We start from the raw sequence: 115343 nt of genomic DNA on the forward strand, positions 1-115343 counted from the left end.
CGCCCCGAGCCTCACTCTCAAGGACAAGTTCCAGGCGCGCTACCGCGGCCTGCGCGTGAGCTTCGGCTACCCGGCCTGCCCGAGCCTCGAGGACCAGGAAAAGCTCTTCCACCTGCTCGAGCCCGAAAAGAACATCGGGGTTTCCCTCACCGAGGGCTTCATGATGGAGCCGGAGGCCAGCGTCTCGGCCTTGGTCTTCCACCACCCCCAGGCGCGCTATTTTTCAGTGTTGAATTCGGTGACGGCTTAATTCGGTAACTGTCACCGAATTGAATTGGTATACTCCAAATTAACATGTCCTCGCGATTGGCGGTGTACCCCGGCAGCTTCGATCCCCTGACCCGGGGACATCTCGACATCATCCACCGCGCCTGCCGGCTCTTCGACACGGTGATCGTGGCCGTGTCCAACAACCCCACCAAAAACCACACCTTCAGCGTGGCCGAGCGCATCGCCATGGTGGAGAACTCCATCCGGGACATCCCAAACGCGGACGTGGACGCGTTCTCGGGGCTCCTGGTAGACTATCTCAAGGCCAAGAAGTCGCAGGTCCTCATCCGCGGGTTGAGGGTGGTCTCCGACATGGACTACGAATTCCAGCTCGCTTCCTTTAACCGCCGGCTTAATAAGGAAGTGGAAACCGTTTTTCTGATGCCCGACGACGCCTTGACCTACCTCGCCTCCTCCATGGTCAAGGAGGTGGCAAGGCTGGGAGCCCCCGTGGACGGTTTCGTCACCCCGGCCGTGGCCCGGGAGCTCCGCCGAAAATTTGGCCCCGATAAGAAATAGCGCTCAAATCCTGCTCCTGGCCTTGGCGGCGATTCTCCTGGGCCTCGTCGTTTACAACACCCTTGGGCTGGGCCGGCCGCGGCGGGAAATCGCCGGCGCAGGCGGAAGCGCTTCTCCTCCAGCCCCCGCCATGCCTGAGGCGCAAAGGCGGGCTTCCCCCGCGGCGAGCGTGGCCGACAAGGACGCGCTCTACCGCAAACTCCAGGAGGACGGCGCGGCGATGGGCCTGGAGGGGGTCGCTCCCGGGGAAGAAGACGAGGCGCCGCTGCCCTTCATGAGGTCCCAACTCGCCGAGCCCGGGACGCGGGAACAGGCCGATGCCGCCATGCGCGAGCTCTCGGCCCTTCGCCAGTCGGCCGACGAGGCCGGAGGAAAAAGACCCGCGGTCCCCCTGGAGGGGCAAACCCCGTTCCTACTTTCCACGCCCGAGGCGACCACCGGCCATTTTCTTCTTGACTCCTCGGGCCCGGCTAAATAGAATCTGGGGGACCAATGGTCCTATAGCAATAATAGGACCATGGGAGGTCTTGATGAAGAGAGCTCGCCTCGGCATCCTCGCAGCATGCATCACTTTGCCGTCCCTTTGCCATGCCCTCCCCGACCGCGCCTTCGACCAAGGAGAAACTCCGGCCGCAGCACCGGACCCCATGGTGCCGCAGGCTCCGGGAAAGCCGTTGGACTTGCCCGAGCGCTTTTGGATCACGATCGCGGCCAGAACCCGGGAAGAGAGGTCTCGCATCGTCAATCTCGGAATTTCCATTGAGGAAGTCTTGGGCGACCGCATCGGAGGAATAGGCACGCAGGAGATGCTCGACGCCTTGAACCGGGAGAAGATCGAGCACACCGCGGTGTCCCTGCGGCAGCGCTTCGGCGCTCTCGATTTCCCGGCCGAGGATAGGGCCTACCACAATTACGCGCGTCTCCAGGAGGAACTCAAGGCCATCGCGGCCGCGGCACCGGATCTTGTCTCAAGCTTCTCCATCGCAAAGAGCTTGAGGGGCCGGGACCTCATCTGCCTGCGCTTCAACGCAAGCGAGCGGGAACGGGCCCCCAGCGACAAGCCGGGAATCGCCTTCATGGGAACGCACCACGCCCGGGAGCACCTCTCCACGGAGGTGCCTCTCCTGTTGGCCAAATATCTGGCCGAGAACCGGCAGAAGCCGGATATCAAGAGGCTTCTGGACTCGCGGGACATCTACATCATCCCCATGGTCAATCCCGACGGGGTCGAATACGACATCCATGACGGCAATTACCACATGCACCGCAAGAACATGCGCGACAGCGGCAACGGGGCCGTGGGCGTGGACTTGAACCGGAACTACGGCTTCCACTGGGGAGAGGGCGGGGCCTCAAGCAACCCCGCCTCTGACATCTACCGGGGCCCGAGCCCCTTCTCGGAGCCAGAGACGGTCGCAATCAAGAATTTCGTGGAGTCCCGCGCCAACCTGAGGATTCTTCTCAGCTACCACACCTTCAGCGAGCTCATCCTCTACCCCTGGGGCCACACCTACGACCCCATAGACGAAGGGCCGGCCCTGGCCGCCTACCAATCCATGGCCCAGGCCATGGGGCGCATGACGGGCTACAAGCCGGAGCAGTCGAGCGAGCTCTACATCGCCTCCGGAGACACCACGGACTGGGCCTGGGGGACGCGCGGGATATTCTCATTCACCTTCGAGCTGACCCCCAAAAGCATGTGGCAGGGCGGCTTTTACCCGGGTGCTGGAGCCATAGCCACCACCTTCCAGAACAACATCCGCCCCGCCCTCTATCTCATGGACCTGGCCGACAACCCCCTGCGAGCCCGCGACGCGGATGGCGCCGCACTACCGCGCACCTTAGGAGGAGCTAAATGAGAATCCTGGCATTCCTGTTCGTCTCTGCTCTGTCCGTCGCCGCCCACGCGGCGCCGATCGAAAGCCTCAAGGCCGCGGGCCAAGCCGGCTTTACGGCCGCCGTGGAAGCCCTGCCCGGACTGCGACTGCTGCCGTCCTTGCCCCGCACCATGGATGAGGAACCGCCCTCACCCTTCCCGGTCTTGGAAGACCCGCGCCTGCAGTTCCTGGGCTCCTCCGGGGAGGTTGGTGAAATCGTGGCCCGCATAAACCTTGCCGCGCAGCTCGACAAGCACCGGGACCTCATCACCAAGCCCCTAGGGGCCTCTGAGTGGGACATCAGCGTGGCCGGGGACGCAGCCTTCAAGAGCTATTTCGCCACCTTCCAACAGGGCCGAAAGCTCGTCATCGCCCCGATCAAGGAGCTCAAGGCCCTGATCGGCTCCGGCATCGACATCACCATAGAGCCGGGTCTCAGCTACAAGTTCAAGGTCGTCATCAACCTCTTCGACCCCATCCGGGGCAGCCTGCTCCGGATGACCCCGCTCGATGGCACCGAGGGCCCCTACAATCAAGTAAAAACCGGAGCGATCCTAGACGCCCTCAAGGCCAAGTCCTTCGTCTTCTCGCACGAGGACATCGAGTACTGGACCTTGTACGGAACGGACGTGGACCCCCAGACCAACCAGCTCGCACAGACCCGCAGCTTCCTGTTCATGCACCAGGAGGGGCGGCAGTCGAAGGCCTGGCCCATCGCCGAGGCCCAACTGCCCGCGGGCCAGCCCGTGGCCGTGAGCTTCGGAGAGGCGCGCTTCATCCTGGTGCGCGGCGCCTCCGAAGAGCTGGAAATCCGGCGGCCGAAGTAAGCCCGGCAAAGCCGGGCGGGTGAGCTGATGCCATTTTCACCGTCTTTCATTCTTGCCGCGCCGGCGCTCCTGCTCCCGGCCGCCCTCGCCTGGACGGCCGAGGCGCCGGGATTTACCCCCTCGCATTGGCTAAGCTTCGGCCAAGACCCCCAAACCCTGGCCCGTGAGTGCCGGCAAGCCAAGGACTCGGCCGAGGCCCGGCTCAAGGAACTGGCCGCCATCCCGGACCGGGATAGGACCTTCGCCAACACCCCGGAAGCCCTGGAAAAAACCTTGGCCGAGCTTTCCGATCAAACGGCCGCGGATACCTTCCTCAAATACGTTTCCCTCTCCTCCGACGTGCGCGACGCCGGGAACGACTGCGAAAGCCTCGTCAACCAATTCAAGGTCGAGGTATTATCCCGCGAGGATCTTTTCTCGGCGATAAATGGCTATGCGAAGAAGGAAGAACCCCTGGAGGGCGAGCCTAGAAGGCTCCTTGAAAAAGAGCTGCTCGATTTCAAAAGGAATGGCCTTCTTCTACCCGCCTCCAAAAGAAAAGAGATTAAGAAAATAAAGAAGCGGCTAGTCGAGCTCGAGACGCAGTTCTCGAAAAATTTGAACGATGTGAAGGACTCGCTTCTGGTGAGCCGCCAGGAGCTCGAGGGGCTTGCCGAGGACTACATTCAAAGGCTGCCCAAGGAAGGCGGGCTCTACCGGGTGAGCGTGGACTATCCGGACTATTTCCCATTCATGGAGAACGCCAAGAATTCCGAGGCGCGCAGAAAGCTCGAGTTCCTTTTCAACAATAGGGCGGCCAAGGAAAATCTCCCCCTGCTTAAGGAAGCCCTGCGCCTGCGCCAAAAGGCGGCGCGGCTGCTGGGTTACCCCAGCCATGCCGACTATGTCCTCGAGGAGCGCATGGCCAAAAACTCCCGCAGCGTTAGGGAATTCTTGGGAAATTTAAGGAAGCGCCTCGAGCCACTGGCGCAAAAAGAGCTTCAAGAGCTTTCCGCCTTCAAAAAACAGGCGGAGGGCGCCTCCGCCGACCCCGTCCTGCGCGCCTGGGACTGGCGCTACTACGATAACCAGCTCAGGAAGGCCCGCTACGACGTAGACAAGGAAAAGATCAAGGAATACTTCCCCATCGAAACGGTGCTGGAAGGGATGCTCGCCGTCTACCAAAGGCTCCTGGGAGTCAAGTTCCACCGGATCGAGGGCGCCGCGCTCTGGAATCCCGACGTCAAGCTCTACAAGATCTCCGACGCCTCGGGAGGAGAGCCCCTGGCCTACTTCTATATGGACCTCTTTCCGCGCGAGGGCAAGTACAAGCACGCCGCGGCCTTCAGCCTGGTCTCGGGACGGTTTCTTGCGGACGGCCGCTACCAGAAGCCCGTCTCGGCCGTGGTCGCAAATTTCACCAAGCCCTCCCCCGGCCGGCCCACTTTCCTCAAGCACGGCGAGCACGAGGAGGTGGAGACCATATTCCACGAGTTCGGGCATATCATGCACCAAACCCTCACCAAGGCGCGCTTCGCGCGCTTTTCGGGGTCGAGCGTGGCCTGGGACTTCGTCGAGGCTCCTTCCCAGATGCTCGAGAACTGGGTCTGGGACCCGGAGGTCCTTTCCTCCCTCTCGGGGCATTACAAGGACCCCTCTAAAAAGCTCCCGCCCGAGCTGCTTGAGAAGATGATCGCCTCCCGCCATTTCAACGTAGGCCTGGTGCACTCCCGCCAACTGCTGTTTGCGAGCGTAGACCTCGGCTACCATTCCCGAGTCCCCGCCGACACCACAGCACTCTACGCCCGACTCATGAAGGACATCGCCCTCTTCCCCATGAGCCCGGGCACCCACCCCGAGGCAAGCTTCGGACACATCATGGGAGGCTACGACTCGGGCTACTACGGCTATCTTTGGTCCAAGGTCTACGCCCAAGACCTATTCAGCCGCTTTAAGTCCGCGGGCCTGCTCGACCTCGGCACGGGTCTGCGCTACCGCCGGGAGATTCTGGAGCCAGGAAGCGGCCGGGAAGAAGAGGAGTCGCTCAAGAGATTCCTGGGGAGAGAGCCCAATAACGAGGCTTTCTTGGAAAGCCTCGGACTGGCCCCTCATTAACCCATGGCCTTCCTCCCATTTTTTCTGCTGATGTCGGCAACCACTGCGGCACAAGTTATTGACGATTCTGATCTGAGCCGCCCCCTGGAAGTCCAGGCTCTCGAGAGCCTGGACCGAGAAGCTCGCCAAGAGCCCGAGGCTCTCGTATTCTCCCTAAGTCCGGCTCGATTTTCCTGGAGGCCCCTCAAGACCGAACTCCTCGTAAACGGACGGCTCGCCCTTCAAGACCGGGACGGGCGGGATCGCCCGGCGCGCTTGGCCCAGGTTCGGCTCGTTGGGTCCGGAACTGCCGGCGCCTGGATCCCGGCCGACGCCCAAGGCGGGTTCTCTTTGAGCGCCCGTGGGCTCTCGGGGACCTACCGCCTGCGCTTCAAGCTCGACAATCCCTATTGGCGCTTCAATGACCCCCGCCAAAACCGCGGCTATGAGTGGGAAAGCCCGCCCTTCGAGCTCTCGCCCGGAGCCGGGGCGGATCTCGGCACCCTCAAGCCGGAGGCGGGATCGCAAAGCGCCCAGTTGGGCCTTCTCCATCTGACCTACCTCGAGGCCTTGGCCTTCCTGGAAAAAAACGCGAGCACGACCTGGTGGCGCAAGCCCCTCACCCTTAACTGGCCATCCCGGTCCGACTTTTTCAGCCCCTGGGCTTGGAGCCTGGACTTAAGCTCCGCCGCGGCCTGGGATGTGGTTCTCCATGAGCTCGGCCACGCCGTCATGCACGGGGCCATGCGGGCCGACCCGGCCGGGGGCCAGCACAAGATAGACGAATGCTATTCCCAGGCCCTGGCCTGGTCCGAGGGCTGGGCCACCTTCTTCGCCGCGGCCGTGCGCCTTTCCCCGGAGGACCCGGATGCCAAGTTTGAGTTCCTGGTCCCCCGCCGCGCGCCCATCCGCATCGAGAACGTGCCCGAGGACGTCTGCGCCGGCCCCTCCAACGAGTGGCGCGTGGCGGCCGGACTCTGGGACCTCCTCGATGCCCACCCCGACGGCAAGGACGCCTTCAGCATGGGGTTCTCGCGCCTTTGGAACGCGCTCGAGGGCCAAAGCATGGGCAGCATGGATTCGGCCTGGTCCCTCATCCAAAAGAACCTCGACCCAACGGAAAGGCAGGCGGGCGAGCGGTCCTTGATCCAGAACACGCTGCGCTAGCTTAGGACTTCTTGGGGCTGGGCGTCTCCCGATGCCTCGTGGGCCGAGGCGGGGGTGAAAGTGGGGACGAGCTCCCGAAGCTTCTTGAGAAGCGCCGCGGGCTTCCCAGTTCGGTTCAATATCTCAAACTCAAGGATGCGGTTCTCGAGATCCTTGGCGTGGGAGTGGGAATGGCCTTGGCGCAAAATAAGGATGTCCGGATGCTCCGACTGGTCGCACTGGGAGGAGTCTTCAATAAGCTCCTCGTGGATTTTCTCGCCCTGCTTGAGGCCCGTGAATTGAATCTCCACGTCCTTGTCCGGCTCCAATCCCGTCAATAGGATCAAGTTGCGGGCCATGTCTAGTATCCGCACCGGGGTTCCCATTTTCAAAATAAAAATCTCCCCGCCCTTGGCCATGGCCACGGCTTGGAGAATGAGCTGGACCGCTTCCTCCACGGTCATAAAATAGCGCGTGGCCTCATGATGGGTGACCGTGACAGGGCCGCCGCGGGCGATCTGCCTCTGGAATATCTCGAGGACCGAGCCGGAGCTCCCCAGAACGTTGCCGAAGCGCACGGCCATGAAGCGCGTCTGCCCCCGCGCGGCGAAGGCCCGGACAATGTGCTCGGCCACCCGCTTGGTGGCCCCCATCACGCTCGAGGGCTGGACCGCCTTGTCGGTGGAAACGAGGAGAAAAACCTCTGCCTGGTGCTGCAGGGCCGCGGAGGCAAGATAGTAGGTGCCCAGGACGTTGTTGGCCACCCCCTCGTGCACGTTGAATTCCAGCTGATGCACGTGCTTGTGCGCCGCGGCGTGAAGCACGAGATGGGGCTTGTGCTCCTGAAAAACCCTCTCGACAAGAGCCTGGTCGCGGATGTCCCCAAGAACTGGAACTATTTTTGTCCCGCGAGATTCCTTCAGGAGCTCGGCCTCGGCGTAAAAAAGCGAGGTGGCATGGACGTCCACCAGGACGAGCTTGGCCGGGCCGTACTGTAATACTTGGCGGCAAAGCTCGGAGCCGATGGTCCCTCCGCCGCCGCTCACAAGGATCGTTTTTCCCCGGACCGCCCGGTCGATGAGGGGCAGATCGAGTTTGACCACTTCCCGGTTCAGGAGATCGGCAGGCTTGACCTGGCGCATGGAGAATTCCCGGCCGGGGCTTTTAAGCATCTCCTCGAGACTCGGGGCGATCTTGAGCTCCGGCCGGTCCGCCCGGTCGCGCAGGGCCTCGACCACGGAACGCACGAGCTCGCCGCGCTTGGCGCTGATGGCGATGATGATCTCGTCCACCTGGTAGCGGTCGAGGACCCCGGCGATGGCTTGCCGGCCGCCGAACACGGTGCGGCCGTGCACGCGCAGGCCCCACTTGGCCGGATCATCGTCGATGAAGCCCACGACCTTGTAGCGCGGCTCCTGGGTCTTGAGGATCTGCCGCATCAGGCTCTCCCCGAGCTCGCCCGCGCCGATGAGAAGCGCGTGGCGGTATTCCCCACCGTAGAGGCGCGGCAGGTTCAAATGATGCTTGACGAAGCGTATCCCGAAGCGCACGCCCCCGATGCCGAGGTAGGTGAGCATTGGATGCAGGAGAAGAATGGACCTCGGGTATTTCCCCTGCCGCATGAAAAGGATGCAAACGGCCCCGGTAACCGCCCCCATGGAGACGGCCCTGGTAATGTTGATGAGGTCCGAGAAGCTCGAGAAGTAGTATATCCCTCGGTACAGGGAGAAGGCTAGGAAGCTCGCGAAATAGCAGACAAGGATGTAGGGGGCCGTCTGGAACATCGTGGCGAGGACCACGGAGTCGAGGCTGAAGTCGAAGCGCAAGAGGAACGCCCCCAAGAAGGCCCCGAGAACCACCGCGACGTCGAAAAGGGCGACTCCGACCCGACGCGGACTGAAGCGAAATGTCATGAAAAATTAATGAAACCCGATTATATCATATCTCGAAGACGCAGACTTCCCTCGAGGACCAAGACGCGGGAAGGCCCCAGCCGCCACTGGGCGCCAGCTCGCTCCAAAAGCTCTTTGGGATCGCGCCGGGACTCGAAAAGGGGCCTCCAATCGCCGCGCAGGAGCTCATCTGGCACCGTCAGCTTGGCCGAGAACTTGCGATTGAGGATGACGACGTAGTCCCGACCGCGGTAGCGCCAGGCCCCGGTCTCCAGCCCGGAGGCCTCTCCGGAGAAGGGCGGCGCTATCCGCCTGCCTCGCTCGAAAATGGGCTGCATCGCCTTCATTTCACGAGCCGTTCCCGCCACGGCCTGCCAGAGCTCGGGGTAGTCAAAGAGGGTCTTCCCGAGCTTAGGGAGGGCGAAATAGAAGAGGCCGCGCGCGCCGTGCAGCACGGAGAGATAGCTCATGAACCGGATCTCAGCATGGCTCGGGAAGCGCAGGCCCTTGCGCTTCTTGGGGTCGATCACCTCGTCGGCCCAATCGTAGGCCTGGATGATCATCCATAACGGCTTGCCCTTGGGCAGGCCCCGCATCGCGAGGTCCACCTGGTCGGCCACGGAATCGAGTGGAAGGTGGGGAACAGGGTACCAGTCCATGAGCAGGATGTCCCCGACGCCGCCGTAAACCTTGGCGGGAGCGCCTTCGCCGATGTCGAAGGTCTGCGGCCGATCCGGGTCCCAGGCCCGGGTTCGATCCGACATGGCTTGAAGCGCGGCTCGCGGGAGCTTGGCGACATCCGGCTCTCCGCAGAGGTACCAGGCGTCTATGGGCCAGTCACGCGCGAGAGAAGCCTTGCCGTTCTCAAGCTCATCGGGAGCCGAGACCATGCGCATGGCCAATCTCCTGGCCTCTTTCGCGAGGGAGGCCAGAAGCGCGGGGCTTTGGCGATAGGTTTGGAAGGAGTCGAAGCCCGCCTCGCTCAGTCGAGCCAGATGACGAGGATCGTCCACGGCGTAAATGCCGATCGGGAATCGGCTGAGCGCGGCCTTATGGTCGCGCTGGGAGCATGCGCACGGGAAGAGGGCAAGCAGGGCCAGGCACGCGGCCGCCCTACGGAAGGCGCTTGGCGACGGCATAAAGCACCTTGTAGTCCGTGACCGGCCCGGATCCCAAGGGATCGAGCTCCCGCGCGGGCGCCGACACGTCGATCTCGGGGCCCAGTTCGGCCAGGCGGCCATAAAAAATTCTTTTGAGGAGAGCCTTGCCCTTCATGGTCTTGGGGACCAGCCCCAGCGCCACGGCGGTTTTCCGCGCCGCGGCGATGGCCTTCCTGGCCGGGGTATCGTTGGCGACCTTGAACCCCGCCTTGATCTCGGCGGAGAATCCGGCCTTCTCGAGGAGAACGCGCAGCTCGGAGGCCGAGTGGTACTTGCGGCTGAAGGGGCTGGGATTGAACTCGGGCCATTCGCGGTTGGCCGTGCACAGGAGCAAGGCCCCTCCCGAGCGCAGGACGCGGCGGGCCTCGGCCAGGAAGGCCTCGGGGCTCGGCAGATAATACAGGGCCTCGTAGAGGATGACCACATCGAAGGAATCGTCGGGCCAGGGCATGGCCTGGGCGTCCATGGCCGAGACCTTGATGCGCCCTCCGTAATGCCTGTTGGCCTGCTCCACGAGGCCCTCGCACAGGTCTCCCCCGACCACGGACCGCGCGGTTTGAGCCAAGAAGCCCAGGCCGCGGCCCGGGCCGCAGGCCGCCTCGAGGACGTCCTTGCCCGCGCAATAGCCCGACGCCAGGCGGTAGCGGGTATGGATCATGGAAAGCTGTTCGGCCGAGGCCCTATTGCCCGGGAGCTCCGTCACGGTCGAGAAATCGAGGGCGCTCACAGCCGTGAGAGCCTCCCGCACGCCTCCTCCAGCTCCTCATCGGTCTTGGCGAAGCAAAAGCGCCCCAAGCCCGCGCCGTCGCGGGATTCGTGGAAGAAGGCCTCCCCGGAGACGCAGGCGACCCCCGTCGCCTTCAACAAGTGCATGGCCCTATCCCTGCCGGTATGCCCCGGCAGGCGGCTCAAGTCGGCCAGGACATAATAGGCTCCCTGGGGCCTGCAGGGGGCCAGGCCCGCCCGCTCCAGGGCCGAGCAGATCATCTCGCGCTTGCGGAAAAATTCCAAGCCGAGGCCCGCGTAGTATTCCCCACCCAGGTTCATCAGGCCCTCGGCCACCCCGGCCTGGAGCGGGGCCGGGGCGCAGACATAGACGAGGTCGCTCATGTAGCCGATCATCTGGGCCCATCGGGCGTGGCTGACGCTGTAGCCGATCCTCCAGCCGGTGATGCTCAAGGTCTTGGAGAAGCCGGAAATCGTGATCGTGCGCTCCGCCATGCCCGACAAGGCCGCGGGGCTCACGTGCCTGCGTCCGTCGTAAAGGAAATACTCGTAGATCTCGTCGGTGAAGACGAAAAGGTCGTGCTTGACCGCGGCCTCCGCGATCCATTGGAGCTCTTCCCGGCCGTAAACCTTGCCCGACGGGTTGCCCGGCGTGTTGACCACGATGGCCCGGGTCCGCGGCGTGATCGCCCTTTCCAGGTCCTCCTTGGAGAAGGCCCAGTCCGGGGCCCGCATTTTGACGAAAACCGGGACGGCCTCCACGGAAAGCAAGGTGTTGAGGTGATAGCCGTAGAAAGGCTCGAAGAGAACGACCTCGGCCCCGGGGTCGAGAAGGGCCAGGCACGCCGAGTAGAAGGAGCCCGTGGAGCCGCTGCTCACCACGATCTCGCGCTCGGGGTCGGCCGAGATTCCGTTGTAGGAGAGCATCTTGGCGGCAATGGCCGACCGGAGCTGCGCGATTCCATCGTAGCGCGTGTAGCTGTTAAGCCCCGCGCCCATGGCCTTGTGAGCCCCTTCCCGCACCAAAGCCGGAACCGGCGTGTCGCATACCCCCTGAGCCAAGTTCAAGCCCTTGAGCCTCTCGCACTCGATGGACATCGAGCGGATCTCGGACTGGACGATGGAATCGCAGCGGCGGCTCAAAGTCAGCGCCATGGGAGCTTAGGCCCTTAACCCCGCCCGTAGAAGGAGCGCGCGGCCTCGATCACGCGCGAAACCTCATCATCCGTGATCTCGGCGCTCATGGGAAGCGAGCACACCTCGCGGCTCAATGCCTCGGTCTCGGGGAATCCCGTGTCCTTGAGCTTCAGCGCCGCGTGCTTGTAGTAGGGCTTGCGAAACTGCGTCAAAACCTCGATGCCGCAGCTGCGGAGGTGGCTGGAAAAGGCATCTCCTCGCTTAGAGCGCAGCGTGTAATTCTGATACACATGGTCGGAGCCAAGACGTTGATAATGCGGCAAAAGCAGATCCGGGAGATCTCCCAATTCCTTTTGGTAACGTTGCGCCAATTCCTTGCGCTTCAATATCCAGCGCGGCAGGTGCCGGAGCTTCACGTCCAGAAAAGCGGCCTGCAGATTGTCGAGCAGGCACGTAAAGCCATGTCCATGGTATTCGCCCGTTTGGCGGTCCTCGCCGTTGTAGCGCATGCGCCGGACGAAGGCGGCGACCTCGGGATCGTCCGTGGTGATGGCGCCGCCGTCGCCGTAGCCGCCCAGGATCTTGAAGGGATAAAAGCTCCAGCAGCCGGCAAGGCCCCAAGCCCCGGCCCCTCTGCCGTTGATGCTGGAACCCAGGCTTTGGCAGGCGTCCTCCACCACGGCGAGGCCGCGGGACTTGGCGATCTCCATGATCCGGGGCATGTCCGCCATCCAGCCGCTCAAATGGACCGGGAGGATCGCCCGGGTACGAGGCGTGATCGCTTCCTCGATCTTGTCCGGATCTATGTTGAAGTCGCGGGCCACGTCCACCAAGACCGGCGTCGCCCCGACGTTGACCACGGCCGAGCAGGTGGCCACGAAAGTGTGGGCGGGCACGATCACCTCGTCGCCCGGGCCGATCCCGGCCGCGCGCAGGGCCAGGTGCAAGGCGTCGTAGCCGCTGTTGAGCCCCACGGCGTACTTCGTGCCGACGAATTTTGCGAGGTTGGCCTCGAAGCCGCGCAGGTGCTCCCTATCTATGAGCGCGCCCTTCTGCATGACGTCGAAATAGGCGGCGTCGAGCTCCGCCTTGAGCTCGGCGTAGACGCGGGCTGGCGCCACGAACTTGACGGTTTTTCCCGCGGGGGCCTGGGCCGGGGCCGTCATGCCAGGATGCCGTCCGTTTCGAGGGAAACGAGCTTTCGGGCCGCGGCCACGATGTGCTCCACCCCGAGGCCGCATTGATTCCTAAGGTGCTCCTGATTGCCCACTCCGCGGCAGAATCCCTCGCGCACGCCCACGATGGACAAAGGCGCGCGCCGGCCCGCGTACTGGGCCAAGACCTCGGCCACGGCGCCCCCGAGGCCCCCGGTCGCGGAATGCTCCTCGACGGTCATCACCGCCGCGGTTTCCTCGGCGGCCTGGAGCACGGCCTCGACGTCCAACGGCTTGACCGTGTGCATGCTCAAGAGACGCGCCGAGATTCCCTGGGACTTGAGCTTCAAAACCGCCTGATGGGCCGCGTGGAGCATGGCTCCGGTCGAGATCAGGGTGAGGTCGCTTCCTTCTCTTACGCGTATGGCCTTGCCGATCACGAATTCCGGCGCTCGTTCGTGAACCCGCGGCTCTCCCGCCTTGCCCAAGCGCAGATAGCAGGGACCGTCCTGGTAAGCCACGGCCCTGGCGGCCGCGGCGGCTTCCCAGGGGTCCCCGGGGGCGACCACCGTCATGCCTGGAAGGGCCCGCATGATGGCGATGTCCTCGAGGGCGTGGTGGGAGCTGCCGAGGGCCCCGTAGGCCAACCCCGCCCCCACGCTCACCACCTTGACGCTGGCCTGATGATAGCAGACGTCGTTGCGAATCTGCTCGAGGCAGCGCAGCGTTGGGAAATTGGCGATGCTGTAGGTGAACACGATCTTTCCGGAAAGCGCCATGCCAGCCGCCACGCCGGTCATGTTCTGCTCGGCCACGCCGACGTTCAGGAACTGTCCGGGGAACCTCGCGGCGAAGGGCTCGAAGACCCCGAAGCCCAGATCGGCCGTCAAAAGGTTGACGTCTGGATCCTGGGCCGCCACCTCCTCCAGGGCCTTGATGAAGGCGGTTCTCACTTTCTCCCCTCCAACTCGACCACCGCCGCGTTGTACTCCTGAGCGGAGGCGTTGCGGTAATGCCAAAGAAGCTTGTCTTCCATGAAGCTGACCCCCTTGCCCTTCACCGTGTGGGCCACCACGCAGGAGGGTCTGCCCGGCTCGAAGGGCGCCTTTCTAAGCGTCTCGTCTATGAGGCCGAGGTCATGCCCATCGATCTCGCGCACGGCCCAGCGGAAGCCCTCCCATTTCTTGGCGAATGGGTCGAGATCGAGGACCTCCTTGGTGCGGCCAAGGCTCTGGATCTTGTTGTAGTCCACGATCGCCACCAGATTGTCCAAACCGTGATGCCCAGCGAACAGCGCCGCTTCCCAGGTCGAGCCCTCGTCGCACTCCCCATCGCTCAAGAGGCAGAAAACCCGGTGCTTGGCGCGATCCCTCTTGGCGGCGAGCGCCATGCCGCAGGCGATCGGAAGCCCGTGCCCCAGGGAGCCGGTGGAAACCTCGATCCCGGGCACGCCATGGGTGGAATGCCCGTGGAGCCTGCCGCCGTTGCGGTAAAAAGTCTCAAGCCATTCCACCGGGAAGAAGCCCTTCCGAGCCAGCGCCGCGTAGAGGCCGGCGCAGGCATGTCCCTTGCTCAGAATGAAGCGGTCGCGGCTCTTCCACTTGGGCTTGGCGGGGTCCACCTTGAGCACCCCTCCGTAAAGCGCGGCCAGAAGATCCGCCATGGAAAGAGACCCGCCCACGTGGGCGCTGGACGCGAAATGAGTCATTTTCACGGAAGTCAGCCGTATGAAACGGGCCAACTCCTCGAGCTCGGAGATCCTGTCAGCCATGTTTATTGCGCGATCGCCGTTATCGTCTTGAATATAAGCTTGAGGTCCACCCATAGATTGTGATTGTCCACGTATTCCAACCCCAGCCGTATTTTTTCCGGCTGTATCAGCGCTTTATAGGCCTTGTGCGGATCCGACTGCCCCTTGAGGATTTCGCCTTCATTGCGGAAGCGAATCGAGGAATAATCCGTGATCCCGGGCCGAACCGTCAACAGCCGGCGGGTCGATTCATCATACTCGGCGACTTCGGAAGGCACCTCTGGGCGCGGGCCCACGAAACTCATCTCTCCGACGAAAACGTTCCAAAACTGCGGCAGCTCATCGAATTTATACCGGCGCAGCAAAGCCCCGATGCGGGTGAGCCGCGGGTCGTCGGACGAAGTGGACGGGCCGCCGATTTTATCGGCGTTTTCCACCATCGTGCGGAACTTCAAGATGCGAAACGGCCTGCCGTTGAGCCCTATCCGCGAGCCTCGATAAAAAACGGACCCCGGCGACCCCAATTTTATCAGCAGCGCGACCGCAAAAAAAACGGGGGAAAGGATCGTCAACGCAGCCAAGGAAAAAAAGGCGTCAAAGAGTCGTTTAGACACTTCGCGCGATTATATCATTTTTCAACATTTTAGAGACGGCTCGGGCACGGGCAGGCCCAGGTCCTGAAGGGCTTTCGGCACGATCAGCCTCTCGTCAAAGTCCCGCATCGCTTTCATGCGCGAATAACGCCCCAATTCCGCCCGCAAAACGTCGTCGGCCATGACCCGCTCGATCGCGTCGGCCAACGCCCGCGAATCCTTGATCGGGACGAGAAAGCCGTTTCTCCCTTCCTCCACGGCGCCGCGGCAGTCCTCGCTGGTCGTCGTGATGACGGGCTTGCCCATGGCCATGGGCTCCAGGAGTCCGCGCGGATAGCCGCCCTCCCTGTAGTAGGTCGGCAGCACGGCCAAATCGGCTATGGCGTAAAAGCTCTTCACGTCGCTTTGAAAGCCAAGCCATCTGAAATTCGCCCTTTTTTCCATTTCCCGCGCGAAGGATTCCGGGACCGCGTCCCGGCTGTCCGGCTCCAGGGGCGCGACGAGAATGAATTTGAGTTCCGGACGCTTTCCCCTGAGCCGCTCCGCCGCCTCGGCGAACTCGCGGACTCCCTTCTGCCAAATCATCCGCCCCACCATGACCACGGCTCTCTCGGCGGGCCTCAGCCCGCAAAGGGCCTTCGCCGCCTCCCGGCGCCGCTCGCCCACCAGCTCCACCGCGTACTCGCCGGTGTCGAGATAATTGCGGCTCAAAACCGTGTTCTCCTCCCGGATCAAGCCCTGCTGGACGAAAAACGCGCGGTCGCGGGCGTTGGTGAACCACGCCCTTCGGCTCCAGCGGCAGGCCAGGCGGTAGAGGCTCATGAAGGCCCGGCGCGTGATCTTCCCTCTGAGGTCCGCGCGGCTCTCGAAGCCGGAACCCAAGCCCACCACGTGCATGCACACCAACCCAACCCCGGCGCCCTTGGCCGCGAGCGCCCCGTAGATGTTCTGCTTGGTGCAGAAGTTCAGGACCGCGTCGAACTCGCGCCGACGCATGACGCGCCAGAGGCGCCAAAGATATTTCAAGTCCTCCCAGGGACTCAGCCACCGGTACATGGGAACCGACACGCATGAAGCCCCCAACGCCTCGATTTCCTCCCCGTGGACCCCGGTCTCGCACACGACGAAGACTTTCGCGTTCGGAATCCGGAGCAAGGACCCGATCATCCCCTTGCAGAACAAAACCACGGAGAGCCCGTCCGGGCAAACGAGGGCGATATTGAAGGGCCGGGGAACGGCCGAGGTCATTTCTCGAGGACCAAAAGGGCGTGCGAAGAGAGAACCGGCGCCACCATGAAGGCGCGCGCCACGCGAAGTCCTTGAGATCGGCACTCGCCCATGACCTCCTCCAGCGGGGCCGGGCAGGGGGCGGGCACGTGGCCGGGCGTGAGCCGCGACAGGAGGAAATGCTTCAGGCGCTGGAGGGGCGTGTCCACGCTGCAGCTCACGATCACCACTCTATTAGACAAAGCGCTAATCTCGCGCAACGCGGCGCGCTTAACCTCGCGAGGAACGCGGTGCAGGAATCCCAAGGTGACGACGCACGCAAAGGAGCCCCTGGGGAAGGGGGTGGCGGTGATGTCGGCCCGGACGCAGGCCTCCAACCGGCCGCCCGGATATTCCTCCCGGGCCAAGCTCATCATCTCGGAAGATATGTCGCTGGCCACAATCTTGAAAGGGAAGCGGCGCAAGACCTTGCCCAGGATGCCGGTCCCGCAAGGGATGTCCAGCAATTGGTCCGAGGAACTCCACCGGTACCGCCCCAGCTCCCTGGCAATCGCCCTCTGCTCCAGGCAAGTGACGAATCTCGCCCAAGTCCAATCCTTGGTCTGGTGCTTTCTGTACTCGGCCGCCCTCGCGGAGGTGAGATACGCGTCGCGCGTGCTTCTTTCGTAATCCATCGCCATGGCCTACCCTCGGAAGTCCTGCTCCAATTGTAGTGAAATTTGGCGGCTATAGAAAGGGGTCACATAAACGCGGGCCGCCATGGCCTTGACCCACGGCGCCCAACGCCTCCGCCGTAGGGAGTCCAGGGCGGTCCGCCAGTGCTTGAGCTGCTCTTTGAGCAGGAACAGCTTGAACAGCTGCGGGCATCCGGCTCGAGATTGAGCGTAGTACGCGCTCAGAAAGGCCTCCTCGGCCCCGCGGTCCGGCTCCCTCAACACCGGCAAGGACTTGCTGCCCCAATACAGGATGCGGTATGTCGTCAGGAACCGCGCCAAATCCGCCTCTCGATAAGCGATTTTCATCTTGCCGGGATCCAGGAGAAACAGGGCGTCTCCGGAGCCGACCAAGACGTTGCGCACGTCCAAACCCTTGAGAGTCGGCACCTTGCCGCTTGGGCGCTCGAAGCCGTTCATGGATCTCAACTTCTTCAAAACACGCATCAACAAAGGACTGCCCGTGTCGGAGGATAGGTCCTCGCAATAACGCTCGAGCTTGGGCATCTCATCGGACAGGAGAAAAACCCCGTCGCTGTAATTGGACCGGTGAAAGCGCCCCAAGGCGGCGCCCAGCCGAGACATAAGACCTCGCAGCCGTTCGCCCTCCCCGTGAAAGCCAAGCCGCCGGCGGATGTCCAATCGGCGAAAGACGGCCGTCGCGTCATCCCCGCGAACGCGATCCGTGACGATCGCGTTATATTCCGGAACGACTCCGCGAATCTTGACCCAACGCACCTGCCAGTCGCCGTTCCAGCCCCGCTCCAGCAGCCTCAAGCTCCTTTCTTCTTCCTGGGCCATCCGCCTGTCCTCCGGAGTGATGGGAAGAATCTCGGGAGTTCCGCGCACGTCCGTCTTGGGAATCTTGACGAACACATCCCGAGGGCCTGAACGAGCCGCCGCCTTGACCCTGAAGGTGAAGGAAAAATAATTAGCCTCCAGAGGGCCTATTTCCACGTCGCCGGCGCCTGCCTCGGCCCCCAAGACATCCCGAACCACCTGCGATCCCAGCAGGCGATGGACGCGAGCGTTGGCCGGAGTCATCGCAGCCAGCGCTCCGCCCACATCTGGAAATTAAGCATCAGCATCACTTTTTCGGCGCGCCCGCCCCGATACTTGTAAAAAGAGTCCAATTCGCGCCTGGCCGCGCGCTCGTCCAATATCCCCACGCGCCGGATGCTGTCGGGAGAGAGATAGTCCAAGGCCAGGGGCTTCCAAGGCCCCCTCAGCCAGTCGTAAAGCGGAATGGAAAAGCCCCTCTTGGGGGAGTTGAGCACGGCCTGGGAAATCCAGGGGCTCACGGCGGCCTTGAGCACCCGCTTATGCGTCCCGTTCTCATAAAGATAGTCGAGAGGCAGGGAGAACGCGAACTCGACCAAGCGATGGTCCAGGAAAGGGTCCCGGCACTCTAGCCCCACGGCCATGGAAGCGCGGTCCACCTTGCAGAGGATGTCCTCGCCGAGGAAAGCGGACAGGTCCGCGCGCATCATGCGATCGATCAGCCCCCTTTCGCCGTCCCGGGACGTCTGCCCGAACTCGGCCCCTCGGGCAAAGCCCCCGTTCCCCGTGCCCAGGATATCCCCCACGCTCCGCGCGGTCCAGCCCTTCTCATTGCTGATCCGGATGAGGTCGTCGTGGCCTCGCACGGGCAGGAGATCGAGCATTTTCTCGTAGCGGGCCGCGGTCTGCGGGTTCCAGCGCGAGCCCTCGCGCAGCGCGAGAGCCGCCGAGATAAGAGACCGGTAGGGCAGGCGGCGCAGGGCAGCCGAGAGGATCGACCGCAAGGGCGCGGGGAAACGGCTCAGGCGGCGGTAGCGCGCCTCGTAGGCGGGGTAGCTCTCGTAGCCGCAGAACAGCTCGTCTCCCCCATCGGCGGAAAGGACCACCTTGACCCTCTCCCGCGCCAGGGCGCAGACCATGGAGGTGGGAATGCCGGAGGCGTCGCCGAAGGGCTCGTCCCATATCTCCACGAAGCGCAGGAGCGCCTCCTGGGCCTGTACGGCGCTCAAGGTCCTCACCGTGTGCCTGAGGTCCAGATCCCGCGCCACGCGGCGGGCCTTGGGAGACTCGTCATAGGCCGGTTCGTCGAAGCCGATGGTGATGTGCTCCAAGTCCGCGCCCGCCCGCCTCTTCAAGAACGCGGCCAAAAACGACGAGTCCACGCCCCCGGAGAGAAAAACCCCGACGGGCACATCGGAGACCAGGCGATAGGAGAAGGCGCTGTCGCAAAGGGTGGAGAGCTCCTCCACGGCCCTCGCGAAGGTGCCGGAGTAGGAGCCCCTCTCGACCCCATCCAGGCTCCAGTAGCGCCAAAGGCGCGCCCCGCCGTCCGCCTCCACGCGCAAACAGTGCCCCGCCGGCAGCTTGAAGGAGTTCTTGTAAACCGTGGCTTCTCCCAAGGTGTAGCCGAAGCGGAAAAATTGCTCCAAGCCCTTAGGCAAAAGCTCGCGCCGGAAATCGGGATGGGCGTAAAGGGCCTTGAGCTCGGAGCCGAACAAGAGGCCCTTGGCGGTCTTCTGGTAATAGAGAGGCTTGACGCCCAGGCGGTCCCGGACCAAGGTGAGGGCTTGGGCGCGCGCGTCCCACAGGGCGAAGGCGAACATCCCGATGAAGCGCTCCAAGGCCGCCTCGAGGCCCCAGCGGTGGACGGCGTTGAGGACCACCTCGGTGTCCGTGCCTCCCGCGAAGCGGTAGCCCGCGGCCTCGAGCTCGGGGCGGATCTCGCGGTAGTTGTAGACCTCTCCGTTGAAGACGATGGCCAGAGCCTTGTCCTCGCTCCACATGGGCTGGCGGCCCGCAGGCGAGAGGTCGAGTATGGATAACCGGCGGTGGGCGAGTCCCAAGCGGCCCTCGCAGTGCAGGCCCTGATCATCCGGCCCGCGATGGACCAAGGCGTCGGCCATGGCGCGCAGGGCCGCCGCGTTGGCCGGCGCGCCGAAGCTGAGCTCCCCCGCTATGCCGCACATGCGCCGCAACCCCTCGCCATCTCCGCCCAAATCCCGGCCAAGCGCGCCACCTTGTCGTCAACGAGGTAGCGGGAAAATACCGTGCGGCGGGCTTCCTGGCCGAGCCTGGCGCGCAGGCCGGGATCGGACAATAATTGCCGCCAACGCCGGGCCAGAGCCTCGACGTCCCCGGGAACCACGAGGCAGCCATTTTCCCCATCCTGGATGGCTTCCCGCAACCCGCCGACGGCCGAGGCGATCACGGGCTTGCCCAAGGCCATGGACTCGAGCACGGCTCGGCCGAAACCCTCGGCCAGGCTGGGATGGACGATGAAGTCCATGAGGCTGGCGATTTCAAGGGCGTCCTTGCGCCAGCCGGTGAAGACCACGCGCTCGGCGATGCCGAGCTTATCCGCCAAGGCCTCGAGCTCCCCTTTGTAGGACCGGTACTCGTCCACCACATGGTCGCCCACGAGGTAAAGCTTGAGCCGCGGGAACTCCCCTGCCAGACGCGCCAGGGCCTCCAGGGCGAAATGCTGGCCCTTGGGCCGGTAAAGCTGGGCCAGCACCGCGACGTTGAGGCTATCGGGGTCGATGCCGAGCTCCCGCCGGAGGGCCGAATGGTCCCGGCCCTCGACCTCATGAATCAGGGCCGGATCCATCCCTATGCGCAAAATGTCTATCTTGCGCGAAAACCACCTCACCAGAAGCGGATAGCGGTCGTCGCGGTTGTGCGGGGCGAAGAACAGTATCTTGGAGGCCAGAACGAAGCAAATCCGATCTATGATGGGATTGGCGAGTTCGCCTTTGACGTAAAGAAGAGAGGGCACCCCGGCAAGCCTCGCCCCGACCCCAACGCACATCTGCGCGCGCACGCAGTTGGAGTAAATCACCTCGATGCCGCGCTCGCGCAGGAAGCGCCAGACCCGGAAATTGTAGCGGACCAGGTCCGCGGCGGATTTGAGCTTGGCCAAAGGGCCCGCCCTCAACAAGGCCTGGCCGTAGCGCCCCAGGGCTCCCGGGGGAGGGAGCACCACGCATTCGACTCCCATGGCCCGGAAGCGCTCGAGTGCTGCGCCCTCCATCGGCGCCACCACAATGGGATGGAATCGCTCCCGATCAAGGCGCTCAAGAATCAATCGCTGAGTCAGGAAATTGCCCCCCAATCCCATCGGATAGGGCTCGTAGAAGGCGGTCCGGACGGGGCCCATCATCTTTTCGGAGCTCAATGCCGCGTCGCCGCCGCGTTAAGTTCCGCCGGAGGCGAGAGCCCCGGGGCTTGGCTCACGAAAGCCATGCGCATCAGCCAATCCAGGAAAATCACGGCCGCGAAGCTCGCCAAGGGCCGCACGATATCCACCGGGACCGCACGCTCGACGACGCCGAACTCGATGAAGCCGCTGAAAAGCAGGATGAAGAAGGCGGCAAAGGCCGGAGACTCCCGGGCCATGGCTTCAAGCCTCAGGCAGCGCCTTGCGCAAAAACAAGCCAGGAGGAAGACCACGAGAGGCGCCAGCCAATGGCCGAAGTACAGATAAAGGGTCCCCTGGATCCCCCAGGTTTCGCTGTTGTAGGTCACGAATAGGTCGTAGTAAATGTAATCGAATAGCTGGTTGATGCCGATGATGTCCGAGAACGGCTTCAAGGACCCGGGCAGGAGCGCGTTGATGGTTCCCATGAGGTTGTACACGGGATTGTAGGTCTCCCAGGGGTCGTGCACGTAGTGGTTGTTGAGTATCAAGAACGGGGCCTTGATGCTGCTCACCCGGTGGAGCAGCTCGGTGAGGCCGAAATAGAGGTCGTTGAGCACCGGGTTATTAGGATTGAAGGGATTCAAGGCCCGCAGGAACGCCGTCCAAACCAGGTCTGCATCCGCGCCGGTCCGAAGAAGGGGTCTCAGGCTCTGACCGACCAAGCCGCAGAAGACAGTGACCGGGACAAGCGCGGAAAACAGGCCCATCCTGGGAGAATCACGTAAGCCGACGCGCAAGTCGGCATTGAGGAAGAGCCAATAACTGATCGCCAAGAGAATGAAGAAAAAGCCGGTGCCGCGGCTCCCGCCCGACACGCCCAGAACCGACCCCAATATCACGGGGAAAAGCAGGATCGGCCGGACCGCTCCGGAAGCCGCCCGGCGGGATCGGATGTAGGAGAAAAGACAGACGATATTGACCGCTCCCAGCGAAAACAGGCCCCAGGCGAAGAGCCGCGTTCCCTCGTCGTCCATGGCCATCCCCTGCCACATCTGGGTGGCCGGCATATAGTTCACTACCGAGAGAAGCAGCCAAATCAGCCAGAAGGACCAGCCGGCTTCCCCGACTATTTTGTCCAAGCGGCGGAACAGCCACGGTACGGGCGCGGCGGCGGCCGGGACGGGGGGCGTCAGCAAAAGGCCCAAAAGCCAGGCTGAAAGAAGGGCCAAAAGGTTGCGGTACACCACCGCGGCGTCCGAGGGATTGAAGAATGAGTTCAGGTCCAAGATGTAATTGAGCTGGTCCGAACGGAGCTTCGCGAGAAAAATATCGACGTAGGGCCGCGTCAAGTACACCCTGAGCACGTAGAAGGCGATCAAGATGTTCAAGAGAAGGGCCCGCCTGGACCACAACAAAGCCGCGATGACATAGCAACAGCCCATCATGGCCAAGGACGCGACGACGTTCTCCGCCATGAAGCCATGGGCCGCGACAGGCAAAAGAGAGCCGTAAACGAGGAAAAAAATAGCGGAAAGAATGCGCAAAATCACAAAGACGCTCTACTTTAGCATTTAAGAACCCGCGATCCAATAGTGGGCCCGCCGGTCGGGGAGCACGAAGCCATCCTCAACGCCTTGATAACCGGCCTGGCGCATGACGGAGCGATAGTCCTCCCGGCTGCGGGACCACCCCCATAATTGGCCGCGAGAGCGCAGTCCCGATGAGGCCAGCATCTCGGCGGCCAAGGCCTTCGTCGAAGCCCAAGCGCCGAGGGCCCTTCCCCGGAGAGTGCTCGGCAAGTCATCGAAGCTGGCGGAAATGATCAGGCACCGCCCTCCGGCCTTCAAGAACGGCCGCAGCGCGGCCAATAGGCCGGCCAGCGCGCCGTCGTCCAAGGCGTAGTCCACGGCCGCCAAATAAATCAGGTCGAATTTGAGCCCCCGAGGCAGGCAGCCCGGGATGCCGCCCAAGAGCTGCCGATCCTCCGGGAAGCGCCCCGAGACCCAGCGCCACGCCGCGGGCGCCACCTCCTGGATGAACAGCTCCAACCCAGGGCGGCGCGCCTGGATCTCGCGCTCCACGGCTCCCAAGCCGCAGCCGATGGAAAGGACTCGCGCCCGTACCGGGGCTCTAGACAGCACGAATCGCGCCCAAAGCTCCTTGCCTTCCCGCCAGCTTTTTGAAAGCTGCTCCCAGCCTCGGTAGCGCTTGAAAAATTCCCTGTAGAACGCGCCATAAAACTCCGGGCCGGCGAGCTCCCTTGAGGAGAGGCGTGAAAACTCCGAGAACTGAATGCCGTGCCACTCCGTCTGATACATCCGTCTCATCGAGCCCCGCTCCTCTTGAGATCCGCCCGAATTTCATTCCCAAGCCATTCCCAATTGCGCTCCACCTCCTCCTGTATGGCGCCGAGGGGAACGCGCGGGTGGGTGGGGAAATTAACGATGTGCCGCGCGGCGAGCTCGGCAATCGGGCAGCTGCCGGGCCGATATCCGACGGCTTCAAGGTCTCGGCAGCGCCCGGCCACGACGCTGGTAAACCAAACCCCCAGGTCGAAGCGCCTTTTAAAAGCCGCTTCGAATTTCTCGCGGTCCTTGACTAGGAAGGAATAGCGCAGCCAGGTCGAGGCGTTGAGCTCGCCGGCATCCATGCCGCTCCAGCCGATCTTTCCCTCGAGCCATCCGGCTATCCGCCTGCGATGGGCTAGGTTTCGCTCCAAATCTCCAAGCTGGGACAGCCCAAGCCGCGCCTGAGCCGCGGATAGCCGGCAGGGATACCCTGCCGGCTTGCTGGTCTCAAGCTCATCCCGAAAAAAGAAGAGCAATCCGGCACGATCCAGAAGCGCGTGGATGGAGCGGCCCAGCCAAAGAAAGGCCGGCGAAAAGCATGGGTATTCCAGCAAGAACGAGCGCACCAGGCGCCGAGACGTGCCCATATCCGGGGAAGGAGAGCGCGCCTGAATTTCCCTCAAACGAGCGGCCAAGGAATCATCGCTGGTCACCGCCATTCCTCCCAAGTGGGTGTTGATCACCTTGGAGTGATCGCTCGAGAAAAACGCCACCTCCGTGAGCGAGCCGACCGCTCCACCGCGATAGACCGTCCCAAGGGCGTGGGCGCCGTCCTCGATCACCGGCAGCCCGCGCCTTCGGCCGATCTCGCGCAGACCGTCCACATCGCAGGCGACGCCGAAGGTATGCTGCGCATACAGGGCCTTGGTTCGCGGAGAAATCGCCGCTTCCACCTTGGAAACGTCGATGTTGAAAAAGCGAGGCTCTATGTCGACATAAACCGGCCGAGCGCCGCGATAGAGGATGGCGTTGGGCACCACCACGCAGGTAAAGGCCGGAATGACGACCTCGTCTCCAGGGCCTACGCCCAAAGCCTCGAGGACGGCGTAAAGCGCCATCCTGCCGGCGCCGAAGCTGACCCCGTGCCTGGCGCCGCACCGCTTGGCGAACCGGCTCTCGTATTCGCTGATGACGGAGGGCTCCTCACAAGGGCCGCTCGAGAGCCAGGCGCCCGCCATTTGGCGCCATTCCCGCCCGGTATTGGCGCCGGCAAGAACGCCGTAACGAGCCCGAGGCATCGACGGCAAATGACGCATCAGCTTGCGAGCAATCGAGACCATTTCGGCAGCTCCGGGTCCAGAAAAAAGAATTGTTTGCCGTCGGGATTCCCGGCCTTGCTTTGGCGCGCCGCCCGCAGAGCCTCTGCCAATTCCTCCGGGGTGCTGACGAAGAACACGCCGGCTTGGCCGCGCAAAGGACTGAAGTTAAGCTCCGCCTTATCCAGCATCACCACCACCGGCAGGCCCGCCAAGTATGCGTCCAAGGCTGCCGCCGTCATGTTGCTGGAAAACGCGACGTCGTAGCCCTTCAAAATCTCCTCCAAAGGCTCCATGACCACGACCAGGTCGAGGGAAGGATAATCCGCGGCGCTCACGGGGCAGTTGGGGTGAGGCTTGACGGTGTAAGTCGTCTCGGGCGGCAATAGGCTTGAAGCCGCCGCCAACGTTCCCAGAACCTTGGCGGTGGCCGAAGGCAGGAAATCGCCCAGGGCCAGCACCTTCGAGGCGCTTGACTCGTTCTTTACGGCCGGACGTGCTCCGAGAAGAGCGCAGAGGTAGCCATAACGCAAGGCCTCGCACTCCACGATGGTCTCGGCAGGATACCCAGCGCCGGCGTAGGCCTTGACCGCCGCCCCGCCGTTGAGGGCCGTGAAGTCGGCACGCGGCATGGCCAGCGCGTCCGTCGAGAGGATGGTCCGCGGGTCGACAAAATCGCGCAAGTCCCAAAAACGAACCGGGGCGTGAACCACCGCGATCAGCTGGCCATGGCCCCGTTTGCGCCAGGCGTGGATGAACGCCCGCTCCCAGGCCTGGTTTTCGCACAGGTACATTCCCTTTTTTTGGCGAGGGACCTCACGCAGGGCGTCATCGAACAGCTCGATCCATAGGAGGTTGGCGATGGCCTCCGGCCCCCGGATGGAGGAGAACCAATATTCCCGCATGAGCGGCCACAGAGAGGCCCGAGATCCCGCCGGGGTGAACGCGGCCTCCAGGCCGCGCAATCGCAGGGACGAGAGGTTGAGCCTCGCCCAGCGCTTGAGGACGCGCGGCAGGACGCCCCAGGACAGGTAGGCGTCGAGAAAAGCGTGGGAACTTCTCCCGGAGCTTGCGCTGTTGATCTCCCGCAGAAATCCCTGCGCCGTCTCGGGATCGGGCGCTTCCCGGCAGGGGACGAACAACTGCAGCCAGTTGGCCTCATAGCCCATGCGGCCCAAGAGAGCGGGCAGGCCCGCCCAGTAGTAAGAATGGAAAAATCCCTCTCTCGCGGCCCGGAAGTCGATATTGTCGAAGTAAGAACAAAGGAAAACAGCTTTGCCGCCGCCGAACCAGCCCAGCCGTCGAGTTTTTCCGAGAGGCCGGCGCTGCCGGAAATAGCGGGCCAGGCTGGCCAGGGCCCGGAGCCACTGTGGCAGGGCAAGGCGCAGCCGCTCAAGGCCGCAAGGCCGCGCCGGGCCGCCGGGGATTCGCCGCCATTCGTAGGAAACATCCAGGCCCCGGCACAAGGCGCGCAGGGTTTCATCCAAGACCTGGTTCGCGCTCACCAAGCGGAGCGCGGAGACTCGCGCCTGGATCATGATTTCTTCCAAAGCGAGAACGCGGATGGCATCGCTGATCCTGGGCGATTTCCTGGGATTCTGCTCGACGAACAGGGTCATCCACCAATAGCTCAGTCCATCCTCCAATTCAAGGCGCTCAATGAGGCTCTTGCCGCCGATTCGGCTCTGGCCCAGATCATGGATCCAGTTCAGATACTTCCGGCGCAGCCTCTCGGCATGGGCCTCGACATAAAGCAAAAGGGAGCGGCACGAGCCCGACTCCGCGTGCCCGTTCCAGCTGTAAACCAGACCATCGCAATGACCAGGCTCTGCGCCCCCGTCCCATAGAATCAGAACCACGCCGCAATCCCTTCGCACCCGCCGGCCAAGTCCAGCAGGAGCTCCTCCCTCGTCAGTCCCGCCAGCCAGGGCATGGCATAAACCACCGCCGCCATCGCCGCCGCATACAGCAGGCCTCCCAGACCCATAAGCACAGGCAAGGGCCAAAGCCCGCCGGCCACATGGCAAACCGCGGCATGGGCCAGCCAGCCCAGGCCCAGGCAGGCGGAAAGGCCAGCGGCCTGGTAAATCCAGTCGAACCGCCATCGATAGAGGCGCGCGATGAGGTAAGCCACGATGTTGACCTGGATGAGCTGCATCACGACCATTTTGATCGCCAGGCCTTCCGCGGCCAGGCCCAAGCCTGGAACCACCGCGTTTCCGGGAGCGAGCACGAAATATGTCACCCCCATGCTGATCATCATGAACACGGTGCCAGTAAGGACCAGAAGAGAAACCCTCTCCGTCGCGTAAAGCATGGTGCCGGTGATTTGCCCCATGGATTGATGGACAGGGTAGAAAAACATGATGGCCATGGTGAGGGCTCCCTGAACATAGGCCGGTCCGACGATAAGGCGCAAAAGGTCTTGCGTCCAGGGTATCACGAATCCGGCCACCATCGCTCCGACCAGGAAGGTTAGGCGCGAAACCTTTCGATAGAGAATCCTGGTGCGCTCCAGATTCCCCTGGTGGTACGACTCGGCGATCTCCTTCCAAAAAATGCGGAGAATGGAAGTGGTGGCGATAAGCCCGATGCTCGCGAATTGCGCGCCAACCGCGTAGTAGGCTTGCTCGATGCGTCCGCCGTATTTCTGCAGCAGCCAGCGATCGGCGAATTCGTAGGCGAAGCCCACGCAGGAATAGGCGACAAGAGGCAGGCAATAGCTTAAATATTTTTTGAAGATCGACTCGCGCGGGTCCTCGCCCTCATTGCCCCCCCGAGGGGAGGAATAGGCGTAGGAATGCTGGGCCACGACCGCGGCCAGCAAATATTCAAAGGCGATGGCGGCAAAGATGGCGTGGAGCCCCAAAATGCCCAGCCGCCAAAAAAGAAACACCGCGGCCAGGTGAGCTCCCACGACAGCCACGCCCAGGCCCTGCACCCAGACGGTCTCCCTCTGGGATTCCCCCGCCTGCTGGACTACCGGCCACACGCTGTTCTGCAGGAACACGGCGGCAAAAGCCAGCAAGACCAGGCTCCTCTGCTCGCCGCGCCAGATGGCCGCGATCCAAGCCGCTGGGAATAAAATTCCGATCAGAACGAGAGCTATCAAGAACTGCGCCGCGAGCCAGGCGAAATAGGACGAAACGAAGCTCTTGGACCTGGGCCTCTGCGATAGGAAAGTGAAAAAGGCCGAGGAGCTTCCCAGATCCAGAAGCTGTCGAATGGCCACGAAGGTCCCTGTCAGGAAAGCCATATTCCCGTAAGAGGCCGGCCCCAGCCAGCGCGCCAACAGCATCCCGGTGCTCAGGCTGATCAGGCCTCGAAGCAAATTAGCCCCCACGGTGAACGCAAAGCGCCGCCTAACGGAGGCCGTCATAGCGCCCCGATCTTCCCCGCGGCCGGCATACTTTCCCGGAGGGCCCGCTCGACCCGACCCACGAGATCGCTCGGCAAGCGGCAATAGCGCTCCTTGAAGCGGCCCAGCGCGTCCCGGACGGTCCGGCTCGCCCACCAGGCGTCAACGTCATCCCAGACGGCGGCCGCTTTCCGCGCGGCGGATTCGGGAGTCGCATGGAATATTCCCGCGCGCGCGAGGTCATCGAAAAAGGGGACGGCGGAGGGGCGCAGCTCCCAATGATTCTGGTTCCAATAGATGATCGTCGGCACATCCATGGTAAATGACTCCAGGAACGTCGTGGAGTTGTAGGTGGAGATATAGAGCCGGCTCTCGCGAATCCTCTCATCAATATCGGAGCGGCCCTCATCCAGACGAAGGCCGGGGAAACGGTCCCGCCAGCGCGAGGCTTGATCCCAGCCCAGGTCGTAGGGATACAGGCGGACGGTTAACGCTTCTTGAATGGAGGCGGGGAGGCTCTGGACGAAGGAGCACTGATCCTCGAAATAATCGAGCCACTGGCGGGAAACCAAGCCGCTGAATAAGTGATGGCTCTGGCGTGGATGCGCGACGGTGACCAGCAAGGCGCCAGGCTGCTGCGCATGGCGAACGCCCAAGGGCGCTTTGCGCTTGAATTGGCCCACGGCGCTGACCTTGGGCTGGTCCGGCTCCTCCCAGCCCCAGCTTAAATAGCGATCGCTTATCGCGATCGCATGCTCTTCGACGAAAGACCAAAGCCCGGTTCCGTAATGCCCGCCCTCCTGCCCTATCACGAGAGCGGACCCGCGCTCGACTCTCGCCGCGGCCCATGCCTTGAAAACCTCGTCTGAAAAAGGGCTGCTGGTCCAAATCAATTTAGGCTTCTTCGGCCAAGGCAGCGCGTCCACCTGCCCCAAGAGCCCGCGGTAGCCTTCCAGATACGCCGTCGGAATCTGCCGAGGGATCAATGAGCGGAGGCAGGCCTCGAACTCGGGGCTGTTTTCCCCGCTGAGAATCCAGCGCCGCCGACCGGGATCCACGGCGGTCCGGACCGCCGGAACCAGGCGCCATTTTTGCGGCACTTGACCCAAGCGCAGGTGCAAGCGCATTTCCTCCCGGGCCGGCAGATAAGTGGCCATAAAGAAGGCGTCGCTATCCCGGCTAAGAAAAGACGCGGCCTTAACGTAGGAATCTGCGAGGCTCTCCTTGAGCCTGCGGTCGCCGGCGGAGGACGGCGCGGCGCACCAGCCATCCGCGAGACCATGGCACGGCTTCACGAGGCATGGGACGGAGGTGGACCGCTGCAGAATGGCGGAATAAATATGGTGGTTCCATTCGTCTGTGCAGTAAAGCCGGTCGAACTCGGACATATCGTTGGGCACGAGGGCGCTTTCCAAGCCCGAAAGCACGATGGTCCCGGACAGCTCGTGCTGGCCGACGGCCTGCTGGATGGATCTCCAGCGGTCGAACAGCATTTGCGTGAAATAGCCCAGCCAGGGCCCGAGCAATATGCGCCAGTAGCGCGTTCCATGATTCACATCGTGTATCTGGTTGAGCTGGCGCGCCGTCTCAATAAGCAGACGCTCGTGAAGATCCCTCAAATACAGGTAATCCTCGTGGAGCCGCGCGCGGTCGTCCCAATGATAAGGCAAAACCTCGGCGTTCATCCGCCCCCAGCGCTCTCTACGGGAATGGCGCCGGCACCATTCGCCGAGAAATAGAACCGGCTGGCGGTCTTCTCCCCAGGTTTCCTCCAGCGCCGTGGTGCACAAGAAGCGTTTCATCTTCGAGGAAGCCGCCCGGCGCAGCCGGTTGCCAACAAATCATTACGGGATAAAAAACGGTAGAGGGCCTCGGCCATGACCGTATTGCCTTCGGCTGAAAGATGCACGAAATCCAGATACATCCGACTCCGTTCTGTCGCGTCCATTATGGAGCGAGAATCGAAGAAATACGTTCCGGAGCGCCTTGCCGCCACTTTCCTCAAGACGTCGTTGTACTTGGAGATGAGGCGCCCCGTGGTGAATCCGCTCTTGTTATAGCGCCTCCATAACGGAAGGCCCTCGTTTTTCCCCCTCCGCGCGGTTTGATAGTAGAAGGGATCGCAGGCCACCAAGACAACCGGCACGCCCTTGAGCTCCGGCAAGGACAGCTCCCGGGAAAGCAAAGACTCGACATGGCCCAGCATTTTATCGGCCGGATCGTCATAGTCCGAAATGTCATCAACCCGGCTGGCGTGGCGCAGGCGGCTGAGCTGGGAGAGGTAGTAGAAAGAGGCCAGGTTATCCCTGAGCCCCCTCAACAGGGGCTCCACCAGCCTCAGGCGCCACAACGGCTTCCAGCGCAGATCGGACCAGGTTCGCTCCGCGGTCCAGCCCTGCTTGTAGTAGGCGGCCAAGGCGATATCGTTGAAGGCCTCCACCACGAGGAGGCGCGGCCGGTACCTGGGCAGGACGTCCGCGTGGAGCCTCAAGAAAGCTTGGCTCAGATTGTATGAGGGAACCCCCGCGTTGAGGACCCGAAGACATGAGCCTTGCGAGGCGAGCAGGCGCCCCAAGGCGCTCGGGTAAGACTCCTCATCGGCCACGTCCACGCCGAAAATAATGGAGTCTCCGATGAGGCAGAGAGTTTTACTCCCCGGGGCCGGCGCGGGCTCGCGAAAACCCATGGCATCGACCGTGACGGACCTGTCCCGATACCCCGGCCGCAAAGTGTATTCCCGCGCGTCTGCCACCGGCATGACGCAGTTGACGTAAAAGGTATGCTTGGCCTGGGCCAGCCAGTGCCCCTCCCGAAGCTTGTAGTTGAGCTGGCACAAGGCCTCGGCCAACAGAACCGCGAGCGCGAGGGACGCCGCGATGAGGATTTTCTCGGAACGGCTCGGCATCAGCCTTCCCGCGCGGCTTTTCTGCAAAAGTCCTCGAAGCTGGTCGTCTTGTGATCCCCGAGGATTCTTTTCAGCTTGAGCGACTCATTCCAATAGCCCTGCTCCACCAGGATATTCGCCTGCCAGAGCTTATTGTAGAGCTTGTGGGGAAAAGCCTTCTCTATCAGGGGCCTCGGGCGGGTCGCCAAAGCGGCCGCTTTCCAGAAAATCTTGGGAAGGCGGATCACCTTATACGGCAGGCCGTGGGCTTGGTGGAATGCGGCGCACATCTGGCTTATGGTGAGAGCCTCGGCCGAGGGAATGTAGAGCTCGTGCTCCCCCGCGGGAGGACGCAGCGCGGCCACCTGCGATATGAAATAGGCCATGTCTTCCACGTGCATGCCGCTGACCCGCCCCGGCCAATTCAAGCGGGTCAGCGGCGAGCCCTTGAGCACCAGGCGCCTAAGCGAGCTGTAAAGCCCCTTGTCGATCGTGCCTTCCCCGAACACGCCGCAGACTCGCACGATGGACAGGGAAAATCCCGCGCGCCGGGCTTCCCGGATCAGGTACCTCTCGGTCAGAAGTTTTTTCCGCCCGTAAATGTGGTGGGGCCGCTCCGGCGTCGGGGTTTCCTCCGTCATGGGCCTAGCGGGATCGGCGCGATTGTCGTTGACAGCGATGGAACTCGTCAGGACAAAGTGCGCGCCCTCGACCAAAGGGGAAATCGCCTCAAGGAGATTCTTGGTGCCGACGTCGTTGATGCTGTGGTCGGGCTCGGAGGTGTCCGTGCAGGAGGCCAGATGCAGGACCATTCTAGGGGACTTGGGAAGCTCCGAGAGCCCTTCCCCGGTCAGCAAGTCCACCTCCCTCCAGGCTAGGCCCAGGGCTTTCAAGTTCTCGCGACCGCTTTCCTCCTTGGCGGTCCTGCTCGATTTATGGGCCAGGCACAGGATATCCTCCTTTCCGCGCTCTCGGGCCAACAACTGGACGAGCCTGCGTCCGATGAAGCCCGTCGCGCCAGTAACCAGTATCATCGCGCCGTCTTGGAGCCTCTTCGCCGGCGCATTATAAGAAATCGGTGGATCTGGTCAGATTCTTCCAACGAGGCTCCTTCCCTGGGCTCGTAGCGGTCGACAACGTCATGATTTTCCGTGACAAATTTCAATATCTTCGCCAGGTAAGGATCCTCTTGCCGCCCGAGGGTCTGTTTTTCATAGTCTCCGGAATTAACCAGGACAAAAGGGGCTTGGTCAAGAGCCGCGATAATCGCATCGCTTGCGTCCGCGTCAAGAATGCCCTTCCTCATTTCAATGTAGTATTGCGGATAGCGGTTGTCCACGATGGCCAGCAGGCTCGAGAGGCTTTCGCCGGAAGAATCAATGACGTAATAAGCCTCGCCGGAAGTCGATCTTTTGATGACTTCCACTTGCTTGTCTATTTCTTGAGAGATGCGGGGGGATAGAGACAACCCTAGAGCATCCTGAACATTTTTTGAACCTGCCAGAGTAGGGGTTTTACGATAATGCAAAGGCCTGGCCAAGGCTTTTGCCGCCGGCGGCGCGACAAGAACCGCAAGCGCCAGAGCCGCGAGCGCCTGCGCCCTTTTTGAAGCGGAGCCCATGATCATGAACGCGCTCACGGCGAAATAAACGAAAAGCTTGGTGGCGAGTATGTGGTACCCCTCCAGCGGAAAGAACATGAATGCCCCCATGATGCCCAGGACTGAAAGCATCAGCATATCCTTCTGTCCCTCCCCGTCGCGAGCGCCATTCTTGACCCAGAACCATGCCTTGACGCCGATTAAGGAATTGACGAGGAAGGGGACCAAAAACAGTATCCCCCCCACGACCGCATCGAAATTGCGCGCCATCCCCTGGAACGAAAGGCTTCTATCCCACCGAAAACCATCCGATATCACCCCGATAATGCCGTAATCCCAAATGCGAAGATATTTAAATCCCATCCCAAAAAGGGAATAAAGATAGCGGCCGTACCCCACGGCGCCGCCGATCCAAATAAATATCAAAACCGGCGCGCATAGAAAGGCTCCGGAAAACAGAGCGGCTTCCCTCAAGAACGCGCCGCAATCCAGCCCGACCTCCTTGTTTCCGACGGCCCAACGCGCAAGGGCCCCCCAAAAAAGAAAATACGGGAAAGTGTAGTACACGACCTCGTCCGCGTTGGGAAGCCGCAAAGCAAACAGCACGCCGAAACCCAAGCATCCCGCTATAATGGCGAACAATAACGGCCGACCCTGGGAATTCCCATCCAACCGAAAACTCCGAACAGCGCGGACGAACAAGAAGGCGCCGCAGGCTATGCCCAAGAATAAGCCAATATTATGTTTAAGGACCATGATGAGCCCACCGATGAAGCCGCTTAAAAGCAATTGGAAGGCCCTCATCTTCTCTTCACGGCGCGCTTCCCATAGAAGCAAAACGACCAGCAATTGCAGCGGCTGAATGATCCAATCGGGAGCCCACCAATGCGTTTCAACGCAATAATGCGTCAGGAAAAGAGCCATAAGCAGGGAAATGGCCGCGGAGGCGAAGGTGCGAAACAGCTTAAAAGCCAGGAACGGAACGGGCAACTGGATTAAAAAGAGAAATACGTACATGCTGCTCACCTTGCCCAGCAAATAGGTTAAAAACCACGATCCCGGGGGCCAATTGAGAAGAACCTGGGAAGGAGAGATGACCGTCTGCGCCAATGCCGTATTTAGCGCATGCCCCGGGAAGAGCAGGCGCTTGGAAACATACTGCGCCACGAGGGGAACAATAGCCGCCGGAAATCTCCTGAGAGTCAGTAAGCCGGGTAGATGCTCCAAAAAATAAAATGACAGCAAAGAAATATAAACGAGAAATGGATTCCTCGTTAAAATGGCATCCATCCTGTCGTTCCAGCTGGGATCTCTAACCATTGGCGTCCTGCCCGGCCGCCTCGGGATAAGGTAGCCGCGCCCACGGGCGTCTGAAGCCCGCGGCCGAAGCGACAAGTGCGGCTCCAATGGCGCCCTCCGTAGCAAAAATCTTCAAATTATCAGCGATGATCCAATCATGCCAATCCACGGTAAAATACGGGCCCGGGAGGACATGGCCGATGGGGCCTATGAGCCTGGGACTTAGGGGCCAGCCCAGCTCAAGCCCGTAGTTCTGAACGGGGAATTGGTTAAAAGAATCATACGTCACAAGATCCAAGGCAGGATGCGAGAGACAGGTCAGCGCCAAGGCCCCCAGCCAAGTTCGGTATGGAGTGTTTCCCCCGGGAGAGAGGACCTTCCAGAGAAGCGTCGCCAGGGCCCCTCCCATGACCAAAGCGAAGGCCAGAGAATGCGCCGCCAAATGGTGATACTCGAGAGGCTTGCCTGCTAATAAACCAGGGAGAAGGTCCATGTCGGCGATATTGGCCGCGGTCAAGAATACGAGATAAACGCTGCATGAAGGCTTCTCGCGGCAGGCGAGCTGGGCCGCTGAGATGGCCACTGCCGAGTGAAAAAGCGGCGTGGCCATGGGATATTAGGCGAGCGCGGCGGTCTCGACTTGAGGCAAACCCGCCTCCGGACCGGATCCCTTGGCCAGAACCACGACAGAATGGGTGAACAAGTCCCGCGGACCAAAATAATACTCGACGAGCTCGAAGCCCGCCTTCCGGCACAGGGCCTCGACGTGGCGCCTGGATTTGACGCGGGTAATCTCATCTGGATGGAGGCGAACGCCGCGCCGAAGAATCCGGTTCAAGACGAAATGGATCATCTTAAGCGCCGTCACGCTCAGCCCGAATTCGGGCGGCCAAAAAAGGACCGCCTTGCCGCCGGGCCTCAAGACTCGGCGGAACTCCGTCAAGATGCGACGGATTTCCTCCTCCGTGAAATGCTCCATGACCCCGAGATTGTAGATCCCATCGAAAGCCCCGTCCGCGAAGGGCATGCTGAAAATGCTCCCATGGGCAAGTTGGCAGCGGTTCTGGTGCAGGCGGCCGTAACTAGCCAGGGCCGCCTTCGAAATGTCCAGGGCCGTTATAGCGACGTGTCCGCGAATGTCAGCGTCGTTCTGCCCCGCCCCGCAGCCGGCGTGGAGCACCTTGGAGCCGGCGGGGAATATCCTGAAAATAAAATGATTGAGGGCGGGCCGAATGACGCGCTTGCGGTACAAGGCCGCGATCGCGTCGTAGACGATGCCGCTGGCGTCGGCTTTCCTTTTCCAGTACGAATCCCAATCTTGCGGATCGTGGAGTTCAGCCGCTCCGGCGGATGGGCCGGAGATCTCCAGCCTCTCGCGTTGAAGCAGCGTAGTTAGGGAAAGTTCGATGAGGAACTTAAGGCTGTGCCCGGCCTCCCTCGGGTCCATCTTGGAGTGCCCGTAGGTCCGCGCCGGGAGGTGGATCGGCACTTCCCGGATGCGCAGGCGGTTGAGGTTCAGGATGTGCAGGCTCTCGAAGAAAAAGGAATAGCCCCGTGAGCAGACCAGGTCGAAGGCCTCGCGCGGAACGCGGTCGAGCCGGTACAGGCGGTAGGCCCCGGTCGCGTCATAATCAAGCTTGAGCAGATGCTTGGTCAGGACGTGCCCGACCACGGTCAGGATCTTGCGCCAGGGATTCCATTCCTTGAGGCTCTTCTCCTGAAGATAGCGCGAGCCCACCACGACGTCGCAGTCACGCGAGCGGCGAATGAACTCGGGGATATACTCCGGAGAGTGGGTGAAATCCGCGTCCATCGTGATCAAGGCCGAGTATCCGCGCTCGTAAGCCCAGCGGATCCCCTCGTAGTGGGCGCTCCCGATGCCCCGCTTGCCGGCGCGATGGATGGCGAATATGTTCTTGCGGGAGGAGCGCAGGACCTCTATGATGGCGCCCGTTCCGTCCGGGGAATTGTCGTCCAAGAAAAGGATGTCGGCCTCGATCGGAAGGGCCAGGATGGCCGCGCAAAGTTTCTGCACGTTTTCCCTTTCGTTGTAGGTGGGAATGAAAATCAGCGTTTTCCCAATCATAAGAACCAGCGCCTAGCGCCTGGAAACCGTTTCCAGGGACGGAAGAGGGAACACCAGCCTGCCTCCAGAGGACAAGAAAGCCTCTTCCCGGGCGATGATGTTATCCCGGAAATGCCAGGGCATGACCAGGAAATAGTCCGGCCTCATGGCGCGGGCCTCTTTCTCCGCGATGATCGGGATGAGAGTCCCCGGCGTGAAGGCCCCGAATTTGTCCGGGTTGACCTCGGTCATGAAGGGGATGTCCTTGTCCGTGAACCCGCAGTACTGGAGCACCACGTTGCCCTTGGTCGAGGCCCCCAGCCCGAAAACGCGCTTGTCGCGGACGTCGGCCTCGCAGATGAACTCCCGCAGCGCCTCTCGGTGGCCGCGAACCCGCTCGGCGAAGGCCTCGTAGGGCCGCGGCGTCTCCAAACCCTGCTCCCGTTCCTCGGCCAGGAGCCGCTCGACCGTGGATGCGTCGGCCTCATGGGCCGAGCCCGCCTTGGCCGCGGTTACCGCGAAGCTGCCTCCGTTGGCGTCATTGAGCTCGACGCCAAGTATCTTGAGGCCGCTTTTCTCGGCCATCCAACGGATCTGGCTCAAGCCGTAATACTCCAGGTGCTCATGGCAGATGGTGTCGTAGGCATTCATGCGCATCATGGCCGGCAGGTAGCTCTGCTCGAAGACCCAAATCCCGTTATCCGCGAGGATGTCATGGACCTGCCTCATGAAGTCGAGGGGCGACTCCAAGTCGTAGAACATGGCGACGGAAGTGACCACTGTGGCCTTTTTGCCCGGGAAATGCCCCTCCACGAGCCGGGAGGAGAAGAAATCCGGGATGAGCTGGACATAAGAGGGATACAAGGCCTTGAACTTCCTTCCGGTGGGGTCTATGCCGACGAGCTGGGCTCCCCCCCGCGGATAGGCCTGGAGCAAGGTGCTGTCGTTGCTTCCGATGTCTATCACCAAGTCCCCTCGGCCCGGGCGGACGCGCTCGAGGATCTTCGCCACCCGGCCTTGGAGGTGCCGGACCATGGACTGGTTGAGGCCGGAGCGGTAGCCGTAATTCAAGCCGTACATCTCGTTCAAATCATAGGACTGCCGGAGCTGAACCAGGCCGCAGGAGCCGTCCCTCTGCCGGCACTTGACGAGCTCCAGGGGGCCGGCGGTCACTGCCTCATCTCGGGCGCGCGGGAACACCCCGGTCAGGCTCTGGATCCCCAGATGGATGATGGAGTCAAGCTCGGCGCTGCCGCAGACGCGGCAACGCGAGATCTCCTTGTAACGCTTATCCTGCGAAACGGCCTCTTGGAGGGAATTAGCCACAAACCGCCTCCCGCTCGCTCCTCTTGAGCAGTTCAATATCCGACTGAACCATCATGCCCACGAGCTCCTTGAAGCCCACCCGCGGCTCCCAGCCCAAGGTTCGGCGGGCCTTGGAGGAATCTCCCCGCAGGAGGTCCACCTCGGCGGGCCTCAGGAACTTCTTGTCGAAAACCACGTGCTTCTCCCAGTCCAGGCCCGCCGCGGCAAAAGCCGTCTCCACGAGCTCGCGCACGGAATGGGCTTGCCCGGTGGCCACCACGAAATCATCGGGACTATGCTGCTGGAGCATGAGCCACATGGCCTCGACGTAGTCCCCCGCGAAGCCCCAGTCGCGCAAAGCGCTCAGGTTTCCCATGCGCAACTCCTGGGAAAGGCCCAGAGCGATCCGGGCCACGCCGTGGCTCACCTTGCGGGTCACGAACTCCAGGCCCCGGCGCGGCGATTCATGGTTGAAGCAGATGCCGGAGACCGCGAACAGATTGTAGGACTCCCTGTAGTTGACCGTGATGTAGTGCCCGTAGACCTTGGCCGCGCCGTAGGGACTGCGGGGGTAGAAGGGGGTGGTCTCTCTCTGGGGAGTTTCCCGCACCTTGCCGAACATCTCCGAGGACGAGGCCTGGTAGAAGCGGCTTTTGGGGGAAAACTTGCGGATCGAGTCGAGAAGGCGGGTCACTCCCAAGGCGGTCACCCCCCCGGTCAAGACCGCCTGATTCCAGGAGGTCGGCACGAAGGATTGGGCCGCCAAATTGTAGACCTCATCGGGGCGGATGGCGGAGATCAACTCGTCCATGGAGGATTGGTCGGTGAGGTCCCCCTCCACGACGCGTATCTTGTCCAGAAGATGCCGGATGCGCTCGAAAGGAACGTGGCTTGAGCGCCGCGCCAAGCCGTAAACCTCGTAATTCTTAGAGAGCAGGAATTCGGCCAAATAAGACCCATCCTGGCCCGTAATTCCCGTGATGAAGGCTTTAGGCATGTCGACGATGATTATACAGAATTTTCACGCGGCTTTCACACGTCCGTCACGGGTTGGAACCGGGAGGTTTGCGATGGCAAGGGAGAGGTCTTTGAGGTCGGATAGGATTAAAATCTCTCCTGGAAATGGATTGACTTCCCCCGGCCGCACCCGGCCGATGAACAGGGCTCCGACTCGGCGCGCGGCTTCATAATCGTTGACCGCGTCACCAACCATCAAGATCCCTCCGCAGGAGGCCCCGACCTCATGGGCCACGGCGCGCAGAATGGCGTCCTTTTTCTCGGGGGAACCGTAAACGCCGCGGAAATAGGAGCCCAGGCCCCGGCGCAGGACGATGCGGCGCAGTTCCTCCTGGGGCGTTCCCGAGGCCACGAACAGCGGCAGGGACGCATGCCTATCCTCCAGGAACTGCCTGGCACCCGGCACCCACTCGGCCGCGGCCACCGCATTCTCGACGAGCTCGTTGAAGCGCCGCCCCAAGGCCTCCTCCCCGGAGGCCGAAAGCGGGCGCTTCAATATCTCGCGGTAGGCGTGCCGGAACTTCTCGAAGCGCGAAATGCCGCCGTTGGCCCGGTGATGGGCCACGATGCGCGAGACGACCTCGGGCCCCTCCGCGGCGAAGAGGAGCTCGAAAGCCCGGGTCTTGGCGTCGTTCGACTCCAGGATGACTCCGTCGAAATCGAGGACGATCGCCCGGGGCTCAGGCACGGGGTGAGGCCTGAAGCCGGGAGCGCAGCTCGGCCAGACAGTCAAGGAGGCCCTGCCCCATGTCCGTGTAAAGGGTGCTCACCAGCTTCTTGCCCAGGCGCGGGTGGAAATTGTACGGAGTGATGTTGTAATGCCCGTTCAAGGGCTCGGAGGAGTACTCGAGGGCCACGTCGCCGCCCAGCATCTCCCGGATCATGGCCATGAGGTCGGCCACCCGCATCGGGTGGTGCCCGGTGAGGATGATGTGCATGTTGGCGAACTCGGGCTTTAATATCTCGACGCTCGAGCGCGCCGCGTCCTCGACGTGGATGTACTCGCGCAGTTCCTGCCCCGTGCCGTTGTAGCGCACCTTCCCCTCGGTCAAGGCTCCGATGAGGAGCCGGCAGATGCCGTTGCGGCTGTCGGCCCGGCGCCCGTACAGGGAACCGTAGCGGACTATGGTGTAGGGCAGGCCGAACTCCTCGTGATAAGTCTCCGCGGTCTGCTCGCAGGCCTGCTTGCTCACCCGGTAAAAAGAGCCCGAATCGCTGTAGACGTAAACGCTGGAAGCCAGGACGAAGCGCGCGGCCTGGGCCAGGCGCGCGGCCTCGAGGGCGTTGGCGTTTCCCAAGATATTGGTCCGCAGGGACTCCAAGGGCTTGCGCCGGGCCTCGTCTATGTCGGCGATGCCGGCGAAATTATAGACGCAGGAGCAGCCCTTGGCCGCGGCCGCGACCGCTTCGGCCTCGAGAAGGTCCCCCACGACCATTTCCTGGCCCGCGCGCAGATAGGGCGAGGGGCGGCGATCGAAGATGCGGACCATGTAGCCCGCCTCGGTCAAGGCGTCGGCGACGTGGCTTCCCAAGAACCCAGACCCTCCGCAGACCAGCACTTTCTTCCCTGGAGAGCTCATCTTGCCTCCTTTCCGATCTTGAGACCTCTCAATAAATTCTCGGCCGCCTCGCGCTCCATACGGGCGCGGCTTTCTCCGGCCGCGGACCCCATATGCGCGGTCAAAACCGCCGAGGGGATATCCCTCAGGGGCCCGGCATAGGGCTCCTCCTCGAAAACGTCGAGGCCAGCCCCGGCCAGGCGTCCCTCCTCGAGGGCCGCGGCCAAGGCGCTCTCGTCAACGAGCCCCCCACGCGAAGCGTTGATAAGGACGCTTCCGCGCTTCATCGAGGCGATCCGCTCCCGGTTCATCAAACGCCGGGTCTCGGGAAGGAGCGGCGCGTGCAAAGTCAGGACGTCCGCCCGTCGGATGACCTCGTCCAAAGAGGCCCGCTTAAGCCCGGAAACGCGCGGCAGGTCCTCCCTCGGGTCAAAGCCCAGGACGGGGCAGGCGAAGGCCGCGACGAGACTCGCCACCCGGCTTCCGATGCGGCCCAGGCCGACCACGCCGACGGTCCTTGTCCCGAGAAGCCCACCCATCAGGGGCTTCCACTGGCCGGCGCGCACGGCGCGGTCGGCCTCGGCCACGCGACGCAGAACAGCCAGCATCAGCCCCACGGTTAGCTCCGCCACGGCCTGCACCGGGGCCTCCGGCGTGTTGAAAATTTTGATCCCCAGCCTCTCCGCGGCTGGAAGATCCACCGAGTCAAGGCCTATCCCGCAGCGCGAAACGACCGTGAGATGCCCCGCGGCCGCCTCCAGCACCCGTGCCGTGAGGGGCTCCAGGCCCGCGATCAGCCCCGCGGGCCTATGCCGGGCCAAAAGCCCCAGGACCTCGCTTTCCGTGAGCTTGCGCCGGTGCGGGTTCTCATGCACCGAACAGCCGGCCTTGAGCAAAGCTTCTCTCGGCGCCGGGTCCGCGGCGCAGAACGATGACGTCGTGACGAGGATGGGAAGTCTCATTCGCCTCCGCTCACCCCCAGCACCTGCCCGGTGACGAAAGCGCCGCCGGGCCCGGCGAGATAAAGGGCGGCTTGCGCCACCTCCTCCGGGGTGCCCATGCGCTTAAGCGGGACCAAGGCCACTCGCGCCGCCAAGTCCTTGCCGGGAAGGGCGGCGTGAAGCCGGGTGTCTATGACCCCGGCCCGGATGGTATTGACGAGGATGTTGTGCGCGGCCCCCTGCTTGGCCAGCCCCGCGGAAACGGCCTCGAGAGCCGCCTTGGCGGCGGCGTAGTGCAAAGAGCGGGGAGAGCCCCCGAATTTGGCCGCCACCGAGCCGATGTTGATGATTCGGCCCCCGTCGCGGCGCATCGCCGCGAAGGCCTCGCGACTCAGGAAAAAGGGGGCGGAGGCGTTCACGCGCAAGGTGCGGTCCCAATCAACGGGACGCAGGGACGAGAAATGCTCGTAGCCGATCACGGCCCCGGCGTTGTTGACCAGAATGTCCAACCGGCCCAGGGCCCTGACCGCGGCGCGCACCAGGGCCGCGGGCGCGCCATCCTTAAGGAGGTCGGCGCGCAGGATAACGCAGCGCGCTCCTAGGCCGGATAGCTCGCGGCGCAGGCGCTCCGCCCGGGCCTTGCCCGAGCGGTAGTGCAGGGCCACCGCGCACCCGCGCCGGGCGAAGGCCCGGGCGATGGCCGAGCCTATCCCGCCCGAGGCTCCGGTGACGAGAGCTACCTTCCCAGAGAGAAAGGAGTCGTCTGTCATCGTCCCGCCGCAGCCTCGCCCAGAACTTCTTGCGGCTCCTCCCCGACGTAGCCGTGCTTCTTGAGCCAGAACTCCACTCCCGGAACCTGCCACTCGTAGTCCACGTCGCAGCCCCCCCATTGCTTGAGGGGGAAAATGCGCCGCCCCATCCATTTTTGGGGAAGAAGCCCGGAATGGAGCTCCTCCAGGCACTTGGGGCGCACCACGGAAACTCCCATATCGGCGAACCAAACGTCGCCTTGGGAATCCCGGTCGCAATTCAAGGTCTTGGGATCGCCGAAGGTCTCGAAGGGGACGAAGGGCTCGAGGATCCCGTCCTTGGTCTCGCGCCGGGCACGCAGGGGGCTCCACATGTTGTAGCGCGAGACGCTGACCGCGGAGTCGAGCTTGGGATCGGCCCTCAAGGCCTCGATCCCCGCGTCGATGAGCTCTCCGGTGACCGTGGCGGCGTTGCAGAAAAGAAGAACCAGCAGCTCCAGGGAGAGCCCCTCGCCCTTCAAGGCCCCGGCGATATGCCGGCACCCATGGGCGAAGGCGTCCTCTCCCAAAGCCTGGGCCGTGCACAACTCGGCCGGGCGGTCTATGACGAGGGCCCCATAGCGGCGGGCTGTTTCCTTGATCGAGGGGGAATCCGTGGAGACGTAGGTCCTCTCGACGCGGCGGGAGGCGCGGGCGGCGAGAAGGGGATAGGCCATGAGGGGCCGCCCCAGCACCAAAGCCGTGTTCTTTCCGGGGTAGCCCTTGCTCCCGTCGCGGCCCAGCATCAAGGCGCAGATCATAGAACCGTGCAGCGGTCGCAGGGAGACCGCTGGGATCGGCGCTTGGCCAGGTGATCCTCGCGCAGCCTTTCGTAGGCCTCCGAGCGCCAAAGCCGCGACAGGCCCTCGGCCGCGGCGCTTCCCACCGCCAAGGTGGACTTGAAGTCCACGTCGCAGGGATTGGCCCGGCCGTCCCACCAGACGAACATCCGCCGCCAGAGGTCGGAGCAGGGAGACTCGAGGCCGCTCAAGGGTGCTGTGTAGGCGTTCTCCCAGGGATTGTACTTGACAAAAGCGACCTGGTCCACGCACTCGCCCCAGAAGCGTTCCATCTCATCAAGGCCCCCCGAACCAGGGACCTGCACTCCGGAGACGCGGGTGATCAGGCGCGAGCGCGGGTAATGCTTGCTCTTGATCTCGGCGAACATGCGGACGTTCTTCAAGACCTTCTGGAGGCCCCCCCCCACCCGAAGCCTCCCGTAGTCCGGCTCGACCGCGGCGTCCGCCGAAAAAACCACGGTGCTGACGCCGGCCTCGAGGATGGCGTGGCATTTGGCCTCATCGAGAAGGGAGGCATTGGTGTTCACCTTGAGGGCCAGGAATTTGCCCGCGGCGTAGGCCAGCATCTCCTTGATGGCGGGGCAGGCCATGGGCTCCCCCCGCGAGGCCAAGGTGACGGCCTCGATTTGCCCCGTCGCCTCGTCCACCACGCGCTTGAAGGTGTCCAAGGCCATCATGCCCATGTGCCCGTTCTTCTTCGAGGTGAACTCGGCGTCGGTCTGGTAGCAGAACACGCAGCGGAAATTGCACACCGAGGTCGGCTCGATCTGCAGGCAGGGCGGATAAGAATCGAGGATATGGCGCTCGGGATATGCCTCGTAGCGGAAGCGGTAGAAGAGGTAGCGCGCGAGCTCCCGGTCCTCGAGCCGGGCCAGCTCCTCCTGCACGTTGTGGTGAAGCCGGAAGGCCGCATGGGAGGCAGAAGGCGCCGCGAGCCCCAGCAGCTCCCGGCAGGCTTGGCGCGCCACGCGGGCCCTGGCCGGGTCCAAGCCCCAAGCGCCGCCCTCCCGGTAAAGCCTCTCGAGGCGCTCCTTGGCGTCGGCCAAGGGCTTTTTCTGGCGGATCTCGACGAAGCTGTTGTGCTTCTTGTAGGCCTTGGCGGTTTCAGGCATGGAACGATTTCAGCGCGAAAGGACGCTCGGCAGCTCCGAGGGCGCGACCTGTTGGTTGACCACGTCCACCATCCCGATGTCCTCTTCCTTGACGTAGCCGCCGTAATTCATGTACCTGGCCTGGCACTCGTCGCGCAGGCGCTTCCACAAGGCCGCCCCCTCCGGCGTCAGGCGCTCCGCCTTCTCGATCTCGGGCCAACGTGACTTGGGCATCTTGACGTAGAGGACGAAGCAGCGGCGGATCCCCTCGATGGACTCCGGGGGGAACTGGGGCATGTTGAGCAAGGTGGGCTTGGTGATGGAGCGCACGATGAAATCGGGATGGATGAGCCCCACGGACTCCGCAAGCTGGCGCAGGGGTGTCCCCTTGAAGGGCGTGAAGGAGTAGGCGTTGATGCCGTCGGAATGGAGCTGGCGGTTGAGCTCTATGGTGTCGAAGACGAGCTCCCGGGTTTCATTCGGGAATCCCATGATGTTGTTGACGGAAAACGGGATGCCGAGCGCGTGGGGGATGCGCAGACGCTCGACGAGCCGGGAATTGGGGACCTTGCGCTGGAGGTACTTCTCCCGGAAGCCCTCGTTGCCGTGCTCTACGCCGAAGGATATGCGCAGAAGACCGATATCCTTGAGGCGCTTGAGCTTGGGTTCGGTGATGGTCTCCGGCCGGGTCTGTATCCAAAAAGGGAGCTTGAACTCCGAATACACCTCGCAGAACTTCTCGAAATCGTCGTCATGATACGAAAGGAAGGTGTCGGCCCAGAAATAGATCGAGTCGGCCTTGTAGGCGTCCACGAGATGCCGGAGCTCCTCCCGGACCTTGTCGTGGCGCTTCATGCGGAAGTACTTCTTGTCCTCGGACTTATAGACCTGCATCTGCGACGGCGAGTTGCAGTAGGCGCAGGTGTAGGGACAGCCGCGGAAGGTCTCGACCGGAAACATCCTCCAAAGCTTGCCCTGCATCGGGCGGTAGTAGCGGCTCTCCTCGAAGAGGCCATAGTCGGCCAAGGGGAGCTCGCTCGAGTCCACCGGAACGGGCAGGGAGCTCACAACGAGGCTTGCGTCCTTGCGGTACATCCAGAGGCCGGGCACCCCTTCGGGGTCCTGGCCGGCCTCGATCCTCCGGCACAGCTCCAGGAGCGAATTCTCGCCCTCGCCCTTGATCACGTAGTCTATCATCCCGCAGGACTTGCGCAACGCCAGCTCCGGGGCGAAGGTCGCAAAGACCCCTCCCAGAACCACGCGGGGGCGGTCCGCGGGAAGCCCTTCGAGGAGGTGCAGGCCGATCGGGTACATGTCCTCGGTCGCCGACATGGCGATAAGGTCCGGGGAGAATGAGCTTACCTTCCTCGCGAAATCATCCTGTGGGGAGGAGTGCCGGTCGTAGCGGCGCAGGAGGCTGTCGTCGAAGGGCCGGGCGTTCAGGTTCTCGGACTTGATCTTGTCGCTGTCGAAGCCCCCCTCGAGCTGGGGGTAATTGGTGGTGTCGAAGAGGTCCACCTGGTGGCCGTCGGCCTTGAGCAGGCTCGTGAAAATCCCGATGGCGGGCGGGAGCATGTTCATGCCCATCATATTGGGATAGACGAGGAGCACGCGCATTGGCGAATTATAACATTTTATGACGACGGAATGGCTCGGCCCGAGGCCCGCGAAGGCGCTCTAATACGCCGGGATGACGTCGAGCAGGCGCAGGCGCTCGTCCACGACCGGGATCAGGAATATGTGGGTGGATTCGAATATTCCCTTGGCCCGCCCGGATTCATCGGGCCGCAGGGAAATGAAGTTGGTGTTCATGACGTCGCGCACCGGAACGCGGGACAGGCGTCCCTCGAGCAAGGTCTTGCGCACGTCGCCGTCGCTCAAAGTCCCGACGACGGTTCCCTCGTCCGAGACCACGATGAGGCTGCGGTGGCCGTTCTCCTCTATGACGGCGACGGCGTCCAGGAGCGGGGCGTCGGGGCTGATGGTGAATTTCCTCTTGTCCATGCTAGTAGGTCATCCGCTTGACGAGCAGCCTGTCGTCCACGGGGGTTTTCTTGAGGATCTCGATGATGCGGGCGCTCGATCGCCCATCGCCATAGGGATTGGCCGATTCCGCCAGAGCCCGGCGGAACCCGGAAGAGACCGCCTTGCGCATGGCCTCCTTGATGATTTCCTTGTCGTGCCCGCAATTGATCACGTTGGCCCCCTGCAGGCGCCCTTCCTGGCGGCGGCCGATGTTGACCGCGGGAAGGCGGAAGGAGGGGGCCTCCAGGATGCCCGCGCTGGAGTTGCCCACGATGGCGTCGGCGCTGGCCATGAGGCTGGCGAAAAGGTCTCGGGAAACCGTGCGCTCGACGTGGATGCGGGGGCTGCGCAAATTCTCGATGGCGCGCTGGACGGGGACGCTCCCGGCGTCGTTGTTTGGATAGATGACCACGGCGTTGTAGTCGAGCTCGACCACCGCCTGCAAAGTCGCCTGCATCTGCTGGCCGGCCAGATGCATCTCCTCGACCACCGGGTGCTGGAGCACGAGCACGAAGGGGGCCCCGTGGTTGACGCCGTATTTGGCCACGACCTCCTGGCGGCTCATCGCGAGCGGCTCGGTGAGGCCGTCGAGCTGCGGGGCGCCCACCGTGTGGATGCGGAACTCCTCCTCCCCCATGCGGCGCAGGCGCTCGGCCGCGTCCCGGTTGGAAGCGAAATGGAGGTGGACGAACTTGGTGATGGCGTGCCGGGCCATGCCGTCTATATTGCCCGAAAGCTCCCCGGCCTGGATGTGGGCGACGGGAATGTTCATGTAGCTGGCGGCCACGGCACCCATGAGCTGCTCTCCCCTGTCTCCGGCCAGAAGAACCCAGGCCGGCTTTTCCCGCGCGAAGGCGTCCACCAGCGACATCAAGAGGACCCCCAAGGACTTGGCCATGCTCTCCGGCGTGTAGCCGGCCAAAGACATGAGGATGCTCTCGTGCACGGGAATTTCGTCTTTTTGGAACTCCCGCACGCTGGAGCCGAACTCGGGCAGGAGATGCATGTTCGTGGCGATGACGTGGGGCTCGAGCTCCGCGTCGCCGCGCAGAAGCTTCAAAATGGGGCGGATGTAGCCGTATTCCCCGCGCGAGCCGGTGACGAGAAGGACCTTCCTCACGCCAGGTCTTCCCAGCGGAGCATGGTGTTGGCGGGGATGGCCTTCTTGGCCTTGCGCCCGAGGACTTTGGGCATCTCCTTTGAAGGGATCCCCGTGCCGGGCCTCTTGGTCCAGACCATGTCCGGGGAGATGGCCATGCCCTTGGCGATGTCCCGGATGGCGACCACGCTGCGGAAGGCCCAGGTTCGGACGGGACGCTCCTTGTCGTTGACCTTCTTGACCGAACCCAGGGCCGCCTCGATCTTCCTGACGCCGGTCGAAAGCTCATGGAGGTCGGCCATGTCTATCGAGACGGACTGGTCCGGCCCCGGCCGGCGCTTGTCCGTGGTGACGTGCTTCTCGATGAAGCGCGCGCCCAGCACCGCGGCCGCGAAGCTCGTGTAGAGGTCGGGGGTGTGGTCCGAGTGCCCGATCAGGACGTCCGGAAAGCGCCGCCGCATTTCCGTGATGACCTGGAGGTTCAAATCCTCGTACTTGGGCGGGTACTCCGAGGTGCAGTTAAAAAGCGCGAAGGGGATGCCGGAGGCCCTCATGGCCCGATAGGTCTCCTCCACCTCGTCCAAGGTGCACATGCCCGTGGAGAGAAGCATGGGCCGGCCGAGCTCCGCGATCTTGAGCAGGCTCGGGATGTCCGTCATCTCCCCGGAGCCGATCTTGAAGCAGTCCACCCCCAGCTCATCGAGCTCCTTGGCGGCCGCGTAGCAGAAGGGAGTGCAGAGGTACTGGATCCCGGCCTTGCGGCACAGGGCCAGGAGTTCCTCGTGCTGCTCGATCTTGAGGCTGCAGCGCTTGAGAAAATCGTAAAGCGGTTCCGAGAAGTTGTCCGACATCGGGGCCGAGGGCAGCATCTCCTCGTCCGGCAGGTGGTGCTGGAATTTCACGGCGTCGGCCCCCGCGAGCTTGGCCAGGCGGACTGTCTGGCGGGCCACCTCCATGTCTCCCAGGTGGTTCTCGCAGGCTTCCGCGATGATGTAGCAGGGGCTCGAGGATGTTATCTCCGTCTTTCCGATCTTGATATTCATGGTGTTCGCTCCATAAGCGGCCGGTCTCCCGGAGCCAGACGCCTCGCTTCGACAAGGGCCCGGGCCATGGCCAGATGTTCGGGACCGTCGACGTCTATAGAGTCGAGCGGGTCCATGACGTAGAGCTCCGAGGCGTCGTCCCAGAACAAACCCCGCTCCTCCAGCATCGCGGCGCGCGTGATGTAGATGGCGCCGTTGACGTAGAAGTACTCGGGAAAGTCCTGCCTGCCGCGCGCGCCCGCGGGAACGGGAACGGCGGACTTCAATCGCCCGCCCTCCCGGCGCACGCACTCGCAGGGATTTTGGCTCGCGGGATTGACGCTCAAAAGCGACTCGGCTGCGCTCTCAACAAAAAGCTCGCAGGCCGCGGCGATGTGGGCCCGGGTCCTCAGCGGGCTCGTGGGCTGCAGTAGAACCACCGCATCCGGCGAGAATCCTTTGTCTTTCAATGCGTTCAAGGCGTGCCTGGCCGCCTCGATCATGGGGGAGCGATCCTGCGCCAAGGCCGGGGGCCGGCGTATCACCTCGGCTCCGTCTTTGGCGGCCTCGGCCGCGATGAGTTCGTCGTCCGTGGTGACGCAGACCCGGGAGAGACGCCGCGACCCCTTGGCGGCCTCCACGGTGTAGCTCAAGAGGGGCCGCCCCGCCAGGTCGGCCAGGTTCTTGCGGGGGATGCCCTTGGAGCCGCCTCGGGCCGGTATAAGACCCAGGAACGTCAACGCGCGACCTCCGTCGGGGAAAGGACCTCGCGCACGGCCTCGGCGGTTCTCCGGATCTCGGCCTCGGGAAAGACGGCATTGACCGGCAGCGCGATGGAGCGCTCGAGAAGCTCCCGGGTCCTCGGCCAAAGCCCGGAGCAGTTCCGAAGAGAGGGCACGCCGGCGAACAGGTGCCCCCAGGTCCCGGCGAAATGCCAGTCCACTGCGTCGGGGAGGTTCTTGGTTCCCACCCCTTTCTCGGAAAGCCTCGCGACCGCCTCCAGGGCCCGCTCTCGGCTCGGCATGGCGAAGATCACGGTGTCGGCAATCTCCCCTGCGTCCGCCACCACCCTGAATTGAACCGGCAAGCCGGAGAGCTTCTCCAGCAAGGAATCGCGGTTGGCGCGCTGGGCGCCAAGGATGGCTTCCAGCTTGCGCAGCTGGGCCAGGCCTATCGCGGCCTGTATCTCGGTCATGCGGAAATTAAAACCCGGAAAGCGCCGGGTGTCCTTGCCCCGGGGAACGGACGGGTTGTATTGATGGCCATGGTCGTGCAGCTCCCGGGCCCTTTCGAACACCTCCCGCGAGCGGCAGACCACGGCGCCGCCCTCTCCCGTGGTGATGTTCTTGGCGAAATCGAAGCTGTAGACCCCCGCATCCCCCAAGGTCCCCAGAAAGCGCCCCTTATAGGTGCCGCCGAAAGCCTGGGCCGCGTCCTCGAGAACCAGCAAGCCGTTATCGGAGGCGATCTTGAGTATCTCGTCCATGCGCGCCGGCGCGCCGGCCATGTGCACCGGAAGCACCGCCTTGGTCCTGCGGGTGATCTTGGAGCGCATATCCTCCGGGTCCATGTTGTAGGTGTCGTCCACCTCGGTCAGGACCGGAACGGCCCCGGCCTCGAGTATGGCCTCGACCGTGGCGACGAAGGTGAAGGAGGACGTGATGACCTCGTCTCCGGGGCCCACGCCCAGGGCCCGCAAGGCCACCAGGAGCGCGGCGGTTCCCGAACTCACCACCTGGCAATGCGGCGAGCCGGCGACCGCGGCCAAGGCCGCCTCGAACTCGCGGACCTTGTAAACGCCCTTGCGCTGCTTTACGAATCCATGGGCGAAGAGAACCCCGTTGTTGGCCTCGAACAAGGACTCCACCGCGTGGCGCTCCTCGCTTCCGAACAATTCATATCCTGGCATAGTTTCCTCTGGGGGCGCAGGCGCGGTTGAGTATCTCCTCCACGTCGGCGCGGCCGAATGGCACGGGATTGTGCGTCAAATTGGCGGCGCGCTGGGCCACGGTGTCCTCGACCAAAGCGGCGACCGCGGCGGAATCAACGCCCCAGCGCCCGAAATCCCGCGGCGCCCCGCAGCGCCGGTACAGGCCCTCGAAGGCCTCGGCGAAGGCGCGGGATTTGTCCGCCGGGGCCTCGGGCCGGCCCTCGATGAGATCGAAGAGAGGCTCGTAGCCCTGGTAGCCCCGGGAAACATTGTGCCGGACGACATGGGGAAGAAGAAGCCCCCCCGCGAATCCATGGGGCACCCCGTGGCGGACCCCCAGTGGGTAGGAGATGCCGCTCGCCGGGCCTCCGCCCGCGGCGTTCCACATGGCGATTCCCGCCTGGTAAGCGCCCAGCATCATCTCCTGGCGGCCATCTAAGTCCTTGGGGCGAGAAACCGCCCTTTCCAGATTATTGAAGAGACGCGGGAACGCGGCCTTGGCCATGTCACGGGCCAGGACCGAGGAGGTCATGGCCGTGAAGCTTTCGACGCAGTGCACCAAGGCGTCCATGCCGGCGGCCATGGTGGGGCCCGGAGGGCAATCCAAGGCCAGCACGGGATCGAGCACCCCGGCCCAAGCCGCCACGTGGCGGCCGTTGATTCCGAGCTTGGTCTGTCCCCGGCAATCCACGAAGGAGGCGGTCTTGGTCGCCTCGCTGCCCGTGCCCGCCGTGGTGGGAAAAAGAACGACGGGAAGCCCGGGGCTTGCCACCTTGTCCATGCCGCGGTAGTCAATCCCCTTGCCGGGGTTGGTCATGAGAATGGCGATCCCCTTGGCCAGGTCCATGGCGCTTCCGCCGCCGATCCCCAGGACGGCGTCCAGGGCATCCTTGGGCAAAGCCTGGGAGCATTCGTCCAAATAGCCGTAGTCCGGCTCGCGGCCCGAGCGGGAGCGCAAAATTGCCGTTATGGAAAGGCTTGCCGCGGGGATATCTTCCTCAAGGAAGGCCCGGAAAGCCTCCTGGGCGGGCAAGGCCTCATCTATGACCACGCCCAGGCGCTTTAAACCCGCGTCGCGCAGGATTGGTAGGATCTCCAGACGCGAATCCTTGCCGAAAAACAGGCGGGAGGGAACCTCGAAGCGGAACATTCGGATGATGGAAACCCGCTTAATGCTAGCTATTTTCGGCTCGCGATGTCAATTATGGTATCATGCCCTCGGCCTCGCCCATGAAGCATGGATTCGTCCTCTACCTCCTAGGCCTGCTGGCCTCCGGGGCGGCCGCGCAAACAACCCAGCAGGATTTCATCCCCGTCCTCGCTCCGCGCAAGCTGCGCATCGACAAGGCGCCCGCGGAACGGGTCGCCATCGAGGGCTTTTCCACCTACAAGCCATCGGTCGTCAAGCTGCCCAACGGAGAGCTTCTCCTGGCCAATTTTAGGGGATATTGGGACGAGTCCGGACGCTACCTGGAGGACATCTTTCTCTTCAGATCTTGGGACGGAGGCAAGACCTGGTCCGCTGGTCAAAACGCGGGTCTCCTGGGGCGTGAGCCCTACCTGACGGTACTGAGCGACGGGACTTTGCTCATGACCACGCATTTCCTATCGGACGACTACCGCAACGCCGAGGGTTTCACCTACAGCCACCTCTACCGCTCCACCGACGGGGGCCGGACCTGGCTGGCGCGCCGCATCGGCCCAGAGGGCTTTCCGGAGCGGGCCATTACCCTGACAAGCCGCAACGTCCTCGAGATGCCGGACTCAAGCCTCCTCATGGGCGTGGACTCGAGCGGGGGCCCCGCCTTTATCTGGCGGTCCTACGACCGGGGCAAGACCTGGAGCGTCCAAGGCGAGTGCGATAATGGGGGCTTTGCGAGCATTTTCTCCTTTTTCGGGGAATCCTTCCTATGGAAACACAAGTCGGGCGCCTTGTACGCCGTCATCCGCGCCGACAGCCTGGAATATCCTATACCAAACCGGCCCCTCTCCGGGAACCTCAACGACAGCGCCGATCATATGATCCTTTACGTCTCCCGCGATGAGGGGCGGACCTGGCGCAAGACCGAGGATTTCGGGAACTACGGCGAGATGTACCCGTCATTGTTGAGGCTCGACGGCGGGAACGTGCTCTTGACCTACACGGTGAGATCCCTCCACCCCCCCTTGGGCGTGCGGGCCGTTTTGGGGGAGGAGACGGAAAACGGGCTCTCCTTCGACTTCGGGCGCGACCGGCTGATCCTGGACGCAAAAACCCCCCTGGACCGGTCAAGCGGGGGCGGTTTCGGGCCCACGGTAAAGCTCGACGACGGGACCTTGCTCACGGCGTATTCCTACGCGGGACCAGCGGGGAAGATACACCTCGAGACCATGCGCTGGCGGCTCCTGACCGATCCCGCGAAGGCTCCCGCCCCGCCGCGGGGCCTGGCGGCCTATCCTGACGGCCGGGGCCGCGTCAAGCTCTCCTGGCAGGCCTCCCCCTCGGCGGGCGTTACATCCTACCATCTGTACCGAGGCCAAGGGGGCGGGGCCGTGGATTATTCCGTCTTCGCCGCGAGCGCGCCGGCCGAGGCCTCGGAGCTCTCCCTCGGGGGCCTCTCCGAGGGGGAGGTCTACCGGTTCGGCGTCCGCGCCGCGGGAGCCTGGGGCGAGGAGCTCAACACCAATGTGGCGGCCTCCGCCGCGGCCGAGGCTCCCGCCGAACGCGTCGGCGCCGGCATCGAGCTTCCCCCCGCAGGCCGGAAAATCTCCGGCGACCGCGTTACGGTCAAGGCCGCGATTGCGGCCGAGCTCCTCGCCGATGTCGGAAACATCGAGTTCCAATTCCGCTGGGCGGCCTCGACCGCGGCCGCCTGGAGCGCGATCCCGGCGGCAAGCCCCAGCCACCCCAATCCGGCGCAGCGGCCGCCCTTTTTCATCCATTGGGACGTGACGAACCTCACTCCTGGCGACTACGAGATACGGGCGGTGGCCACGGATCTCCGGGGGACCTCCGACCCAAAAGCCCCCGCCAAAATGGTGACGGTGGCGCCAGACGCTTCCGAATCCGAGGAGAATATCTCGGCCGGCTCCCTCACCAAGCGCCAGGCGGTCTTCTCGTCCGTGGAGCAGACTGTGGAAGTCGGCAGCGCCGGCGAGGGCGGCCTCACCGCCGTGACCTTGCCCGCGGGGGCGATCTCGAGCAGCTCCGCCACTATCAAGGTGGTGGTCAACCCGAGCGGCGCGCCGGAGGCATCGCGCGGCCTGCTCTCCGCGGGGCAGATACGCCAGATTGAAATAGAAAACGGCCAAAGCCAGCTCAACGCCGCGGCCACGATTTCCCTGCAGTACCGGGATGATGACGACGACGGGATTTTGGACGGAACCGCCATCGCCGTGGAGAAGCTCGCCATCTACTCCTACAGCGCGGCCTCCTTCAGCTGGAAGATGGAAGCGGCCAGCGCCGTGGACAGGGCCGCCAAGACCGTCACCGCCCAAACCCGCCATTTCAGCTTGTTCGGGCTGTTCGCGCCGGCCGCGGCCGCGGCGGAGCTCTCCGATGTGCTGGTCTATCCGGTGCCCTGGATGCCCAACGGGGGAGTCTCCGACCGAGGCAAGCCCTTCAGCGCCTCGGACCCGGATTCCGGAATCAACTTCGACAATTTGCCGGCCTCGGTGAAGATCCAAGTGTTCAACGTCGCGGGCGAGAAGATCTGGGAGCGCAGCGGCGGCGCATCCGCGGGAAAGGTCCAATGGGACGGCCGGGACGGCTCCGGCCGAGACGCGGCCTCGGGAGGCTATTTTTCCGTGATCACGGACAACGCCACGGGCTCAAGGATCACCCGAAAGATCGCCATCATCAGATGAAGCTCGCCCTCCTGGCATGTCTTTGCGCCGCCGCCGCCGCGCGGGCCGGCGATTCGGCCCCGGTCATGCCCTTCCTTTTCCTGGACTCATCCGCCCGGCCCGCGTCGCTCGGCGGGGCCTACGCCTCCTTGGCCGCGGGCCCCGAGGCCATGCGCTACAATCCCGCGGGCTTGGGTTTCCTGAAAAGAAGCCAGGCGGCCCTCACCCACACCGAGCATTTCCAGGGCGTGGCCCATGACAACGCCTGCCTGGCCTTGGCGGACTCCGGAGCCGCGCGCTCGGGCCTCGGCTTCATGATCAATAGCGTGGGCTTCGGATCCCTGCAGAGAACGACTTTGTCCAATCCCAGGGGCACCGGCCTCGGGACTTTCGGGATCCGGGACTGGGAGGTCGCTGCCGGCTACGGACGGCTCTTGGCCGAAGGCTGGCCCGCCGCCGGGATATCTCTCAAATATCTGCGCGAGGATATAGACGGCTGGTCCGCCCAAGCCGTGGCGCTCGACGTCGGAACCCTCTGGGATCTCAAGCCAGTCTTGAGCCTTCCGATAACCGCTGGAATGTCGCTGCAGAATCTGGGCGCCAGCGTCAAATATCAATCCAGCCGCGAGCCCTTGCCCGGGAACATGAAGCTCGGGGCCTCTTGGCGGCCCTGGCGGGCCGGCCTCGTCGCCTTGGACCTCAACCGCGCTTTCGACGGCAGGCTCACGGCGCATGCCGGAATGGAGCTGGCCCCGACAAGCTCGGCGGCTCTTCGTTTCGGGTACAACGGGCGCAACGACGCGGGCTCCGGCCTGACCATGGGAGGGGGCCTCGAATGGGGGCGCTTCGCCTACGAGCTCGCCTTGGCCCCGTTCGGAAGCCTCGGCAACGCCTACTCCCTCACCGTGTCCTGCCGCCTTGATCGGCCCGCTCTCAAATAGGCTTGCCCAGCCATTCCCGGAGAACGGGCAGGGCTCCGAAAGGCAGCAGAAGGCTCAACGCCATCTCCGCCGCATAGACTGGCCTGGGGTTGCGGCGCATTCCCTCGAGGTACGCTTTCCAAGCCCGAAGGCGGCGGCCCTCTTTCCAATGGATCTGCGCCTCGGCTCTCCGTATCTCGGCCGAAAGCCTGGATATTTCCCGCGCGTAAAGGATGGCGAAGTCAGGGACAAGCCCCTCCAACCTCTTCAAAATGGCCTCTTGCTCCGAGATCAGGTACTCGCGGCGGCGGACCGAGAAGTTCTGGCCGTGGATGCGGTACTTGGCCAGGGGCTCGTCCACGTAGGCGATGGGATGCCGGTAGGCCAGCCTCAGGAAGAGGTCGGTCTCTTCGCACATCCGAAAGGAGGGGCAGAACCACCAGGCCCGGTCCTCTGGAAGGGCGCTCCGGCGTATCATGACCGTGTTGATTTGGAGGTAATAGCCGCCCAGGAGGGCGCGGAAGGCGTCCCCGTCCGGAGGGCGGCGGTCGTAGAGGAGAGCCTCCCTCCCGGTGTTTTCCCAGAAGCGGATCGAGTTGCAGAACACGAGAGCCACGTCTGCCTGGAAGGCGGCGACCTGCTTCTCGAGCTTCTCGGGAAGGAAAATGTCATCCTGGTCGAGGAAGCTGATGTATCGCCCCCTGGAGAGCTCCAGGGCTTTATTGCGCGCCTCGCCGAGGGGGATGAGGCGGTCCGAGCGGAAGTACCTCAACCTCTCATCGAAGCCCTGAGCCAGGCGCCCGGTCGCGTCGGTGGATGCATCATCGAAGAGGACGATCTCGAAATCGCCCATGGTCTGGGCGTAGACGGACGCGATGGCTTGGCGGATGAACTTTTCCCCGTTGTAGGCATTTATGATGACAGTGACCAGGGGAGCGGCCGCGGGGCTCATCGAGACGTCGCCTTTACGCGCAGGGACTCGGAATATTCGCGCACCGCTCCGATCACCGCTTCCACGTCCTGGTCGTTCAGGCCGCAGTGCAGGGGCACGGTCACGATCTCCTGCCAGAGGCGCTCGGCCCTGGGCAGGGGGCCGCGGGCGAATTTCTTAAAGAAGGGCTGGATGTGGTTGGCGATGTAATGAAGGCCGGTGCCCACGCCCCGGGACTTCAAGAGCTCCATGAAGGCGTCCCGACTCTCGGCGGGGACCCGGACGATGTAGATGTGAGGCGCGGCTCCGGGATCCGTCTTCAGGGGCGTAACACCGGCCAGCCCCTTGAAGGCGTCGTCGTAGCGGCGGCAGATATCTCTTCTGCGCGCGATGAAGCCGGGAAGCTTCTTTAACTGCTCCAAGCCCACGGCCGCGCAAAAGTTCGGCATGTGGTAGCGAAAGCCCGGGGAAACCACCTCGTAGAAATAGGTCCGGGTGTTCTTGTAGCGGTGCCAGGTGTCCTTGTCTATGCCCAGGATGCGCATGCGCCGGATATCCTCGGCAAGAGCCTCGTCGGCCACGGCCACGGCTCCCCCCTCCCCTGTGGTGATGTTCTTAATCGGGTCGAAGCTAAAGCAGACCGCGTCCCCGCAAGTCCCGACCTTGCGGCCCTGGTGCTCGGAACCGAAGGCGTGGGCCGCGTCCTCCACGACCTTGAACCCCCGTTTTCCCGCCAAGGCCATGAGGCGCTCCATGTCGCAGGAGCTGCCGCAGAAATGTACGGGCATGACGGCCTTGGTCTTGGGCGTAAGCCGACCTTCCACGTCGCCCACGTCCAAGAGCAAAGACTCCTCGTAAGACTCCGCGAAGACCGGAACAGCGCCCAGCGCCAGCACCGCCTGCACGCAGGCCGCGAAAGTGATCGAAGGCAGGATGACCTCGTCTCCCGGCCCGACCCCGAGGGCGGCTAGGGCGATATGAAGGGCCGAGGTGCCGGTGTTAACCGCTATGACGTGCTTGGCTCCCAGGTATTTCTTGAGCTCCTCCTCGAATTGAAAAACGGTCGAGCCCAGGCCCAGCCAGCCGGTCTCGAAAACCTTCTGCATGGCCAGGATCTCCTCCGGGCCGGTCACTGGTTTTGAAATGGCGATCATGATTTACCTCAGTTTCCTTCTATCAATTCCCTGGCGTCCGCGACGCGGCCCAGCCGCCAGAGAATCCTGCCCTGCAGGTCGCGCAAAGAAGGGTTTGCGGGATCCTGGCGCAAGGCGGCCTGCGAATGCGCCAAGGCCTGCTCCAGGTTGGCGCGCTTAGGAGGCCCCTCTCCCGCCAAAGAAGCCTCATGCTGGGCCAGCTCGGAATAATACCTGGGACTTCCATCGAGCTCGGCGGCCTTGGCCAGTCCCGCCGCGCGCGAGGCGGGACTGGTCTGCTTGACGGAGAGGTAATGCCAAGAAGCCAAGACGCCGGGAGCGGCACCCATGGCCACGGCCAAGGCCGCCAAGGCCGCGGCCGCGTTGGCCTTGTAGCCGAGCGCGCCCCGGGAGGGCGCACTCGATGGGGAGCCCCCCCTGGCGAGCGTGCCCAATCCTGCCAAGAGGACGAAGAACACCAGCGCGTTGGCGGGAATCTGAAAGCTGAAGTCAACGAGCCCGTGGATCATGAAGGATAATATTGCTCCGCCAAGACCGAGACTTAGGCCGCGGACGGTTCGCTTGACCGGCGAGGACAGGGACTTGGCGCAAGAGGCCAGGAAGGCAAAAAGCCCCAACGCGTACGCCGAGAAGCCAAGAATCCCGGCCTCGACCAGAAGCTCAAGCCAGTCGCAATGGGCATGATCCACGAGGGCATCCACGCTTTTGGGTTGATAGGGATAATACGTCTGTTGAAAAGCGCCAAGGCCGGACCCCAGCCATGGACGATCCAAGAATGCCCGCCATGCCCCGTGATAAAGGACCAACCGGTCGGCGGCGGCGGCCTTGGCGTGAGAGACGGTGAGCTTTTGAGCCAGGGAAACTGCGACCCCGTTGCGAACGCGGTGAGCGACCGGAGTCAATGGTATGGCCATGGCGGTGAGCACAAGGATCAGTCCCAGGCACAGCGCCCGGCCCGTCCGGGGCCATGCCCCAAGCGCGGCCACGACGAAACCCGCCGCAATAAGGGCGGCCAAGGCTCCCACGGATCGGGTGATAAGAAGCCCGAACGAGTTGAGGCCAATGCCGAAGAGAATGAGCCCGGCTATGGCCGCGGCGTCATAGACGGACCGTTCGCGGTCCCGCCAAAAGACCGCCTGGTCCCATAAGAGACCGCCCCCGCAAAACATGGCCATCACCAAGAGCGACGCGGCATGATCCCGGTTGTAATACGGCCCGAAAGGATCCAAGGGATACGGGGCCAGGCGAAATCCATAAATCAACTGTTCCTCTCCCTGCGTGGCCTGCACGACGCCGACCAAGGCCACGACGCAGCCCAGCCCGAAAACCAAGCTCGCCAGGCGCCGCACGGCGGTGGAGCCCGCCAATATCTGGGGAGCGCACCATAAAGCCGTCGCGTAGGCGCCCCAGACACGCAGCGCCCTGCCGGTGGCGTACGGACTTGCCGTGCTCGGCAGCGGAGTCCAGGGCTCCAGTATGGCCCTGGGGTTCAACCTCTGCAGAGCGCCCAGGGCCAGGAGGCATAGGACCCCGGGCAGGATGCTCCGATAAACAGCTTGCGAAAAATCGGGAGCTCTGCCTCCTAGGCAGGACAGGCAGGTCGCGGACAGCAAAGCGCAAAGAAGAAACAGGGACCAGGGCTCGACCGCACCGAAGGCCAAGGGGCCGAGGAGCACGGCGCTTGAAAGAAGCGCCTCAGAAAGATAATTTGGGACGCGCCAAGTCATGTCTCCTGGCTTGCCGCGGCCGGCTGCGAATAAGAGTGGTAATACTGCTGGTAGTAATAGCCGTAGGAGGAATAGGTGAGGCCCCCGGCCTTGGCGGAATTGATGGCGATCCCAAGGATCTTGACCCCCCCGGTGTGCAGCTTTTGGCACGCCTTGAGTATGAGAGGCACCCGGGTCTTTCCGTAGCGGGTCACGAAGACCCCGGACCTGATGTGCCGACCCCAAAGGAGGGTGTCGTTGATCGGAAACATCGGGGTGCAGTCCACGATGACCCTGTCGAAATTCTCCTTGGCCCAACTGATGAGCGCGCCGAGCCGCGGGGTATTGAGGAGCTCGGACGGGTTGGGAGGCCGTGGGCCGCAGGCCAGGACGTGCAGATTCGGGATCTGCGTCTTCTGTATAGATTCCTGGACTTCCTCCACGCTTTGGCTGGCGGCCAAATAGTCGCTCAAGCCGCGCTGGGTGGACAGGCCGAACTGCTTATGGAGATTGGCGCGGCGCAGGTCGCCCTCGATTAGGAGGACCTTTTCTCCCAACTGGGCGAAAACCACGGCGAGGTTCGAGGAAATATAGGTCTTGCCCTCGCTTTGGACCGTGCTCGTGACTATCATTGCCTGGGACGCGTGCGAGACGCCCGCGAAGTCGATCATGGTGCGAAGATTGCGCAAAGACTCGCTCGTGAGCGACAGTTCGCTGGTGAGCAGCGCGTCGTAGATCGACCCCTCTTTTTTGGCGGAATAAGGGACAAGCCCCAGGAAGGGAAGCTTCAGCTTCTTCTCGACGTCCTCCTGGGTGCGCAGGGATTGGTCGAGCTTCTCTATGATGAGCGCCGCGGCCAAGCCCAAGCCAAGTCCGCCCAGAAGACCCAGAATCAGGGCCAACCTCTTCTTGGGCTTTATCGGCCGGTCCGGAACCCGGGCCGGGTCCACGACGCGCACGTTGTTTCCCCTAAGCTGCCCCGAAAGGTCCGTCTTGACGCTCTGGATGATCTTGTCGGTCTCGGAGTCTATCTGCCCCTTGAGCGCGGCCATGTTGGAGCGGATCGCCACGATGCCTGGGTATTTGGGGGTAAATTTCTGGGACATCTCCGCCGCCTGGGCCTCGAGCTTGGCGTACTCCCCCTTCAAGGTCTGGATGAGGGTGTTGTTGACCACCGCGGGCAGGGCCTCGTAGGTGCGCCTGGTATTGGGGCTGTCCTGGCGGATTTGAAGGGCCTGGAGGACCTCCTTGGAGATGAAAAGCTGGTTGCTCAGGTTTTGGCGCACGAAGGTTTCGGCTATGGCGTTGGCGACTTTGGCCGCCAGCTGGGGGTTGCCGGAATTAACCTTGACGTAAACTAACCGGCTGCGCATGATCGGGTAGACGATGAGGGCGGTTTGAAGCTTCTCGACTCCGCGGGGGTTGGCGAACTCCTTGACCCCATCAAGCCTCAAGTCCTGGTAAACCTGCTGGAGCAGCGAAAAACTCTGGAGGAGCTTATACTGCGTCTGGTAATGGTCATCGTTGCTGTTCTCGACCATGGCCCCGTTGGCGTAAACGGCCCCGCCTCCGCGCTCTTTTTCTATGACCAGCAAAGCGCTCGCCTGATACAAAGGGGGGGTGGTGAAGGTCACCAAGGCGGCGGTCACGAAAACCAAGAGAGCCGCCGCGGCCACGATCCAGCGCCGCCGCAGGAGTATGTCCAGATAGTGGGTCAGATCAATGTCTAACTCGGGGCTTTCGGTTTCGCTCATTTTTCGTTAGAAGAAGCTCTGCGGGATGTAGACCACGTCGCTTGGTTCAAGGAAAAGGTCCTTCTGCTTCTCGCCCCTTTTGGTGATGGCGGATATCTCGACCGTCAATATCTGGCTCTTGCCGTCCATGGTTCGGATGATCTTGGTTCGGTCGGGGGCCGCGATGGGCGTAAATCCGCCGGCCAGGGAGATCGCTTCGACCACGGTCAGCTTCGCCTCGGTCGGCAGCTCCACGGAGCCGGGCTTTTTCACCTCTCCAAGAACGAAGACTTTCTTGTTGCCGTACTCCTTGATGAAAATGGAAACCTGCGGGCTGATGAGATAGTCCCTCAATTTCTTGGAGATGGCCTCCTCGGCTTGGTTCACCGAAAGCCCGCCGACCTCGACGATGCCGATAAGAGGAAAGGAAATCGTCCCGTTTTGGCTGACCCGGACCTTCCTGTCCAGATCCTGCTGCTGGTAAATGGTGATGTCGAGAAGATCCGCTCCGCTGATCTTGTAATCGGCCTTCTTGTTTTGAACGTCCTGCAGGGCCGACATGAGCGCCGCCTCCTCGGCGGCGCTTTGAGCCCGGCTCGGCTTCGATGAGGACGCGACGGAATCGGATTCTCTCAGCCCCCGCCGAGCCCCGCAGCCGGAGATCAAAACCAAGGCGCCGATGAGAAATAGCTCAAGCCGAATTTTCACTGTTTTGGTTTTTGTTGCGGCAACATTTTCATTTTATATTATTCCCCAACAGCAATCAATTAAAAACCCCGGCATCCTGGACGAGGATGCCGGGGTTTTCCCGACGGCTTGCGCTAGAACAAGAGGCTGACGGAGGCCGCGGTCTGATGATCCTTGTAATTGAACTGCTCCGTAAACCGGGAGAAGCGCGCCCGGTACAGGTAGCTGATCCCGGTCTTGAGCCATTCCTGGATGTCGTAATCCAGGGAGGTCCCGACCTGGTACACGTCGTCGCGGCGGCTCGCGGTGAGCCCGCCGAGGGTCGTGGACTCGGAATATTTGTCGATCTCGACTCCCGCATTGACGCCCGCGGTCAGCTTGTAAGGCAACTGGTGCGAGACGCCGACGTTGGCTCCGGTCGCCACGTAGTATTGGCTGTTGGCGAAGGTCGACTCCTGCAGGGACCGGGTAAGGGCCACATCCACGCGCGTCATGTCGGTGGGCTTGTACTTGAGGCGGGTGCCCACGGTCCAGTTCCTGGTGGTCGTCCTGGAGGCCCCGGTTGGAGGATTATCGTATTTCCGGTACTGCATGCCGGTCTCGATCTGCCCCATCAACTGAGGGGTGATCTCGCCCTCCAAGCCCACGCCGAACAGATGCGACTTGTTGTGCTTCGGAGAGGCCTGGGGCACCGAGTAATGGATGATCTGCCTGCCGTAGGACAGATACGCCCGGGTCTTGGGTTGAAGCCTATAGCCGGTCTTGAGGCCGAAGGACTGCTCGTAGCGGTTGAGGGCTCCGCGCACCGCGGGGTCGTTGGCCACGTACTTATGGTTGACCTGACCCAGATCCACTCCGGCGAACAGGTTCCCGCCCTCGGGCCCGTACTCCATGGAGGCTCCCAAAGTGTTCTGCCAGCGGCGCAGACGGCCGGTCAATTCGTTGGTAGCCTGGTCGACGGTGTTGAGGTAGTTCTCCTTCAATTTCCCGGAGAGGCCCATGGGCCCGGAGTAGGCATATCCCAAGTCCGCCATCTGATTGACGGTATTGTTGGTATGCGGATCCTTGGAATAGGCCTTCCAGACGAAGTCATAGCCCATGTCGATCTTATGCATATCGGAGATCGGCAGGTCGGCCTTGACCCCCAGGTTGTTCGCCGTGATCCAGGAGCCCAGCACCGGGCCCGCGGCGTTGCCATTGGCGTTCTGGCCGGCAACCTTGGACCTCGGCTGCAGGAAGATATTGGAGTCGTACATCTCGGAGAGCCTGTAATAAGGATGCAGCCCCATTTGACCCAATTTCATATTCGGCTTCTGGAAGTCGCTCAAGGCATCCCAGACGCCTGCGTTGGCCGGCATGGCAATGCCCGCCACAAGAACGGCCACAAAAAACATCTTAAGGCGCTTTAAGGCATATTGCATTAGTCTCTCCTAGTGACCTCTTTTATATTTCTTCCTTAATATAGGAATGCTATTACGGAGACGACGGTGAAAGGTTTTGCTTAGGATTGTTGGGCGCCGGTTCCGTGGTCGTGGTGGTGGTTTCCTCGCTGGTCGAGGTCTGGGATGAAGTCGTGGACTGAGAAGTCGTGACCATCACGGTCTCGGTCTCCACCTTCACGCTCTCTCCCGCGGCCACAGCCTGAGTCGGGGCCGTCGCGTCCGCGCCGGCTTGCGTGACCGCAATCGCGCCGGAGAGGACCCGCAAAGAGGTCCCGGCCAAGGTAAGGGTGGCGCCCATTGTCCTAACCGTCACGCCGCCGATATCAAGAATTATCCCGACGCCGCCGGAGACCTCGATCTTGGATCCCTCCGTGATGGGAGTGCCGGGGATATATTCCTTGCCGTTGACCTTGATCACGGGGTTCCCGCCCTTGACCAAAATCGTGACGACGCGCTGTGCTCTCTGGGCCGGCATCCGAGCCGATGCGACGGCGCTCAATCCCAAGACCGCGGCGATGCTCAGGACGAGGCATACGGCTAACGAGCGGCAATGCTTATGCATGAATCCCCTCCTCAGTAATTAATCGTAAAGTGCAGGCATAATCATAAACAACAAACATATCCTTGTCAATAGCAAGATGCATTTCGGCAATCCCCTCGCCGCGCGGCGTCACCCCGGGGCCCAATACCAGTCGAGGGCCTCCATCGGCCTGACCAGTAGGGCGGGAAAATCGGGCAAGGCGCGGCCCTCTTCCATCAAGTCAGAGAACCGGCGCTTTTCCTCTCCGCAAGACAAGAAGAGGGCGGCCCTTGCTGCGTCGATGGCGGCAAGGGAAAGAGTGAGCCTTGGTACGGGAGGGCTTGCGCGAACGCCCTCAACGGCGAGAACCCACCTCTCTCGCTCCGCGAGAGACTTATCGTCGGGGAATAGCGACGCCGTGTGGCCGTCGGAGCCGACTCCCAGAAGGATCAAGTCGAACGTCGCGGAGGACCCCGCGAAAAAGCTCCTGAGCGACAGCTCGTAGGCGCGCGCCGCGGCCTCGCGCGAGGCCGTGTTCGACGGCATCGGATGGATGTTTTCAACGGGGATGGGAACGCGCGACAGGAAAGTCTCCAGCGCCAGGCGATAATTGCTGTCCTGACTTTCACGCGCAACACAGCGCTCGTCGGTCCAAAATAAATGGGTGCAAGCCCACGGCATTTCCTCCCGCAGCGGCGAGTCAGCCAGCAGCTCGTAGAGGCGGCGCGGGGTCCTGCCGCCCGAGAGCGCGAGGCAAAAACGCCCCCGTTCTCGCGCGCATTCCCGGGCGAAGGCCCGCACGAAGCCGGCCGCGCGACGGCTCATGCTTTCCAAATCCGGGAAGCGCTCCACGTTTATGGCGGGAACTTTCATTCTCTTCGCATTCTACCAATACTCGCTCCGGGATTTTGTTAGTATTTAACATTGCGGCCCTCGCCGCCACGATGAGAATATTAGGAATAAGCCTCGGCGACACGGCGACCGCCGCGGTCATGGTTGATGACCGTTTCGCGGCTTGCGCCTCAGAGGAGCGTTTTTCCCGCCTCAAGCGCGACGAAAGCTTCCCGCGCCGGGCCATCGCCTACTGCCTGGAGGCCGCCGGCGTCGAGCCAGGGCAACTCGATGCCGTCGCCGTCGCCGGGTCGAATTGGGATTTCTGGAGGTGGCTGGCGCATTACCACTCGAGCTTCTCCATCGAGGACCTGGCCCGGGAGCAAAGCGAGTATTGGCGGCCCCTCCTCTACGAGGGCAAGAATATCTCCTGGCCGAAGCTCTTCAAGCACAAGTGGGATCTCGACCAGAAACCGGCCGGCTTGCGCGGCTTGGCCGAGCGCCTGGGCATGGACCTTCCCTTGGGTCGGGCAGATCAGCGCCTGGCCGATCAATTCTTGGATGAGGCGATCGCGGCCCATCTGGGCATAGACAAGGGGCGCATCATCCGCATAGACCAGCACGCCTCGCTCGAGGCCTACGCCTACTGGTCAAGTCCCTTCCGGGGCAAGGGCACCGGCGTCATCGTGCTCAACGCCGGCCGGGAAGGGGTGGGAGCGAGCGTGGCGATGCCTTTGCGCTTCGGGCTCATGCGCTTGTGCTCCATCGGCTCGGAGCGCTTTCGCTTGGCCCAGCTCATGCGCGACGTGACTCTTATGCTCGGGCTTCCCCCGCGGGATCATGATCCAGTGGTGATGGGACTGGCGGCCCACGCTCCCGCCGGGCGCTGGCGCGCGGCCTATCGGGTCTTCGCCAAATGCTTCGCGGTCAAGGACATGGAATTCCACTGCCGCCGCCCCGTCAGCGACACTTACTTTCATTTTCTCGACAAGCTTCGCCGACTGCCCGACGACGCCATCGCGGGGGGCGTTCAGCATTTCGTGGAGGACCAGATCGCCGAGTGGGTGGGCAACGTCGTGCGCTGCACCCATCTGCCGAGGCTCGCCATCGCCGGAAGCCTTTCCATGAACCACCGCGTCATGGCGAAGATCGCCCAGCTTAAATCCGTCGAGAACCTCTTCGTCGCCCCCGCTGCGGGAGAGGGCACCGGGGCATTGGGGGCCTGCCTTCAGCTCGCCACTGCCCGCTTTGGCGTGGTCCCGGCGCCTTGGACGGACTGTTACCTGGGGCCGGAGGCCAGAGGCCCGCAAGCCCAGAAGGCCATCACCTCCCTGCGGGAATCCGAGGCTGATTACGCCTTCAAGCCAGACCCCTCTCCCGCGGAGGTAGCCAAGCTCTTATCCGAAGGCGCCATCATCGGCCGCTGCGCGGGGCGCGCCGAGTTCGGCTCGAGAGGGCTCGGAAACCGCTCCATCCTGGCCGACCCGCGCAACGCCCGCATAGCGCCCTTCATCGCGGCCAAGATCAAGAGGCGCGAGGCCCATGTCCAGCTTTCCCCCACTATTCTTGAAAGCAGCGCCGGACGCTACCTGAAGAATCCTAAGGGGATAGACTCGCCCTTCATGACCTTGGCGTTTTCGGTCAAGGCCAGGGCTTCCTCTGATTTGGCCGCGGCCATAGACTCCGATGAAGGCGCGGTGCGGCCCCAGGTGCTGAGCGATGGCTCCAATCCGGAATTCGCGGCCATTCTGCGCGCCTTCGAAAAACTCACCGGAGTCGGGGCCCTCCTTAATACGTCCCTCAACGCCCACGGCGAGCCCATCGCCCTCACGGCCGATGACGCCGCGCGGGTATTCATGAACTCAGGCTTGGACTACCTCCTCTTGGGAAACACCTTGGTCGCCAAACGCAGCGTGGCCTTGCGCCGCGACGGACGCTGACATGGCCGCGCCCAAAAGGATATTGTTCGTCTGCACGGCCAACGCCTGCAGGTCGGTCATGGCCGAAAAGCTTCTCAACAAGGCCGCCTCGGAGCGGGGCCTTTATTGGGAGGCTCGCTCCTGCGGCTTGGCGGCCGAGCATTATTTCCGGGTTCCCCCCCCGACTCTCGCGGCCCTGCTCCAAGCCGGCATCCCACAGGTGGAGCATAAGCCGCGCCTCGTGCACCGGGAGCTTTTGCAGTGGGCCGATCTCGTTCTGGCCATGACCCGCCGCCACCGCGACGCGCTTACGGACCACTTCCCGGAGCACGCCCGCAAAGTCGCGATATTCCTCGAGCACGTGGGGCTTTCAGGCGACATCGAGGACCCCATGGGAGGCCCGCCGGAGAAGCACTTCGAGTGCTGCAAGACCATAGCCCGAGCCGTAGAGGCGCTGCTGGACAAAACCCAGGAGAAGCCTATTCGGCCGCAAGGATGACCCGTCCATCCCGTTGATCTGCTTCCTTATATAGTATCGCCAGACGCCGCCTCGGCCCCTGGGGGGTCCCCCGCAAACCGTAAAAGTCGAAGAGGACCTTCAAGGCATGCGGAAACACCACGTAATGCTGGACCCGGGAGCGGATGGGGCTTTCCGGGCTGTAAGCGCCGATCCGCCGGGCCAGCTCAATCTGATTGCCGAGAGTTGGGCCGTAAAAGATGGTGCGGCTCCCTCCTCTCAAATGGATGAGCAAGACAAGACTCGGAAGAAAAATCGCGAGCGAACCGGCGTAGATCCGGCCGAAAAGCGGAGGTGCTACGCTCAAGCCCTTCCAGAGAAAATAAAAATACAACAGCCAGGCCGCTCCGTAATAGTGCGGCTGGCCGTAAAGCCTAAGCATCCCATGGAAAACGAGTCCGAAGCAGAGGGTTATGAGGCTCAAGAGGGCCATGTCGCGTTCCGCGCCGAGCGCGCCCGCGCTCGGACGCAAGACTTGCCTCACGGCCGAAACAATTCCAGCCCAAAAAAATAATAGGGCGAGCCTGGAAACCGCCCGCACAAAGGCGAGCCCCGCGGGGAGGTAGCCCGGCCCTAGAAAATAATCGAAGCCGCCCCCCGAGAAAAGTCTTCCCGCGAAGAATGGAAAAACCCACCCCCTCCAAAAGGAAAACCCGCTTAGCCCGGGCCAAAACATGGATGTCGCCGTCAGCGCCTTAACATAGGGAGCGGCAAAAACAGCGCCGGCGGCCAGGAGAGTCGCGCAAAGAAAAGGCGCCTGGAAAAAATACTTCCTGCGAGAAAGCCACGCGTGAGCGCCTAGTGGAATGATGACTACTAGGCTCATGGGATGGGTCAGGAGCATGAAAAGCCCCCCCAGCGCCGCCAACCACAGCTTCCAAGCCTCGGCCCGGAGGCAAAAGGAAAGATAGGCGCAGAAAGTAACGCCTGAGAGAGGAATGAGGAAGGTGTTGTCCCAAAGCTCGCGGCTGTAAAGCCAGAGGTAAGGAGAAAACAGCGCGGCCCAACCCCAGCCCGATGAAAGCCCCGGGCAGAGTTGACTAATCCATGCCAAAGAGAGAGCGCAGAGAGATAAAAACAGGAAAGCCCGTACCGCCACCAAGAGGGCGAGGTCCTTGATGAAATACAGGAGGACGGTGTATATCCAGGTCGCAAATGGCCCATACAGCGTCCCGCGCGAGCCGATGAGGCCGTGGGCGGCGACAAGCCCCTGATCGCGGCAATGAAGGGCCCAGGCGATCAGCTTTGGCTCGTCGTTGATCCAGGGCGCGTCCGAGGGCCAGAGAATAGCCAGGCCTATCCCCGCGACGGCCCCGATCCAAAATCTCCGCACTGGAGCAATAGTAACATTTCGCTTCATTTAATCTAGAATGACGGACATGGCGGAGGCGATTGACGCCGGCCAAATGCCGGCCTGGGGCGTCGAGGATATTCCCCCGCCGCCTCGGGGAGCCAAAGGCGTTCTTTCCTGGCTGGGCCCGGGCGTCGTCGCCATGGGCATCGCCATCGGCACCGGTGAATGGCTGCTCGGGCCCATGCTCACGGTCAAGTACCGGGGCGGCATCCTCTGGGTGGGGCTCGTCGCCGTGGCTCTCCAGCTCGTCCTGAACCTCCAGTGCCTGCGCTACACCATCGCCACCGGAGAGCCCATATTTACGGGCTTCATGCGCTGCAGGCCGGGGCCGCGCTTTTGGGCCCTCTTCTACATCGTCATCGAGCTCGGCAGCATTTGGCCCAGCATGGCCGCGACCTGCGCCACGGCCTTGGCCCCATTGATCCTGGGCCGCATGCCCACGGAGGCCGACAGGGGCTTCGTCCTTTTCCTGGCGCACGCCATCGTCATGGTCTGCGTGCTCGCCCTGGCCTTCGGGGGCAAGGTCTATCTCATGATGGAGAAGGCCATGGCCTTCATGGTGCTCTGGATCCTCGGCTATCTCATTTTCGTGGACGCGTTCTACGCGGACGCCTCGTCCTGGGGCGCGGTGGGCAAGGGTTTTCTAAACTTCGGTCACATCCCCGCCGGAGCGGATTGGCTGATGCTGGCGGCCTTCGCCAACTACGCCGGCCTGGGTGGGCTTGGCAACGCCACCATCTCCAATTACGCCCGGGACAAGGGCTGGGGCATGGGTGCGGCGGTGGGAGCCATACCGGCCCTTGTCGGCGGCAAGGGAGTCCAACTCTCTCATCTCGGCAAGACCTTCCCGCTGAGCCAAGAAAATTTGTCGCGCTGGCGGGGCTGGTGGCGCCAGGCCTGGCGCGACCAGGGACTGTGGGCCGTCGGGTGCCTCGGCGGGATCGCTTTGCCCGCCATCCTGTCTTTGCAGTTCGTTTCGCCCCAGACCGCGGCAGGCCCCTGGGCCGTGGCCGCCCAGCAGGCCGAGGGAGTGGCCCGGCAGGCCGGGCCCCTATTCTGGCAGCTGACGCTTCTCTGCGGATTTTGGATACTATTCTCCACTCAGTTGGGAGCCGTCGAGATCTACCCGCGGCGCTGGACCGACCTTCTCTGGAGCGGATTCCCCTCCTTGAGGGAGAAGCCCCCCGAGGCCGTGAAATACGTTTACTACAGCATAGTGGCCTTGTACGCCCTTTGGGCCAATATCGCCTTGCATCTGGCCAAGCCGCTCTCCATGGTGATTTTCGCGGCCAACGCGGAATCCATGATCACGGTGTGGCTTTCAATGCACGTGCTCTGGGTGACCTGCCGCTACCTGCCCGAGCCGCTTAGGCCCAGGCTTTGGGAGCGCGCGGGGCTGGTGGCCTGCTCCCTGTTTTACGCGACCCTCGCCGTGCGCGTGCTCTTCTTCACGCCGGAGGGGCTCTTTAGCCTTCTGAGATCCTGATGAAAACAAATCCCGGCTCCATCACCTCGGTTCATGCCTATCTCTTGAGCTGTCCCCTAAATGAGCCTCTGGAATTCTCCTTTGGGCAAAAGCGCGAGCGCGCCACGGCCCTCGTCGAGGTGCGGACCAGGAACGGACTCTCTGGCTGGGGCGAGGCCAACTGGGGAGGAACCGCGGCAGGCGGAAAGGCGTTCCTGTCTCTCGTCGAAGAAAGGGTCAAGCCTCTCCTACGGGGCCGGGATCCGTTTCACGCCGAGAGGATTTGGCAGGAATTGGACCAGCTCGACCACGACGCCAATCGCGTCTCGGCTGCCGGGGCCGTGGACACCGCCCTATACGACCTGATGGGCCGCTCCCTGGGCAAGCCGCTTTATGACCTCTTGGGCGGAGCCTGGCGCCTGGCGGTCCCGGTCTATGCCAGCGATCTCATGATCATTCCCGTCCGGGCCCTCGAGAGAAGGGCCCGTGTCCTGGCGGAAAAAGGATTCCGAGGAGTGAAGATGCGCATTGGAAGAGCCCCCCATGAGGACCCCGGGCGGGTTGCCTTGGTGCGCCGAGCTTTGGGTCCAAATATCAAGCTCTTCGCGGACGCCAATGGGCGTTACGACCGGGCCCAAGCCCTGAAAGTGGGGCGAGCCCTCGAGGCCTTCGGGCTCGAGCATCTAGAGGAGCCTCTCCCCAAGTGGGACATAGAGGGCTGCGCCGAGCTCTCGCGAAAAATCGGCATCCCGATCGCGGCCGGAGAATGCGCGCATCTCTACCACATGAAGGAGCTCTTGGCGCGGGGAGCCGCCCAGGTCATACAGCCCGACGCCACCGTCAATGGACTCACCGAGACCCGCAAAATCCTGGCTTTGGCCCAGGCCTACCGGGCCCAGGTCGTTATGCATAATTTCGAGGCCGGGGTTGGGCTGGCCGCCATGCTCCATGCGGCCGCCTCAAGCCCCCTCATGGCCCAGCTCCAAGAGCTCGACACCAACCCCAGCCCCTTCCGGGACGAGCTCCTGACCGAGCCCATCGCGCTCAAAAACGGCTCCCTGGCCGTGCCCCGAAAACCAGGTCTGGGCGTCGAGATCAACCGAAAAACCCTCAAGAAATACCTGATCGGGTTCTGTTGAGTAGGCCCTTCGGCCTACCTCGATATAGGCCTTTGGCTTCTGGAAGACCCTTCGACTTCATGGCACACTTTTATCATGACGATTTTTTCAGGAAGAGCCCTTTTGATCCTCTCCATCGCCGCCGCCCCGTGCCGAGCCGGCGGCGAATTAGAGTTCGCCCAGTCCCTGCGGATCCTCGGACCCGTCAGCTTTCAATCCTCTTCCCTGTTGTTCCCGCCCGAAGTCTGGGCTAGGCTTTCGCCCTTGGATGCGCGATCCAAAATACTCCTGCGCTCCAGAGGGCTCTCAGACTCAGGTGTCAAGCAGGCTTCCTACGAAGTGATCGAGGAGCTCGCCTCCAAGGCCGCGGCCCAGGGCCTCTCGGCCCTGGATCTATTCAGCGATGACGGGCTCCTAGGAACGAACCGCTGCTTCATCCCGGGGGGCGTCCTGGAGCGGATCAACCGGAAATTTGATTTCCAATCCCTATTCCCCATCCAAGGGAAAACCCAGGACGGCGAGGATTTCTCCATGCTGGGGCTCCTCCTAGGAGACCGGGAGGTCCATGTCCTCTACAATGTCCACTCTCCCCACAACAAATTCTACATTGACAGCCCCCACCCTCTTTACGCCGGCTACGGCGGACCCTACACCTTCCCCGACACCGTATCGGTATCCATCGCCGCCGGCGCCTCTGGAAAAAGTTTCGTGGTCAAATCCGAGCTGCGCGGCCCTCCGCTCGGAGCGTATATCCTGGAATTCCAGCCGGCGGGCCCCAAAAAGGTCCGGGCCACGGGAAAACTCGTCATAACGAGCTCCAAGGAATTGCCCGTCTACCCCATCATTTTCCGCCCCTAATCGCTCCGGGACCCGGGCCAATAAGTAGTAAAATATCTTTCATGCGCCCGTAGCTCAGTTGGTCAGAGCACCCCGCTCATAACGGGAGGGTCGCAGGTTCAAGTCCTGCCGGGCGCAGAAATTTTCCAACACAATCGACATTTGTCAGGCGCCTCCAGGCGACGTCATCCCTCTTTCTAGGCCAGTGTTTATGATATACTGAAATTAATTAATATTTTCGATATACTATGACCCATATATCATTTAGCCCGATACACCCCCACCCTCTATCGCTTTTGCCTCCAAAAGCCGATATTGGAAATAAGGACTTCTCCGAACTCCTCCTCAAGGCCCGAACCTCTCTGGCCGAGCTTAAAGGCTCCTGTCGTTTCCATCCAAACCCGATGCTGCTCCTGTCACCCGCTATCATCAAGGAGGCGGTCGCCAGTTCCAACATCGAGAACATCAACACAACGATTGCAGAGGCCCTCCAAGGACAGCTCTTCCCCGAGTCGGAGCAGCGAAAGCCTGACAAAGAAGTCCTGCACTACCGAAACGCCGCCCTGTGGGGCTTTGATAACCTGAAGAAAATCCCAATCTCAACGCGGCTGATACTTGGAATTCAGCACGCTCTGATGCCGGACAAGCCCGAGGGCTACCGCCAGCAGCAAAACCGAATCGCCAATGACACAACGGGCGAGGTGCTCTACACCCCGCCCGCTATCACCGATATCTCGCGCCTGATGAACAACTGGGAGAATTTTGTTAACAGCCAGTCAGACCTCGACCCCCTAATAAAGTGCGCTCTAGCTCATTACCAGTTCGAGGCAATCCACCCATTTGGAGATGGCAATGGCCGCACCGGCAGAATCCTTATGGTGCTCCAATTGGTACAGGATGGCTTACTCCCCCTTCCCATCCTGTACATAAGCGGCTACATTAACCAGCGACGCACGGAATACTACCGCCTGCTCCGCGCCGTTACAACCGTGGGCGCTTGGCATGAATACATAGAATTCATGCTGACCGGTTTCTGGGAACAAGCGGTGCAAACCACGAGCATCTTGGAAAAAATTGGATTCCTTTTCGTAGAACTTCGGCAGGAGCTTAAACAGAACCACAAATCCGTCTACTCAACAGACTTGGTCCAGGCACTCTTTGCCTACCCCATCATCATCCCAGCGCGTCTAGCTAGAAATCTGAACGTCCATTTCATGACTGCGAGCAAGTACCTACAACACCTGGCGAAAGCTGGCATCCTAAAAGAACAGCGCCTGGGAAAATATCATCTTTTCATCAATCACAAGCTCCTCGAAATCATGACCAAATGAAAAAGCCTCATAAAACAACTTCCGCAAAGTTGCCCGTAGCTCAGTTGGTCAGAGCACCCCGCTCATAACGGGAGGGTCGCAGGTTCAAGTCCTGCCGGGCGCACCGCTTCGTCAGGGATTAAGAGGAGCTTCCACAAGCTTTCGTATCCGCGCCGCGTCCTCGGCGTCGGGCGCCAACGCCAGGTACTCCCGGAAATGCGTCGCGGCCAGGTCCCGGCGGCCCGAGGCCAGGGCGAGACGCCCCAGGTTGAAATGGGCGACCGCGTCCCAGGGGCGCAGCTCGAGGGCCCGGGCGTAGGCCTTGAGCGCCTCCCCCGCAGCGCCACGGCGCTCGGCCAAGAGGCCGCGCAGGCTCCAAGCGTCGGCGTCTCCCGAGTTGCCGTTTGTGGCCGCGCCCACCATCCTATCTGCCTCCCCCAAGCGGCCTTGCTTATAATAAAGAAGCCCTAGGTTGAAATACGCGGCGGGATGGCGGGGATTGACCGAGACGGCTCGCCGCAAAGCCTCCTCGGCCTCGGCGGCTCGGCCCTCGCGCGCCAGGCACACCCCCAAGGCGCTCCAGGCCCCGGCCGAGACTGGATTTCCACGGAGCGCGGCCTCGGCGTAGGACCGGTCGCTCAACCACGCTGGTTGCCGCGCCAAACTTTGCCCGGCGTAGAGAGCGGCGAGGAGGCCGGCCAGAATCAAGCGCCGGCGCAGGGCCCAGGCCGCGGCAACGCAGAAGGAGATGGACGGAATGTAGAGGAATCTCTCGGCACCGATGGTGTCGAGCCGGATCACGAGGTGGGAGGTTGGCAGCAGAGGCAGGAAGAAAATAAGACCCAGAAGCGCTTCCGGGCGGCGGCGCCGGATTCCCTCGACCGTGGCAACGGCCAAGGCGATCCAACCCAAAAGGCAGGCCCAAGCGACAAGGTCCCCCGGGCCAGAGTCCGGTATCAAGGGCCGGCTGAAGTCCGCCTGAAGACCGACCCCCGCGGCCATGGGAAGGACGTAATGCAAGGTCCAAAAGCGCGCCACGCTCAGAGCCCGGTTCAGGGCCTCGGCGCCCTCGAAGTAGTCAAAACCCCCATGGAAGGGCCTGCCCAAGACCACGAAGCGCAGGGCTACGGCCGCGATCGTGGCGACCCAGAGCGCCCCGTGCAGGCGGACTCTGCGGCAGTCTCGACCTCGGCGCCAAACCCAATCCGAGGCCGCCAGAAAAAACGGGAACACGACCGCGACCTCCTTGGTCAAAAGAGCGAGAACGTACCAAAGAAGGCCTCCTCGCCAAAAAGAATTTTCTTTCTCCAATTCAAACCAAGACAGCAGGAGAAACAAAAGCGCCAAGATCTCGGAGCGCCCGGCGAGGTACGACACGGCCTCGACATGCACCGGCAGGACTGCGAAGAGAACCGCCGCTCCCAACGCGGCCGGCTCCTCCAGGCGGCGCCTGAGCGCGAGATACAGCGCGGCCACGACGCCGGCATGGAACAGAGCGTTGACCAGATGGAAGCCCCAAGGGGCCGCGCCCAAGAGAGCCCTGTTCAAGAAGTACGACAGCATCAAGACCGGGCGATACTCCTGGACCGGGGCCGCGGCGCCGAGGGCCCCCTCCCAATAGCCCATCGAGAGCAGGCGCGGCAGGAGGCGCCACCCGCGCAAAAGCGCGTTCTCGGCGATAATGTACCAATCGTCGCGGATGAAGCCTCGGGCGCAAAGAGAGGGCGAGAAGGCGGCGGCCGCCAAGGCGGCCAGGCACGAGGCACGCCAGGCGGGGCTCTTCCGGGCGGGAATCACCGACGGCAGTATATCAAAATAGTTTTACCTCACCTCCATAAAGAAGCCGGCAGGACAGGGCTTAGGCCAAAAGGCCTAGACTCATATGGGCACCAAGACCCTTCTCAGCACTCCGGACAGGCGCTATCATGGTCTCATGACAAAATTGACGACGGCCGCTCTTGTCGGCATCGCGTTGTGGCCCGCCGGCCGGGCCTGGGCGCAGACCGAGGACAAATTCATGAGTCCTTACCGCCAAGAGGGGCGCCCCGGGGATGGCCGATCCTCCGGAGACTGCGACCGCGGCGACCGCCGCCGCGAGGAAAGCCCTCCCGCCAAGGGCGATGAAGCCCCGGCGCCGAACGGCAGGCCCAAAACCACCGAAAAAAGCCACATGGATTCGGCCGCGCCTCCTCCCGCCAAAGGTAAGCCAGAGCCCTGCAAAGGACGCGGGAAGTGGCTAATAGATGCGGCGGCGGCCCTGGCCGCGCGCCTTGCCTCCCGAAGCTAGCGCGAGCGGGCGTTTGCGGCTATACTATCGGCGATGGAATCCGATGAAGCCGTGAAAACGGCCCGGCCCCCGGCCGAGCCGGGCTCTTCAAAAAAAATCCTCGTTTTGCTCATGGCCTCTGGCGCGGCTTTGTTGGGCTTGGCGGTCTTTGTATTACTGGCCCCTAGGCCCGGCGGAGACAAGCCCTCGGCAGCCTCGGCTCCCCAGAGCGAATCAGCTTTCATCGGAAGCTACGGCTACGTGGTCCGGCTACCCAAGGGCTACTCCGCCTCGCAAGGCTTCAAGGAAAACCAGCGCAGCGTCGAGATTGTGCATTTCTGCAAGAAGGGCACCGACCCCAGCAATTTCATCCACGAAGGACTCTACGGGCCCCTCGGCATCGTCAGGATGGATGTTCATCCCAGCCCCTTCGCCGAGGACCTAAACGGGCTGGAGGTCCTGTCGCGCATTCTTAAGTCCCGAATCCAGGCCCGCGGCGAGAAGTTTTCCCTAAAAAACCTGCCAGTCTCCTCCATGCGCGCCATACAGATCAACTACGAGGCGCCCTTCCCCAGGGTGGAAGCCTATATTCTGGGCCACAAGCTCTTGTACTCATTCACCGCCGGCCAGGATGACGATGTGTTCCACGAAATCATCCAGGGGCTGCGCGACGAGCAATCGGAGCTCTAGAAATTTCTAGGCCCTTTTTGGGCCTTGCCAATTCGCGCCCCTCGGGCTAAACTAGCGCGTCGCTCCCAATCTCGAAAACGGAGGTGCACGATCTTGAAGATTGTCTCGCGCAAATCCGCCGCACCCAAACAAAGAAGGCTCTCCAGAGCCAAGCCAGCGCCCGATATTTCTCCCGAGGAGGTGGATTGGCTCGAGCGCTTGGCCCTCGAGCATAGAAAAAGCGAGCAGGCCTGGCTTCAAATGACGGCCTCCGCGGGAGAGGACGAGGACCGTTGGTCCACCGTGGAAGAGCAGCTCTTGGTCAAGAGCCGGCAGCGTGATCCGTCGCCGCGCCGCTGGAAATACTTCGGCAAATAACGATTCTCCCCGAGAAACCGCCTGCCTAAAACGGCAGGCGGTTTTTTCATGTTATAATCAGTCATGCGCAGGCAGGACTCCCGGCGCGCCCTCCTTTTGATCCTTCTGGCCTTGATCCTGATCTCCGGGGCTTTGGCCGTATATAGCCTCGTCCTTTACCGCTGGCTTTGGCACCCCCCCGCCCGCTCCTTGCCGGCCGGCAGAGGCGCGCTCGGCCGGAGACTTGAGGATCTCGCGACGGCCCGCGGCGGTTTCCGCGAGAAATTTCTGGATCCCAAGTCTCACCTTCGCCTGGCAGAGGCTCTCTACCGCGCCAACCGCCCCGCGGACGCGTTTTACGTCATGCTCTTTGCTCGGGACCTGTTCAAGAGGCTCGAATTCAGCCGCGCTCACGAGCAAATCATCCTGGGCCAGGGGCAAAATCCGGAGCTGGCGGCTTATAAGGCCCAACTTTCCGCGGCCGATCCCGCCCAAAGCGTGCCGATCCTGGCCAAGCTCGCGCAGGCCGCGCCAGACAGCTTCGAAGGACGCTCCGCGGTCGAGGAGTTGTCGCGCCTGGCGCGCAAGAGCGAATTCGGCCCTTCCGGGGAAAGCGCTTACCTGTCCCGCGAGGCCCTCGAGGCTCTGCTCCGGGCCCAGCCCAGGAATCCCCAGATTTTCTCCGCTTTGGTTCTATCTCTTTGGGACCGCAGCGAGAAAAATTCCGTGCGCGCCGTGGTTGCCGAGACTCTCTCTCGCTATCCCCAGCACGCCGGGGCCCGGCAGCTGGAGGGCGTCTTGGCTCTCGAGGACGGACAAACCGACAAGGCGGTCCAGGCTTTCACTCTAGCCTGGGAAAACAACCCCAATGATCTCTTCAGCGCGCGAAAGTTGGCCCAGATCCATTACAAGCAGCGCGCCTTCCCGGAGGCGGCCCTGCCTTTTTACTTCGCTCTCTACCGCCAAAACCCCTCTGCCATAGACGGAGAGCCCGTGGAAACCATCCTGCGTCGAATTTGGGATGTACGAGCGGCGCAGACCGTCAGGGCGGCGGGGCCCGCGGCTCTCGAAGGGCTCCTGCGCTCCGAGGACGCTTCCCTGCGCGCCCAGGCCTGCGCCAAGGCCGCCGAACTCAAGGCCTCGGCCCTGGTCCCGCTCCTGGCGGAGCTCCTAGATGACGACGTCGAGATCGTGAGACATAACGCGGACTACGCGCTCTACCAGATCGCCCAGATAAACCCCCAGGCGATCCTTTCCCGCCGCCAAGCCTGGCTCTCCCAAGACAAGCTTTTCGCCCATGCGCGAGCGTTGGGCCTCTTCGCGGACTTAGATCCCCGCGCGACTTTGCCCCTGGCCATCCGGGCCCTCAAGGACACGCGTCCGGCCGTACGATACCTCGCCAAGACTTTGGTCTTCGACCACTACTACAAAAACGACCCCCGGGCGGCGGCGGCCCTGGCCGAGCACCTCAACGAGGAAAAGGATCCTCTTATCCTGGCACTCTACCGCCGTGGGAAATAAGCCTTGGAATTCTTCGACACCCATGCCCATCTGAGCGACCCTCTGTTCGACGCGGACCGAGACCTGGTCCTGGCTCGGGCTCTCGAGGCGGGTGTGGCCCAAGTGCTCGAAATCGCGGACAGCCCGGCGGATTGGGATAAGGCCGTAGCCTTGAGCCGGGCCCGGCCGCGCCAGGTGCGCTGCTCTCTGGGGCTGCACCCCTACCATGCCGATCAGTTTTCCCTGGATTTGATCAAGGATCTGGAGCAAAGGGTCCGGCTCCCCGAGGTCGCGGCGATCGGGGAGATCGGCCTCGACTACGTGAAAACCCAGATCCCGCGGCAAATCCAGCTCAAAGCCTTTGAGGATATCCTATCGGCGGCCCGCCGCTGGGAAAAGCCTGCCGTGATCCACTGCCGGGGAGCCTACCCGGACTTGCTGGGAGTCTGCGGCGGCCTATTCCCTTCCCCGCCCTCGGGCCGCCGCTTTTGGGGAGTGGTGCACTGCTTCTCGGGAAACGCCGAGAACGCCCTATTCCTGGCGGAGCGGGGCCTTGCCCTCGGAGTGGACGGCCCCATAACGTATCCCAAGAACGAGGACCTGCGGCGGGCCTTCCGCGCCGCGGGATCCTCCTGCCTAGTCCTAGAGACCGACAGCCCCTATCTCCCCCCCCAAAGCTCGCGCGGCAAGCGCAACGAGCCCCGCGCCATACCGGAAATCGCGGAGAAACTCTCGGAAACCCTAGGGCTGTCGGTGGAAGAAATCGCCCTCAAGACCACCGAGAATGCGCGCGCGCTGTACGGAATTAAGTGACAGTTACTTAATTCTTCGAGAGAATTAAGTAACTGTCACTTAATTCCGTCACCTATCCGAAAAGAATACGTTCTTGACCTCGCTGTAGAGCTCGAGGGCCTTCATGCCCAGCTCCCGTCCGAGGCCGGAGCTTTTGTAGCCGCCAAAGGGAGCCTCGAGATACACGCTGGTCGCGGTGTTGACGCTCAGCACCCCGCTCTGCACGGCCCTGGCCACGCGAATGGCCCGCCCGAGGTCCCGAGTCCAGATCGAGCCGGACAGGCCGTAAGGGGAATCATTGGCGATCTCGACGGCCTCTTCCTCGGTTTTGAAGGGAATCACGCACAGCACGGGGCCGAAAATCTCCTCCTGGACCACTGTCATCTTGGGTCCGGCCTTGGCAAGCACAGCGGGGCGGATGAAGGCGCCCTGGGACAAGTTCCCTTCAGAGGGGAATTCCCCCCCGCAGACCAGGCTGGCGCCCTCTCGCCGCCCGAGCTCGATATAGTCGGCGACCCTCTCCCTCTGCTTGCGAGAGATCATGGGCCCGACCTGCGTCTCTTTTCTGAGGGGGTCTCCGACGACAAGCTCCCGGGCGCCTTGGGTGATCTTCTCCACGAAGCGGTCGTAAACCTTGCTCTGGACGATGGCCCGCGAGCGGGCGCAGCAGTCCTGCCCGCAGTTGGAGAAAACCGAGAGCAGGGATTTCTCGACGCAATAGTCGAGCTCGGCGTCGTCGAAAACGATGTTGGGGGACTTGCCCCCGAGCTCGAGCGAGACCCGCTTGATCGTATCCGCGGCCGCCTTGCTGATCCGGACCCCCGTGGACGTCTCTCCGGTAAAGGATATCTTGCGCACCAAGGGATGGCCGGCCAAGGCCTCTCCCACGATACCTCCCGGCCCCGTCACGACGTTGACCACCCCCTCCGGAACCCCGGCCTCGGCGCAAATCTCGGCCAGGCGCAGGGCCGAGAGAGGGGTGTAGCTGGCGGGCTTCAAAACCACGGTGTTTCCGCAGGCCAGAGCCGGGGCCAGCTTCCAGCTCGCGATCAGGATGGGATAGTTCCACGGCACGATGAGGGCGCATACTCCCACGGGTTCGCGCAAGGTGACGTCGAGCCCGGAAGCGCCCGCCGGAATGGTCTCCCCGCAAAACTTGCTCACGGCCCCGGCATAGTACTCGAAGCAGTCCGCGACCACGGAAACCTCGTCCAAGGAGTCTGTTATGGGCTTGCCGGTGTTGCGGGTCTCTAGGAGCGCCAGCTCATCGCGGCGGTCGCGCACTCGGCGCGATATCTCGAAAAGAACGCGGGCCCGCTGCCTCGGAGACATTTTCCCCCAAGGGCCCCGGGCGGCACGGGCCGCGGCCTCCGCGGCGCGCGCGGCGTCCCCGGCGTCTGCTTTGGCCACGTAAGCGAGGATTTCCCCCGTGGCCGGATTGAACGCGGGGAAATCCTCGCCCGCGAGAGCGCCTTGAGGCTGTCCTCCGATCCAGAGCTGGTTTTTGGGGACGTCTGAGGTCTTCATAGGAGCTCCTGCGCGCCGGGGCGCCCTTAGAAATAATTCGAGGTTATTCCGCCGTCGACTACGAAGACCGCGCCGTTGGTCCAACTCGACTCGTCGCCGGCCAAATGCATGGCCAAGGCGACGACGTCCTCGGCTCGGCCGAAACGCCCCATGGGAATTCTATGGAGTCTCTTGGCTTTCTCCGCCGGTTCCTTGAGAAGCCATTGCGTGAGCAAGGGCGTCTCGATGGGACCGGGACAAATGGCGTTTGATCTCACTCCATTGGGTCCGAACTGCACGGCTAGGGACTTGGTGAGCGAGATCACCGCTCCTTTGGACGCCGTGTATGCGTCCTGGGGCACGCTGCAGCCCACGAGGGCCACAAAGGAAGCGATGTTGATGACCGATCCTCCTCCGCGTTTGAGCAGCTCGGGGATCCCGTGCTTGCAGACAAGGTAGACTCCCTTGACGTTGACCGCCAAGACTCGATCCCAAACGTCTTCCGTGGTGTCCACCACGGAATGATCGCCGCTTGGAAATATCCCCGCGTTATTGTAAAGAACGTCCATGCCGCCGAAGGCCTTCGCCGCCTCGGAAACGGCGCGGACGACGTCCCCCTCACGCGATACGTCGGCTTGGAGGGCCAGGGCCCGGCCCCCTGACTTGCGCGCGAGCGCCGCCGTCTCTTCGGCGGCCGCGCCGTTGACATCGCAGGCGGCAACGCTCGCTCCTTCCCGGCAGAACTCAAGGACCGCGCTCCGGCCCATGCCGGAGCCGGCCCCGGTGATGAGGCAGACTTTGCCCTTGAGTCTCAAAGCACGGCTATCTTAGTATTTCGAACCCCGCTTGCGCCACGGCCCGGGCCAGGCCAGTCTTCACGAGGTCGGTGCCGGCTCCCATGTGGGTCATCACGGTCAAGCTTCGCACGACACGGGAGCGGCCTTGAAGTTTTCCAATCAGGTAGGCGATGTCTTTGGCGGCGCTGCGCACATTGGTCACTTGGCCCTGGGCAAACCATCGTATCAGCCTGGAACCCGACTTCTTGCTGGGAAGGAGCTTCACCGTCACGGACGACTCGGTGACGAAAAGGTCACCCACCTCTTCCATTCTATGTTTGCCGGACATTGCGGCCTCCCATGTTACAAGAGTCGCGCGATGGCGTCTGGTTTTATTATAAGGGCCGCCCGGGCAAACTTGGTTGCGGAATTGTTTCAGGGAAAATCGCGAAAAATTGTCAAAGACGATCGAATGTTATAAAATAAAATCGCGAAATTGCGTCGAGGCACAAAATCCCGTCGTCGAGGAGAGACATGGCCAACTTGAAGAAGTCCGACTTACTGAAGGACACGATAGAGCATTTCGACATTACGAAGCACAACACGGTGGCGATGGTGGAGGCAATGTCCAAGATGTCGTTTACAGCCAGGGACCTTGCCCGCGCCAGCGACATCTACGACAAGATGCTCGGCGACAAGGACTGCAACGTCATACTCTGTCTGGCCGGGTCGCTCTTCTCGGCGGGCTTGAAGAAGATCGTATTCGACCTCGTCAACAACAACATGGTGGACGCCATCGTCTCCACGGGAGCCAACATCATCGACCAGGACTTCTTCGAGTCCCTGGGCTTCAAGCACTACAAGGGCACCAAATGGATCGACGACCATTCCCTGCGCGCGACCCGGATCGACCGCATCTACGACACCTTCATCGACGAGGACGAGTTGGGCGACACCGACGCGGTCACCTCGGAGATCGCCGGGACCCTCAAGCCCCGCCCCTATTCCTCCCGCGAGTTCATAGAGGAGATGGGCAAGTACCTGGTCAAGAACTGCAAGGTGAAGGACTCTGTGGTCCTGGCCAGCTACAAGAAAGGCGTGCCCGTCTTCGTCCCGGCCTTCTCGGACTGCTCGGCGGGCTTCGGGCTCCTGCACCACCAATGGCACAACCCGGAGGAGCACGTTTCCGTAGACTCGGCCAAGGACTTCCTGGAGCTGGTGCGCTGCAAGCTGGCCTCGAAGGAAACCGGCCTACTCATGCTCGGAGGCGGCGTGCCCAAGAACTTCGCCCAGGATATCACGGTCGGCCCCGAAATGCTCGGACTCGAAACCAAAATGCACAAGTACGCCATCCAAATCACGGTGGCCGACGAACGCGATGGGGCGCTATCCGGCTCCACGTTGCGCGAGGCCTGCTCCTGGGGCAAGGTGGACACGCTGCATGAGCAGATGGTCTACGCCGAGGCTTCTCTGGCCTTCCCGATACTCGCTTCCTACGCATACCATAAAGGGAACTGGCGCAGCCGCAAGGCCCGGAAGTTCAACGAGCTGCTCAACGACGAGAAGGCTCCCTTGCCCGCGGCCTTGCGCTAAAAATGCCATCGCGGGCCGTTCCCCCCATGACCCCGGCCGCGGAGATGGTCGAGGGCCAGTTCCTGGGGGTGACGGCCCCGCGAGAGAAGGCGCGCTTCATCGTCCTGCTCCTGCCCTTCGAGCGCACCACTTCCTATAAAAAAGGGACGGAGCATGGCCCCGCAAGGCTCTTGGACGGCTCCTTCGGCGTCGAGTTGTGGGATGAGGAGATCGGAAGCCAAACCTATCTTTCGGGAATACACACGGAGCCCGCTTTCGACTGCTCGCCGCCGGCGAAACTCCTTTTCCCTAAAATAAAGGAGAGAGTCAGGGAGCTCCTCAATTTCAAGTCTGTTCTCTTTTCAGTGGGAGGAGAACACTCCCTTTCTCAAGCGCTGATTCCACCTTTCATCGAAAGATACCCCGATCTTTCGATACTGCACTTCGACGCCCACGCGGACATGCGTTCCGAATACGAGGGTTCCCCCTTCAACCACGCCTGCGCCATGCACCCCATCTCCCGGAGATGCAAGGTCGTTCAGGTCGGCATCCGCTCCGTCGCCGAGGAGGAAGCGCATCTTCTCAACACGGGGAACGTCACGACCTTCTATCGCCACGAGCACCGGGACATGGGGAAGCTCCTCCCCAAGGTCCTAGAGGCCCTGACCGGAACGGTTTACATCAGCATCGACTTGGACGGCTTCGACCCGAGCGTGATCCCAGGCGTCGGGACCCCCCAGCCCGGAGGATTTGACTGGTTCGAGGGCCTTGAGCTTTTCAGGCGCGTGATTGAAAAAAAGAAAGTGGTGGGCGTGGACGTGATGGAGCTCTGCCCCCTCCAAGACACGGTAAACTCCGAGATAGCCGCGGCCAAGCTGATTTACCGACTCATGGGCTATATCGCACGAAAATAGGTCCAAAGGCCTATTCTCCGAGTAGATCCAAAGGCCCTGTTTTTCCCTCGCCGCGGCGCTATCCTATGATTATGAAAACATTACCCGGTCTTGCCTTGATTCTGCTCTGCTCCGATGCCTGGGCGACTCCAAAAGACCGTTTCGAGAGCGTCTTCGCGCAAGCCGAAGCCATCGCACAGTCGGCGCAGGAGGCTTCCCTCTGCAAGCAAAAGCTCGAGCCCTTCCGGGAGATGATGGCGGAGCAATATAAGAGCGTGGAAAGCTACGCGTTCTTCCCGGAAAACAAGGACCTCCTCTTTCTCAAGTGTCCCATACGACCCTATGCCGTCAGCGTCAAGCGCTGCGACTTAAAGACCGGGGAATACGAGCTGGTGCTGGTTTACTCGGCATTGTCCGAGAGATACGACTCCCCCGGGCACTACCTTATTACGGAAGCCACCGTGTACAGGCACAAATGGCGGACCTGGGACGAGAGAGTGGTCCGGCGGGGCAATTTAGGAAAGTGGCGGTTTCGTGAAAGCTCCAAGGCCGTGCCCGGAACCCGGAGCTCGGGCTCGGCCGCGGGCGTGCGGCCCGCTCAAGCCGATATTTACAAGGCGGTATGGTACACCAAGGACATGACCACCGCCGCCGCGCCTCTCCACAACAGCCGCTTCACCTGCCGGGTGACCGAAGAGCACAAACTCGCGTTTCCCAAGAGTTTCTTTCCTTAAATCCGCTCGAAGTTTCTCCCCCTCTCCCAGCAGGTAACGGACTGGTCGAAGGCGGCCTGCTCTGCCCGGGCCGTCAACAGATAGTGCTTAAGGACTTTTTCCCCGAAGAGAGAGGCGGCGATTTTAGAGCTCTCCAGGCAGGCAATGGCCTCGCTCAGAGACCCCGGAACGGGCTCGGCCGAAGACTGGTAGGCGTTGCCCTTGAGCTCGGGCGGCGGGGCGATTTTATTTTCTATGCCGTAAAGCCCGGCCGCAATCGTGGCCGCGAAGGCGAGGTAGGGATTGGCGTCGGCCCCGGGAATTCGATTCTCTATTCTAAAGGAATCCCCCTCCCCCACCACCCGGAAGCCGCAGGTGCGATTGTCCTTGCCCCAGGCGATGCGGGTCGGCGCGAAGGTGGCGGACTGATATCTTTTGTAGGAATTGACCGTCGGGGCGTAGAAAAAAGCCAGGTCCCTGGCCAAGGCCATCATCCCGCCTAAAAAGTGCCCGAACAACTTGCTGGGTTTCCCCCCATCCCGGAACAGGGCCTTGCGGCCGGCCTTGTCCCAGAGGCTCGCATGAATATGACAGCTCGAGCCGGCGAGTTTGGAGTCGTATTTGGCCATGAAGGTCAGGCTTACTCCCCTGCCCATGGCGATCTCCTTGGCCCCGTGCTTATATAAGGTATGGCGGTCCGCCATTTCCAGGGCCGGCGCGTAGCCCAAATTGATTTCGTGCTGCCCCGGACCCCATTCCCCCTTGGAGCACTCCACGGGAATGCCGGACTTCTCCATCTGCTGGCGTATCTCCGCGACCACGAATTCCTCCTTGGCCCCTTGCAGGATGTGGTAGTCCTCTATGTAGGAGCCGAAAGGCTCGAGCCCGTGGAAATTCTTTTTCTGCGCCGACTCGTAGGTTTCGCGGAAAAGGTAGAATTCGAGTTCAGAGGCCAGCTTCAGGCTGAAGCCTCTACGGGCCGCCTTCTCGATCTGGACCTGTAGGATGCGGCGAGGAGATTCTTCTATCGCCTTGCCCTCCTCGTCTACGAGGTCGCAGATGACGAAAGCGGTCCCGGGGCTCCAAGAGAGCTCCCTCGCCGTCGAGAAATCGGGAACCATGAGGAAATCCTGATACCCCCTCTCCCAACTCGTGAGCGCGTAGCCGGGCACCGGAATCATCTCCATGTCCACCGTCAGGAGGTAGGCGCAGGCGTGAGAGCCGCGCTCCAGGACATTCTCGACGAAGTGCCTGGCCGTGAGGCGCTTGCCCATCCAACGGCCCTGCATGTCCGGGAAGGCCAAGAGGACGGTATGAATTCTGCCTGAGCGAAGCGCTGACAAGAGCTGGGGGCGAGATCCTTTCTTAATTTCTGGTGGCATGCTGCAGATTTTAAATCAATTCATGGAAGAGGGCAAGTAGAAGTAAACAACACTATATGACATTATATACAAATATAAATACATATCAAAACATCAAACAATAAAATATGCACACTACACATACTACATGCTTGACAATACCACGGACATCTGATAACATCCAAACGACTCACTTCCATAAAAGCATTGCTGGTTTCCACGAGGAAACTCGAGAAACAGCGCCGATTAAGGAGATAACGTGGCAGAAGTCATTTCCATTGCAAATCAGAAGGGGGGGGTCGGCAAGACCACCACGGCGGTCAATTTATCCGCGGCTCTGGCGCAATTAGGGCAGGAAACCTTGCTCATAGATTTGGACCCGCAAGGGAATGCCACGTCTGGACTGGGATTTGATAAGAAAACTTGCTCCCCGAACGTCTACCATGTATTAGTGGAATTGATGCCTATAGAAAAAACCATCAAAGAGACGGCCATTCCCCTACACTACTTACTGGGTTCCGGCAAGGAGCTAATAGGCGCCGAAGTAGAGCTGACTACCGCCCTGGCCCGGGACAGCAGGCTAAGAGGGGCTCTCGCAACCATCAAAAGTCGGTTTAAATACATTATTTTAGACTGCCCTCCCTCATTGGGACTATTGACTATAAATGCCCTAAACGCTTCCGACAAGGTGCTTATACCGATCCAGGGGGAATACTACGCCATGGAGGGACTGGCCCAGTTCATGGAGGCTATAAACAAGGTCAAGGCCATCCTCAATCCCCGCCTGGAATTGGAGGGGGGGTTGCTCACCATGTTCGATTCCCGCATGACCTTGTCCAACCAAGTCAAGGACGAGGTCGGCAAATTCTTTGGCCCCAGTCTATTCAACACCATCATCCCCCGGAATGTGCGCATGGCCGAGGCCCCTGGATTTGGGCAAAGCATATTCCAGTACGATCATAGGTCCAGGGGAGCGGAGGCCTACCTAAACCTGGCCCGAGAGTTCCTGGCCAGGAGGGGGACCACTTTGTCGAGCCCAGCCATCCCGGCCCCGGAACAGCCTGAACAAAAAGAAAATAATAGTGAAGAAGTCATGGAGAATCCCGTATGAGAAAAGCTCTCGGAAGAGGCCTGGACGCCCTGATATCCTCGGCGCCCGAGAAAAGCGCGGAGAATGGGGAAGTCATTTTGTCCGCCAACAATGTCACGGCAGTGCCGTTAGAAAAAATCAGGCCCAACCATCTCCAACCTAGAAAATACTTCGACCCGGTCAAATTGAGCGAGCTTTCCGCGTCCATTAAAGAGCATGGGCTCGCCCAGCCGATACTAGTCTCCTATGATTCCGCAGCGGACTCTTACGAGCTGATCGCGGGAGAGCGCCGGCTACGCGCCGCGGAGCTGGCCGGTCTCAAGGAAATCGAAGTGGTAGTGCGCGCGCCCGAGTCAGATAAAAAAAGGCTTGCCCTCGCCTTGATCGAGAATCTTCAGAGAGAAGATCTCAACCCTATAGAGGAAGCCCTCGGCTACCTGCGGCTGATGAAAGAATTCGGCATCACACAAACCGAACTGGGCGAAGTCATGGGAAAGGCTAAATCAACGATATCGAACACGCTTAGAATTTTGGACCTGCCCGAGGAGATGCAGAAAGCCATCCAATTCGGCCAATTGACCGAGGGACACGCCAAGGCCTTGCTCACCATAGAAGACCCCTTGGAAAGGAAAAAAATATTTGAAATGGCGGTCTCCCAAAAACTTTCCGTGAGGGAAATAGAGGACTTGGCCAGACAATCCTCTCGGGGAAAAAATTTAAAGGCATCACAACAACGCCCATCGACTGACAAATCCGCCGATCTCAAGGCCCTAGAATCGGCGCTCCAGCATTTTCTGGGAACCAAGGTCGAGATACAGACCCGCAAAAATGTTAATCAGGGGCGGATCACCATTCATTTTTACTCCCTGGAAGAATTCGATAAAATAGTAAAAGTGTTGAAAAAATAATGACTTTTTTACATTCTTTGGTCTTGCTTTTGGCCTGGCCGAGCCCCGCGCAGGAGAACCTCAAAGCCAATGACGTCACAGACTCCTTCCTTCCTAAATACATATCACTTGCCGCCAACATCAACGACTTCGATCGCTTCGCAGATGGCGGAGCCGACGCGAACTGGTACATCGGCTTCAACAACGCCTGGATCGTGAAGCTTCCGGCCGCTCCCATGGGGGAGTTCTCGAGGGCCTTTATCGGAGCCAAGGTGGGACGAGCCAAAACCAGGCCCAATCCCAACAAGCCCTGGCTGCGAGAGCTCATCCCGGGAAAGATTTACATGGCCGTTTCCCAAAATCCGGCCTTCGGGCCGGAGAGCGGGTATTTTCTCGCTGACACCTCCGACATCCCTCTGGAGGGAACGCCTCAAGGCTATGTCCCGGGGGTGGGCGCGGGGGAATGGTTCTGGGCTGAGATCCCGGTGGGGCTCGTCAGTTTCACCCGGCCCAACTATCTGATCATATGGTCTCCCACCAATAGCTTCACGGACGCCTCGAGCGCGCCCATACTGGCCGGCTGCGGGGACGAGCCGGACCCGGGTTCGGGAGCCAGGGCCTGGAACAACCGCTCCATACGAGGGGTGCCGCCAAGAACCGCGGAAGCGTCCCTGGAAACTCCCCTCAACAACATCTACCCGGCCCTGGCCATCAAGCTCGTCCCGGCCAACAGCGACGAAGTCTCCATCTCGGAATTCGAGGCGGGCCTCATCGGCAAAAAGCTCACGGTGCGCTTCTCGGCGGGAGGGGAAAACATCGAGGAGGCCTGGGTGGAAAGTTCGCGCGACCAGCTGGACTGGCAGAGAGTCAGCCGTTTCCTGAGGCGCCCGCCTTTCATATTCACCTTGCCCCGCGACAAATTCACAAGCCCCGGCTGGCATTTGCGCGGCGCGGCCCGCGATCTTTCCGGCAACGTCGGCTACAGCGCCGCCCAAGCCTTGAATGCCCAACCGTAAACCCGCGGGGCTGCGCGTGGCCGTGGTCGGCGCCACGGGACTGGTCGGCCGGGAGCTCCTCAAGCTGCTCGAGGACCGACGCTTTCCCGTCAGCGAGCTGATTCCCGCCAGTTCCGGCAGAACCGCGCAAAAAGTTCCCTTCCGCGGGCGCCGGCTCGCCGCTCCCGCCGTGGACGAAAAGCTGTTACGCTCCTGCTCTTTGGTTTTCTTCGCGAGCTCCGACGAGGTTTCCCGCAAGCTCGCCCCCAAGCTCGCGCGCAAGGGCATCTGGGTCATAGACGATAGCTCTGCCTTCCGCCTCGATTCCCGGGCGCCCCTGGTCATCCCCGAGGTCAATTTCCCTGCCATAACCAAAGGGCAGCGTCTGATCGCCGGGCCCAATTGCACTCTGACGGGACTGGCCGTGGCCGCCAACCTCTTGCGCTGTCAATACCAGCTCCTGGAAGTCAGGCTCGCATCTTATCAGTCGGTCTCGGGAGCCGGAAGAGAAGCCCTGGAGGAGTTCTCGAAACAGAACGGACTTCTATCCAAGACCTGGAAAGCTCTATCAAGCCGCGTCCCGGTTCTTCCCAGGCTCGACAGCGCGGCTTTGCCTCAACAAATCGCCTTCAACGTCATCCCTCAAGTGGGAGAGCTCGACTCCGAGGGGCATTCCGGAGAGGAGGTCAAGGTCTCCGCGGAGCTCAAGAAAATCTGGGGCATGCCGGGCCTCAAGATCAGCGCGACCGCCGTCCGCGTGCCGGTCTTGCGCGGGCACTCTTTGGCCGTTTGGCTGACATTCAAGGAATCGCTAACCCCGGCCCGTGCCCGCCAAATCCTCCGCAGAACTCCGGGAGTCCGATTGGCCGATCCTTACCCCACTCCTATCTCGCTTGCCGGGGACGGAGCCGTCCACGTGGGCCGCATCCGCCAAGGCACTGCGCCCAATGAAATTTGCCTCTGGATCGTCTCCGACAATCTCCTCAAGGGCGCGGCGCTCAATTCCGTCCAGATCGCCGAGGGCCTCCTCTCCCGCGGCCGGCTGGTGCCAGGCATTTAGACTTTTTACTCACTCAATTCTTTCAGAAAGGAGTTAAAGGGCACGGCTAGCTCTCCCCTGGAGAATTTTTGGCGGGATTCTCCTCGGTAAATAACATACTTCTCGATCGGCTTATGGGCGACGGATTCAAAAGACCTAAGGCCCTTTAAATCAGCCTCCCCGACTTGCCTGGACCACTTGCATTCGACGGCGACAAGCTTATCGCCTTTATCGATGACGACATCCACTTCGGATCCCGCGTCGGTGCGGTAAGAATACAAATTCCAATCCTCTTTCTTGGCGCGGATTAGATAGAGGCATTGCAGGATAAACCATTGCTCGAAAAGCCTGCCTTTCTCTAGAGGGCTCAATGGGCCGCGATGAATCCCCAGCAAGGCATTGCGGACTCCGAGATCGAAGAAAATAAAACGATCCCTCTGGCTAAGCCTTCTTTTCGACTGCTTGACTTTAAATGGGGGGATCCGGAAAGCGATCAGGGTCTCTTCCAATATGGAATAGAACCTGCGAATTGTTTCCTTTGGAATCTCGCTATCCGAGGCTATCTTGGAATAATTGACCCACTGGCCGCTGGCTTCGGCAGCCATGTCCAAAAATCTGGCATAAGCCCCTAGGTTTTTGCTTATGGCCTCGGCCTGGATTTCTTCCCGCAAATAGATAGAGGCATAACTGCTCAATGTCTGCTCGCCTTCTTCAGGATCCAAATATATCCCAGGCAGCGAGCCCATTTGAAGCGACTTCTCCAAGTTAAAGGAATCGCCAAGTTCCCAAAATGAGCAAGGATCCAAATGCTCCAGAACGACCCTTCCCGGCAGCAAATTCGCTCCTCCTCTCTTGAGCTTACGCGCGCTAGAACCCGTCAGCAAAAAACGGAAGCCCTCTCCTTCGTCAAGAATGGCTTGGATTGAGTTCAGCAAGGACGGCAATCTCTGCACCTCATCGACAAGAATCAATGCGGGTTTTTTGAGGACGGCCATCTCCCGCTTGAGCCTGGAGGGATCCTTGGCGTAAGAAAGGAAGGCAGCCTCATCGGCCAAGTTTATGATTTTATCCGGGCCCAAGGAACGGCATAGAGTTGATTTCCCGACTTGGCGCGCGCCCAGCAGCAATATGCTCTTGCGGCTTTTTCTAATGCGTTCTACAGCCATTCTAACTATCATATAGGTAGTCTACATTGAAATTGACCTACATTCAAGACAAATACTTACGCTAACCAGGAGCTTGGGACAGCTGTGGGCCGAAAGTCCCAGCCTTCATGGGCCTTAAGATTTTTCTCGGTTTGGGCCCAAAGACACCTGTCTGGGGGCATCCCCGCCGCTATCCTCGTTTAAGATTCGCAGGAGGAGTCACTATGAAACAGTTTGTCTTGGCAGTTCTGGTCGCGGCCATTCCGATGGTCGCCTCGGCTGAGGGATTCAACTTGAATATGCCCGAGGTTTCCGCCGAAGCAAAAAATGAGCCGCAAAAAAACGCTGACGGACTTTTCGCCGAGTCCCTGGCCAAGGCCTCTCGTTCGGTTGAGGCCGGGTTCAAGAGACCCACGCCGCGCTTCAATATAATGTGCGAGTTCCATGGAAATCACGGCGTGGACTCGGACCGCTCCGATCCCGCGTATGAAATTCGACTGCTCCAGGAGTTGTACGCCTGGGTCTACTCCCGCATGCCGCCCCACCTGCAGCGGACCGCCGCTGAGACCACGGCCGTCATCAACCACTCGCGGACGGCCTTCACCAAAATCGGCGTCGGAGGGTGGTCCGCCGAGGATGACCTGGACTATAAATACCCGGATAAGACATTCTATCCCCAAGGAACCATAAAAACCAACTACACGGAATGGCTTATAAACGCGCTGCGCTTCGGGGATCAATGGGACAAAGAATATCCGGGACTCAAGAAAGCCATGCTGGACTACCATGGCGCCGTGGTCGTCCATGAGCTGGTCCATGCCTGGCAGTACAGCCGCGAGCCCGTGAGGGACTTGGCCAGCGTCCCGGGCAGCTGCCCGGACGGCTTATGCGACGAGAAGCTCATCAACGAGACGGAGAAAAAAATAAAGTACGAAAGGGAGGCCTTCGAGGCCGAGAAGCCGTTTAAAAAGGCCATGGCGGAGGCCATGCTCATCCGGTTGTACGCCTACGACAAGCACCTCCAGAGATATCCCCAGCATTTCAAAAAGGGAGGGCCTTACGCCCTCTTAAAACCCAAGAAGGACTTCCAAAAGCGCTGGCGGCAGGTCGCCCGGGACTTTGAATCCGGGAAAAGCGACCTCGAGGATCCCAACGTCCGAGTCAGCTATGAAGGGCAGTACATCCCGGCGCGCAACGTCAGGGCATTGGTTTCCGTGCGCGCGAATACCTCCCTGCCTGCCGCCGACTTTGCCCAGGCTTGCCTTGACGCCCGCAAGATCAAGGAAGAAACCGACCCATACTTCAATAATCCCTACAGGTCGGACGAGCTAAGAGAGGAGTATCCTTACGTCAAGGACGTGGAAAAAAGATACCAAAGAGAACTCAATGAATTGAAGGGTATTTTTCAGAGGGGCGGCATTTTCTGCCAACTCTAGGAGAGGCTTCTTGGGCATGGGAGCAGAGCTGAGCAGCCCTCGGACCAAATGCAAGACGGCGAGCTCATTATGAAATCGGGCGGTTACGGCCTCGCCCGCCGCGCCGGCGCACGTCCGCCTCGCGCTGGCGGCGCTCGCGGGACTTGATCGCGTCCCAATTCTTGAGAACTTCCGCCGCCGTCTTGTAGCGCGCCACGTCAAAGACATGGGGGTGGCGGCGGATGAGCTTCTTTAAGAGACTTTTGGCCACGTCCTGGATGTCGAAGGCGCCCTTGGCGCGCTCGATCTCGGCGTGCAGCAAAACCTGAAGAAGGACGTCCCCCAACTCGTCCTCGATCTCATGCCAGCGCCCGCACTTGAGCGCGACCTCCAGCTCCTTGGACTCCTCGCGCAGGTAGGGGATCAGGGATTTATGGGTTTGCCGCCGGTCCCAGGGACAGCCCTGAGGCGAGCGCAGGCGCGCGACCACGGAAATGAGCTCGTCAAGTGAAGTCCTCCCCATCTGCCTAGGAAGAACGAAAGTAGGGAGCAAGCGCCCCCGGAATCCTTACGCTTCCGTCCTTCTGCTGGAAGTTCTCAAGTATCGCCGCGAAAAGCCGGCCCACCGCCACCCCGCTCCCGTTCAAGGTGTGCACGAGCTCCGGAGCTTTCTTGAGCTCGCGCCTGAAGCGCGCGTTCATGCGCCTGGCCTGGAAGTCCCCGCAATCAGAGCAGGAGGATATCTCGCGGTAGCGGCCCTCCGAGGGCATCCAGACCTCCAGGTCGTAGGTCTTGCGCGCCGAGAACCCGATGTCGGCGGTGCAAAGCTCGATGACCCGGTAGGGGATCTCCAGGTCCTTGAGGACGGCTTCCGCGTCCCGGGTTAGGACCTCGAGAGCTAGAAGAGAATCCTCTGGCTTAGTGATCCACACGAGCTCCACCTTGTCGAACTGGTGGTTTCGGATGAGGCCCTTGACGTCCTTGCCGTAGGAGCCGGCCTCCTGACGGAAACAGGGAGTGTAGGCGGTCATCTTCATGGGAAGACTTTCGGCGGGCAGGATTTCGCCCCGCACGAGATTGGTGAGGGGAACCTCGGCCGTGGGGATGAGGAATAGGTCATGGCTTTTCTCCCCGTCGCTCGCTCCCGTGCGGTAGAGATCCGCCTCGAATTTGGGAAGCTGCCCAGTGCCCTCCAATATCTCCGGGCGGACCAAGTACGGCGGCCAGACCTCCAGGTAACCGGCCTTGACATGGCGGTCGAGCTGGAAGGAGACAAGGGCGCGCATGAGCCTAGCACCCTCGCCGCGCCAAAGCGCGAAGCGCGAGCCGGAGAGCTTGGCGGCCCCGACGAAGTCGAGCCACCCCAGCTTCTCGCCTACGCTCTGATGGTCGAGCGGCTTAAAATCCATGGGGCGGGGGGGCCGCCCCTGGCGCACGACCGGGTTGTCCGCTTCGCTATTGCCCGCGGGGCAGGAGTCGTGCGGCAGATTCGGCAGGCCCAGCAAGGCCTGCCGGCAAATCGCGCCCTCGGATGCGAGTTCCGCCTCCAAGCTGGACATGTTCTCCTTGAGGCGCGCCGACTCCTGGAGAAGCCGCTGGACCTCCGGCTCGTCCTTCAAGGCCTTTGCCTTGCCGATGAGTTGGGCCGAGGCGTTCCTCTGAGAGCGCAGTCCCTCGACTTGGGCCAAAAGCTTGTGGTGGGCCGCGTCGGCCTTTAGCCACTCCTCGAAAGCCGGAAGGCAGCGCCCGCCGCGCTTGGCCAGGCCCGAGCGGACCTTGTTTGGCTCCTTGCGCGCCAAGCCCGCGTCCATCATGGCCGGACCTCCAGAATGCTCTCGAGAACCCTCACGGGATAGCTCTCCCCAGCGCGGGGCTCCTGCATGGCCTGTATCTTGACTTGGTCCGCGGCGTAACCGGCCTGGTCGAGCTTGAGAAGATAGCCTCCCAGCATGGAAGGAACAAGGGGGACCTCCCGGATCTGATTGGGACCGACCTTGGGGACGCGTTTTTCCTCGAGCATGAACGGAAGAGCCCAGGTCCCATCCTGGGATCGGCCTTTAGGAGCCACGCGCGCGGCCACGCTGTAGCGAAGGAGAATGCCCTCCACGGGCTTGGGCCCCCGATTGACGAGGGTAAGCTTCACCCTAATCTTCCCGGGAAGCGTGGCGCCAGCCAAACTCAAGACCGGGATGGCCTCGAAGCGCGCGGCTTGGGTCTTGGCGGGGCGGCCCAATTGCCATTCCAGCTGCTGGAGCTGGACCTCGGCCCCAGCCGGAAGCGCGGCCGCGAAGGCGGCGCTCAAGACAAAGGCCCATGCCGGTGGGTATTTCCTCACCTGGAATCCCTTGTATTACAGAGGAAGTTCCGGAGAGACCGCCGGCTCCACGGCGATCGGAGCCACCCGCGCCACCTTGTCGGCCTGCTCGAGCTTGACCAGGCGCACGCCCTGGGTGTTGCGGGATATGACCTTAATGTCCTTGCAGCGCAGGCGCACGGCCATGCCCTGGGTGGTCATTATCATGAGATCGTCGTCGTTGGTGACGAGCTTGACCCCCACCACTGTCCCATTTCTCTCCGTGGCCTTGATGGTGATGGTGCCGCCCCCGCCGCGGTGCTGACCGCGATACTCCGACAGATCGGTCCTCTTGCCGTAGCCGTTCTCGCAAACCGTGAGCAAGGTCTTCTTGCTGGTGGGGGGGAAAACCTCCATGCCGATCACCTGCTCTCCGGAGTCCAGCCGCATCCCGCGCACGCCCTTGGCGTTGCGGCCCATGGGCCGGATCTCCGCCTCCTTAAAGCGGATGGACATGCCGCCCTTGGTGCCGATCAGGACCTCATCCTGGCCCATGGTGTGTTGGACCTCGACGAGGACGTCGCCCTCCTCGAGGACAATGGCTATGAGCCCGTTGCGCCGGATGTGCTCGAACTCGGCCAAGGGGACTTTCTTGATGGTCCCGCTCCTGGTGCACATCATGAGGAAGGTCTCCTTGCCCTTGCTTTCCTCGAAAGAGCGTATCGCAATAGTCGAGGTTATCTTCTCCTCCCCGGAGAGGGGCAGGAGATTGACCACTGCCTTGCCTCGAGAGGTCCGGTTGGCCTCCGGGACCTCGTAGGCCTTGAGGGCGAAGACCCTGCCGCGGGAGGTGAAGAAAAGGAGCGAGGCATGGGTGTCGGTGATGAATACGTGCTCGATGAAATCCTCCTCCTTGACCTCCGCCCCCGTGATCCCCTTGCCTCCGCGGCCCTGGGCCGAGTAGGTGACCACCGGAATGCGCTTGATGTAGCCGCCATTGGAAAGGGTGATGACGACCTCCTCCTTGGCTATGAGGTCCTCCAGGGTCATCTCCGCGGCCTCGCTCGTGACCTGGGTTTGGCGGCTCTTGCCGAATTGCTGCATGACGGTCTCGAGCTCCTTGCCCACGATGGCCATCACCTTCTTGACATCGGCCAGGATCGCCTTGAGCTCGGCGATGCGCTTCATCAGGGCGTCGTACTCCTCCTGGAGTTCATCGACCGAAAGCTTGGTCAACTGGTGCAGGCGCATGTCAAGGATGGCCTGGGCCTGGACCTTGGAAAGCTCGAACTCGGACATGAGCTTGGTCCGGGCTTCCTCGGTGTCCTTGGACCCGCGGATGATCTTGATCACCCGGTCGAGGTTCTTCAAGGCGATGAGGAAGCCCTCCAGAATATGGGCCCGATCCAGGGCCTTCCTCAGCTGAAACTTGGTGCGGCGAGTGACCACGATCCTGCGGTGCTGGATGTAATGGCCGAGCATCTCCCGGAGGCCCAGCACACGGGGTCTTCCATCCACCAAAGAGAGAAGAATCACTCCAAAACTCGTCTCAAGCTGCGTATGCTTATAAAGCTGATTCAAGACCACGTTGGCGTTGCCGTCGCGCTTGATCTCTATGACAACCCGCATGCCCTTGCGGTCGGACTCATCCCGAATGTCCGAGATGTCGGGAATCTTCTTGTCGCGCACGAGATCCGCGATCGTTTCAAGGAGCGAGGCTTTGTTCACCTGGTAGGGCAGCTCCGTCACGATGATGGCCTGGCGGTTACCTTTGATGTCCTCGATCTCCGTGCGCGCCTGGACGCGAATCGAGCCCCGGCCGGTCTCCACGTAGTCGCGGATGCCGGTTTTCCCTCGGATGATGCCGCCCGTCGGGAAATCGGGTCCCTTGACGATCTTCAAGAGCTCCTTGGTTTCAAGCTTGGGGTTCTTGATGAGGGCGATGGTCGCTTCGCAGACCTCGGCCAGGTTATGCGGAGGAATATTGGTGGCCATGCCCACCGCGATGCCGGAGGAGCCGTTGACGATGAGGTTGGGAAACTTGGCCGGAAGGACCATGGGCTCCGTCGTGGTGCCGTCGAAGTTGGGGGTAAAATCCACCGTATCCTGGTCGATGTCGGCCAGGAGCTCCTCGGAGATCTTGGAAAGGCGGCACTCGGTGTAGCGGTAGGCCGCGGCGGGGTCGCCGTCCACTGAGCCGAAGTTGCCCTGCCCATCGATCAAGGGATGGAGCAGGGAGAAATCCTGGACCATGCGCACCATGGCGTCGTAGACGGCGGAATCGCCGTGGGGATGGTATTTCTTGAGCACCTCGCCCACCACGCCGGCGCACTTGGAGTATTTCTTGTTGGAGGCCAGCCCCTCGCTGTGCATGGCGTAGAGGATGCGGCGATGCACCGGCTTGAGTCCATCGCGCACATCGGGCAAGGCCCGGCCCACGATCACCGACATGGAATAGTCGATGTAGGAGGCCCTCATCTCGGTCCCGATGTCGCGGGGGATGATATTGCCGATAGGATCCGGCACCAAATTCTCCTGTTCAGGCTTGCTCATGGTTTCTCCTAGTAGGGTGCCTGGCAAAAGGCCAGGCACCCAGAGAGTGTATCGTTATATGTCGAGGTTCTTTACTTCCTTCGCGTGCCGTTCTATGAACGCCCGGCGCGGCTCCACCTTGTCCCCCATCAAAGTCGTGAAGGCCAGCTCCGAGTCAGCGGGATCCTCCAATGTCACTTTCAAGAGCTTGCGGCGCTTGGGGTCCATGGTGGTTTCCCAAAGCTGCTCCGGGTTCATCTCTCCGAGACCTTTGTAGCGCTGAATCGAGCAGCCCGAGCGGCCGGCCTCACGCACGACCTCGAGAAGCTCCTTTAAGCTGTAGCCCTCCGTCTCGCTCCTCTCGAGCTTGGCCTTAAACAGGGGCTTGGTCTTCTCGTCGCGCGTTACCTCGTACCATTCGAGGCTGAGGCCCATGGCCTTTAGCTGGTCCGCGATCTTGACGAGCTTGCCCAGCTCCCAAAGCTCCTGCATATCCGGCTCCAAGGCCTCCTCGTCGGCCTCAAGGGAAGCCTCCCCCTCCGCCGCGGGACTCCCCTGGCGCTCCTGGGCGAGCTTGGCCTTCTGCTCGGCCACGAACCTGTCTCGATAGTCGCGCCACTCCGAGTCGCTGTAAAAGTAAAGGTATTCGCCGGCGGACAGTTCCACGCGGTACAGGGGCAGCCGGCCTTCCTTTTGAAACGCGAAATAGCCCTCAAGGTGCAGGGCCTTGCGCTCCATGTGCCGCAAAGTGTTTTCCAAATCCGCCAAGACCCTGAGCAAACCCCGCAAGTCATCTGGCTCGAGCTTTTTGGATTTTCCGCTGCTCGGATTAATCGCCGTCACTTCCACGGAGTTGCGCCCTTCATTGAGGAGCCAAATCTCCATCTTATCATCCGTCTCGATATACATCTCGGTCTTGCCCTTCTTGACCTTATAGAGGGGCGGCTGGGCGATATAAACATGGCCCTTCTCGATGAGGGGCTTCATCTGGCGGTAGAAGAAGGTCAGGAGCAAGGTGCGGATATGCTGGCCGTCCACGTCGGCGTCGGCCATGATGATGAGCTTGTGGTAGCGCAACTTCTCCAGGCGCAGGCCTTCCTCGCCCTCGTTGCCGATGCCCGTGCCGATAGCCGCGATCAAGGTGCGGACCTCCTCGTTGGACAGGACCTTAACGAGGCGGGCCTTCTCCACGTTGAGGATCTTCCCTTTTATCGGCAGAATGGCCTGGAACACGCGATCTCGCCCCTGCTTGGCAGAGCCGCCGGCGGAGTCTCCCTCCACGATGAAGAGCTCCGAGCGCTCCGGCTCGCGCTCCTGGCAGTCGGCGAGCTTGCCCGGCAGCGACGAACTGTCGAGAACTCCCTTGCGCCGGGTCAGCTCCTTGGCTTTGCGAGCCGCCTCGCGGGCCTCGGCCGCGGCGATGGCTTTGAGACAAATTGCCTTGGCGGTGGCCGGGTTCTCCTCGAAAAATGTGATCAGGACCTCGCCCACGATGGACTTAACCACCCCCTCCACCTCGGCGTTGCCGAGCTTGGATTTGGTCTGGCCCTCAAACTGCGGATTGGGACTCTTGATGGAGAGAACGACCGTGAGCCCCTCTCGCACGTCGTCGCCGGTGATATTAAAGGACTTGCCCTTGAGCATGTCGTGCTGCTTGACGTAGTCGTTGATGACCCGGGTCAGAGCTCCGCGGAAGCCCGCCAGGTGCGTGCCGCCCTCGGGGGTATTGATATTGTTGACGAAGCTGTAGACGTTCTCCGAGTAGTCGTCGTTGTATTGGATCGCCAGATCCACGCAGACATCCTCCTTCGTGTTGGTGAAGGAGATGGGATCGTTGAAGAGAGATTTCTTATTGGCGTTCAAGTACTGGACGAATTGGGAAATGCCGCCCTCGTAATGGAACGTGTGCTTCTTATCCTCCCTCTCATCAATGATGGTGATCTTGGCTCCAGCGTTTAGGAAGGCCAGCTCGCGCAGGCGGTTGGATAAAATGTCGTAGGAGAATTGGTGGCCGTTGAAAATATCCGCGTCTGGCTTGAAGGTGACCCGGGTTCCATGCTCGTCGGTCTTGCCCGAGGAGGCCACCGGCCCCTTGGGCTTTCCCCGCTCATAGGACTGCTTCCAAGTCTTGCCCTCGCGGTAAACCTCGACCTCGACCCACTCGGAGAGGGCATTGACCACGGAAATGCCGACCCCGTGAAGGCCGCCTGAAACCTTATAGGCCCGCTTGTCGAATTTGCCTCCCGCGTGGAGGACGGTCATAACGACCTCTAGGGCTGATTTCCCCCGGATGTTGGAGGGGAGCTTGGGGTCGCGCATTGGGTCCACCGGAATTCCAGAACCGTTGTCGAGCACGGTAACGGAGTTGCCCTGATGCAGGATAACATCGACTGACGAGCAGCGGCCGGCCAAAATCTCGTCCACGGAATTGTCCACGGCCTCATAGACGAGGTGGTGAAGACCGGAGGGGCCGGTGCTCCCGATGTACATGGCGGGGCGCTTGCGCACCGCCTCAAGCCCCTCTAAAACCTGTATCTTGGACGCGTCGTAGGCTCCCCCGTCCTGGGTCGCGGCAATATCCACATCTTCCGCAGTCGCTTCAGACATATTCCTCCGCCTTGCGCCCTTTCGCCGCTTGCCCGCATCGGGAGCGTCCTTGGGCGTCTTTTTATTGGATTTCGACCGGATCATTTCGACGTCGTCTTTATTCCTTTTATCCAGGCTCGGCTGAAATGTTTATTCAGGGTTCTCACGATCTCTGCGCGGCGCATGACCAATTCCTGCGCCGCCGCGGCTGAGTTGGGCTTGATGAAAAGCATGCCCCGCTGCACTCCCAACAAGGACCAGTGCCTGGAAAAATGCCCAAGCTCCCGCTCCCACACCGCGTTGAGTATGGAAATCTTATCCGACTGCACCCCGGCCCGGAACTTGAACGACCGAACCAAATCATTGGCCGTGGCCCAGCGCTTCCTGAACGCAGCCATCAAATCCTCATGGGCATGATCACAAACCGGTACTCCCCGCCTCCCACCGGCTCGACCAAGGCGGGATTGACGGGGGTGGTAAACCCCAGGTCCACCTTCTCCGTGTCTATATGCTTCAGGGCATCCATGACGAACTGGGGATTGAAGGCCACTTGAAGGCCGTCCCCCTTGTATTCCACAGGAAGCTCGTCCATGAACTCAAGGTTTTGGCTGGAAGCCGTCACTTGGAGGGCGCTGGAGACCAGGGAATACTTTACGGAGCCGCCTCTGTCCACGGCGCACAGGGAGGCCCTCTTGGTGATGGCCAACATCTCCCTGGTGTCCACTCTAATGGAAATATCCTTCTTGCTTGGGATCACCTGCTGATAGTGGGGGAAGCTTCCACCGACCAAACGGGAGAGGAGCGACGTTTCCTTGTATTGAAAAGCGATTTGATTCTCAGCAACGGCTACCAGCAGCTTGTCCTCGCCCGGACCGGCCGCGCCCAAAAGCCGCAGGAGCTCGGCCAGTATCTTGGTGGGCACTATAACATGGAAATCCTTCTCCTTCGGAACGACCTTTCTGGCGGCCACGGCGAGCCGGCGGCCATCGGTGGCCACCATCTCGAGAGTTCCCTTGGAAGCCGACCAGAAAACTCCATTGAGGACGTGCCTGGTCTCATCCGAAGAAGCCGCGAATATAGTCTTCTTGACCATATCCCCGATGGCATTGGCCGAGGCCTCGAAAGCGTTCTGCTTGTTGAACTCGGGAAGGATGGGGTACTCGGACTTGGGAGCTCCCATGATCCCGAACCTGGACCGGCCGCACTTGAGCTGGACCTTGCCCCCGGAATCCACCGAAAGCTCGATTTCATGGCCGTCCGGCAGGCTGTGCAAGATATCGGAGAACTTTTTAGCCGGAATGGTGATGCTGCCGTCGCTTTCGACTTCGGCGCCTATGTAATGCTTCACCCCCATCTCAAGATCAGTGGAGACGACCTTCACTTTCGCGTTCTCGGTCTCTAAAAGAAAATTCAGCAGTATGGGTAAAGTGGTTCGAGCGGAAAGGGCCGATTGGATCGTTTGAACACCTTGAGACAGATCCTCTTTGCTACAGTGTATTTTCATTTAACTTCGTCCTCTTATTCATAAGCCTGTGATTTCGGTGGATAAGATGAGCGCTCGCCTAGATTATAGATAAAAGGGCTGGGGATAAGTGTCGTTATTTATCCACACCATCCACACCGCGTTTTATTTTGCAGAATTGTTACGAGTTGTTCACTTGTTTTCAACAGCCCGGATGTCGGCCTGGAGCTTGTTGACGACCTCTAGAAAAAACGGGTCGGCCTCGATCTGCTCCTTGATCTTCTTCCTGGCGTGCAGAACCGTTGTGTGGTCCTTGCCGCCGAAGGCCCGGCCTATATCCTTGAGGGACAGGTCCGTCATGATGCAGCTCAGATACATCGCCAGCTGCCGCGGCAGAGCGATGGATGCGGTCCTCTGGTTGCCCTTAAGATCCTTCACTTCCACTGAGTATTTGTGGCTGACGATCTTCTGTATGGTGTCCACCTGGACCGGGGCGGAGGCCTCGTTGGAGAGGGAGTCCTTAAGTATGCTTTTGGCGTCGTCTACCGTCAGCTGGCTGCCAGTCATCGAGGAGAAGGCCTTGAGCCTGATGAGGGAGCCTTCGAGGGCTCGGATATTGGTCTTTATGGTGGAGGCTACGAACAGGATGACGTCGTCTGGCACGTAGAACTGCTCCAGCTCCGCCTTTTTCCTCAAAATGGCGATGCGCGTCTCCAGGTCCGGGGGCTTGATGTCGGCCACCACGCCCCATTCAAAGCGCGAGATCAGCCTCTGCTCGGAGGGGGACATTTCCTTGGGCGAGCGGTCGGAAGAGATCACCACTTGCTTTCTCGCGTCGCGCAGGGAGTTGAAGGTGTGGAAAAACTCCTGCTCACTGCGATCCTTGGCGATCAGGAACTGGATGTCGTCAATAAGGAGGCAGTCCAGGTGCCGAAATTTGCTCCTGAAATCATCCGATTTATTCTGTTGTATGGAGTTGATGAACTCGTTGACGAACTGCTCGGAGGTCGTGTAAAGAACGCGGCCCCTTGGGAATTCCTTGCGCATGGCGTGGCCGATGGCGTGCATGAGATGGGTTTTTCCCAGGCCCACTCCGCCGTAGATGAAGAAGGGGTTGAATTGCGTGCCCGGGCTTTTGACGATGGACTCCGCGGTGGCGTGAGCGAAGCGGTTTGAGTCCCCGACCACAAAGGTCGCGAAGGTGTAGCGGGGGTTGAGCTCGCTCAGGGGGAAGTCCGACTGGGAGGCCGGCTGGGAGATGGGATCTGGCCCGGGAAGCACGGTTCTTAAGTCCCTAGCCATCTCATACTCGATGTCTATCGCAATGCCCGCGATGTCACGCAGGAAGGCGGCCAGGCGCTTCTGATAGTGCTCGCGAATGCCGTTCGAGAAGAATTTATTGGGAACCCTGACCCAAAGCACCTGATTTTCCAAGCGCAGAGCCTCCACGGGCTTAAGCCAAAGCTCGGCCTGCTCCTCGCCTATTTCCGCGCGCAGTTTTTCCGCGGCTTTGGCCCATATCTCCTGGGGGGACATGGTTAGGTTATTCACAGGTTTTCCACATGTGTGCATAACTTTTGTTTCATTTAATTACCATTTTAAAATAAGGATTATTCTTAAACAGCCCAGGAGCGGGAAAGGAAGGACTCGGACCGCTTGTTAAAATTGTGTTAAACCTTATTTTAGGCCTTTTCGAGCCTTGATCGCCCACGATCCCACGCGAAGTCATCCTACCTAATTTCTTTATTCGAGTCAAACCGTCAAATTGACACCCCAATTCTGAAATGCTTGAATCTATATATGGAGATCCATCTCACGGCCAAACACCTGAAAATCACCCCCGCGATCAGGGATTACGTCAGCCAAAAATTGGAGAAAGCCCAGAGATATTTCGACCACATCGTCTGGGGCCAGGTTTTCCTCTACATCGAGAAGCGGACTCACAACGCGGAGATTCTGATACACGCCCCCGGGCAGACCTTCCGAGCTCTCGCCTCGGCCGCGGACCTTTACTCGGCCGTGGACCTGGCGTCAGACAAGGTGGATTCCCAGCTGAAAAAGTATAAGGAGCGCCTGAAGGGACGCTACAAGGCCGCTTCCATCGTTGCCGTCCCGGACGGGGCCGCCCTTGCCGGGCCCCTGCAATTTTCCGTGATCAAGCAGCAGGTTTCCCCGATGACTCCCCAAGAGGCTCTCCAGGAGATGGAGTCCCTGGGTCAAAGCTTTAGGATATACCAGGACAAGGACTCCCGCCAGATTCAAGTCCTCTTCCGTCGAGAGGATGACTCGTACGGCATTGTTCAGCCCATTAAGAAAGGCGGGCGATAACTCAATTGACTCTAACCGTAGGGGACCTGCTTAAAGAGCAGGGAGAGAGGCTCAGGCTCGAGCTGGTGACCGGGGAGAAGGCTCTCCTGCGTCCCATTTCCGTGGCCGACCTCAACCGTCCGGGCCTGGCCTTGAGCGGGTTTCTTGAGCATTTCCGCGCCGAGCGCGTCCAGATCATCGGGATCGGGGAGCAGGCTTATTGCGCCAAGGCGCCGGCCAGGCGGCTTTCCGCGTCCTTGGCATCCATGTTGGATTTCCCGAGCTTGCCCTGCCTTATCATGACTCACAACCTCAAGACCCCGCCCTTGCTGGCCCAGGCCTGCCGCAAGCACGGCGTGCCCCTCTTGAGATCGAATCTGGACACCGCCACCTTGGTGAGCGAGTTGGGCGAGGTTCTGGAGTCGAAGCTCTCCTCGTCCGTGACCGTGCACGGTGTCTTGGTGGACGTCTACGGTCTCGGGGTTCTGATCCAGGGCGAGCCGGGGATAGGCAAGTCGGAGTGCGCCCTGGAGCTCTTGAAGCGCGGCCATATCCTGGTGGCCGATGACGCGGTCCATATACAGCACCGCCGGGGCGGAGTCCTGCGGGGCAGCTGCCCGGACCCCCTTAAGCATTACATGGAGGTCCGCGGCCTGGGCGTGATCGACGTTAAGCTCCTGTTCGGCATAGGCTCCATTCTCGACCGCACGCGCATTGAGCTTGCGATCCTGCTCGAGGCCTGGCACAGCGGCACCCATTACGAGCGGATCGGGCTCGAGGTCAAGAAGACTTCGATTTTGGACGTGGACATTCCCCTTATTCGCATCCCCGTCAGCCCCGGCCGCAACTTGGCCGTCCTCATCGAGGTTGCGGCTTTGAACCAAAGGCTGCGCTCGCAGGGCTATTTTTCCGCCGAGACCTTCAACCAAAGGCTCATAGACCGAATGAGGTCCAAGTGAAGGGGATGAAGGGCCGCAAGGTCTTCATCATCACCGGAGTCTCCGGGGCGGGCAAGAGCCAGGCCCTGAAGGCCTTCGAGGATTTTGGATTCTTTTGCGTCGACAACCTCCCGGCCGTGCTCTTGAACCACTTCGCGGATCTTCTCATCAATTCCCCGACTTTGCGCCGAGTGGCCTTGGGCATGGATATCCGGGGCGGGAAATTCCTGGGCGATCTGCCAAAGCTCCTCAAGCAGCTCAAGGCCAGGGGGCTCGAACACAGGGTTTTGTTTCTGGACGCCTCCGACGCGACCGTGATCCAGCGCTTCTCCGAGACGCGCCACCGCCATCCCTTGGGGAAAAAGATTTCCGAGGCGGTCAAGGAGGAGCGCCGCAGGCTCCTGCCTATAAAGGAAATAGCCGACAAGGTCATCAACACGACTTCCATGACATTGGGCGAGCTCAAGGAGAGCCTCTCGGAGACCTTGCAGCTGACCCGCACGCGCGAGATGACCCTTTCCGTTGTCTCCTTCGGCTATAAATACGGCCTTCCCCTGGACGCCGACATAGTCATGGACGTGCGCTTTCTCCCGAATCCCAACTACGTTTCGCGTTTGCGGCCCTTCACGGGCCTGCATGCCGGGGTGCAGCAATACGTGCTCAAGCAGCCCATGGCGCGGAAATTCCTCGACGGCTATTTGGCCCTCATCACGAGCCTCCTGCCCCATTACGTTCGCGAGGGCAAATCCTATTTGACCATAGCCGTGGGGTGCACGGGAGGGCGTCACCGCAGCGTCTTTATCACCCATTACCTGGCCCGGCAGCTCCGCCTCGGCGGGCATCCGGTCCAGGAATTTCACCGCGACATCAACCATTGATCAATTTCATCATCGTCACTCACGGGGAATTCGGCGCTTACCTGGTGGAGGCCGCCGAGTCGATCGTCGGCGCTCAAGCCGAGGGCGTGCGCGCGATCTCGATTTCACCCCGCTTGAGCGTCCCGGAAATCGAGGAGAGGGTGCGCAGGGCCATCGGGGATTTGGCCGGGCCGGATGGCCTCATCATTTTCACGGACATGCCCGGGGGCACGCCTGGGAACATCGCTTTCCCGCTGGTCAAGAGCTTGCCTGGGGCGGGGCTTGTGAGCGGCGTCAACCTGTACATGCTGGTCTCGGCCTTCAGCCGCCGCCGGGACACCCCGTTCGAGGCTCTCCTGGACAAGGTCCTGGCCGATGGGAAAAAATCCATCATGGATATTCGCCTCGCCTTCGTGGCGAAGGCGAGGTGAGGTTCTCATGGTTTTCATCCGAATAGACGATCGCCTCGTGCATGGGCAGGTCGTTGAAGGCTGGGTCCCGCACCTGAGGGCCGATCTCGTGCTGGTCGCCTCCGACGCGGCGGCCTCCGACGAGACCCAGAGCCTTCTCATGAGGCTGGCCTTGCCGGAGGGCGTCGAGCTCCTGGTGCTGCCCCTGGGCGAGGCCTCGCGGCATCCCGCCTTGCGCGGGGGCTACCCCGGCAGGGCCTTGGTCCTGGCCTCTGGACCCCAGGACGTGCTCAAGCTCCTCCAGGAAGGGGCAGTCTTCGACCAAGTCAACGTGGGCGGCCTGCATTACACCGCGGGCCGGGTCCAGCTCGGCAAGGCGATTTTTCTAAGCGAGGAGGACAAGCTCGCGTTGCGCAAGATCAGCCAAAGGGGTGCACGCCTGGAGGGGAGGGCTCTGCCCGGCGACAAGGAGGCCGATCTCCTTGAGATGATCGCTTCGGCGGAGCTGGCGCGCTGACCCATGGACCAGGCACCAGAACTGTGGCTGGCGGCCCTGGGCGTTTCTTTGGTGGAGCTTGACGCCTCCCATTTGAGCCTGTTTTTCTTCTCGCGGCCTATCGTGGCCGGCCCGTTTTTCGGCTGGACCCTCGGCAACGCCGCCTTGGGCGCGGCTCTGGGCGTTTTGTGCGAGCTCTTGAACCTGGGGGAGCTGCCCGTGGGGGGACACTTGCCCCTCAACGCCACGGTGGCCGCGGGGGCGGCTCTCCTCCTCGCTCTGGGCGAGGAGGCTTTGCCGGTCGAATTGGCCCTGCCGATGGGCTTCTTGGCTGGCTGGGGGCATTGCCGGCTCGAGACGTCTTTGCGCCGCCGCCGGAGCGTGCTGGGGCGCTGGGTGGAGAGCCGCCTGCGGGTCGGGGACGCGCCTTCCCTGGGCGCGCTCGCGGCCAAGGAGCTAGCCAAGAAATTTTTCCTTACCTTCTCGGTATTGCTGGGGGTGCTCGCTTTCCGCTTTTTAGCGCCTTGGCTTTGGCAATGGACTCCGCCGGCCGCCAAGGAGGGCTTGCGCCTGGCCCTATTGCTGTCGCCGAGCCTGGCCCTGGCCGTGGTATTCCATGGGGTTCGCTCGAAATGGGCATGAGCATGACGTTTCGCGACCAGTTTTCCCTGTTCTGGCGCTCCTGCCTGCTTCAGTCGTGCTGGAACTTCGAGCGCATGCAGAGCCTGGGCCTCTCTTTCGCCCTGAACCCGTGGCTCAAAAGGTGCTATCCTAGAAGCGACGAGCGCTGTGAGGCTCTCTTACGGCACCAAGAATACTTCAACACCCAGCCGACCATGGCCTGCCTGGTTTTGGGCATGATTTGCGCGCTCGAGGAGGACATCGCGAGGGCGCCGCGGGACCAGCGCGAGGCGAAGATACTCAAGCTCAAGGCCCTCAAGGCCGCCGTGGCCAGCGCCTTGGCGGGGATAGGAGACGCCCTGTTTTGGGGGGCCCTTCAGCCTTTCTGCGCGGCCTTGGCCGCGGCGCTGGGGCTGTTTTTGTGGCGCTTGGGAGCGGGGGCCGCGGCCTTCCCGGCCATGGCGGCGGTCTATCTGGCCGCGTACAACGCCCCGGCATTGTTTCTGCGCTGGCGGGGCCTGCGCTGGGGCTACGAGTGGCGGGAACAAATCGCGGTCAAGCTCAAGGGTTTTCGCTGGCAGGCTTGGATCCTCCGCCTGAGGGGAATGGGCCTGGTGTTGGCTTTGGGGGTGTATGCCTTGATCGCCGATGCCTCCTGGCCGGGAGCGCCGGCGCCACAGCCGTGGCTCGGGTGGCTTGCCCTCGTGGCTTACGCGGCGGCGGGATTTTCGCCTTGGTTCTCGGCCTATCGTCTTTACGGCCTTACCGCTTTGGCGGGGGCTCTCGCCGCGGCAGCGGGATGGGCTCCATGATCGAGAGGGAATTCGTGATGAAGAACAAGCTCGGACTCCACGCTCGTCCCGCGGCCCTGTTCGTGCACGAGGCCTGCCGCTTCAAGTCCTCGATACATGTTTCCAAGGACGGCCTTGAGATCAACGGCAAAAGCGTCATGGGCCTTATGCTCCTGGCCGCGGAGAAAGGGTCCAAGCTCAAGATTCGGGCCGAGGGGTCCGATGAGAAGCAGGCCATAGAGGGCCTTGAAAAGCTTTTCGAGCGCAAATTCGATGAGGAATAGGCGCTCGTGATAGTCATCAAGGGAATTCCCGCCAGCCCGGGCATCGCCATGGGCAAGGTCTATGTCATGGAAGACGAGGAGATCGTCGTCAACCGCATAGAGCTTCCCAAGGAACTTCTGAGCGCCGAGGTCAAGCGCTTCAAGGCGGCCCAGAAGGCGACTTTGCGCGACTTGGACGCGGCCGAGAGCAAGGTGCTCAAGCTCCTGGGGCGCGAGCACGCCAAGCTCATAGATACCCATAGGCTGATCCTGCGCGACAGCTTGATCACCCGGGACGTGGCCAAGCGCATCATGAAGGAAGGGGTCAACGCCGAGTTCGCCCTCTCCGAGGCCCTGGAGGTCGTCAACCAGCAATTCGAGAAGATGGAGGACGAGTTCTTCCGCGAACGCAGACACGATCTTTTCGACGTCGGCAAGAGACTTCTCTCGCATCTCTTGAAGCAAAGCAAGCGCAGCCTCTCCGATATAGACCACAGCTGCATCCTGATCGCCCGCAACCTCCTTCCCTCGGACACCTTGGGGCTGCAGGAGACCAAGATCTTGGGATTTGCCACCGACCTCGGAGGCAAAACCAGCCACACCGCGATCCTGGCGCAAAGCATGAGCATTCCCGCCGTGGTGGGTCTTTCGGACGTGAGCCGCCGGGTCAAGACCGGAGATTCCATCATCATCGACGGCGAGCAGGGCATGGTCATCATCAACCCAGGGCCGGAGACCGTGGCCAAGTACCAGCGGGTGCAGCAGAAGTCCCTGCAGGAGGAGCGGGCTCTTGAGCAACTCCGGGGCCTGCCCGCAGTTACTTTGGACGGGAAAAGCTTCCACCTCGAGGTCAACCTCGATTCGCCCGACGAGGTCAAGGCCGTGGCGGCCCTTCATCCGGACGGCATCGGGCTTTTCAGGACAGAATACTTGTTCCTCAACAGGACCTCGCCTCCGACCGAGGAGGAGCAGGCCAAGGCTTATTTGGCCATCGTCAAGGCCTTGGACCCCAAGCCCGTGGTCATACGCACCGCGGACCTGGGCGGGGACCGCCTGAGCCAGCTGGGCCTCGAGGGCCCGCAGAACGAGACCAATCCTTTCATGGGCCTGCGCGGGGTGCGCCTGTTCCTGAGGCACCTTGATCTCTTTAAGGTCCAGCTGCGCGGGGTCCTGCGCTCCTGCGTCAAGGGCCACGTCCGCATACTCATTCCCATGGTCTCCTCCTTGGGCGAGATCCAAAGCGTCAAGCGCCTGCTGGCCCAGGCCCAGGCCGAGCTCCAGGCCGAGGGAATCGAGAGCGCAAAGAAGGCGGAGCTCGGCATCATGGTGGAGATCCCCGCCGCCGCGCTCATCCTCGAGTCGCTCCTGCCCCTGGTGGACTTCATTTCGATCGGGACCAACGACCTGATTCAATACACCTTGGCCGTGGACCGCATCAACGAGCACGTGACTCATCTCTACGATCCTTTCCATCCCGCGGTCATACGCCTGCTCGACCAAATCGTCAAGACCGCGCGCCGCAAGGGCAAATGGGTGAGCGTCTGCGGGGAGATGACCTCGGATCCCCACGCCGTCCCGCTCCTGGTGGGGCTGGGGGTGGACAGCCTTTCTGTCACTCCGCGCCTGTACCTCAGGATCAAGCAGGCGGTGCGGGGGATGCGCTACCAGGCGCTTGCCAAGCTCGTGGATAAGGCCGTGGATTGCTCGGATTCCGAGGAAATCAGGCGGCTTCTGGCCGACCAGGGCTTATAGCTTGCATGACGTCTCGAACCCCGACCCATCTGATACGAAATTTCTCCATCATCGCCCACATCGACCACGGCAAGTCCACCTTGGCGGACCGTCTCTTGGAGGCCACCGGGACCATCGAAAGCCGCCAGATGCAGGCGCAGGTCATGGACTCGATGGAGCTGGAACGGGAAAGGGGCATCACCATCAAGGCCAAGGCGGTGCGCATGAGGTACGTCCAAGACGGCGCCCCGCACGTTCTTAATCTCATAGACACCCCGGGGCACGTGGATTTTTCCTACGAGGTCTCGCGCGCCCTGGCCGCCTGCGAGGGGGCCCTGCTCGTGGTGGACGCCACTCAAGGCGTGGAGGCCCAGACTTTGGCCAACGCGAGCTTGGCCCAGCAGTTGAACCTGCGCCTCATTCCGGTGATCAACAAGGTGGACCTTCCCGCGGCGGACGTGGAGGGCGTGACGGAGCAGATTTTCGAGACTTTGAGAATTATCGAGGACCCGGTCCTCGTCAGCGCCAAGAAGGGGCTCGGCACCGCGGATGTGCTGGGCGCTATCCTGCGCGACATCCCGGCTCCCAGCGGAGACGCCCAAGCCCCGCTGTCGGCCTTGATTTTCGACTCCGTCTACAGCGTTTACCGCGGCGTGATCCTTCTCGTGCGGGTCGTGGACGGGACCATGGCTTCGGGACTCAAGCTGCGATTTTTCTCGACCCAGCACGAGGTCGTCGTGGAGGAGGTCGGCTACCTCGTGCCTAAGCAGGTGGCGGCCGAGCGGCTGTCCGCGGGCGAGGTTGGGTATGTGGTCTGCGGCATCAAGGACATCCACCAAGTGAGAGTGGGCGATACCTTGATGGAGGCCGCCAGGCCCTTGGCACAGGCCCTACCCGGCTATAAGGAAGCCAAGCCGGTGGTGTTTGCGGGGGTTTTCCCGATCAATCCTGCGGACTATCCGGCGCTCTCCGCGGCCCTGGAGAAGCTCCATCTCGAGGACAGCTCCTTCGACCACCAGCAGGAGAATTCCCAGGCCCTGGGCTTCGGATTCCGTCTGGGATTTCTGGGCCTGCTCCATATGGACATCGTCAAGGAGCGCCTGGAGCGCGAGTTCAACCTGAGCCTGATCGTGACGAGCCCGAACGTGGTCTACAGGGTGCGCACTTGCGCGGACTCTTCTTGGAGAGTCTTGGACAATCCCGCCAAATTCCCGCCTCACGGAGACATTCAGGGCGTCGAGGAGCCCTTCGTTCTCATCACCATCGTGCTTCCCGTGGAGCATCAGGAGGGCGTGCTCAACCTCCTCAAGGACAGGCGGGGCGAGTATGAGAGCATCGAGTACATGCCCGGAGGGCGCATCCTCATCAAGTACCACCTTCCCCTCTGCGAGATGGTGGTCAATTTCTACGACCGCCTGAAGTCGGTCTCCAAGGGCTACGCATCCCTGGACTACGTTCCAGAGGGTTTTCGGGCCTCCGACATGGTCAAGCTCGAAATACTCATCCACGGCGAGCCAGTTGACGCTCTGAGCCAGATTGTGCATAAATCCAAGGCGCACTTCGTTGGACGGGCCCTCTGCGAGAAGCTCAAGGAGCTCATCGACAGGCAGAATTTCGAGGTCGCGATCCAGGCCCGCATCGGCGGCAAGGTCATCGCCAGGGAGACTCTGTCGGCCCGGCGCAAGGACGTGCTGGCCAAGTGCTACGGCGGAGACATCACGCGCAAGCGCAAGCTTTTGGAGAAGCAGAAGGAAGGCAAGAAAAAGGCGAAGCTTTTGGGATCCGTGGAGATCCCGCAAGAAGCCTTCTTGGCCATCCTGAAACTGGACGAGGAAAAGAAGGGATAAACATGGAAGGAAGATTGATGTTCATAGGCGTGGCGATGGGGCTTTATGCCTGGTTGAGCCGCCGGTTCGAAGAGGCCAAGGCCCTGGACACGCCGCTCAAGACGGGGCTCTGGCACGGCCTATTCTGCGCTCTGGCGGGATTCTCGGTCATGCTGGTGGTCGTGATGTCTTTCGAGAGCCGATCGCGCCTCCTGAGCGTGGTCCCGGACGCCTTATCCGCCCGAGAGCTCTACCCGGGATTGGCCGTGGCCTTCATCGCCGGAGCCCTTGGATTTTGGCGGGGCTCCCAGGCCTCTCAGAGAGTTTCGCGCGCGAGGTACTTTCTCTCCGAGGATGCCGAGTGGTCAGAGACGGTTTTCTCCGCCGTGTTCCTGGCCGCGGTGCTCATGTACTTCGTGGTCCAGGCCTTCAAGATCCCCTCCGGCTCCATGGAGAGGACCTTCCTCGTGGGGGACCATCTTTTCGTCAATAAGTTCATCTACGGGCTGAGGGTCCCCTTCACGGGCAAGAGGCTTCTGGCCTTGCGGCCCGTGGCCCGCCGGGACGTCATCGTATTCCGCTTTCCGGCCGATGACCCCCGGGAGCTCCACTGCGGCTCTGTCCAATACGGGAAGGATTTCATAAAGAGAGTGGTCGGGCTTCCCGGGGACCGGATTCAGGTCTCTGCGGGCAAGGTGTTCCTCAACGGGCGGGAGCTCCCCGATGAGCCTTACGCCCAATACATCGACGGCGACGGCCGCCAGCCGGAGTCCGTCCGGGCCGCGGCTCTTTCTCCCCAGCGCTACCAGGAGCTTTGGCAAAGCCATGCCCTGGACCATGAGCTTCAGGAGATACAGAGGGATTATTTCGGTCCGGTCACGGTTCCCCCCGGCGGCTACTTTGTGATGGGCGACAACCGGGACCGCTCCTGCGATTCGCGCTATTGGGGCCCCGTGGAATCCAAGTACCTCAAGGGCAAGGCCTGGTTCATCTATTGGCCCCCCTCGCGCATGAAGATCGTGCATTAGGGGTCCCCTTAAATCCATGTTTGGGAGAGCTTTTGTCCCGGGCCTGATCGCGCTTCTTTTCGGCTCGCCTGTCCTGGCGAGCGAGGCCCGACCGCGCGTCTTGCTCGCCTCCTACTCCGGGATCATCAACCCGGCATCGGCTGAGTACCTTTCTGGCGCGCTCGGCAAGGCCGCGGCCGGCTCCTATGACGCTTTGGTCATCGAGCTCGACACTCCCGGGGGGCTTGATCTCTCCATGCGCGAGATCGTCAAGGGCATACTGGGCTCCCCCATCCCGGTCGCGGTCTACGTTTGGCCGAGCGGCGGCAGGGCGGCTTCCGCCGGGGTCTTCATCACCATGGCGGCCCACGTGGCGGCCATGGCCCCTGGGACCAATATCGGGGCCGCGCATCCGATCCAGCTCGGAGTTTCCGGGGTCAAGGAAAAGGAAGCCAAGGATTCAGTCATGGAGGAGAAGGTTGCCAACGACTTGACGGCGTATCTCAAGGCCATCGCTTCTCGGCGGGGGCGCAACGCGGATTGGGCTTTTCAGGTGGTTTCTAAAAGCACCTCGGTCATCTCCTCGGAGGCGGTGCGCCGGAACATCGTGGACCTGGAGGCCAAGGACTTGGACGAGTTGCTGGCTCGGATGGACGGCAAAGTCCTGAAGGATTTTCCGGGGAGGCCCTTGCGTGTCCGCGGCGCCGCGATCGAGCGTTTCGAGATGACGCGGCGCCAGAGGCTGCTCGCGGCGGTCTCGGACCCCAACATCGCGATGATCCTGATGACCTTGGGGGTCTCGGGGCTTCTCATCGAGCTCTATAGCCCGGGGCTCATCCTGCCCGGCATCGTGGGTGCTGTTTCCCTTATCCTGGCCTTTTATTCCTTCCAGACTTTGTCCGCCGGCTACGCCGGGGTCCTGCTGATCCTGCTTGGGTTTCTCCTCTACATACTGGAGCTCAAGATCGCGAGTTTCGGTCTTCTGGCCCTGAGCGGAACAGCTGCCTTGTTCATGGGAGGGCTCATGGTGTTTCGCGACACGGGCCTCGAGGCCGCGGTTTTCGGGGGGCTGTTGTATGTGACCAAGCAGTCCTTCTCAAAAAAAAGCGGGATCGGAGCGGGGGGGCTGGTCGGCTCTCGGGCCGTCGTGGAAGTCGCCCTCGAGCCGCTGGGCACCGTGCGCCTGGGAGGCGAGCTCTGGCGGGCCAAGAGCCTTGCGGGCGCGATCCCCGCGGGCGCGGAGGTCGAGGTGGTGCGGGTGGACGGCCTGACCCTCGGCGTCCGATCGCGGCGGCAATTGGAGGAATAAAATGGCGGCAACCCGGACTTTGTCGGCGCGGCAGAAGGCGATGGTGGAGTTGTTCGAGCGGCACGTGGGCGCGGAAATGCGCGCGGACCTGGAGGAGACGATGGCGACGATGACGGAGTCCCCTCATCTTGTCAACGCGCCGACGATGGTGAACGGAACGGGGCGGGAGGGAGTGCGCGCGTTCTATCGAGACCATTTGATCGGAAAATTCTTTCCGCCGGACGTGGAGATGATCAATGTCTCGCGCACGGTGGGCACGGACCAGTTGGTTGACGAGCTGGTGATCCGATTCACGCACACGATGACGATGGATTGGCTCCTGCCGGGCGTGGCGCCCACTGGACGGAAAGTGGAGATGTGCGTGGTGGTCGTCGTGGGGGTCAAGGGCGGAAAGATCGCGCACGAGCATATCTACTGGGATCAGGCCGGGGTTCTGGCGCAGGTGGGCCTGCTCGATCCCGCGGGGCTTCCGATACGAGGTGCGGAGGCCGCGCGCAAGATGCTCGACCCCAACTCGGACGCGGCCTAGACTTTCGCCCCGGGATATTACAAAATAGAAACTTGGGATGAATATCCTCGGCATCTCGGCTTTTTACCACGACAGCGCGGCGGCTTTGGTGCGTGACGGCAAGATCGTCGCCGCGGCCCAGGAGGAGCGCTTCACCCGCAAGAAGCACGACCAGAGTTTTCCGGCCAACGCGATCGCGTACTGCTTAAAGGAGGGCGGGATATCGGCCGCGGAGCTCGATCTCGTCGGCTTCTACGACAAGCCTCTACTCAAGTTCGAGCGCATCCTCCAGACCTACCTCGCCTACGCCCCGCGGGGCTGGGCTTGCTTCGCCATGGCCATGCCCCTTTGGCTCAAGGAGAAGCTGTGGCTGCGCGAGGCCATGCGCGAGAAGCTGGGCTACCAGGGCAAGATTCTTTTCACTGAGCATCACGAATCCCACGCGGCCTCGGCCTTCTTCCCCTCTCCCTTCCAGGAGTCCGCGGTCTTGACCATGGACGGGGTGGGCGAGTGGGCCACCTCGAGCTATGGATTCGGGCAGGGCAATAAGCTCTCCCTGAAGGGAGAGCTCCACTTCCCGCACTCCCTGGGGCTGCTCTATTCCGCTTTTACCTACTACACGGGCTTCAAGGTGAACTCCGGGGAGTACAAGGTGATGGGCCTGGCCCCTTACGGCGAGCCGCGTTATGCCGACCTCATCTACAAGGAGCTTATGGACTTGAAGGCAGACGGCTCCTTCAAGCTCAACCTGGAATATTTCGATTACTGCGCGGGCCTCACCATGACTAACGAGCGCTTCCACCGCCTCTTCGGCGCTCCCCCGCGCGCGCCAGAATCCGATCTGACCCAGCGAGAGATGGACTTGGCCGCCTCGATTCAGGCCGTGACGGAGGAAGTGATGCTGCGCATGGCGCGGCACGCGCGCAAGGAGACCGGTTCCAAGAACCTGTGCCTGGCCGGAGGCGTGGCCTTGAACTGCGTGGGCAACGGCAAGATATGGGCCGAGAAAGTTTTCGATAATATTTGGGTCCAGCCGGCGGCAGGAGACGCGGGCGGGGCCCTGGGGGCGGCGCTGTTTCTCTGGTACCACTACTTGGACAAGCCGCGCCGGGTAGACGGACTTCACGACTCCCAGGGCGGATCTTTCCTAGGGCCCGCCTACACGGATCGAGAAATAGAAGCCTACTTGCGGTCGAAGAATGCCCCCTACGCCATTCTGGAGGCGGCGGAGCTTCCCAGTAAAGTCGCGCAGCTTCTGGCCCAGGGCAAGGTGGTCGGCTGGTTCCAGGGGCGCATGGAATACGGCCCGCGAGCCCTCGGGGCGCGCAGCATCCTGGGAGACCCCCGCGACCCCGCCATGCAGTCCAAGATGAATTTGAAGATCAAGTTCCGGGAGTCCTTCCGGCCCTTCGCCCCCGTGGTCCTGCGGGAGCAGGTCTCGCGCTATTTCGACTTTGACTACGATAGCCCCTACATGCTCCTGGTGGCGCCCGTGCGCGCGGAGCACCGCCTGTCCGAGACGGAGGAGCAGAAAAAGCTCTTCGGGATCGAGAGGCTCAACAAGCCGCGCTCCACCATCCCGGCCGTCACTCACATAGACTATTCCGCCAGGATCCAGACGGTGACGCGAGATGTCCACTCCGCCTATTACGACGTCCTGGAGGCTTTCTACAAGCTCACCGACTGTCCGGTTCTCGTCAACACCTCGTTCAACGTGAGGGGCGAGCCCATTGTCTGCACGCCCGAGCACGCCTACACCTGCTTCATGCGCACGGAGATAGACTACCTGGTGTTGGGCAACTGCCTCCTGGACAAGAAGAAGCAGGGTCGCGGCGAGGACAGCCGCGAGTGGATGAAGGAGTTCGTTCTTGACTGAGAAAAAGTTCAGCCTCAAGGAGCTGCGGGTCTTCGGCCTGGTACTGGGAGGGCTTTGCGCCGTGGCCTTTTGGCGCTGGTCCCTGAAAGGCTGGAGGATCGCCCCCGGGATCCTGGGCTTGGGCTTGGCCTCGGCCCTGGCGGCGCTCGCCCGTCCGGCGGCCCTGGAGCCGGTCTTGCGCCGCTGGATGAAAGGCGCCAAAGTCCTGGCCCGGATCAATACCGCCCTCGTCCTTGGCGTCATGTACTACCTCGTAATGACTCCGGTGGGACTGGCCCTGCGCCTGTTCTCGGGGGATCCTCTTGAGCGGGAATGGGGCTCCGAGCCTTCCTATTGGAAAACTCGGACCAGCGGGGAAGATTTGTCCAGTTATGAGAGGCAGTTCTAAGGTGCCTGGCACCGGGAGGAGAGCGGCATATGCGCTTTGAGTTCCTTAAAGAATTATGGGCCTTCATGAAAACGCGCAAGCGCTTCTGGCTCGTCCCCATGATTCTGGTGTTCATGCTGTTCGGGCTTCTCCTCATCTTCACCGAGACCTCCGTGGTCGCCCCCTTCATCTATACGCTGTTCTAATGAACCGGGAAGCGGCCAAGGGGCTCCTGGCGGCCGCGATTTCCTGCGCCGCGGCCGCGGCGCTGCTCGCGGCTCTCGAGATCGGGGCGCGCTGGAAGGTGGGTCGCATTCCCCGGGAGACCG

107 protein-coding genes and 2 tRNA genes (2 of these 109 only partly in view) are annotated in these 115343 nt (G+C 61.8%); 47 read left to right on the forward strand and 62 right to left on the reverse strand.

Translation table 11 applies throughout. The features are described 5' to 3' along the window. The 7 genes in view from metH to HY921_05840 are tightly spaced (at most 52 nt apart) and all read left to right on the forward strand, a layout consistent with a single transcriptional unit that may run on beyond the window. Nucleotides 1-250: the 3' portion of a methionine synthase gene (gene metH, locus HY921_05810; protein ID MBI5630382.1), read on the forward strand. The gene continues 3194 nt to the left of window position 1, outside the view; 250 of the gene's 3444 nt are visible here — the last part of the coding sequence; its start codon lies off the left edge, out of view; its stop codon occupies nucleotides 248-250. 44 nt (nucleotides 251-294) lie between these two features. Beyond that, nucleotides 295-789, forward strand: coding sequence for a pantetheine-phosphate adenylyltransferase (gene coaD / locus HY921_05815; GenBank protein MBI5630383.1), 495 nt, complete (start codon nucleotides 295-297; stop codon nucleotides 787-789). Then, a complete protein-coding gene (locus HY921_05820; GenBank protein MBI5630384.1) occupies nucleotides 770-1267 on the forward strand; it encodes a hypothetical protein in 498 nt (165 codons plus the stop codon). Before coaD ends, HY921_05820 begins: the two co-directional genes overlap by 20 nt. Before the next feature lie 52 nt (nucleotides 1268-1319). Beyond that, entirely contained in the window at nucleotides 1320-2648 is a 1329-nt protein-coding gene (locus HY921_05825) for a zinc carboxypeptidase (protein ID MBI5630385.1), read from the forward strand. Beyond that, the gene (locus HY921_05830) at nucleotides 2645-3493 is read left to right on the forward strand and encodes a hypothetical protein (GenBank protein MBI5630386.1); all 849 of its coding nucleotides are present in this window, start codon (nucleotides 2645-2647) and stop codon (nucleotides 3491-3493) included. Before HY921_05825 ends, HY921_05830 begins: the two co-directional genes overlap by 4 nt. A 27-nt stretch (nucleotides 3494-3520) precedes the next feature. Continuing rightward, nucleotides 3521-5587: a Zn-dependent oligopeptidase gene (locus tag HY921_05835; protein MBI5630387.1), complete on the forward strand. Its 2067-nt coding sequence runs from the start codon at nucleotides 3521-3523 to the stop codon at nucleotides 5585-5587. A gap of 30 nt (nucleotides 5588-5617) precedes the next feature. Continuing rightward, entirely contained in the window at nucleotides 5618-6733 is a 1116-nt protein-coding gene (locus HY921_05840; GenBank protein MBI5630388.1) for a hypothetical protein, read from the forward strand. On the opposite strand, the gene HY921_05845 is transcribed toward HY921_05840, so the two are convergent. The 39 genes from HY921_05845 to HY921_06035 all read right to left on the reverse strand — a co-directional run bounded on the left by HY921_05845 (nucleotide 6730) and on the right by HY921_06035 (nucleotide 50739). Next, entirely contained in the window at nucleotides 6730-8625 is a 1896-nt protein-coding gene (locus HY921_05845) for a polysaccharide biosynthesis protein (protein MBI5630389.1), read from the reverse strand. The two genes, HY921_05840 and HY921_05845, sit on opposite strands and share 4 nt — an antisense overlap. Nucleotides 8626-8645: 20 nt before the next feature. Then, entirely contained in the window at nucleotides 8646-9743 is a 1098-nt protein-coding gene (locus tag HY921_05850) for a hypothetical protein (protein MBI5630390.1), read from the reverse strand. After that, nucleotides 9718-10512, reverse strand: coding sequence for a class I SAM-dependent methyltransferase (locus HY921_05855; protein MBI5630391.1), 795 nt, complete (start codon nucleotides 10510-10512; stop codon nucleotides 9718-9720). Before HY921_05855 ends, HY921_05850 begins: the two co-directional genes overlap by 26 nt. Then, on the reverse strand, nucleotides 10488-11645 hold the full coding sequence (locus HY921_05860) for a pyridoxal phosphate-dependent aminotransferase (GenBank protein ID MBI5630392.1): 1158 nt from the start codon (nucleotides 11643-11645) through the stop codon (nucleotides 10488-10490). The genes HY921_05855 and HY921_05860 overlap by 25 nt, the downstream gene beginning before the upstream one ends. A gap of 14 nt (nucleotides 11646-11659) precedes the next feature. After that, complete coding sequence (locus HY921_05865; protein ID MBI5630393.1) at nucleotides 11660-12793, reverse strand: DegT/DnrJ/EryC1/StrS family aminotransferase; 1134 nt, start codon at nucleotides 12791-12793, stop codon at nucleotides 11660-11662. Next, a complete protein-coding gene (locus HY921_05870) occupies nucleotides 12790-13734 on the reverse strand; it encodes a transketolase (protein MBI5630394.1) in 945 nt (314 codons plus the stop codon). The genes HY921_05865 and HY921_05870 overlap by 4 nt, the downstream gene beginning before the upstream one ends. Further along, complete coding sequence (locus tag HY921_05875) at nucleotides 13731-14552, reverse strand: transketolase (GenBank protein ID MBI5630395.1); 822 nt, start codon at nucleotides 14550-14552, stop codon at nucleotides 13731-13733. The genes HY921_05870 and HY921_05875 overlap by 4 nt, the downstream gene beginning before the upstream one ends. A gap of 2 nt (nucleotides 14553-14554) precedes the next feature. Continuing rightward, nucleotides 14555-15145, reverse strand: coding sequence for a sugar transferase (locus HY921_05880; GenBank protein ID MBI5630396.1), 591 nt, complete (start codon nucleotides 15143-15145; stop codon nucleotides 14555-14557). Between the two features lie 21 nt (nucleotides 15146-15166). Next, complete coding sequence (locus HY921_05885) at nucleotides 15167-16372, reverse strand: glycosyltransferase family 4 protein (protein ID MBI5630397.1); 1206 nt, start codon at nucleotides 16370-16372, stop codon at nucleotides 15167-15169. Further along, complete coding sequence (locus tag HY921_05890; protein ID MBI5630398.1) at nucleotides 16369-17025, reverse strand: class I SAM-dependent methyltransferase; 657 nt, start codon at nucleotides 17023-17025, stop codon at nucleotides 16369-16371. Before HY921_05890 ends, HY921_05885 begins: the two co-directional genes overlap by 4 nt. Before the next feature lie 9 nt (nucleotides 17026-17034). Continuing rightward, nucleotides 17035-18108 carry a hypothetical protein gene (locus tag HY921_05895; GenBank protein ID MBI5630399.1) on the reverse strand — a complete coding sequence of 358 codons (1074 nt, stop codon included), beginning with the start codon at nucleotides 18106-18108 and terminating at the stop codon, nucleotides 17035-17037. Further along, on the reverse strand, nucleotides 18105-20030 hold the full coding sequence (gene asnB, locus HY921_05900; GenBank protein ID MBI5630400.1) for an asparagine synthase (glutamine-hydrolyzing): 1926 nt from the start codon (nucleotides 20028-20030) through the stop codon (nucleotides 18105-18107). The genes HY921_05895 and asnB overlap by 4 nt, the downstream gene beginning before the upstream one ends. Continuing rightward, on the reverse strand, nucleotides 20018-21238 hold the full coding sequence (locus tag HY921_05905; GenBank protein MBI5630401.1) for a glycosyltransferase: 1221 nt from the start codon (nucleotides 21236-21238) through the stop codon (nucleotides 20018-20020). Before HY921_05905 ends, asnB begins: the two co-directional genes overlap by 13 nt. Then, nucleotides 21235-22752: a hypothetical protein gene (locus tag HY921_05910; GenBank protein ID MBI5630402.1), complete on the reverse strand. Its 1518-nt coding sequence runs from the start codon at nucleotides 22750-22752 to the stop codon at nucleotides 21235-21237. Before HY921_05910 ends, HY921_05905 begins: the two co-directional genes overlap by 4 nt. Before the next feature lie 21 nt (nucleotides 22753-22773). Continuing rightward, nucleotides 22774-23529: a methyltransferase domain-containing protein gene (locus HY921_05915; protein ID MBI5630403.1), complete on the reverse strand. Its 756-nt coding sequence runs from the start codon at nucleotides 23527-23529 to the stop codon at nucleotides 22774-22776. After that, a complete protein-coding gene (locus HY921_05920) occupies nucleotides 23526-24830 on the reverse strand; it encodes an aminotransferase class I/II-fold pyridoxal phosphate-dependent enzyme (protein MBI5630404.1) in 1305 nt (434 codons plus the stop codon). Before HY921_05920 ends, HY921_05915 begins: the two co-directional genes overlap by 4 nt. Beyond that, entirely contained in the window at nucleotides 24806-26665 is a 1860-nt protein-coding gene (locus HY921_05925) for a hypothetical protein (protein ID MBI5630405.1), read from the reverse strand. Before HY921_05925 ends, HY921_05920 begins: the two co-directional genes overlap by 25 nt. Beyond that, on the reverse strand, nucleotides 26656-28185 hold the full coding sequence (locus tag HY921_05930; protein ID MBI5630406.1) for a lipopolysaccharide biosynthesis protein: 1530 nt from the start codon (nucleotides 28183-28185) through the stop codon (nucleotides 26656-26658). The genes HY921_05925 and HY921_05930 overlap by 10 nt, the downstream gene beginning before the upstream one ends. Further along, the gene (locus HY921_05935; protein ID MBI5630407.1) at nucleotides 28182-29966 is read right to left on the reverse strand and encodes a transferase; all 1785 of its coding nucleotides are present in this window, start codon (nucleotides 29964-29966) and stop codon (nucleotides 28182-28184) included. Before HY921_05935 ends, HY921_05930 begins: the two co-directional genes overlap by 4 nt. Further along, the gene (locus tag HY921_05940) at nucleotides 29963-31069 is read right to left on the reverse strand and encodes an SGNH/GDSL hydrolase family protein (GenBank protein MBI5630408.1); all 1107 of its coding nucleotides are present in this window, start codon (nucleotides 31067-31069) and stop codon (nucleotides 29963-29965) included. The genes HY921_05935 and HY921_05940 overlap by 4 nt, the downstream gene beginning before the upstream one ends. Beyond that, complete coding sequence (locus HY921_05945) at nucleotides 31069-32082, reverse strand: NAD(P)-dependent oxidoreductase (protein ID MBI5630409.1); 1014 nt, start codon at nucleotides 32080-32082, stop codon at nucleotides 31069-31071. The genes HY921_05940 and HY921_05945 overlap by 1 nt, the downstream gene beginning before the upstream one ends. Continuing rightward, a complete protein-coding gene (locus tag HY921_05950) occupies nucleotides 32079-33815 on the reverse strand; it encodes a hypothetical protein (protein MBI5630410.1) in 1737 nt (578 codons plus the stop codon). Before HY921_05950 ends, HY921_05945 begins: the two co-directional genes overlap by 4 nt. Nucleotides 33816-33960: 145 nt before the next feature. Continuing rightward, nucleotides 33961-34557: a metal-dependent hydrolase gene (locus HY921_05955; GenBank protein MBI5630411.1), complete on the reverse strand. Its 597-nt coding sequence runs from the start codon at nucleotides 34555-34557 to the stop codon at nucleotides 33961-33963. A 6-nt stretch (nucleotides 34558-34563) separates the two neighbouring features. Then, entirely contained in the window at nucleotides 34564-36033 is a 1470-nt protein-coding gene (locus tag HY921_05960) for a glycosyltransferase (protein ID MBI5630412.1), read from the reverse strand. A gap of 12 nt (nucleotides 36034-36045) precedes the next feature. Next, on the reverse strand, nucleotides 36046-37338 hold the full coding sequence (locus HY921_05965; GenBank protein ID MBI5630413.1) for a class I SAM-dependent methyltransferase: 1293 nt from the start codon (nucleotides 37336-37338) through the stop codon (nucleotides 36046-36048). Further along, nucleotides 37331-38314 (reverse strand): GDP-mannose 4,6-dehydratase, encoded by a 984-nt coding sequence (gmd, locus tag HY921_05970; protein MBI5630414.1) that lies wholly within the window; start codon nucleotides 38312-38314, stop codon nucleotides 37331-37333. Before gmd ends, HY921_05965 begins: the two co-directional genes overlap by 8 nt. A gap of 24 nt (nucleotides 38315-38338) precedes the next feature. Continuing rightward, entirely contained in the window at nucleotides 38339-39022 is a 684-nt protein-coding gene (locus HY921_05975; GenBank protein MBI5630415.1) for an HAD family hydrolase, read from the reverse strand. Continuing rightward, on the reverse strand, nucleotides 39015-39914 hold the full coding sequence (locus tag HY921_05980; protein ID MBI5630416.1) for an NAD(P)-dependent oxidoreductase: 900 nt from the start codon (nucleotides 39912-39914) through the stop codon (nucleotides 39015-39017). The genes HY921_05975 and HY921_05980 overlap by 8 nt, the downstream gene beginning before the upstream one ends. Continuing rightward, nucleotides 39911-40855 (reverse strand): phosphoglycerate dehydrogenase, encoded by a 945-nt coding sequence (locus HY921_05985; GenBank protein MBI5630417.1) that lies wholly within the window; start codon nucleotides 40853-40855, stop codon nucleotides 39911-39913. The genes HY921_05980 and HY921_05985 overlap by 4 nt, the downstream gene beginning before the upstream one ends. Then, nucleotides 40852-41604, reverse strand: coding sequence for an SDR family oxidoreductase (locus HY921_05990; GenBank protein MBI5630418.1), 753 nt, complete (start codon nucleotides 41602-41604; stop codon nucleotides 40852-40854). The genes HY921_05985 and HY921_05990 overlap by 4 nt, the downstream gene beginning before the upstream one ends. Further along, on the reverse strand, nucleotides 41601-42383 hold the full coding sequence (locus HY921_05995) for a cytidylyltransferase (GenBank protein MBI5630419.1): 783 nt from the start codon (nucleotides 42381-42383) through the stop codon (nucleotides 41601-41603). The genes HY921_05990 and HY921_05995 overlap by 4 nt, the downstream gene beginning before the upstream one ends. Further along, nucleotides 42380-43534 carry a radical SAM protein gene (locus tag HY921_06000; protein MBI5630420.1) on the reverse strand — a complete coding sequence of 385 codons (1155 nt, stop codon included), beginning with the start codon at nucleotides 43532-43534 and terminating at the stop codon, nucleotides 42380-42382. The genes HY921_05995 and HY921_06000 overlap by 4 nt, the downstream gene beginning before the upstream one ends. 9 nt (nucleotides 43535-43543) lie before the next feature. Continuing rightward, nucleotides 43544-45130 carry a B12-binding domain-containing radical SAM protein gene (locus HY921_06005; GenBank protein ID MBI5630421.1) on the reverse strand — a complete coding sequence of 529 codons (1587 nt, stop codon included), beginning with the start codon at nucleotides 45128-45130 and terminating at the stop codon, nucleotides 43544-43546. A gap of 60 nt (nucleotides 45131-45190) precedes the next feature. Further along, on the reverse strand, nucleotides 45191-45517 hold the full coding sequence (locus tag HY921_06010; GenBank protein MBI5630422.1) for a CBS domain-containing protein: 327 nt from the start codon (nucleotides 45515-45517) through the stop codon (nucleotides 45191-45193). Nucleotide 45518: 1 nt separating this feature from the next. Then, complete coding sequence (gene neuC / locus HY921_06015; protein MBI5630423.1) at nucleotides 45519-46658, reverse strand: UDP-N-acetylglucosamine 2-epimerase (hydrolyzing); 1140 nt, start codon at nucleotides 46656-46658, stop codon at nucleotides 45519-45521. Then, entirely contained in the window at nucleotides 46655-47680 is a 1026-nt protein-coding gene (locus HY921_06020) for an N-acetylneuraminate synthase family protein (GenBank protein ID MBI5630424.1), read from the reverse strand. The genes neuC and HY921_06020 overlap by 4 nt, the downstream gene beginning before the upstream one ends. Then, nucleotides 47677-48399 carry an acylneuraminate cytidylyltransferase family protein gene (locus HY921_06025; GenBank protein MBI5630425.1) on the reverse strand — a complete coding sequence of 241 codons (723 nt, stop codon included), beginning with the start codon at nucleotides 48397-48399 and terminating at the stop codon, nucleotides 47677-47679. The genes HY921_06020 and HY921_06025 overlap by 4 nt, the downstream gene beginning before the upstream one ends. Further along, nucleotides 48396-49568, reverse strand: coding sequence for a DegT/DnrJ/EryC1/StrS family aminotransferase (locus HY921_06030; GenBank protein MBI5630426.1), 1173 nt, complete (start codon nucleotides 49566-49568; stop codon nucleotides 48396-48398). The genes HY921_06025 and HY921_06030 overlap by 4 nt, the downstream gene beginning before the upstream one ends. Then, complete coding sequence (locus HY921_06035; GenBank protein MBI5630427.1) at nucleotides 49555-50739, reverse strand: iron-containing alcohol dehydrogenase; 1185 nt, start codon at nucleotides 50737-50739, stop codon at nucleotides 49555-49557. The genes HY921_06030 and HY921_06035 overlap by 14 nt, the downstream gene beginning before the upstream one ends. Nucleotides 50740-50801: 62 nt before the next feature. Between HY921_06035 and HY921_06040 the strand changes: the two genes are divergently transcribed. After that, nucleotides 50802-53435 (forward strand): hypothetical protein, encoded by a 2634-nt coding sequence (locus HY921_06040; GenBank protein MBI5630428.1) that lies wholly within the window; start codon nucleotides 50802-50804, stop codon nucleotides 53433-53435. Continuing rightward, nucleotides 53432-54355: a PorV/PorQ family protein gene (locus HY921_06045; GenBank protein ID MBI5630429.1), complete on the forward strand. Its 924-nt coding sequence runs from the start codon at nucleotides 53432-53434 to the stop codon at nucleotides 54353-54355. Before HY921_06040 ends, HY921_06045 begins: the two co-directional genes overlap by 4 nt. Here HY921_06045 and HY921_06050 read toward each other — a convergent pair. The 8 genes from HY921_06050 to pgl form a co-directional block, all read right to left on the reverse strand. Continuing rightward, complete coding sequence (locus HY921_06050) at nucleotides 54348-55286, reverse strand: glycosyltransferase (GenBank protein MBI5630430.1); 939 nt, start codon at nucleotides 55284-55286, stop codon at nucleotides 54348-54350. The two genes, HY921_06045 and HY921_06050, sit on opposite strands and share 8 nt — an antisense overlap. Further along, complete coding sequence (locus HY921_06055) at nucleotides 55283-56419, reverse strand: DegT/DnrJ/EryC1/StrS family aminotransferase (GenBank protein MBI5630431.1); 1137 nt, start codon at nucleotides 56417-56419, stop codon at nucleotides 55283-55285. The genes HY921_06050 and HY921_06055 overlap by 4 nt, the downstream gene beginning before the upstream one ends. An 8-nt stretch (nucleotides 56420-56427) precedes the next feature. After that, nucleotides 56428-58146, reverse strand: a complete 1719-nt coding sequence (locus HY921_06060; GenBank protein ID MBI5630432.1) for an O-antigen ligase family protein — start codon at nucleotides 58144-58146, stop codon at nucleotides 56428-56430. Next, nucleotides 58143-59879, reverse strand: a complete 1737-nt coding sequence (locus HY921_06065) for a polysaccharide biosynthesis tyrosine autokinase (GenBank protein ID MBI5630433.1) — start codon at nucleotides 59877-59879, stop codon at nucleotides 58143-58145. The genes HY921_06060 and HY921_06065 overlap by 4 nt, the downstream gene beginning before the upstream one ends. Before the next feature lie 6 nt (nucleotides 59880-59885). Then, a complete protein-coding gene (locus HY921_06070; protein ID MBI5630434.1) occupies nucleotides 59886-60566 on the reverse strand; it encodes a polysaccharide export protein in 681 nt (226 codons plus the stop codon). A 113-nt stretch (nucleotides 60567-60679) separates the two neighbouring features. Continuing rightward, nucleotides 60680-61930, reverse strand: coding sequence for an outer membrane beta-barrel protein (locus HY921_06075; protein ID MBI5630435.1), 1251 nt, complete (start codon nucleotides 61928-61930; stop codon nucleotides 60680-60682). 88 nt (nucleotides 61931-62018) lie between these two features. Next, a complete protein-coding gene (locus HY921_06080) occupies nucleotides 62019-62549 on the reverse strand; it encodes a hypothetical protein (GenBank protein MBI5630436.1) in 531 nt (176 codons plus the stop codon). 108 nt (nucleotides 62550-62657) lie between these two features. Then, entirely contained in the window at nucleotides 62658-63380 is a 723-nt protein-coding gene (gene pgl, locus HY921_06085; protein MBI5630437.1) for a 6-phosphogluconolactonase, read from the reverse strand. Between the two features lie 71 nt (nucleotides 63381-63451). On the opposite strand from pgl, the gene HY921_06090 reads away from it, so the two are divergent. Further along, nucleotides 63452-65278: a hypothetical protein gene (locus tag HY921_06090; protein MBI5630438.1), complete on the forward strand. Its 1827-nt coding sequence runs from the start codon at nucleotides 63452-63454 to the stop codon at nucleotides 65276-65278. Between the two features lies 1 nt (nucleotide 65279). Beyond that, nucleotides 65280-65756, forward strand: a complete 477-nt coding sequence (locus HY921_06095; GenBank protein MBI5630439.1) for a low molecular weight protein arginine phosphatase — start codon at nucleotides 65280-65282, stop codon at nucleotides 65754-65756. On the opposite strand, the gene HY921_06100 is transcribed toward HY921_06095, so the two are convergent. After that, entirely contained in the window at nucleotides 65737-67107 is a 1371-nt protein-coding gene (locus HY921_06100; GenBank protein MBI5630440.1) for a hypothetical protein, read from the reverse strand. The two genes, HY921_06095 and HY921_06100, sit on opposite strands and share 20 nt — an antisense overlap. 46 nt (nucleotides 67108-67153) lie before the next feature. Between HY921_06100 and HY921_06105 the strand changes: the two genes are divergently transcribed. The 6 genes from HY921_06105 to HY921_06130 all read left to right on the forward strand — a co-directional run bounded on the left by HY921_06105 (nucleotide 67154) and on the right by HY921_06130 (nucleotide 71982). Further along, nucleotides 67154-68614: an Nramp family divalent metal transporter gene (locus HY921_06105; GenBank protein MBI5630441.1), complete on the forward strand. Its 1461-nt coding sequence runs from the start codon at nucleotides 67154-67156 to the stop codon at nucleotides 68612-68614. Further along, nucleotides 68614-69732, forward strand: a complete 1119-nt coding sequence (locus HY921_06110) for a mandelate racemase/muconate lactonizing enzyme family protein (GenBank protein MBI5630442.1) — start codon at nucleotides 68614-68616, stop codon at nucleotides 69730-69732. The genes HY921_06105 and HY921_06110 overlap by 1 nt, the downstream gene beginning before the upstream one ends. Before the next feature lie 75 nt (nucleotides 69733-69807). Then, on the forward strand, nucleotides 69808-70569 hold the full coding sequence (locus tag HY921_06115) for a hypothetical protein (protein MBI5630443.1): 762 nt from the start codon (nucleotides 69808-69810) through the stop codon (nucleotides 70567-70569). A 43-nt stretch (nucleotides 70570-70612) separates the two neighbouring features. Further along, nucleotides 70613-70686 (forward strand) — tRNA-Ile (locus HY921_06120). A 110-nt stretch (nucleotides 70687-70796) separates the two neighbouring features. Further along, nucleotides 70797-71879, forward strand: a complete 1083-nt coding sequence (locus HY921_06125) for a Fic family protein (GenBank protein MBI5630444.1) — start codon at nucleotides 70797-70799, stop codon at nucleotides 71877-71879. A gap of 31 nt (nucleotides 71880-71910) precedes the next feature. Further along, nucleotides 71911-71982, forward strand: a tRNA-Ile gene (locus HY921_06130). A gap of 8 nt (nucleotides 71983-71990) precedes the next feature. On the opposite strand, the gene HY921_06135 is transcribed toward HY921_06130, so the two are convergent. Further along, on the reverse strand, nucleotides 71991-73655 hold the full coding sequence (locus HY921_06135; GenBank protein MBI5630445.1) for a tetratricopeptide repeat protein: 1665 nt from the start codon (nucleotides 73653-73655) through the stop codon (nucleotides 71991-71993). A gap of 136 nt (nucleotides 73656-73791) precedes the next feature. Between HY921_06135 and HY921_06140 the strand changes: the two genes are divergently transcribed. The 5 genes from HY921_06140 to HY921_06160 all read left to right on the forward strand — a co-directional run bounded on the left by HY921_06140 (nucleotide 73792) and on the right by HY921_06160 (nucleotide 77463). Then, entirely contained in the window at nucleotides 73792-74145 is a 354-nt protein-coding gene (locus tag HY921_06140; protein ID MBI5630446.1) for a hypothetical protein, read from the forward strand. A 33-nt stretch (nucleotides 74146-74178) separates the two neighbouring features. Continuing rightward, nucleotides 74179-74814: a hypothetical protein gene (locus HY921_06145; GenBank protein MBI5630447.1), complete on the forward strand. Its 636-nt coding sequence runs from the start codon at nucleotides 74179-74181 to the stop codon at nucleotides 74812-74814. A 93-nt stretch (nucleotides 74815-74907) separates the two neighbouring features. After that, a complete protein-coding gene (locus tag HY921_06150; protein ID MBI5630448.1) occupies nucleotides 74908-75171 on the forward strand; it encodes a hypothetical protein in 264 nt (87 codons plus the stop codon). Nucleotides 75172-75234: 63 nt separating this feature from the next. Beyond that, nucleotides 75235-76671, forward strand: coding sequence for a hypothetical protein (locus HY921_06155; protein ID MBI5630449.1), 1437 nt, complete (start codon nucleotides 75235-75237; stop codon nucleotides 76669-76671). 3 nt (nucleotides 76672-76674) lie between these two features. Then, nucleotides 76675-77463: a TatD family hydrolase gene (locus HY921_06160; protein MBI5630450.1), complete on the forward strand. Its 789-nt coding sequence runs from the start codon at nucleotides 76675-76677 to the stop codon at nucleotides 77461-77463. A 48-nt stretch (nucleotides 77464-77511) separates the two neighbouring features. On the opposite strand, the gene HY921_06165 is transcribed toward HY921_06160, so the two are convergent. From HY921_06165 to HY921_06175, 3 genes are read right to left on the reverse strand one after another with little or no spacing between them, the layout of a single operon-like run. Beyond that, nucleotides 77512-78969 (reverse strand): aldehyde dehydrogenase, encoded by a 1458-nt coding sequence (locus HY921_06165; GenBank protein MBI5630451.1) that lies wholly within the window; start codon nucleotides 78967-78969, stop codon nucleotides 77512-77514. A 26-nt stretch (nucleotides 78970-78995) separates the two neighbouring features. Further along, nucleotides 78996-79763 carry a glucose 1-dehydrogenase gene (locus tag HY921_06170; protein MBI5630452.1) on the reverse strand — a complete coding sequence of 256 codons (768 nt, stop codon included), beginning with the start codon at nucleotides 79761-79763 and terminating at the stop codon, nucleotides 78996-78998. Between the two features lie 7 nt (nucleotides 79764-79770). Further along, nucleotides 79771-80046, reverse strand: a complete 276-nt coding sequence (locus tag HY921_06175; protein MBI5630453.1) for a hypothetical protein — start codon at nucleotides 80044-80046, stop codon at nucleotides 79771-79773. A gap of 212 nt (nucleotides 80047-80258) precedes the next feature. Here HY921_06175 and HY921_06180 point away from each other — a divergent pair, with 212 nt between their 5' ends. From HY921_06180 to HY921_06190, 3 genes are all read left to right on the forward strand, one after another. Next, the gene (locus HY921_06180; protein ID MBI5630454.1) at nucleotides 80259-81317 is read left to right on the forward strand and encodes a deoxyhypusine synthase; all 1059 of its coding nucleotides are present in this window, start codon (nucleotides 80259-80261) and stop codon (nucleotides 81315-81317) included. Nucleotides 81318-81319: 2 nt separating this feature from the next. Beyond that, complete coding sequence (speB, locus tag HY921_06185; protein MBI5630455.1) at nucleotides 81320-82210, forward strand: agmatinase; 891 nt, start codon at nucleotides 81320-81322, stop codon at nucleotides 82208-82210. A 71-nt stretch (nucleotides 82211-82281) separates the two neighbouring features. After that, nucleotides 82282-82923 (forward strand): hypothetical protein, encoded by a 642-nt coding sequence (locus HY921_06190; protein MBI5630456.1) that lies wholly within the window; start codon nucleotides 82282-82284, stop codon nucleotides 82921-82923. On the opposite strand, the gene HY921_06195 is transcribed toward HY921_06190, so the two are convergent. Continuing rightward, nucleotides 82920-84284, reverse strand: a complete 1365-nt coding sequence (locus tag HY921_06195; GenBank protein ID MBI5630457.1) for a glutamine synthetase — start codon at nucleotides 84282-84284, stop codon at nucleotides 82920-82922. The genes HY921_06190 and HY921_06195 overlap by 4 nt on opposite strands. Nucleotides 84285-84522: 238 nt before the next feature. On the opposite strand from HY921_06195, the gene HY921_06200 reads away from it, so the two are divergent. From HY921_06200 to HY921_06215, 4 genes are read left to right on the forward strand one after another with little or no spacing between them, the layout of a single operon-like run. After that, a complete protein-coding gene (locus HY921_06200) occupies nucleotides 84523-85374 on the forward strand; it encodes a ParA family protein (GenBank protein MBI5630458.1) in 852 nt (283 codons plus the stop codon). Then, nucleotides 85371-86261 (forward strand): ParB/RepB/Spo0J family partition protein, encoded by an 891-nt coding sequence (locus tag HY921_06205; protein ID MBI5630459.1) that lies wholly within the window; start codon nucleotides 85371-85373, stop codon nucleotides 86259-86261. Before HY921_06200 ends, HY921_06205 begins: the two co-directional genes overlap by 4 nt. Further along, a complete protein-coding gene (locus HY921_06210; GenBank protein ID MBI5630460.1) occupies nucleotides 86261-87256 on the forward strand; it encodes a hypothetical protein in 996 nt (331 codons plus the stop codon). The genes HY921_06205 and HY921_06210 overlap by 1 nt, the downstream gene beginning before the upstream one ends. Next, the gene (locus HY921_06215) at nucleotides 87243-88295 is read left to right on the forward strand and encodes an aspartate-semialdehyde dehydrogenase (protein MBI5630461.1); all 1053 of its coding nucleotides are present in this window, start codon (nucleotides 87243-87245) and stop codon (nucleotides 88293-88295) included. Before HY921_06210 ends, HY921_06215 begins: the two co-directional genes overlap by 14 nt. Nucleotides 88296-88300: 5 nt before the next feature. Here HY921_06215 and HY921_06220 read toward each other — a convergent pair whose 3' ends face one another. Then, a complete protein-coding gene (locus tag HY921_06220) occupies nucleotides 88301-89440 on the reverse strand; it encodes an ATP-binding protein (GenBank protein MBI5630462.1) in 1140 nt (379 codons plus the stop codon). 203 nt (nucleotides 89441-89643) lie between these two features. Here HY921_06220 and HY921_06225 point away from each other — a divergent pair, with 203 nt between their 5' ends. Further along, nucleotides 89644-90855 (forward strand): hypothetical protein, encoded by a 1212-nt coding sequence (locus HY921_06225; protein ID MBI5630463.1) that lies wholly within the window; start codon nucleotides 89644-89646, stop codon nucleotides 90853-90855. A 67-nt stretch (nucleotides 90856-90922) separates the two neighbouring features. Here the strand turns inward: HY921_06225 and HY921_06230 are convergent, their stop codons facing one another. From HY921_06230 to dnaA, 8 genes are all read right to left on the reverse strand, one after another. Further along, nucleotides 90923-91357: a hypothetical protein gene (locus tag HY921_06230; GenBank protein ID MBI5630464.1), complete on the reverse strand. Its 435-nt coding sequence runs from the start codon at nucleotides 91355-91357 to the stop codon at nucleotides 90923-90925. A gap of 4 nt (nucleotides 91358-91361) precedes the next feature. Further along, the gene (serS, locus tag HY921_06235) at nucleotides 91362-92648 is read right to left on the reverse strand and encodes a serine--tRNA ligase (protein ID MBI5630465.1); all 1287 of its coding nucleotides are present in this window, start codon (nucleotides 92646-92648) and stop codon (nucleotides 91362-91364) included. Continuing rightward, nucleotides 92645-93169 carry a hypothetical protein gene (locus HY921_06240; protein MBI5630466.1) on the reverse strand — a complete coding sequence of 175 codons (525 nt, stop codon included), beginning with the start codon at nucleotides 93167-93169 and terminating at the stop codon, nucleotides 92645-92647. The genes serS and HY921_06240 overlap by 4 nt, the downstream gene beginning before the upstream one ends. Nucleotides 93170-93184: 15 nt before the next feature. Next, nucleotides 93185-95680: a DNA gyrase subunit A gene (gyrA, locus tag HY921_06245; protein ID MBI5630467.1), complete on the reverse strand. Its 2496-nt coding sequence runs from the start codon at nucleotides 95678-95680 to the stop codon at nucleotides 93185-93187. A 54-nt stretch (nucleotides 95681-95734) separates the two neighbouring features. Continuing rightward, nucleotides 95735-98266 carry a DNA topoisomerase (ATP-hydrolyzing) subunit B gene (gyrB, locus tag HY921_06250; GenBank protein ID MBI5630468.1) on the reverse strand — a complete coding sequence of 844 codons (2532 nt, stop codon included), beginning with the start codon at nucleotides 98264-98266 and terminating at the stop codon, nucleotides 95735-95737. An 80-nt stretch (nucleotides 98267-98346) separates the two neighbouring features. Continuing rightward, nucleotides 98347-98643 (reverse strand): DUF721 domain-containing protein, encoded by a 297-nt coding sequence (locus tag HY921_06255; protein MBI5630469.1) that lies wholly within the window; start codon nucleotides 98641-98643, stop codon nucleotides 98347-98349. Beyond that, nucleotides 98643-99749 (reverse strand): DNA polymerase III subunit beta, encoded by a 1107-nt coding sequence (gene dnaN, locus HY921_06260; protein MBI5630470.1) that lies wholly within the window; start codon nucleotides 99747-99749, stop codon nucleotides 98643-98645. The genes HY921_06255 and dnaN overlap by 1 nt, the downstream gene beginning before the upstream one ends. Nucleotides 99750-99899: 150 nt before the next feature. Beyond that, on the reverse strand, nucleotides 99900-101258 hold the full coding sequence (dnaA, locus tag HY921_06265) for a chromosomal replication initiator protein DnaA (GenBank protein ID MBI5630471.1): 1359 nt from the start codon (nucleotides 101256-101258) through the stop codon (nucleotides 99900-99902). Between the two features lie 249 nt (nucleotides 101259-101507). Here dnaA and raiA point away from each other — a divergent pair, with 249 nt between their 5' ends. The 17 genes from raiA to HY921_06350 form a co-directional block, all read left to right on the forward strand. Beyond that, complete coding sequence (gene raiA, locus HY921_06270; protein MBI5630472.1) at nucleotides 101508-102035, forward strand: ribosome-associated translation inhibitor RaiA; 528 nt, start codon at nucleotides 101508-101510, stop codon at nucleotides 102033-102035. 5 nt (nucleotides 102036-102040) lie between these two features. Further along, entirely contained in the window at nucleotides 102041-102973 is a 933-nt protein-coding gene (gene hprK, locus HY921_06275; GenBank protein ID MBI5630473.1) for an HPr(Ser) kinase/phosphatase, read from the forward strand. Next, nucleotides 102970-103830, forward strand: coding sequence for an RNase adapter RapZ (rapZ, locus tag HY921_06280; protein ID MBI5630474.1), 861 nt, complete (start codon nucleotides 102970-102972; stop codon nucleotides 103828-103830). Before hprK ends, rapZ begins: the two co-directional genes overlap by 4 nt. Further along, a complete protein-coding gene (locus tag HY921_06285; protein MBI5630475.1) occupies nucleotides 103827-104240 on the forward strand; it encodes a hypothetical protein in 414 nt (137 codons plus the stop codon). Before rapZ ends, HY921_06285 begins: the two co-directional genes overlap by 4 nt. 7 nt (nucleotides 104241-104247) lie before the next feature. Further along, nucleotides 104248-104736, forward strand: coding sequence for a PTS sugar transporter subunit IIB (locus HY921_06290; GenBank protein MBI5630476.1), 489 nt, complete (start codon nucleotides 104248-104250; stop codon nucleotides 104734-104736). Between the two features lie 3 nt (nucleotides 104737-104739). Next, nucleotides 104740-105357 carry a PTS sugar transporter subunit IIC gene (locus HY921_06295; protein ID MBI5630477.1) on the forward strand — a complete coding sequence of 206 codons (618 nt, stop codon included), beginning with the start codon at nucleotides 104740-104742 and terminating at the stop codon, nucleotides 105355-105357. 2 nt (nucleotides 105358-105359) lie between these two features. Next, the gene (locus tag HY921_06300) at nucleotides 105360-106148 is read left to right on the forward strand and encodes a PTS system mannose/fructose/sorbose family transporter subunit IID (protein ID MBI5630478.1); all 789 of its coding nucleotides are present in this window, start codon (nucleotides 105360-105362) and stop codon (nucleotides 106146-106148) included. After that, complete coding sequence (locus HY921_06305; protein MBI5630479.1) at nucleotides 106145-106411, forward strand: HPr family phosphocarrier protein; 267 nt, start codon at nucleotides 106145-106147, stop codon at nucleotides 106409-106411. Before HY921_06300 ends, HY921_06305 begins: the two co-directional genes overlap by 4 nt. Before the next feature lie 6 nt (nucleotides 106412-106417). Further along, the gene (gene ptsP, locus HY921_06310; protein MBI5630480.1) at nucleotides 106418-108142 is read left to right on the forward strand and encodes a phosphoenolpyruvate--protein phosphotransferase; all 1725 of its coding nucleotides are present in this window, start codon (nucleotides 106418-106420) and stop codon (nucleotides 108140-108142) included. 5 nt (nucleotides 108143-108147) lie between these two features. Continuing rightward, nucleotides 108148-109968: an elongation factor 4 gene (gene lepA, locus HY921_06315; GenBank protein MBI5630481.1), complete on the forward strand. Its 1821-nt coding sequence runs from the start codon at nucleotides 108148-108150 to the stop codon at nucleotides 109966-109968. Between the two features lie 164 nt (nucleotides 109969-110132). Further along, nucleotides 110133-110975: a signal peptidase I gene (lepB, locus tag HY921_06320; protein ID MBI5630482.1), complete on the forward strand. Its 843-nt coding sequence runs from the start codon at nucleotides 110133-110135 to the stop codon at nucleotides 110973-110975. A gap of 16 nt (nucleotides 110976-110991) precedes the next feature. Further along, entirely contained in the window at nucleotides 110992-112263 is a 1272-nt protein-coding gene (locus tag HY921_06325) for a nodulation protein NfeD (GenBank protein ID MBI5630483.1), read from the forward strand. 1 nt (nucleotide 112264) lies between these two features. Further along, on the forward strand, nucleotides 112265-112792 hold the full coding sequence (locus HY921_06330) for an ester cyclase (GenBank protein MBI5630484.1): 528 nt from the start codon (nucleotides 112265-112267) through the stop codon (nucleotides 112790-112792). Nucleotides 112793-112829: 37 nt separating this feature from the next. Next, nucleotides 112830-114647: a carbamoyltransferase gene (locus HY921_06335; protein ID MBI5630485.1), complete on the forward strand. Its 1818-nt coding sequence runs from the start codon at nucleotides 112830-112832 to the stop codon at nucleotides 114645-114647. Further along, nucleotides 114640-115035: a hypothetical protein gene (locus HY921_06340; GenBank protein ID MBI5630486.1), complete on the forward strand. Its 396-nt coding sequence runs from the start codon at nucleotides 114640-114642 to the stop codon at nucleotides 115033-115035. The genes HY921_06335 and HY921_06340 overlap by 8 nt, the downstream gene beginning before the upstream one ends. 29 nt (nucleotides 115036-115064) lie before the next feature. Then, nucleotides 115065-115220 (forward strand): hypothetical protein, encoded by a 156-nt coding sequence (locus HY921_06345; GenBank protein ID MBI5630487.1) that lies wholly within the window; start codon nucleotides 115065-115067, stop codon nucleotides 115218-115220. Continuing rightward, nucleotides 115220-115343 carry the 5' end (the start) of an SGNH/GDSL hydrolase family protein gene (locus HY921_06350; GenBank protein ID MBI5630488.1) on the forward strand. The gene runs 1031 nt beyond the window's last position, so only the first 124 of its 1155 coding nucleotides appear in the window; the start codon lies at nucleotides 115220-115222; its stop codon lies off the right edge, out of view. Before HY921_06345 ends, HY921_06350 begins: the two co-directional genes overlap by 1 nt.

Source organism: Elusimicrobiota bacterium (assembly GCA_016218575.1).
Lineage (GTDB): Bacteria > Elusimicrobiota > Elusimicrobia > UBA1565 > UBA9628 > JACRDN01.

Excerpts from the sequence above, each read along its gene's own strand:
- coaD (MBI5630383.1), top strand. The coding sequence starts at position 295 with ATGTCCTCGCGATTGGCGGTGTACCCCGGCAGCTTCGATCCCCTGACC.
- HY921_05825 (MBI5630385.1), top strand. The coding sequence starts at position 1,320 with ATGAAGAGAGCTCGCCTCGGCATCCTCGCAGCATGCATCACTTTGCCG.
- HY921_05830 (MBI5630386.1), top strand. The coding sequence starts at position 2,645 with ATGAGAATCCTGGCATTCCTGTTCGTCTCTGCTCTGTCCGTCGCCGCC.
- HY921_05835 (MBI5630387.1), top strand. The coding sequence starts at position 3,521 with ATGCCATTTTCACCGTCTTTCATTCTTGCCGCGCCGGCGCTCCTGCTC.
- HY921_05840 (MBI5630388.1), top strand. The coding sequence starts at position 5,618 with ATGTCGGCAACCACTGCGGCACAAGTTATTGACGATTCTGATCTGAGC.
- HY921_05845 (MBI5630389.1), bottom strand. The coding sequence starts at position 8,625 with ATGACATTTCGCTTCAGTCCGCGTCGGGTCGGAGTCGCCCTTTTCGAC.
- HY921_05850 (MBI5630390.1), bottom strand. The coding sequence starts at position 9,743 with ATGCCGTCGCCAAGCGCCTTCCGTAGGGCGGCCGCGTGCCTGGCCCTG.
- HY921_05860 (MBI5630392.1), bottom strand. The coding sequence starts at position 11,645 with ATGGCGCTGACTTTGAGCCGCCGCTGCGATTCCATCGTCCAGTCCGAG.
- HY921_05865 (MBI5630393.1), bottom strand. The coding sequence starts at position 12,793 with ATGACGGCCCCGGCCCAGGCCCCCGCGGGAAAAACCGTCAAGTTCGTG.
- HY921_05875 (MBI5630395.1), bottom strand. The coding sequence starts at position 14,552 with ATGGCTGACAGGATCTCCGAGCTCGAGGAGTTGGCCCGTTTCATACGG.
- HY921_05885 (MBI5630397.1), bottom strand. The coding sequence starts at position 16,372 with ATGACCTCGGCCGTTCCCCGGCCCTTCAATATCGCCCTCGTTTGCCCG.
- HY921_05890 (MBI5630398.1), bottom strand. The coding sequence starts at position 17,025 with ATGGATTACGAAAGAAGCACGCGCGACGCGTATCTCACCTCCGCGAGG.
- HY921_05895 (MBI5630399.1), bottom strand. The coding sequence starts at position 18,108 with ATGACTCCGGCCAACGCTCGCGTCCATCGCCTGCTGGGATCGCAGGTG.
- asnB (MBI5630400.1), bottom strand. The coding sequence starts at position 20,030 with ATGTGCGGCATAGCGGGGGAGCTCAGCTTCGGCGCGCCGGCCAACGCG.
- HY921_05915 (MBI5630403.1), bottom strand. The coding sequence starts at position 23,529 with ATGAGACGGATGTATCAGACGGAGTGGCACGGCATTCAGTTCTCGGAG.
- HY921_05920 (MBI5630404.1), bottom strand. The coding sequence starts at position 24,830 with ATGGTCTCGATTGCTCGCAAGCTGATGCGTCATTTGCCGTCGATGCCT.
- HY921_05930 (MBI5630406.1), bottom strand. The coding sequence starts at position 28,185 with ATGACGGCCTCCGTTAGGCGGCGCTTTGCGTTCACCGTGGGGGCTAAT.
- HY921_05935 (MBI5630407.1), bottom strand. The coding sequence starts at position 29,966 with ATGAAACGCTTCTTGTGCACCACGGCGCTGGAGGAAACCTGGGGAGAA.
- HY921_05940 (MBI5630408.1), bottom strand. The coding sequence starts at position 31,069 with ATGCCGAGCCGTTCCGAGAAAATCCTCATCGCGGCGTCCCTCGCGCTC.
- HY921_05945 (MBI5630409.1), bottom strand. The coding sequence starts at position 32,082 with ATGATACTGGTTACTGGCGCGACGGGCTTCATCGGACGCAGGCTCGTC.
- HY921_05955 (MBI5630411.1), bottom strand. The coding sequence starts at position 34,557 with ATGGCCACGCCGCTTTTTCACTCGGCAGTGGCCATCTCAGCGGCCCAG.
- HY921_05960 (MBI5630412.1), bottom strand. The coding sequence starts at position 36,033 with ATGATTGGGAAAACGCTGATTTTCATTCCCACCTACAACGAAAGGGAA.
- gmd (MBI5630414.1), bottom strand. The coding sequence starts at position 38,314 with ATGCCTAAAGCCTTCATCACGGGAATTACGGGCCAGGATGGGTCTTAT.
- HY921_05980 (MBI5630416.1), bottom strand. The coding sequence starts at position 39,914 with ATGAGCTCTCCAGGGAAGAAAGTGCTGGTCTGCGGAGGGTCTGGGTTC.
- HY921_05985 (MBI5630417.1), bottom strand. The coding sequence starts at position 40,855 with ATGAGACTTCCCATCCTCGTCACGACGTCATCGTTCTGCGCCGCGGAC.
- HY921_05990 (MBI5630418.1), bottom strand. The coding sequence starts at position 41,604 with ATGACAGACGACTCCTTTCTCTCTGGGAAGGTAGCTCTCGTCACCGGA.
- HY921_05995 (MBI5630419.1), bottom strand. The coding sequence starts at position 42,383 with ATGATCTGCGCCTTGATGCTGGGCCGCGACGGGAGCAAGGGCTACCCC.
- HY921_06000 (MBI5630420.1), bottom strand. The coding sequence starts at position 43,534 with ATGCCTGAAACCGCCAAGGCCTACAAGAAGCACAACAGCTTCGTCGAG.
- HY921_06005 (MBI5630421.1), bottom strand. The coding sequence starts at position 45,130 with ATGCGCGTGCTCCTCGTCTATCCCAATATGATGGGCATGAACATGCTC.
- HY921_06010 (MBI5630422.1), bottom strand. The coding sequence starts at position 45,517 with ATGGACAAGAGGAAATTCACCATCAGCCCCGACGCCCCGCTCCTGGAC.
- HY921_06020 (MBI5630424.1), bottom strand. The coding sequence starts at position 47,680 with ATGAATATCAAGATCGGAAAGACGGAGATAACATCCTCGAGCCCCTGC.
- HY921_06030 (MBI5630426.1), bottom strand. The coding sequence starts at position 49,568 with ATGCCAGGATATGAATTGTTCGGAAGCGAGGAGCGCCACGCGGTGGAG.
- HY921_06035 (MBI5630427.1), bottom strand. The coding sequence starts at position 50,739 with ATGTTCCGCTTCGAGGTTCCCTCCCGCCTGTTTTTCGGCAAGGATTCG.
- HY921_06040 (MBI5630428.1), top strand. The coding sequence starts at position 50,802 with ATGCCCTCGGCCTCGCCCATGAAGCATGGATTCGTCCTCTACCTCCTA.
- HY921_06045 (MBI5630429.1), top strand. The coding sequence starts at position 53,432 with ATGAAGCTCGCCCTCCTGGCATGTCTTTGCGCCGCCGCCGCCGCGCGG.
- HY921_06050 (MBI5630430.1), bottom strand. The coding sequence starts at position 55,286 with ATGAGCCCCGCGGCCGCTCCCCTGGTCACTGTCATCATAAATGCCTAC.
- HY921_06055 (MBI5630431.1), bottom strand. The coding sequence starts at position 56,419 with ATGATCGCCATTTCAAAACCAGTGACCGGCCCGGAGGAGATCCTGGCC.
- HY921_06060 (MBI5630432.1), bottom strand. The coding sequence starts at position 58,146 with ATGACTTGGCGCGTCCCAAATTATCTTTCTGAGGCGCTTCTTTCAAGC.
- HY921_06065 (MBI5630433.1), bottom strand. The coding sequence starts at position 59,879 with ATGAGCGAAACCGAAAGCCCCGAGTTAGACATTGATCTGACCCACTAT.
- HY921_06080 (MBI5630436.1), bottom strand. The coding sequence starts at position 62,549 with ATGCATAAGCATTGCCGCTCGTTAGCCGTATGCCTCGTCCTGAGCATC.
- pgl (MBI5630437.1), bottom strand. The coding sequence starts at position 63,380 with ATGAAAGTTCCCGCCATAAACGTGGAGCGCTTCCCGGATTTGGAAAGC.
- HY921_06090 (MBI5630438.1), top strand. The coding sequence starts at position 63,452 with ATGAGAATATTAGGAATAAGCCTCGGCGACACGGCGACCGCCGCGGTC.
- HY921_06095 (MBI5630439.1), top strand. The coding sequence starts at position 65,280 with ATGGCCGCGCCCAAAAGGATATTGTTCGTCTGCACGGCCAACGCCTGC.
- HY921_06105 (MBI5630441.1), top strand. The coding sequence starts at position 67,154 with ATGGCGGAGGCGATTGACGCCGGCCAAATGCCGGCCTGGGGCGTCGAG.
- HY921_06110 (MBI5630442.1), top strand. The coding sequence starts at position 68,614 with ATGAAAACAAATCCCGGCTCCATCACCTCGGTTCATGCCTATCTCTTG.
- HY921_06115 (MBI5630443.1), top strand. The coding sequence starts at position 69,808 with ATGACGATTTTTTCAGGAAGAGCCCTTTTGATCCTCTCCATCGCCGCC.
- HY921_06125 (MBI5630444.1), top strand. The coding sequence starts at position 70,797 with ATGACCCATATATCATTTAGCCCGATACACCCCCACCCTCTATCGCTT.
- HY921_06140 (MBI5630446.1), top strand. The coding sequence starts at position 73,792 with ATGACAAAATTGACGACGGCCGCTCTTGTCGGCATCGCGTTGTGGCCC.
- HY921_06145 (MBI5630447.1), top strand. The coding sequence starts at position 74,179 with ATGGAATCCGATGAAGCCGTGAAAACGGCCCGGCCCCCGGCCGAGCCG.
- HY921_06155 (MBI5630449.1), top strand. The coding sequence starts at position 75,235 with ATGCGCAGGCAGGACTCCCGGCGCGCCCTCCTTTTGATCCTTCTGGCC.
- HY921_06165 (MBI5630451.1), bottom strand. The coding sequence starts at position 78,969 with ATGAAGACCTCAGACGTCCCCAAAAACCAGCTCTGGATCGGAGGACAG.
- HY921_06180 (MBI5630454.1), top strand. The coding sequence starts at position 80,259 with ATGGCCAACTTGAAGAAGTCCGACTTACTGAAGGACACGATAGAGCAT.
- speB (MBI5630455.1), top strand. The coding sequence starts at position 81,320 with ATGCCATCGCGGGCCGTTCCCCCCATGACCCCGGCCGCGGAGATGGTC.
- HY921_06190 (MBI5630456.1), top strand. The coding sequence starts at position 82,282 with ATGAAAACATTACCCGGTCTTGCCTTGATTCTGCTCTGCTCCGATGCC.
- HY921_06195 (MBI5630457.1), bottom strand. The coding sequence starts at position 84,284 with ATGCCACCAGAAATTAAGAAAGGATCTCGCCCCCAGCTCTTGTCAGCG.
- HY921_06205 (MBI5630459.1), top strand. The coding sequence starts at position 85,371 with ATGAGAAAAGCTCTCGGAAGAGGCCTGGACGCCCTGATATCCTCGGCG.
- HY921_06210 (MBI5630460.1), top strand. The coding sequence starts at position 86,261 with ATGACTTTTTTACATTCTTTGGTCTTGCTTTTGGCCTGGCCGAGCCCC.
- HY921_06215 (MBI5630461.1), top strand. The coding sequence starts at position 87,243 with ATGCCCAACCGTAAACCCGCGGGGCTGCGCGTGGCCGTGGTCGGCGCC.
- HY921_06220 (MBI5630462.1), bottom strand. The coding sequence starts at position 89,440 with ATGGCTGTAGAACGCATTAGAAAAAGCCGCAAGAGCATATTGCTGCTG.
- HY921_06225 (MBI5630463.1), top strand. The coding sequence starts at position 89,644 with ATGAAACAGTTTGTCTTGGCAGTTCTGGTCGCGGCCATTCCGATGGTC.
- HY921_06230 (MBI5630464.1), bottom strand. The coding sequence starts at position 91,357 with ATGGGGAGGACTTCACTTGACGAGCTCATTTCCGTGGTCGCGCGCCTG.
- serS (MBI5630465.1), bottom strand. The coding sequence starts at position 92,648 with ATGATGGACGCGGGCTTGGCGCGCAAGGAGCCAAACAAGGTCCGCTCG.
- gyrA (MBI5630467.1), bottom strand. The coding sequence starts at position 95,680 with ATGAGCAAGCCTGAACAGGAGAATTTGGTGCCGGATCCTATCGGCAAT.
- gyrB (MBI5630468.1), bottom strand. The coding sequence starts at position 98,266 with ATGTCTGAAGCGACTGCGGAAGATGTGGATATTGCCGCGACCCAGGAC.
- HY921_06255 (MBI5630469.1), bottom strand. The coding sequence starts at position 98,643 with ATGGCTGCGTTCAGGAAGCGCTGGGCCACGGCCAATGATTTGGTTCGG.
- dnaN (MBI5630470.1), bottom strand. The coding sequence starts at position 99,749 with ATGAAAATACACTGTAGCAAAGAGGATCTGTCTCAAGGTGTTCAAACG.
- raiA (MBI5630472.1), top strand. The coding sequence starts at position 101,508 with ATGGAGATCCATCTCACGGCCAAACACCTGAAAATCACCCCCGCGATC.
- HY921_06290 (MBI5630476.1), top strand. The coding sequence starts at position 104,248 with ATGGTTTTCATCCGAATAGACGATCGCCTCGTGCATGGGCAGGTCGTT.
- HY921_06295 (MBI5630477.1), top strand. The coding sequence starts at position 104,740 with ATGGACCAGGCACCAGAACTGTGGCTGGCGGCCCTGGGCGTTTCTTTG.
- HY921_06300 (MBI5630478.1), top strand. The coding sequence starts at position 105,360 with ATGACGTTTCGCGACCAGTTTTCCCTGTTCTGGCGCTCCTGCCTGCTT.
- HY921_06305 (MBI5630479.1), top strand. The coding sequence starts at position 106,145 with ATGATCGAGAGGGAATTCGTGATGAAGAACAAGCTCGGACTCCACGCT.
- lepA (MBI5630481.1), top strand. The coding sequence starts at position 108,148 with ATGACGTCTCGAACCCCGACCCATCTGATACGAAATTTCTCCATCATC.
- lepB (MBI5630482.1), top strand. The coding sequence starts at position 110,133 with ATGTCTTTCGAGAGCCGATCGCGCCTCCTGAGCGTGGTCCCGGACGCC.
- HY921_06325 (MBI5630483.1), top strand. The coding sequence starts at position 110,992 with ATGTTTGGGAGAGCTTTTGTCCCGGGCCTGATCGCGCTTCTTTTCGGC.
- HY921_06330 (MBI5630484.1), top strand. The coding sequence starts at position 112,265 with ATGGCGGCAACCCGGACTTTGTCGGCGCGGCAGAAGGCGATGGTGGAG.
- HY921_06335 (MBI5630485.1), top strand. The coding sequence starts at position 112,830 with ATGAATATCCTCGGCATCTCGGCTTTTTACCACGACAGCGCGGCGGCT.
- HY921_06345 (MBI5630487.1), top strand. The coding sequence starts at position 115,065 with ATGCGCTTTGAGTTCCTTAAAGAATTATGGGCCTTCATGAAAACGCGC.